The organism is Streptomyces sp. NPDC041940 (genome assembly GCF_055589465.1).
Map to the genome: position 1 here is coordinate 114,556 of NZ_JBVJBP010000015.1, position 112,534 is coordinate 227,089.

Genomic DNA, 112,534 nt, shown 5'->3' on the forward strand with positions numbered 1-112,534 from the left:
TCGACTTCCCGGCTCCGGTCGATCCGCCCACGACGGCCAGAAGCGGCGCTTCGGGCTCCCGCAACCGGGGCACCAAGTAGTCGTCGAGCTGCGCGAGCAGTTCGTCGCGGTTGGCACGCGCGCGTGGGGCCCCCGCCAGGGGCAGCGGGAAGCGTGCGGCGGCGACACGGTCGCGCAGGGCGGAGAGTGCGTCGAGCAGCTGAGGCCTTACGTCCAAGGTCACCACATGCGAAGAATGCCCAATTTTAGGGGAATTCTGAAGCATATGAGCATGTCTGCGCGCCGACAGGACACAAGGGATGGAAGGGGCGACTGGGACACAGGCACACTCCAGGCATAACGAGTGCACAACACCCGGCGCCTGAGGCTTCAAAAGCGATGCACGATTCGTACCTGCCTGCGATTATCAGGACCGCTTCACTGAACCTCCACATCGAGCCACGGAGGCGAAGCAACAGGGGCAAGGACGCGGGAGCCCTATCCTTGTCCCCGGCAACGTCACGGATCAGCCCACACCAGGGCACCACGACAGAGGCCACCACACCGGCCCCCGTAGCTCAGTGGATAGAGCAGGCGCCTTCTAAGCGCTTGGCCGCAGGTTCGAGTCCTGCCGGGGGCGCAAGTCTCCGCCCTCCCGTCCGGGAGGGCTTTTTGCTGGTCAGAGCGGGTGACGCTGGACACAGCGAAGCCCCGGAAACCCTCTTGATGATCAAGGGTGGGATCCGGGGCTGTCCGGCTGTCACCGGGTTTTTGCGGGTGGCCGTGTCGAATACGTGTCGAAGTTTTCGGGCCGCGAGGTCAACCGGCGGACGGCCAAGGGGAGATCTCCGGCAGCTTCGAGTCGCCTCTTCAGGTCGGGTAGCTGGCCCTCGACACATCGGGCGTAGGTCGCGAGGAGCACGGCCACTCCATCGCCGTCGACCGCTCCCAGGTGCGGTAATCCGACCGGCGCCGCTTGCGGACTCCCGGCTCGACCAGACCGCCCCGGACCAGGACCCGGTGGACCGTCGCCCTGGACGGCACCGGCGTGACGCCCCTGCGTTCCAGCTCGTGCACCAGCCTGCGCGGACCCCAGCCGGGATGCCGGCGCCGCAACTCACAGACCAGAGCCTCCACCTCCCCGGCGATCCGGTGCGGACACGAGGCCGGCCGGTGCGACCCGTCCGCCAGCCCCGGCAGACCCGACTGCTCGTACCTGCGTACCCAGGAGTGCACCGACTGCCTCGACACCCCATACCGGGCGGCGACTTGAGTGACCGGAACCCCCGCGGCGACCTCTATCACCGCGTGATACCGCTGCTCGACCACGCTCAGCTCCACCAGCACGGGCTCGGCCCTCCCCGCGCACGTCCGTCAGACGCGCACAGCCAAGCCGAGACAAGCGGTGTCAAGCATCAGGTGAAGCCACAACGTCAAGCATCAACCGAGACAAGACACACAAGCGCCTCATCCCAGCGGGATAAAAGCTTCTCTCCTTCATCAAGGCGGCTCGCTCGGCTCCCCGCGCGCGGCACGGCCCCCGGCCGGGCCTGCTCCTGTCTACGCCCCGCTCCAGCCCGGCCGGGGGCCGTGCCGCGCTGATGGCATGCAGCCGCCTGATGCCAGAGAAGGGGTACGTCGGTGGCTGAGGCGGTCGGCTCCACGGCTTTACGGAGCCACTTTGGCGCGAGCCTCGAAGATCATGGCCCCAACGTCGTGCTTTACCGGGCAGGTCCACAGACTGCCCGACGCGCCGGAAGCTTACGGGGCCATGATCACTCGCACCAAAGCAACGCCACCCCAAAGCCGTTCCGCCGACCTTGCGTTTCTGCCCCCTCGTTTATGCTGCCTGAACGGAGCCCCTGCGAATCTCGTATGGCCCTGAGTTGCTGCACGTTCCCCATAGTGGGAAACTGGGACTCATCGAGGGTTTAATCTGCCACGAGAGCGCACCACAGCGATATACTGCGCCTACAACGGCGCAACCCCGTTTGGTAAGTGATCTTTTTTCTTGCAGGTATTGCCTTTCTCCATGTAGCAAAGTAACTGCGCAAGGAGCTGGCGAAATGGCCGAAACAACGACCTGCTCTGGTTGCGGTACACCTGTAGATAAAGGAGACAGATTCTGCCCAGAGTGCGGCACCAAGCAAAATGAACCGCCAGATACCAGAGGAAAACCACCCGAAAGAGCGCCTGGAATCGACGGAATCTCCGGGACGCCTACGAATAAATTTACGCCGCCCTCAAGCTCCAGCGCAGCACGATCTGCTTTCCCTTGGATTTTCGCTGTCATTCAGATCGTTTTTATTGTCTGGCTGATCCTTTCGCAAAACTACTCCAACCGGACCTGCCCCTACGGAGAGGACTGTGCACAAGTAGGCAGTATGGCCCTACTGCTCATCCTCGGCCTATGGGTGACCGCAGACGCAATCCTCATCGCCTACTATGTGAGCAAAAAACGCAGGCGGGAATCTTCCGCAAAAGACCCTTCCCAGAACCCCGGTCAAGTTGTCCGGAACTACTTTGATGCCATAAATTCACGCGATTACGACCGCGCCTGGCTACTGGGAGGCAGGAATCTAGTCGGAGGACCCTATCAGTCCTACGTCGAGACGCTTTCTGCAATAGCCAACATATCGGCCAGCATTTACGCGGTAGACGGAAATTCTGTCACGCTGCGATATGAAGCGATACAGAAGAATGGCATACATCAGCGCTTTTCTGGCACATACACGGTGATGAACGGAACCATAACCGAAGCCCGAGTAGCATCGTGAGTACCCGTCACTGCGGTAAAAAATGCAATGCGAGGACGCAGTCTGCATTGGGAAAATCCCGAACGATTAGGGGTCATCAGTGGTCGCTCAACCGCCCCATTGCTTGAACGGACACTCGCTACCGCCCAGGAAGGGAGGGTCCAAGTTTTGCACTATTTGCGGCGCCCTCATGGTGGCCACCTGTCCCAACGGGCATGAAGTCAAGCCAGGTCGCTTTTGTAGTGTATGCGGTGCTTCTTTGCCTCCGAATAAGCCTTTCCAGCCCGCGAGGGACAGCGACTCCCAACTGCCGGACCCAACATCCGGCCCCCATACCCCTAGAAGTCCCCGGCCAGCTTTCTTGATAACTGGAGTGATGTTTCTCGTTGTGCTTGTCGGTGTCGGAGTTTATTTCGGCGTATCTCGTATTGGCGACTCAGACTCTAGCCCTGGAGCAACTTCGCCTGCGCAGTCGTCGCCAAACTCGCAGATATCCTCGATGCTCGACGGTGAGGTTCCCCGGAAGTACCTCGGCACCTGGAACAGCAGCATTGACAACACCTGGGGACACCACACCCGACGTCTCGTCATCCAGCAGGGCGAGGTCGGCGATACCGTGCTTTACGTCATAGCGGACGGGCCCACCAGAGACGGTGGCACATACCACTGTCGCTTCGCAGCCGAGTTGGCTTCGGCACCCGCCGACGATGACCCTCTCCATATCGGGCCATCCACCGTGACCATCGCTGAACCTGCGTCAGCGTGCAGCCCTGGCGCCGCCAGCACGGTGACCATGCTGTCCGACCACACACTTCAGCGGATAGACGGCGAGAGGTTGACCTACACGAAGTCCGGATAAGCCCCGAATGGATCGCGTGGCGCGTACGGCACTAGGGTCAGTCTGCGACGAAAGCTTTGGTGGCCAGGAATTCTCCGCCTTGTTTGGCTGGGAGACCCAAATATGCCTCCGTGTGCGGCTTGCAGGCCTCGTTGTCGGCACCGCAACGGAGTGCGGCCCCCACCTGTCGCGAACTGTACGCGGAGCTCTTCGCCGCTTTGAATCCTCCCCCGCAAATGGGATCCCGCTTAATGCATCGAGAGTCAACTATATTGGCTCCCTCCAACGTGGAGTCGGGGTAAGGGGCAGGGAAATCACTCGCAAACCCAAATATCCGCCCGATGCCCCGATCTCCGGTACCGGGACGTTCGTACAGCGGATCGCCATATAGCTGCACCCCTTTCACTACGGCCGACAGGCCATAGTTTCTGCGCAGGTACTCACCAACGATCCATGCTCCCTCAGAGTAACCCGCAAGCACCACCCCGCCCCCAGAGGGGCACTGCGCAAGGTAGTCGCGGACAGTGGCGTCAAGCATCTCGACACCCTGATTAACCGCTGGCAGTGACGACATGTTCGGCGCTTCTACGTTCACACGTAGCGCGAAGATGAACTCTTTGGCCCCCATTTTCGGGTATGGGAGCATCTTCGCTTCGCCTCCGTAGCCGCCGTGATTTTCACTGTAAGCATGAAAGGCCTCCCATGTCTCCGCCAACGTCTTCGACTTCTCATTCTCGTTCAGGCCGTGCGCACCTATAAAAAGGACTCGGCAGTCTGAAGAAGTCTGAGAGTGGCCCTCACCTGCCTGCAAGATAGGGAGCGAGACGGCCAGAAAAAGAGTCACAAGAAAGCAGGGTATACGTCTCCACGCAACTCCAGGCATGGCCATTCCTTTCCAGGAGCCTTATAACTCCAGGGTGCGCCTGGCGCGCTGCGCGCGCATCTGAAAGCAGTCAGCCTCTGAACGGATCATGCGACGGCACAGCCGGGGACGCTAGGGCTCAAGCCGTTGCTGTATAGCAGCGTGCATGGCAATGCCCGAAACCACATCCGACCATCAGAAACCGCCGACGGCCGTCTAACGAGCCCACCTCACCCCGATGGGTACCCAGCCGAGAGTTCGGGCCGAAGGCGTCCAGCAACCACCCATAAAAAACACCCATAGAAGGGGCAGCGTCGGCGCTCGTTGTGGTGCAGCCGCTCTCTGGTCGGCAGGACACGGATGGCAGAAGCCGCCCTGGAGGCTATGAGTTGGAAAGCTCAGGTGCCGCTTGACCGCAGCGCGAGATGCGCAGCCGGACGGCACGGACGACCTACTCGGGCACACCGGCTTGAAGGGCGCGCCGGTTCGGGCACGTACGTGGCCGAGCCCCGACAGCGGGTGCGGGTCGTCCGGTCATCAGCCCGGGAGCAGCCCAGCGGATCGCCCTTCCGGGCGGACATGAAGGCCGTGGGCAGGCAAGGGGATTGGGAGAGCCGAACCGAGGCCAAGGTGCCTGCCCCTGAGGACATCGCGGCGCGGCTCGGCATCGGTGAGGGCGACTGGTGCGTCCGGACGGTGTATGAGTTCCTGGCCGACGGCAGGCCGGTGCAGCTCTCGACAAGCTGGGAGCCGTACGACCTCACCGCCGGCACTCTCGTCGTCCTCCCCGAGGGAGGGCCGCACGCCGGGGCGGGAGTCGTGAACCGCATGGCCGCGATCGGCGTCACCGTCAGCCACGCCGTGGAACAGCCGGAGCCGAGGCAGGCGACCGCCGAGGGGGCCTCACTTCTCGGCATCCAGAAGGCCGCACTCGTCACGCACATCCGGCGGACGTACTACAGCGACCAGGGGCGGCCCGTGGAGACGGCGGACATCGTGGTGCCCGCCGCTCACGGCGAGATCGTCTATGAGATCCCGATCAACCGCTAGCTCTTGATCGTCTTGGGTGCTGACTCACCTGGGCAGGATGAGTGCATGGCATCGGAGTGGATTCCCGCTGTGGTCACCGGAGTCTCAGGAGCCCTCGGAGTCACCTTCACGTGGCTCGCGGGAGCGCAAGGTAGAGCACATGCAGAGCGCATGGTTGCGCAGTCACGAGAAGCCGAACAGCGCAGTCACCTGCGAAAGGAGCGGCGCGATGCCTACTTCGAGGCGCTCCGCGTGGCCGTCCTCGATGTGCGCCGCCTGAGGTACGAACGTCTGGCAAGACCGAGAAGCTCCGAGAAGTCGAGCACTATTGGACTAAGACCAAACGCATCGAAATGAGCATGGAGGCCCTCATCGCCTTGCACGCGTTCGGCAGCGAGGAGGCCCGCCACTTCGCTGAGGAATGGCAGGCGGCCACAGAGGCCAACGACCTGGACACGATGCAGCGGCTCGTCAGGCAGTTCGGGGAGCTCACGCGCACTGAACTCCAAGAAGGCTAGCCACGGGTGCCACGGCGCCAGGGCCCTAGCCAGGGCGTGTCGAATGCGTGCCGAAGGCCGATCCACGAAGCACCCGGCGCGGGAGAAGAACCAGTTCAGCAAGGGTGCGACACGAGATGCACCAAGCGCCTTCTAAGCGCTTGGCCGCAGGTTCGAGTCCTGCCGGGGGCGCAAGTCTCCGCCCTCCCGTTCGGGAGGGCTTTTGCTGGTCAGGGTGGGCGACACTGGACACGGTGAAGCCCCGGGCGCCCTCTTGATGGACAAGGGAGGGCTCCGGGACCGTACGCGCCGCCGTCTCCATTGTTGTCCTGCTGCCCTCGTGGATCGACGACACTTCGCAGTGAGCCTGACCCGCCTGACCGGCTTCGCCGGGTGGCGTCGGCAACAAGCTCAACGCCGCCACTGCAGGACTCGCCCTCCGCTGGAGCTCGGTCCGCTCGGACCCCTACAACCGATCCGGCAAGGCGTCCGACGGGATCTTCGAGTCCTTCGCCCTGTCCCCCGCGAGGAGTTGGTCGGCGTAGCCGGCCTCGGTCCACACCAGCTTCTTGAATTCTTCCGGGGTGAGTGCTCCCCGCCATGGGGCGCCGCCCGGGCAGAACACCGAGGAGCAGTCGGAGCAGTAGTACGCCGGCCTCCACAGGCGCTCCGCGCGCGGAGCCCCGGTCTCGGCGGCGGCCTTTTCTCGTCCGTCACCACGCACGACCACGAAAGTGCCGATGAAACAGAGCAGAGCGAACGCCGCACCGCCGACGATGTACAGCGGCTTGCCCTGTTGAACACCCGCGTACGCGAGGGCGATGCCGATACCGGTCAGCACCATGCCCTCCGCGAAGTGCATGCATCCGTCGCCCGTCTTGTCCGGCCCTGGCGCAAGTCGGCCGTGCAGGTCGTCACGCATCGCGCCCTTGCCGCCGCGCGCCTGCTCAACCGTCCGGGCGTCAGCACCGCCGCAGCCCGGACACACCACCCCTGCCGACCCTCCGGCCCCCTCGCGTTCCATGCTGATCAGCCTATCGGCGCCCTGAAGACAGAGGTGCAGCCAGCCGCCGAGCGCCCGCTGTGGCCCGGCAGAGCCAAGGCCTCGCCCTGTTGTGACCGACCGTGCCGGCTCCCCGTCGCCCGGTCGGCTGCACGCTACTGCGGCAACATCAGAATCCCGGTGACGGCGGTGAGACGTGCCGGCCAGCTTGCCGAAGAATTCCCGCACCGCGGTCTGGTCCGTGTTCGTGCCGCCGCGTCGAGGGCCCCCGGCCTCACCGACAGTCGTCCCGCATAGAGTCGGTCTCACGACCATGGGCCGTGGAAAGGAACCGACGTGCGGCTGCGCTGTGCTGTGCTGGACGACTTTCAGAGGGTGGCGACCGAGATCGTCGACTGGTCGGCGATCTCGGGTGAGGTGGAGGTCGTTTCGTTTGACACCCATCTGGACGGCGAGGACGACCTGGCCGCCGCGCTGGCCGGGTTCGACATCGTGGTGACCTTGCGCGAGCGCGTGTCGTTCCCCGGGTCGCTGATCGCGCGTCTGCCCCGGCTGAAACTGATCGTCGCCTCCGGGATGCGCAACTCGGTCATCGACTACGCGGCCGCCGAGGAGCACGGCGTCACCGTGTGCGGTACGGCCAGTTCCTCCACTCCTCCCGTGGAGTTGACCTGGGCGCTGCTGCTCGGGCTCGCCCGCGGTGTCGTCGAGGAGGGCAACGCCCTGCGCTCCGGCGGCCCCTGGCAGTCCACCGTCGGCGCCGATCTGCACGGGCGTCGCCTCGGGCTTCTGGGTCTCGGGAAGATCGGCAGCCGCGTGGCCCGGGTCGGCCTGGCCTTCGGTATGCACGTCAGCGCGTGGAGTCAGAACCTCACCCAGGAGCGGGCCGACGAGGTCGGCGTCGAACTCGCGCCCTCCCGGGAGGACCTCCTCACGAGCAGCGACTTCGTCTCGGTCCACCTCGCGCTGAGCGACCGTACTCGCGGACTGCTCGGCCCCGCCGAACTCGCGCTCCTCAAGCCGACCGCGTATCTGGTCAACACCTCGCGCGCGGCCATCGTCGACCAGGAGGCCCTCCTCGCCGCCCTGCACGAGGGGCGGATCGCCGGTGCCGGCATCGATGTGTTCGACATCGAGCCGCTGCCCGCCGGCCACCCGATGCGCACGGCCCCGCGCCTGCTCGCCACCCCGCACCTCGGCTACGTCTCCCACGCCAACTACACGACGTACTACGGCCAGGCGGTGGAGGACATCCGCGCGTTCCTCGCGGGCGCGCCCGTACGGCGGCTGCCCTGACGCCGGTGTGAAATACAGACACAACAATGGCCGGGACCCGATATCGGGTCCCGGCCATCCTCCGCTGGGCCGGTGGACTCGCGCGAGGGGCGCCGACGTGGACAGGGCGGCGCCTCGGACTCGGCGGGAGTCAGGCCCTCTTGCCGGGGACGACGGCGCTGCTGACGCAGGAGACCTGGCTGTGCGCCGTCGGGCAGTCCTGCGACGAGTTGTTGGTGACGGTGACCTTGCCACCCTTGTCGGTGGTGTACGTGTACTGGCTCAGTTCCACGCAGCGAACCTGGCCGTTGCCGTCGTCGACGCACTTGCCGGGGTCGCCGAGGGCGGAGGCCTGGGCGGCACCGACACCGATCAGAGCGAAGCTCCCCAGAATTCCCGCCGCCGCCGCGATCTTCTTCGAGTTGAACATCTACCTTTTCCTTTGCGGTCGACTCCCCCGCCGCTGGGCGAGGAGTCGTTCCGGACGCATATACGGCTGAGAAGCCAAGAGGCAGGCCCCGCGGCTCGGACACCTGGTTCGAGCCCCGGGGCCTGCCGGTATCACCTGGTGGGGTGATTACTTGCCCAGGGAGAAGGTCTGCGAGCAGGTCACAGACTCGCGCTCGCTGTTGTCCTGGTTGGCGAGACCCAGGATGGCGAGGTTGACGTTCACGTCGTCGATGTTGATGAGACCCTCACGCGAGTCGTTCTGCTCGCACGACTGGGCCTGCTTGTTGTCGAGCTTGAACTGCTCGTCGCCGTCCGCAGCGTGACCAACGCCAGCGCCGAGGAAGCTGACGCTGCCGAGCATGGCCACGACGACTGCGGCCTTCTGGTACTTGCGCATTACTTCTCCGTTTTCTCGAGTTGACACAGACCGTGATGGACTGGTCACCGACAGTTGCCAACCTTAGGCGGCGTGTGCGCCTCTTGCCGGGCGAAACGCCCAATCACGTAATTTTCTGGATAAAACCTGTAGTACGACCGCGCCGGTCGGCGGAGTCGTCAGCCCCTCCCGGAGGGGGCCGTGACAACGTCGACGCAGCTGACCTGGCCGTGAGAGGACGGACAGGTCTGCGTCGAGTCGTTGACGACGGTGACGTTGCCGGCCTTGTCCGTGGTGACCTGGTACTCACTCGTCTGCACGCAGCGGACGTTGCCCTTGCTGTCCTGGACACACGTGCCGGGGCCCTGCGCGGAGGCCTGGACGGCGCCGACGCCGATCAGGGCGAAGCTCCCCAGGATTCCCGCCGCCGCCGCGATCTTCTTCGAGTTGAACATCTGCCTTTTTCCTTTACCCAGGCGGCAGGCCCCGGGGCTCGGTTCGAGCCCCGGGGCCTGCCTGGATCAATCTGATCAGTGGCCGCCGCGCAGCGAGAAGGACTGCGAGCAGTTCAGCGACTCGCGCTCACTGTTGTCCTGGTTGGCCAGGCCGAGCAGGGCACCGACGTTGACGTTGACGTCGTCGACGTTGACCAGACCCTGGGTGCTGTCGTTCTGCTCACAGGACTGGGCCTGCTCGTTCTCGAGCTTGAACTTGCCGTCCCCGCCCGCAGCGTGACCCACGCCGGCGCCGAGGAAGCTGACGCTGCCGAGCATGGCCACGACGACCGCGGCCTTCTGGTACTTGCGCATTACTTCTCCGATTTCTCGAATCGACACAGACCGTAGTGGTCCGGTCACTGACAGTCGCTAAGATAAGCGGCGTTTGGGACTTTTGCCACACGAAACGCTTCGTGGCGTGGGTTTCTTGTGAAAGTGCACGTCGCAGCGGTGCGGCGGTTCCGCCGCGTAGTCCATCCGAGGGCCGCCACGCCCGACCCAACTCCCGCTCGGGCAGCCGCCGCTCACGACGAGCTGGACCTGCCCTGTCGCCCGCGCGCAGACGGCGAAGACGACAGTCCCGGCCAGTAGACAGGTCGTGTGAGGGGAATGCGCAGACGGCCGCCCGACAGCACCCATTTGGCGGAGCCCCTGTTCAAGATGGGTGATCCGGAGAAGATTTCTCGTGACCGGTCGGGGGTCGCCGCGTTGAACGGGCAGTGCGGCAGCGCGTACTGCTGCCGCACTTACCTAGTCAGTAAGGGAGAACGTGATGTCTCGCATCGCGAAGGTTGGCGCTGTTGCTCTCGGCACGAGCGCCGTGGTGCTCAGTGGGGCCGGTCTCGCCGCGGCGGACGCCGGCGCCAAGGGCGCGGCCATCGGCTCGCCCGGCGTCCTGTCCGGCAACGTGGTTCAGGTGCCGGTCCACGTTCCGGTCAACGTGTGCGGCAACACCGTGAACATTATCGGCGCCCTCAACCCGGCCGTCGGCAACGAGTGCAAGAACAACGACGGCCACAAGAAGGACAGCAAGAAGCACGGCAAGAAGCACGGTCACCGCCACTGACCTCGGCTTGACCCGAGAGCTTGACCCGAGAGCCCCGGCCCCCCGAATGCCGGGGCTCTCCCCATGTCCCCTGACGCGTAGCCGTGGATCCGGTCACGTGTAGCGGTGGATCCGGTCACGCGTAGCGGTAGATCCGGCCGACCTCCTCCAGTTCCTGCGGCGTCACGTCCCACGGCGGCAGGCTCTGGCGCCGGGCCACGATCCGGCCGTGCTGCCCATCGCCCCGGCCCGGCGGCGTGGCCGGGAGGTAGCGGGCACCGCGGTGCCGGCGTTGCCAGCGATACCACTGCAGGTCGATGAAGGCGTGGTGCAGCCAGAACACGGGGTCGTTGACGGAGGCGCCGCCGAGCATGTCCCCGCCGACCCAGCCGTGCACCCGGTTGTGGTTGCGCCAGGACGAGTTGTCCCGGCCGGTGCCCCAGCCCTCCAGCTTGTTGCGGAAGCCCCGCGTGACCGTCGAGTCCCAGGGCGCCACGTCGTAGACGGGGTCCTTCAGCGCCCAGGCCAGCTCGCTCCTGGTGGGCAGGTCCATCGGTCTGCGGGGGCGTCCGAGTTCCCTGGTGAGGAAGTCCCGGTCCGTCACATTCACCTTGATGGTCCAGTTGCCGTGCCGGTAGGCGAACGGACCGGTCATCACCTGGTGGTCGGAACGGCGCCCGTCGCCCCCGAGGAGACGGTCCGTCCAGGGCGCGGAGGTGGTCGTGCGGTCCCGCGTCCAGTCCCAGTACGGCACCGTCACCGAGGAGTCCACCCGGCGCAGCGCGCGCTCCAGGTCGAGCAGGAACCGGCGGTGCCAGGGCAGGAAGGAGGGCGCCATGTGTGCGGCGCGCAGCCCGTGCTCGCCGTCCGCGGAGAAGTACTCGACGTGCGTCCGGACGAACTCGTCGTACTCGCCCCGCCGTTTGACCTCCAGCAGCGCCTTGACGAACCGGCGCTGCTCGGCCCTGGTGAGTGTGGCGACGTCCCTACGTACGTACGCCACGCCGGTCCTCCGTGTGCGCGTGCCCCGCGCTTCCCGGTCCCGGGCCCGGCGCGCGCAGCCGCTGACCGGGGCCGAGCGCGTCGACGGCGGCACGGGCGGCCTCGAGCGGTGTCCGGTGGGTGCAGTAGTGGTCGACCATGCTCAGCCAGGTGCCGTCGGCCCGGCGCATCAGATGCAGCGGGCGGCCGTCCACGGTGACGTGCCACCGGCCCTGCCCGGCCGGGCCGTGCGAAGGGGTCCATGCCACGCCGATGCGACGACCGCGGTAGGTCTCGGCGACGGCGGTGCCGCCCGGGGCGTCCCTTCCGAGGGGTCGGGGCCACAAGGCCGCGAACACCGGAGCCACCGGGGCCGCCAGGGCCGCGACGAGGGCGCAGACGCGCAGGCCCCGCGTCGCCTCGCGCCGTGTCAGGCCCCGCGTCACCTCCCGCCGTGTCACGTCCCGCGGTGCCACCTCGCGCCGTGTCACGTCCCGCGGTGCCGCCTCGCGCCGCGTACTGCCCGCCGGGAGGGGGCCCGCCGGGGCCGGCGCCCCGTCCCCCGCCGGTCCTCCGTCGATGCTGACGGCCATGGCCCACTCCTCGTCCGGTTGCGGTGTCGTAGCCGTAACCGCCGGAGGCCCCGCGCGGTCACCGCCGCGCGGCCAGACAAGTGATCACCGGTGTCCAGACCCGGACACAAACGGAGGGCCGGTCCTCGGACATTTCGAGGACCGGCCCTCCGCGGGGCGTGGTTCCAGCCTAGAACCACAGGTTGCCGTGCACCGGCTTGGCGTCGTTGACCGTGGACGCGGCGTTCTTCGCCGTGTGGACCAGCGACTCCTTGCCTTCGGCGGTCACGTCCAGGGGGACCTTGGTGCTCACGCCGCCGGTGAGGTCGGTGGACGCCAGGTCGCGAGAGTTCTGGGCGGCCGGAGCGGGCTCGGGGGCGGGGGCGGGCTGAACGGCCGGAGCGGGCTGCGGAGCCGGCGGAGCGACCGGAGCGCTCTGCACAGCCGGAGCGGGCTGGGGAGCCGGAGCGGGCTGAGCGACCGGAGCGGGCTGAGGGGCGGCCTGGGCGACCGGGGCACTCTGCGCAGCCGGAGCACTCTGCGCGACCGGAGCGCTCTGCGCCGGAGCAGACTGAGCAACCGGGGCGGCCTGGGCGACCGGGGCAGCCGGAGCACTCTGGGCCACCGGAGCGCTCTGCACATCCGGAACGCTCTGAGCGGCGGGGGCGCTCGGGGCGACCATGGCGTCCTGGGCGAACGCCGGGGTCGCGGAACCGGCGGCGATCAGGGACCCGGCAAAGACGGCGGCAGCCTTCAGAGACTTCATCGTGTTCCTTTCTTCGGCAACGCACGTCGCCGGAGTGGTTTCTGTCGCCGTGCCTAACGAGCCCTGGCCTGGGCGGAAACCGGAACTGCCGAAGATTGCCAATACCTCATACGAGATCTATTAAAGGACCGGACCTCCGGGTGGAAAAGAACAAACAGTCGTGGCGCCGCTCCCTGAGGCCGGCACCACGACTGGACGGGCTCACGGGGCCGGCGGCAGCAGCGGCGTCAGCACCGAGAGCTGGGGAGCGAAGAAGTCGTCGGCCTCCGCCTCCGGGGTCGTCGAGGTGCTGGTCGTCACCGACGTCACGGCGTCCTCGTCCTGGAGCGCCGGTTCGCCGGAGGTCAGTTCGGCGAGGAGCTCGTCCACCCCGCCCAACAGGTCGTCGACCAGGGGAAGGAGGCCTCCGGCACCACCGGTGATCCCTTGCAGGAGGCCGTCGACAGCCCCCAGCACGAGGTCCAGCAGGTCGGTCACGGGGTCGGCTGCGCGCCGCTCGGGCACCAGGGCGGGAGCGGGCAGGACGGGAGCCGGCAGCACGACCGGCGCCGGGGTCAGGGGCGCCAGGAGGGACGGGGTGTACTCGTCCTCGGCGGCCGCAGCAGCCAGGGCGGCCTTCGCGGCGTTCCCCAGCTTCGTCGCCTCGGCCGCGGACAGTCGGCCGTTGTCCCGGAGTACGGCGTTCAGCAGGTCGGCGACGGGGGTGAGCGTGCCCCAGTTGATTTTCCCGATCTGCACGAGACGCGCGTCGGCTCCGGGAAGCCGGGCATCGGAGGCCACATGGCCGTGCCCGCGGGCCGGGTCGGCCGCCATGGCGACGGGGCCGGTGATCCCGACCAGAAGGGCGGCGCACAGTGTGCTGGACGCGATACGCCGTGCGGGCAGAGCACGCATGGGTATTCCTTTCGACGGCGATGGATCTTGAGCCCACCGTGAAAGAACCAAGGGCTTTCCGCAAGCATTCATAGGCTTTTCGGGAATACATAATTCCCCCTTTCGCCGCGTCCGGCCTGATCAGACGCTTTGTCAGGTCGCACCGCCCTCGACCCCTGATGGAGTAACGGCCCGGCCCCCGCCGGGCGGTGGCGCCGCCCAGCGCCGGGGTGGCGGTCGGAACCAGCAAACACTTGCGATTTCACGATTCCGACACACTTGTCAGACTTCACCGAATTTCATCGACTATGTCCGATTGATGACTAGAGTTGCGAACCGCCCGACGCACTCCTCAGCGCGGACACATCGCACTCGTGGCGCTGCTGCCACGGCCACCTGTTCCGAAAGGGCAACGACCGGTCATGCGCCATTCCCTGGGCCCGCTGTTTCGCCGCGCGACCGTGGGCGCCCTCGCCCTTGCCGCCATGTGGGCAGCCAGCAGTTCCCCGGCCGCCGCGCCGGCCGCGGCGCCCTCGCCGGAGGCCGAGAGTCTCGCCTTCGCCGAGCGGTACCGCACACTCCAGCACGGCGGCATCGTACGCGCTGCCAACGCCTCGATCACCTGCCGCGCGGCCCAGCGGCCTTCCTGCCCGGACGCGCAGGCGGGCGGTATGGCGGCGAACGGCGACTTCGACATGTTCTACGTCGACGTCGACCGCGACCCCAACACCTACAACTCCTCCCGCTCCGAGGTCCGCCTGCCCAGCGGCTCCCGGGTGACGTACGCGCGCCTCTACTGGGGCGGCAACCTGCGGGTGGGCGAGCAGAAGCCGCCGGCGGACAACGGGCGCGTGCTGATCGCCGAACCCGGCGGAGAGTACAAGGAGTTGATCGCCGACACGCTGGTCGGCCACCGCGTGCTGGACGGCATGGACGCCTTCCAGGCCTCGGCGGACGTGACGCGGATGGTGCGGGAGGGCGGACCGGGCCTGTACACCGTGGCGCAGATCAACATCGCCATGGGCAGGTCGACGGCCGGGGCATGGGGCGGCTGGACCCTCGTGGTGGCCTACGAGAACCCGGAGCAGCCGCTGCGGCACCTCGCGGTCTGGGACGGCTTCACCTCGCTCAGGTCCAACGACCAGGAAGTCCGCGTGACCGGCCTGGGCTTCGCGGCGGGCGCGTGGGGCCGTGCGGGCCTGGTGACGTACAACGGCGACCGCGGCACCGGCGGCGACTCGCTCACCGTGGCGACCGGCCAGTCCGGGACCGCTCTCAGCAACAACGCCAACCCCCGCGACGACGTCCTCAACTCCACCATCAGCGAGCCCGGGGCGGACGCCTCGCGGGTGCCCGCGCACGCCAACACCCTCGGCTACGACTCCGATGTGTTCGACCTCGGAGGCGGTCTGCAGCAGGGCGGCGACCAGGCGACCTTCCGGATCCGGTCCCAGCAGGACGCGGCGTGGGCCGGCGTGCTCTTCGTCGCCGTCGACGCACGGCGATGAGTCCGTCGCCGTCCGCCCCGAACGCCTTCGCGAGCGAGGAATCCGCGCACATGCATCTGTCATCCACCGCCCCCAACCCCAGAGTCCTGCACCTCACCCAACCGGTGGACGGGGGCGTGGCGCGCGTCGTGACGGACCTGGTCGCGGCACAGCTGTCGGACGGCCTCGACGTCACCGTGGCCTGCCCCGACAGCGTGCTCACCGCGAGACTGCGCACCCTCGGCGCGCGCGTACGGCACTGGCACGCGACGCGGTCGCCGGGTACCTCGCTCGTACGGGAGGTACGGCATCTGGCCCGGGTGATCGACGAGGTGCGTCCCGATCTGGTGCACGCGCACAGCGCGAAGGCCGGACTCGCCGGACGCCTCGCGGTGCGCGGGCGGATCCCGACGGTCTTCCAGCCGCACGCCTGGTCGTTCGAGGCGGTCGGCGGAGGCACCGCGGCCCTGGCGCTCATGTGGGAGCGCTGGGGGGCGCGTTGGGCCTCGCGCACGGTGTGTGTGAGCGAGGCGGAGCGGGCGACCGGCATGGGCGCCCGGATCACCGGCCGCTGGACCGTCGTCCCCAACGGGATCGATCCGCGGCGCTTCCACCCGGCCACCGCCGGTCTCGTACGCTCCGGGCTCCCGCCGCTGGCCGGCCTCCACCCGGCGGCACCGCTCGTGGTGTGCGTGGGGCGGCTGTGCCGGCAGAAGGGGCAGGACGTCCTGCTGCGGGCGTGGGACGACGTCGTGCGCAGGGTGCCCGACGCCCGCCTCGTCCTGGTCGGCGACGGACCGGACCACGACCGGCTGCGCGAAGACGCCCCGGAATCCGTGGTGTTCGCGGGAGCCGTCACCGACGCCTCGCCCTGGTACCAGGTCGCCGACCTCGTCGTCCTGCCGTCCCGCTGGGAGGGCATGGCCCTGGCGCCGCTGGAGGCCATGGCCTGCGGGCGGCCCGTGGTGGTCACGGACGTCGACGGTGCCCGCGAGAGCCTGCCGCCCGCCTTCTCCGCCCGGTGCCTGGTCCCGCCGGAGAACCCGGCGGCGCTGGCCGGGGCCGTCACCGAGCTGCTGACCGATCCGCTGCTGCGCGAGTCGCTCGGCGACCAGGGCCGCAGGCACGTGCTGTCGACCCACGACGTGCGGCACACCGCCGAGGCCGTCTCGGACGTCTACCGCGATCTGCTCGGCCCGTGGACCGCCGCCATCCCCAGCGCTGAGCACGGTCAGCGGCCCGACACCGGACGTGGCGCCGAACCGAACCGGACGACGCAGCGCGTCGAGCCCACCGAGTACAGGGAGTCCATCCACTCGTGACCGCCGAACGTACCGTGCCCTCCCCCGGCGTACCGCCACGGGAGCACGGATCCTCACCAGTCTCGGTCATGCCGCCGCGCGGCACCGCCACCGGTTTCCGGCTGTCCGCCCCGCGGGGCCCGGCCCGGCCGGCCTCGCCCGTCCCGCTGCTCGCCGCGGACGGCGTCGCCGCCCTGGCGGGCGCGCCGGTGCTCGCCGAGGCCCCGCGCCAGCCACTGCTCGTCACCCTGCTGATCCTCCTCTCCCTGCTGCTGCGCCGACGCGACGGGCGGCCGCCGGTACCGGGGCTGCTGGAGGAACTGCCCGCCGTGTGCGGCCGTATCGCGGTGGCCTGGCTGGCGCTCGCGGCGCTCCTGGCGGCGTACCGGCCGGAGCACGCGCTGTCCCTCCGTACCGTGCTGGCGGGGCTCGCGCTGCAGGCGGCGGCCGCCTGTGTGCTGCGCGGAGCCGTGCACGCGCGGCGGCGCGCCGCGCTGCTGCGCCACCCGCACACCGCGCTCGTCCTCGGCCCGGTCGCGACCGCGCAACGCGTGGCCGCCGCCGTCCTGCGTCAACCGCGTTGCGGCGTACGGCCGGTGGGGATCGTCGCCGGGCAGCCGGACGGCACCGAGACCCTGCCGGTGCTGACGACCGCCGAGGAGGTCGAGCGGGCGGTCATCCAGAACGGGGTGCGGGCGGTGCTGGCCGTGCACCCCTCGGTGCGCGCCGAACAGGAGCCGCTGCTGCGGGCGCTGGCCGAGTCGGGCTGCGTGGTCTGGGAAGTCGACGCCGACTCCCCGTCGTACGCGACGCGGGAGCGGCTGGCCGGGTTCTCCTGCCGGCGTCTGGACCTGTCCCCGGCGCGGCACGGCAGCGCCGGCAAGCGGGCCCTCGACATCCTGGTGTCGGGGGCGCTGCTGCTTCTGGTCAGCCCGCTGCTGCTGACCTTCGCCGCGGCGCTGCGGATCGGCGACGGTCCTGGCGTGGTGTTCCGGCAGGAGCGCATCGGCAGGAACGGGGAGCCGTTCACGCTGCTGAAGTTCCGTACGCACCGCCCGGTCGACGAGCACGAGTCGGCGACCCGGTGGAGCGTGGCGAACGAGGGCGAGATGCGCTGGTTCTGCCGGATGCTGCGGCGCACCTCGCTGGACGAGCTGCTCCAGTTGTGGAACGTGCTCCGGGGCGACATGAGCCTGGTCGGGCCGCGGCCCGAACGCCCCTACTTCGTCGCCCAGTTCGGCCAGACCTACCCCGGCTACTCGGTCCGCCACCGCATGCGGACCGGCATCACCGGCCTCGCCCAGATCCACGGGCTGCGCGGCGACACCTCGATCGAGGACCGCTGCCGGTTCGACAACGCCTACATCGACGACTGGTCCCTGTGGCAGGACGTGTGCATCCTGCTGCGCACCGCGGCCACGGTGGTACGGCCGACGGGGAGCTGAGCGGTGAGCCTCGCACTGACACCGCTCCCGCGCCGCGTCGTCGCGCTGACCCCGGCCCTGCCCGTGGTGGCCGTACCCGCCCTGCTGGCCCTGCCGCGGACACCGGACGGCGCCGGGCCCGCCGACGTGCTCTCCGGGCTCGTGGTGGTCTACTGCGTGATCCGTCTCCTGCGCGAGCGGCGGCGCCCGCTGTCGCCCGCCGCGGCCGTGGTGCTGGGCCTGCCCGTCGTGGGGCTCGCGATCGCCGCCATGGGGGCGTTCTCGCCCGAGGCCGGGCTCACCGGCCTGGGACGCTATCTGCAGACCTTCGTCCTCGTCCCGGCGGCCGTGCTGCTCCTGCTCCGCGACCGGGCCGGCTTCCGGACGGTGGCCTGGTCCTTCGTGGGGCTCGGGCTGTGTCAGGGAGCCGTCGGCGTCCACCAGTTCGTCACCCGGACCGGCGCCTCCTACCAGGGCGCGAACATCCGCGCGGTGGGCACCTTCGGGCCGCAGGACGTGATGGGCATGGCGACGGCGGTCTCGCTGGGCCTGGTGTGCGCGGTCGGGATCGCGCTGGGCCGGGTGTCGGTACGGCAGCGGGTCATCGCCGCCGGGTGCGCGCTTGCGCTGATGCTGCCGCTCGCGCTCTCCTTCAGCCGGGGAGCCTGGATCGCGACCGCCCTGACCTGCACCGTGCAACTGGTGCTGACCGGCTGGCGGCGCGCGCTCAAGGTGGTCGCGGCCGCGGTCGCCTCGGGCGTGATCCTGGTGGGCGGGTTCGGCGTGGGCTCGGCGCTGCTGCAGCAGCGGATCGACAGCATCGCCCAGGTCGCCGACACCCCCGACCAGTCCGTCGTCGACCGGTACACCCTGTGGGCGTCCGCCACGGACATCTGGCGCGGGCACCCGCTGACCGGCGTCGGGCTGAAGGGCTTTCCCGAGTACCGGGACGGGCACGCCACGCTGGCGCTGTCGTCGGGCAGCGAGACCGACGGCGCGGGAGTGGCGTACCAGCGGCAGCCGCTGCTGTCGCCGCACAACATGTACTTGCTGGTGCTGAGCGAGCAGGGCCTGATCGGGCTGCTCGCGCTCGCCGGGAGCTGGCTGGCGCTGCTGGTGTGCGGGGTGCGGCGGCTGCTGCGCGTCCGCGACCGCGGCCCGGGCCTCGACTGCGGGCTCGTCGCCTGCGGACTGCTGGTCTGGCTGCTGACCGACTTCGTGTACGGAGACATCGGCGGTCCCTCGACCGTGCTGATCGCCGTGGGCATGGGGCTCGTGGCGTGGTGGGCGCTGGCCGGCGACGCGCGTACGGACGTCGCGGACCTGCCCCGGGGAGGGGTGCGGGAGCGCGCCGAGGAGGCCATGGCGCGATGACGGTGGTGCCTTCGCAGACCCCCGGTCCCGAGACGGACGGCGCGACGACCGTGCCCCCGGCGCGTGCCGGTGCCGCCGTCAGGGCCGGGGACGGCGCCGACCCGGCCGCCTCGGCGTCGGCGCAGGCCTCCGGAAGCTTCCTGGCCAGGGCCGCGCTGGTGACGGCGTCGCTGTCCATCGCCGGTTCGCTGCTCGGCCTGGTGCGCGACCAGTCGCTGGCACGGCTGTTCGGCGCCGGGAGCGACACGGACGCCTTTCTGGTCGCCTGGACCGTGCCGGAGTTCGCCGCCACGCTGCTCATCGAGGACGGGCTGGCGATCGCGCTGATCCCGGCGTTCAGCATGGCGCTGGCCCGCCGCGCCCGGGGCGCCCCGGGCGACCCGGTCCGTGATCTGGTCCGCGCCACCCTGCCCCGGCTGTGTCTCGCCCTGACCGCGGTGGCCGCGCTGGTCGCCGGCACCGCTCCCTATCTGGTCCAGGCCCTGGCACCCGGGCTGCCCGACCCGCGGCTCGCCGTCGACTGCACCCGGATCACGGCGACCTGCGTGCTGGCCTTCGGGCTCGCCGGGTACTGCAGCGCCGCCCTGCGGGCCCACCGCTGCTTCCTCGCGCCCGCGGCGATCTACGTCGCCTACAACACCGGCATCATCGCCGCGATGTTCCTCCTCGGCGAGGGCTGGGGCGTGCGCTCCGCCGCGGTCGGGGTGGCGGCGGGCGGCTGTCTGATGGTGGCGGTGCAGGTGCCCGCGCTGTGGCGGCGACTGGCCTCGCCCACGCGGCCGCTCGCCAAGGCCGGGGCCGTCGTCGAGGAGCGGCCGATGCAGGTCGCGCTGGTCGCCGCCGTCCTGCTCTTCGCGCTGTGCCGCCAGTCGCAGGTCCTCGCCGAGCGCTTCCTCGCCTCCGGTCTGCCCGCCGGTGCCATCTCGCATCTGAACTACGCGCAGAAGGTCGCCCAGATCCCGATGACGCTGTCGCTGATGGTGTGCACGGTGACCTTCCCGGTGGTGGCGCGGGCGCTCGCGGACGGCGACACCGCGCGGGCCCGCAGCCGCGTGGAGCGGGACCTGGCGCTCGCCGCCGCTCTGGTGCTGCTGGGCATGTGCGCGGTGATCGCCTGCGCCCCGCAGATGATCGAACTGCTCTTCCAGCGGGGCGCGTTCACCGCGGGCGACACCGCGGCGACAGCGGACGTCATGCGCGTCTACGCCCTCGGACTGCTGGGCCAGACCCTGGTGGGCGCCCTCGTGCGCTCCTACTTCTCGGCGGGCCGGGCCAGCTGGTATCCCCTGGGCGCGATGACGGCGGGCATCACCGTGACGTCCTTCGTCGGCGCCGCGAGCGTGCACTCCTGGGGCGTGGCGGGGATCGCCGCCGCCAACGCCCTCGGCATCACCGTCACGGCCGCCCTGCTGCTCGGCGGGCTGCGCACGGGGCGTCGCGACAGCCCGCACAGCGTCTCGGTCCGGGTCCCGCAGGTCCTGGCCGAGCTGGGCAGGCTGGCGGGCGCGGCCGTCGTCGCCACGCTCGCGGGGGCGTTCGCCGCGAGCCTGCCGGACTCCCCCGCGGCGGGCCTCGCGGCCGGCTTCCTGACCGTGACCTTCGTCTTCGTCCCGCTCACCTGGGCCCTCGGTGCCCAGGGCTCCGCGTCCGCTCTGCGCTCCCTACGCGCCGTCACACGAAGGCTCACACATGGCCGCTTCCGTTGATTCCCTCGACACCGGCAGACCCCCGGCCCCGCCCAAGGGCCCCGTCCCCTGGGTGGCGATGTACCACTCGGTGGGCGACTGCTCGGACGACCCGTACCGCATCACGGTCACGCCCGAGCGGCTCGACCGGCAGCTGGCGTGGCTGCGCCGCCGGGGGCTGCGGGGCGTGTCCGTGGCCGAGCTGCTCGCCGCCCGCGCCCGGGGCGAGGCACGGGGCCTGGTCGGGCTCACCTTCGACGACGGGTACGCCGACTTCGTCACCGAGGCCCTGCCACTGCTGCGCCGCCACGACTGCCGCGCGACCCTCTTCGTGCTGCCCGGGCGGCTCGGCGGCGACAACGCCTGGGACCCGCTCGGCCCGCGCAAGCCGCTGCTGACCGCGGACGGCATCCGGCACGCGGCCGCCGAGGGCGTGGAGATCGGCTCGCACGGACTGACGCACGTCGACCTCACCCGGGCGGACAACCTCACCCTCAGGGCGGAGGTCGGCGAGAGCCGGGCGCTGCTCACGGAGCTGACGGGCGCCTGGGTCGACGGCTTCTGCTATCCGTACGGCACGGTCGACGCCCGCGCCGTCGAGGCCGTACGGGAAGCGGGCTACACCTACGCCTGCGCCATCGACCCGGGCCCGCTGACCGGCCCGCACGCCCTGCCGCGGGTGCACGTGGGCCAGAACGACACGACCATGCGCCTGCACCTCAAGCACCGGCTGCACCGGCTGCGCCGGCGCCCGGTGGAAGGCCTGTGAGATGAGGGCTCTGCACATCATCACCGGCCTCGGCGTCGGCGGCGCCGAGCAGCAGTTGCGGCTGCTGCTGCGTCATCTGCCCGTGGACTGCGACGTCGTGACGCTCACCAACCCCGGGGCGGTCGCCGAGGGTCTCACCGCCGACGGGGTCAGCGTCACGCACCTCGGCATGGGCGGCAACCGCGACCTGGGCGCGCTGCCGCGGCTGGTCCGGCTGATCCGCGCCGGCGGCTACGACCTGGTGCACACGCACCTGTACCGGGCCTGTGTCTACGGGCGGTTCGCCGCGCGCCTGGCCGGGGTCCGGGCGGTCGTCGCCACCGAGCACTCCCTGGGCGACTCGCAGATGGAGGGCCGCAGGCTGACGGCGGGGGTGCGCGGGCTGTACCTCGCCAGCGAGCGGCTCGGTTCGGCGACGGTCGCCGTCTCGTCGACGGTGGCCGGCCGCCTGGAGCGCTGGGGCGTCCCCGCGCCGCGCATCGAGGTCGTCCCGAACGGCATCGACCTGGACCGGTTCCGCTTCGACCCGGAGCGGCGGGAGCACACCCGCCGCCGGCTCGGCCTGCCGGAGGGCGCGTGGGTCGTCGGCGGCGTCGGCCGGCTCAGCCGGGGGAAACGGTTCGACGTCCTCGTGCGCGCGCTCACGCTGCTCCCGAAGGACCACTGGCTGCTGCTGGTGGGCGGCGGCCCCGAGGAGCCCTTCCTGCGCCGCACGGCCCAGGAGGCCGGTGTGGCCGGGCGGGTCGTGTTCACCGGCGAACGTCCCTACCTGCCCGACGGTTCGTCAGGACCCGACCTGCCCTCGCTCACCTCGGCCATGGACCTGCTCGCGTCCCCGTCCACCGAGGAGGCCTTCGGACTGGCGGCCGTGGAGGCCCTGGCGGCGGGACTGCCCGTGCTCTACGCCTCCTGCCCGGCCATCGAGGACGTACGGCCGCCCGCCGCCGGTGCCCGGCGGGTGAGCGGCGGCCCCGAGGCATACGCCCGCGCGATCGCCGAGGTACGGGCGGCCGGTGCCCGGCCGCGCACGGCCTCGGAGGTCGCGCGGCACTACAGCATCACCCACTGCGCGGCCCGTCTCACCGACGTGTACGCCGCGGCGGTCTCCAGTTCGACGCCCCCTTCTCCCCCTTCTTCCCCCTCTTCCCCTTCATCCCCTTCGTCTCCGGGAGCCGACTCCTCATGACCGACACTCCGATCCGTCAGCGCCGCCTGTCCCTGGCTCGCCTCAGGGAGCTTCCCCTGTGGTCCGTGGTCGCGGCCGGCACCCTCGCCGGGGGCCTGCTCGGCGGTTCGTACGGCCTGCTCACCCCCGCGACCTACACGGCCACCAGCTACGTCATCGCCGTGCCCGCGGGGAAGTCCTCGCCGGACGCCGCCCTCGGGTTCGCCCAGGCGTACGGCCGGGTCGCCACGCAGCTCGCGGTGCTCGGGGACGCGCAGGTGTACGCGGGCGTGCCGGTGCGCACCCTGCAGCGCAGTGTGCGCACGGCGACGTCGCCGGACGCGCCGATGGTCGCCGTCTCGGCCACCTCCTCGCGCCCGGGCCTCGCCGTCGACATGGCCAACGCGGTCACCCGCTCGCTGACCCGGCACGCGGACGACACCCGGGGCAACACCCACGTGCGGCTCGTGCAGTTCTCGCGGGCGGTGGAGCCGAGCGAGCCGACCTCCACGTCGACGGCGGTGACCGGTCTGGTCGGTGCGAGCGCGGGCGGTCTGCTGGGCGGACTGGCCCTGCTGGCGCGGCCGCGGAGGAACGGCCAGGAGGACGAACCCGCCCCGGCCCCCTCGGTGCCGAGCCCGGCCGCCGCCGCCGATGTCCGCGGACAACGGTGACGGCGGCGGGCCCGAGCGGATCAGCCGGACTACCACCAGTCGAAGCGCAGGCAGAGCTTCCCGCCGAGCCACTCCTCCACCCAGCTGCCGAGGTCCAGCGGCGTGCAGCCCGCCGGGGGCGGTTGGGTGCCGGGCGGGGTCGGCTTCGGGGTGGGCTCGAGGGGCGGGGCCGCCTGGTCGGTACGGCCGAACAGGACGGACCGGTAGAGCTGGGACGACTTCGGGTTGGCCCCGCACTGCCACACACCGTGCGGGCAGTAGTCGGTCAGCGTGTTGTAGAGCGGCTTGTGCTCCTCCATCCAGGAGAGCATGTCGCGCATGTAATCGGCATTGTCACCGTTGCGGAAGAGCCCCCATTCCGGATAGGAAATGGGCTTGCCGTGAGCCTTGGCGAAATCCACATGGTCCTGCAACCCGTAGGGCTCTTTCACCTGTTGTTCGAACGACATCCCGGCAGGCTGGTCGTAGGAATCCATGCCAATGATGTCGACGGTGTCGTCCCCCGGATAGCATTTCGTCCAGGGAACGGCGTCGCGGCCACGGCTCGGCGTGAAATCGAACCGAAATTTCTGGCCCGGCACGGAACGCATGGTGGTGACGATCCTGTTCCAGTACTTCTTCCAGGCCTCCGGGTCCGGCCCACAGCGATGGGTGTACGTGGTGCCGTTCATCTCCCAGCCGAGCACGAGGACCGTGTCCGGCACCTTCAACTCCACCAGCCGTTCGGCGAGGACCCGGAAGTGGTGATCGAACTCCCCGGCCGCGCCCCGTTGCAGCAGCCGCCGGACCTCGCCGTCGGAGACGCCCTCCTCGTTGCGCTCCTGCATGGGGACGTTGAGGACGAGCATCCGGTCGGCCTTCTTGTTGCGCCAGTGCGCCCATACGTCGAGGAACCCGGGAGCACCCTCGATGTCGCGCCAGCGGTGGCCCGGCAGATAGGTGTGGCCGGCGCGCAGCTCCGTACCGCCCAGCCAGTGGCTGAACAGCGGCATCCGGGCCACGCCGCGGGCGTCGGACTTGAGGAAGACACCGAAGGCCGGGGCCTCCTCGCCCGCCGCCGGGATGGTGGCTGCCGGGGCCGGCGTCGACGGCTCGGGGACGGCCGACGGTGTGACGGCCGACGGTGTGAGGGCCGAGGGCGTGGCCACGGGCGGCGGCGGGGTCGGCGCCGGAGCCCGGGGTTCGGCGGCTCGCGCCACCCCCGCCCCGGCCACGGGGCCGGACGCCAGGGCGGCCGACGCGGCGACCGCCGCCGCCCCCAGGGCCAGCCGGCGGACACCGGCCCGCTTCTGCTGTGGGGCCATGCCTGCTCCTTTATTCGCTCTCGTCCGGACTACTGCCCCGGCTTTTGTTATTGACGGGCAGTCATACGAAGTCAGTCACAGAAAAGCCCATGACGCCACCGCCGTTGCGGCTTTCGAGTTGCCGGGCTCGCCCGTGCGGGTGAGCCGAACGAAAAGAAAGAGAGAATTCGTGTCGCTGCTCGACACCCGCGTCCCCGCTGTAGTAATGCGGATCGACCGGAACCCTTTTCACCACGGAACGCTGGGGGCCGCGCGTTCACTCGGCAGGGCGGGCGTGGACGTACACGTCGTCGCGGATTCCGCGGGAAGTCCCGTCGGCGCGTCACGCTACGTACGCCATATGCATTCCCCGCCACCGCCGGGAGCCTCCCCGGACGACATCCTCGCCGTGCTGCGCCGCGTCGCCGACCACGTCGGGCGGCCCGCCGTCCTGGTTCCGATGGACGACGCGACCGCGATCGCCGTGAGCCGGATGCGGGACGAACTCGCGCCCTCCTACCTGCTGCCGGCGATGCCGCACGCCCTGGCCGAGCGTGTCGCCGACAAGGCGGAGCTGGCCGCCGTGTGCGCGGCCACCGATGTCCCGTACCCGGAGACGCTGGTCCCGGACAGCCCGGCGGAGGTCGCCGACGCCATGCGGCGGCTCGGGCTGCCGGTGGTGGCGAAGTGGAGCCGGCCCTGGCTGCTGCCCGCCGGCAGCGGGTTGCGCAGCACGGTGCTGGTGCGGTCCGTGCAGCAGGCCCGGGAACTCTTCGTGCGCACCGGCGAGGCGGGCAGCCGGCTGCTGCTCCAGGCGTATCTGCCACCGGGGCCGGACCGGGACTGGTTCTTCCACGGCTACGCCGACCACGCGGGGACCGTGCGCGCGGGCGGTCCCGGCCGCAAGCAACTGGCCTGGCCGCGCGGGGCGGGACTGACCGCGGTGGGCTGCTGGACACCCAACGCCCAGGTGCAGGCGCTGGCCGAGCGGCTCGTCGACGCGCTGGGCTACCGGGGCATCCTCGACCTCGACTTCCGCCGCTGCGGCACGACGGGCCGCTACCACCTGCTCGACTTCAACCCGCGCACCGGCGCCCAGTTCCGGCTCTTCGCGGACAGCGCGGGACTCGACGTCGTCCGGGCCCTGCACCTGGACATGACGGGCTGTCCGCTGCCGGACGGGTCCCCGCTGGCCGGGCGGACCTTCGTGGTGGAGAACTACGCGCCGCTGGCCGCCCTGAGCGCGGCGCCGGGCGGCCGCGAACGCGAACTGGCCTGGTACGCCGGGGACGACCGCTCCCCCGGACGGGTCATGTGGGCCCTGTGGTGCCGGCATGTGTCCCGCCGGCTGCGTGAACGGCTGGGCACGACGACGCCGGCGGTGGCGGAGCCGGCGCCGCGGCTGATCCCCCGGGCAGCCTCGCCCTCCCTGACCGACAACGAGAAAGCGAGCAGTTGATGGTGTACGACCTTCTGGTGGTGGGCGCAGGCCCGTACGGCCTGTCGATCGCGTCCCACGCCGCGGCCGCCGGGCTGAACCTGCGCGTGTTCGGCCGGCCCATGGCGTCCTGGCGGGACAACATGCCCCGCGGCATGTTCCTGAAGTCGGAGCCGTGGGCGTCCAACCTCTCCGACCCGGCCGGGCGGTGGCGTCTTGACGTCTACTGCGCGGAGCAGGGGCTGACGGCACGGCACGCGAAGCCGATCCCGGTCGAGGCGTTCGCACAGTACGGCCTGTGGTTCGCGCGCAACGCCGTACCAGGGGTGGACGAGCGCACGGTGACCCGCGTGTCGGCCGGGCCCGGCGGCTTCACGGCGGTCGCCGAGGACGGGGAGGAGGTGCACGCGCGGGCGGTGGCCCTGGCGGTCGGTGTGATGCCGTTCGTCGAGGTACCGCAGGCCCTGCGCGGACTGCACCCCGCGCTGGTGACGCACAGCAGCCACCACAGCGACCTCGACCGGTTCCGCGGCAAGGACGTCACGGTGATCGGCGGCGGTCAGGCGGCCCTGGAGACGGCGGCGCTGCTCGCCGAACAGGGCACGCGCGTGCGGGTGCTGGCCCGGGCGGAACAGCTGGTGTGGAACGACGTGCCGCCGCCCTGGGAGCGCCCCTGGTGGCAGTCGGCCCGCTCCCCGCACAGCGGCCTCGGCCCGGGCTGGCGGAACTGGTTCTACGCGGAGCGCCCGGGCCTGTTCCGGCGGCTGCCGGAGCCGACCCGGGCCCGTATCGCGACCACAGCGCTGGGACCGGCGGGCGCGTGGTGGGTGCGGGACCGGGTCGAGGGTGTGGTGGAACTGCTGCCGGGCCATGAGGTGGCCGCGGCCTCCGCGGTGCCGGGCGGGGTCCGGCTGGACACGGTGAGCCGTACGGGCGCCCCGCGCAGCCTGGAGACCGAACACGTCATCGCCGCCACGGGGTTCCGGGCGCGCTGCGACCGGCTCGGACTGCTCGCCCCCGAGCTGCGCGGCACTCTGGCGGCACTGCCCGACGGCTCCCCGTTGGTCGGGCACGGCTTCGAGTCCTCCCACCCGGGCCTGTTCCTCGCGGGCCTGGTGACGGCCTCGGGCTTCGGCCCGGCCATGCGCTTCGTCCAGGGCGCGGGCTTCACGGCGTCGACGCTCGTCGGCGGCGTACGCCGCCGGCTCGGTGCGATGCCCGCGGCCGGCACCGTCCCCGCGCCCGTGGACGGCAACCGGACCGAGTCGCCCTCGCCGGTGCGCCGCTGACGGCACATCGCACGGTGGCCCAGGGCCGCTGACGGCTACGGAGCCGTCAGCGGCCCGTCTTCCTGTGCGGGGGCCCGCGGCCGGGGCATGGGGGCGCCGGGACGGCCGACACCCCCCGGATCGCGAGCGACGGGGGGTGCGGGTGGGGCGGGGTGGGTGCCGGACGGACCGCGTCCGGCACCCGGGAGCGGCTAGCGGGACGCGGTGGTGCGCCCGCGGCGGTACATCATCACTCCGCCGACGATCAGGGCGGCGCTGGCGGCCGACGCGGCGGCCATGGCCTCACTGCCGGTCTCGGCGAGCTGGGGCACCGTGCCCTCCTCGACCTCCTCCTCCTCGGTGACGGAAGAGTCCTCGGTGTCCGGCGTGGAGCTCGACGGCTCGTCCTCGTCCGGGGTGGGGACCTCCTTGACCGGAGGCGTCTTCTCCTCGTCCGTCGACGGGGTGTCGTGGCCGTGGTCGTGGCCGTAGCCGCCGCCGGACGACTCGTTCTCGCAGTCGTTGCCGTACGTCGAGTTCAAGAACGCCCCGCCGTTGGCGGAGTTGCCGCACACGTTCGTGGGCACGTCGACCGGGATCTGCACATTGTTCCCGGAGCCCACACCGGGAGAACCCTTCACGACCGCCGACGCGTCAGCGCCCGCGTCCGCGTCGTGGTGCTTCGGCTTGTGCGAGGTGTTCTTGCAGGAGTTGCCGATCGCCTTGTTGAGCGCCGCGAGTCCGTTGACGGTGTTGCCGCACAGGTTCACCGGCACGTGGACCGGCGCCTGCACGCTGTTCCCGGAGAGCACACCAGGGGAGTCCTTCGCCACTCCTGACGCATCGGCGTCAGCCAGGGCGGGGCTGCCGTACAGGGACAGAATCCCCGTGGCGGCGGCCGCCGCGAACGCTCCCTTGCTCAGGGTCTGTCGCAATGTGGTCGTCCTCCTGCTTGAAGAATGGGGCAGCGGTGAAAACCGCAGCGCCGCCCGCTCTACTGCCTCATCAACCCGGCGCGGGAGGATTGGTTCCGCAGGTTCACCCGGTTGGCCCGCCGTGCGGACGAGGGCCGGGAGGCTTCTCAATCCCGTCCGCGGGCCGCCTGTTCGATGGCCTCGGCGAGTTCGTCCACGTCCCCGTCCCCGGTGCGGTCGGCCAACGCGTCTGCGTGGTCGGCGAGTTCCCCGAAGCCGGCCGGGGCTCCCGGGACGCGGGCGCCTCCCGAGCGCAGGGCGTCGGCGAACCAGGCGGCCACCGCGGTGACCTGGAAGCGGCTCGGGGCGTCACGGACAGAGTCGTGGAGGGCGTCGGCCTCGAGATCGCCGGACTCCTCGTGGGGGTCGCGGGTATCCGGGTCGAGCCAGCGGACGGTGGCGGTGGCGAGGTGGCCTTCGGCGCCCGGCTCGGTGCGGACGGCGTACAGGGCGGTGACGGTGTGGCCGGGGCCGACCTCGCCGCCGTCGACCCGGTCGTCGCGGAAGTCCTCGTCGGCGACGCGGCGGTTGTCGTAGCCGATCAGCCGGAACTCCTCGACGGTCTCCGGGTCGAAGGCGACCTGGGCCTTGGCGTCGCGGGCGGTGAGGTCGATGTGGCGCGGGAGTTGCTCGCTGAAGACCTTGCGGGCCTCCCCGGGGTCGGACACGTAGACGGTGTGGCCGTCGCCCTTGTCGGCGAGGTTCTCCATGAGGGCGTCGCCGTAGTCGCTGCCCACGCCGACGCCGAAGAGGGTGATGCCGTGCTCGCGGCGTTCGCCGGAGATCCGCTCCAGGATGGCGTCGGCGTCGGTGTCACCGGTGTTGGCGAGGGCGTCGGAGACGAGGACGACCCGGTTGGTGGCGCCCTTGCGCAGGCCCTCGACGGCCTGTTCGTAGCCGGTCTCGACGCCCGCGCCGAGGTTGGTGGAGTTCCGGGTCTCCAGTTCGGCGATGGCGTCGTGGATCTCGTCGCGGTTGCCGTCGAGACGGGTCATGGGCAGGACGGTCTCGGCCTCGTCGCTGAAGGCGACGAGCGCGACCGAGTCGTCGTCGCGCAGCCGGTCCGTCATCACGGCGAGGGACTCCTGGGCGAGGTCCAGGCGGCCCGGTTCGGCCATGGAGCCGGAGACGTCGATGACGAAGGTGAGGGCGGCGGGCGGGCGTTCGCCGGTGCCTTCCTCGGTCCGGGTGGCGAGGCCGACGCGGACCAGGGACCAGTCCTCGTCGTCGGTGCGGGCGCCGTCGACGGTGACCGAGAAGCCGTCGCCGTCCGGGCGTTCGTAGTCCTGGCGGAAGCTGTTGACGAACTCCTCGGGGCGGACCGTCGAGGGGTCGGGGAACCGGCCTTCGCCGAGGGCGCGGCGGGCGTAGTCGTAGGAGGCGGTGTCGACGTCGAGGGCGAAGGTGGAGAGGTGGCGGGGGTTCTCCCGGCGGTCGTCCTCCTCCTCGCCGGGTTCGTAGCCCCGGCTGGGCGCGCTGTGGCCGTCGCGGTCTACCGCCGCCTTGTCGCCCACGCTGCTGTCGGCGCCTCCGCTGCACGCGGTGAGCAGCAGTCCGCTCGCCGCCGTGACGGCGAGCAACAGCTTTCGTGTCCGGTACCGCTCCATCGTCCGTGCCCCCTGGGTCCGTCGGTGTCGGCTTCTTGCGACTGTGACGGCGCGGGGGGTGAGAATGTGCGGTACGGAGCATTGCGGAAGCGTCTCGAAGCGGCCACGGGGACCGGCCTTCGAGACCGGTGGGTGATCCTCCGTTGACCTAGGAGACGACGTCCTTGCGGGCAAAACCTCGGAAGGCCAGGGCGAACAGCACGAGCGCGTACGTTATGGAAATCGAGGTGCCCTGGATCATGTCCGACCACTCCAGTTGCGGCCGGACGGCGTCGAGCCAGGCGTACTGCCAGTGCGCGGGCAGGAAGTGGCGCCAGTCGCCGAGGGCGGTCACCTCGTCGAGGACGCTGCCGATGATGGTCAGGAACACCGCGCCGCCGACCGCGCCGAGGGGTGCGTCCGTCCGGGTCGAGAGATAGAACGCGAGGGCCGCGGTGACCAGTTGGGAGATCATGATGTACGCGACGACGATCAGGATGCGCTGGGCCGCCGTGCCCGTGGACAGACTGCCGCCGGTGGGGAGTTCGAGCGGGCCCCAGCCGTAGGCCGCTGTGCCGACGGCGAGGGCGACGACCGGAAGCAGGACCATCGCCGCGAGGCTCAGGCTGAGTCCGACGGCGAGCTTGGACCACAGCAGCCGGGCCCGGGGCACGGGCGCCGCGAGCAGATAGCGCAGGGAGGACCAGCTGGCCTCCGAGGCCACCGTGTCGCCGCAGAACAGGGCGACGGGGATGACGAGCAGGAAGCCGGCGGCGGAGAAGAGGTTGACGGCGGCGAAGTTCGCCCCGGACGCGGTCGCCGTGTCCATGAGGTTCACCCGGTTGTTGTTGCCGCCCGGGTTGCCGCCGACCTGGAAGGCGATCAGCAGGATGATCGGCAGGGCGAACAGCACGCCGCCCATGACCATCGTGCGGCGCCGCTTCAGCTGCCGGACCAGCTCCACCCGGAAGGGCAGGGTGCGGCCCGCGCGGTAGCCGTCGGCGACCTCGACGGGCGGCTCGGCGAGCTTGCTCATGCTTCGGCTCCGATCAGGGTGAGGAAGGCGTCCTCCAGGCGGCGGTGCGGGCCGACCGACCGCACCGGCACGTCAAGACGTACGAGTTCGGCGATCAGCCGCTGCGGGGAGCCGTCGGCGTCGAGCTGGACCAGGATTCCCTCGTCGGTGCGCACGGCCGAGGCGACGCCCGGCAGGGCGGTGACCTTCTCCACGACGGGCTCGTCCACCGGTGTGGCCGTGCCCACCAGGAGGGTGTCGCCCGAGCCGACGATGTCCTCGACCGGGCCCGCCTGGACGAGCTGCCCGTGGTCCATCACGACCAGGTGGGTGCAGGTCTGCTCCACCTCCGCGAGGAGGTGGCTGGAGACGATGACCGTACGGCCGGCTGCGGCGTAGCGGATCATCACCTCGCGCATCTCGCGGATCTGGGGCGGGTCCAGGCCGTTGGTCGGTTCGTCGAGGATGAGCAGGTCCGGCAGGCCGAGCATGGCCTGGGCGATGGCGAGGCGCTGGCGCATGCCCTGGGAGTAGGTGCGCACCGCGCGGGCGAGCGCGTCGCCCAGGCCCGCGATCTCCAGGGCCTCCTCCATGTGCGCGTCCTCGGCGGGGCGGCCGGTGGCGCGCCAGTACAGCTCCAGGTTCTCGCGGCCGGACAGGTGCGGCAGGAAGCCCGCGCCCTCGACGAAGGCGCCGACCCGGGAGAGGACCGGGGCGCCCGCGCTGATGGCGTGGCCGAAGACGCGGATCTCGCCGCCGTCCGGCTTGATCAGGCCCATCAGCATGCGCAGGGTGGTCGTCTTGCCCGCTCCGTTGGGGCCGAGGAGGCCCAGTACCTGGCCCTTCTCCACGCGGAAGGACAGGTCCTTGACGGCGTACCGGTCGGACGACTTGGCGTACCGCTTGGTCAGGTCCGTGATCTGCAGCGGGACCTCGGCGAGCGCGGGCTCCGGTGGGGCGGGGGCCGCGGTGCGGCGGCGGCCCGTGATGATCAGGCCCAGGGCGATCACGGCGCCGGCGATCGGCATCCACCACACCCAGGCGGGCAGCCCGCCCCCGGTGTCGCGCTGGCCGAGGGCCGAGGGAACCTTGAGGTCGCCCTTGAGGGAGACGGTGTACGTCGCCGGGGAGACCGGGGAGGCGTAGCCGAGGTCCGTCGAGGCGAGGACCAGGCGCAGCCGGTGGCCGTCGTCGATCTCGTGGTCGATCGCCGGGAGGGTGATGGTGACGTCCTTGCCGGCCTTGGCGTCCTCGACCCTGAGGGGCGTGACCAGCTGGGAGGGCAGGACCTGCTGGGAGCCGCCGCCGGGGCCGACGTCGTAGACCTTGGCGAAGAGCACGGCGTCGTCGCTGGTGGACTTCACGTGGACGGTGGCCGTGGGCGAGCCGGTGATCTGGACGTCTTCGCCGAAGGGCTTCGACTCGAACGCGGCGAACTGGCCGGGGAAGTCCAGCGAGATGCCGATGCCGAGGGTGGAGAGCTGGCTGAGGCCGCCGGCGCCGCCGAGGCCGGGCAGGGCGGAGACGCCGGGCGGGCTGGCGCCGGGCGGGTTGTCGAAGCTCTGCTCACGCCCGGCCAGGGCGATGGAGCGCTGCTCGGCCTCCAGGCCGGGGTAGCGGTCCGAGGTCACGCCGGTCAGGCGGGGTTCGCCGTCGCCGGAGCCCGTGCCGAGGGTGCGGGTGACGCGGAAGGCGGGGCCGGTGTCGGCGGCCTTGTCGTCCTTCAGGTAGCGGTCGAACCAGGTCGTGACGCGGTCCTGGACGCGGCCGGTCTCCATGTCGCCGCCGTCGTGGCCGCCTGCGATCCAGTCGACGTCGACGGGGGCGCCGTTGGCGCGGATGGCCTTCGCGGCCTGATCGGCCTGGCCGAGCGGGAAGAGGGAGTCCGACTGGCCCTGCATCAGCAGGGTCGGCACGTCGATGTCCTTCCCCACGGCGGACGGCGAGCGCTCCTCCAGCAGCTCGCGCGCCTCGGCGTCGGGCTTGCCCGACTCGGCGACCCGCTCGTACATCCGGCACAGCCCGGGCTCGAACTTCTCGCAGCCGCCGCCGGAGTTGACGAAGATGCCGGCCCACAGCTTCTTGAAGACGCCGTTCGGGAACAGCGCGTCGGCGAGGTTCCAGTACGTGATCGCCGGGGCGATGGCGTCGACGCGGTCGTCGTGGCCCGCCGTGAGCAGGGCGATCGCGCCACCGTAGGAGCCGCCGGCCATGCCGACGCGGGGGTCGCCCTGCTTGTCGAGCTCGACCTGGGGCTGCTTCGCCAGCCAGTCGATGAGCTTCGAGACGTCGGCGACCTCGCCCTTCGGGTCGTTCAGGCCGATCTTCCCGTTCGACTCGCCGAAGCCGCGCGCCGACCAGGTCAGCACCGCGTAGCCGTCTCTGGCGAGGCCCTCGGCCTGCTGCCGGACGTCTTTCTTGCTGCCGCCGAAGCCGTGGCCGAGCAGCACGGCGGGGCGGCGGCCGTCGCCGCCGGAGGTGAAGTACGACGTGTCGACGCGCACCCCGTCGCCGGTGGCCACGGTCCGGTCTTCGCGGTGGACCGGGGGCGTCTCGTCGTCCGCGACGGCCGTCCACGTGCCCGCGCCCGCGAGGATGACGACGGCGGCACCGGCGGCGAGGAGCCGCCGGGGTCGCCGAAGCAGCCCGTTCAGTCCGGGCAGTCGAAGATCCATGCGTCAACGGTACGGGGTGAACCTGTCGAACAGTTGTCGACTTGAGGCTGAAGTGGGTGTACTGCGGGTGCGGTACGGCGGGCGGCTCGGGTGGTCCTGTGGTCTGCCGGGTGCGGGTGCCTTGGGGTTGTTCGCGCAGTTCACCGCGCCCCTTGGGGCGCCCCTCAGGGCGCCCCCGGAGAAGAACCCTCAGTGGTTGCGCGGGAAGCCCAGGTCCACGCCCGCCGGGGCGTCGGCCGGGTCCGGCCAGCGGGTGGTGACGACCTTGCCGCGGGTGTAGAAGTGCGTGCCGTCGTTGCCGTAGATGTGGTGGTCGCCGAAGAGCGAGTCCTTCCAGCCGCCGAAGCTGTGGTAGCCCACGGGGACCGGGATCGGGACGTTCACGCCGACCATGCCGGCCTCGACCTCCAGCTGGAAGCGGCGGGCCGCGCCGCCGTCCCGGGTGAAGATCGCGGTGCCGTTGCCGAACGGCGAGGCGTTGACGAGGTCCAGCGCCTCCTCGTAGGTCTCGGTGCGCAGCACGCACAGGACCGGGCCGAAGATCTCGTCCTGGTAGGCCTTCGCCGACGTGGGGACCTTGTCGAGGAGCGAGATGCCGATCCAGTGGCCGTCCTCGAAGCCGTCGACCGTGTAGCCGCTGCCGTCCAGGACCACCTCGCAGCCCTCGGCCGCCGCGCCCTCGACGTAGGAGGCCACCTTGTCGCGGTGGACCTTGGTGATCAGCGGGCCCATCTCGGATGTCGGGTCGTTGCCGGGGCCGATCTTGATCTTCTCGGCGCGCTCGCGGATCTTCTCCACCAGTTCGTCGGCGATCGAGCCGACCGCGACGACGGCGGAGATCGCCATGCAGCGCTCGCCCGCCGAGCCGTAGGCGGCCGACACGGCGGCGTCGGCCGCCGCGTCCAGGTCGGCGTCCGGGAGCACCAGCATGTGGTTCTTGGCGCCGCCCAGGGCCTGGACACGCTTGCCGTTCGCCGAGGCCGTGGTGTGGATGTAGCGGGCGATCGGGGTCGAGCCGACGAAGGAGACGGCCTTCACGTCCGGGTGTTCGAGCAGGCGGTCGACGGCCACCTTGTCGCCGTGGACGACGTTGAACACGCCGTCGGGCAGCCCGGCCTCCGCCAGCAGTTCGGCGATCTTGAGGGACGCCGACGGGTCCTTCTCGGAGGGCTTCAGCACGAAGGTGTTGCCGCAGGCGATGGCGATGGGGAACATCCACATCGGCACCATCGCCGGGAAGTTGAACGGCGTGATGCCCGCTACGACGCCGAGCGGCTGGCGGATCGACGAGACGTCCACGCGGCTCGCGACCTGCGTCGACAGCTCACCCTTCAGCTGCACGCTGATGCCGCAGGCCAGGTCGACGATCTCCAGGCCGCGGGCCACCTCGCCGAGCGCGTCGGAGTGCACCTTGCCGTGCTCGGCGGTGATCAGCTCGGCGATGGCGTCCCGGTTGGCGTCCAGCAGCGCCCGGAACTTGAAGAGGATCGAGGTCCGCTGGGCCAGCGAGGACTGGCCCCAGCCGGCGTAGGCCTCCTTGGCGGCGGCGACCGCCGCGTCCACCTCGTCCACCGAGGCGAACGCGACCTTCGTCGTCACCGCGCCGGTCGCCGGGTCGGTCACCGGCCCGTGCGTGCCCGAGGCGCCTTCGACGGTCTTGCCGCCGATCCAGTGGTTGACGATCTTCGTCATGGCCGGGAACTCCTTCGCAGATGGCGGCGTCGGGTGGAGACGTGCCGTTCGTACAGCTCACGTGCCTTGACCGCGGACGGTCGTGTCGCGGTCTCGGCCACAGGTACATCCCACCAGGCCTGGGCGGGAGGCGCGCCCGACACTGTGTCTGCCGTTTGGGTCTCGACGTAGACACATGTGGGAGTGTCGGCGGCCCGGGCCTCGGCGAGGGCCTCGCGCAGGTCCCGTACGGTCTTCGCGCGCAGTACGCGCATGCCGAGGCTGGCCGCGTTGGCGGCGAGGTCGACCGGCAGCGGCGACCCGGTGTACGTGCCGTCCTCGGACGGGTAGCGGTAGGCGGTGCCGAACCGCTCGCCGCCGACCGACTCGGACAGGCCGCCGATGGACGCGTAGCCGTGGTTCTGGATGATCACGACCTTGATCGCGATGCCCTCCTGCACGGCCGTGACGATCTCGGTCGGCATCATCAGATAGGTGCCGTCGCCGACCAGCGCCCACACGGGCCGGTCGGGGGCGGCCAGCTTCACACCGATCGCGGCCGGGATCTCATAGCCCATGCAGGAGTAGCCGTACTCCAGGTGGTACTGGTCGTACGAGCGCGTCCGCCACAGTTTGTGCAGGTCGCCGGGGAGGGAACCGGCGGCGTTGACGATGATGTCCGACTCGTCAGCGAGTTCGTCGAGGGCGCCGAGAAGCTGTGGCTGGGTGGGGCGGGTGTCCGGTTCGTCCACCTCGTAGCAGGCGTCCACGCGCTGCTCCCAGCGCTCCTTGTCCTCGGTGTACTCGGTGGCGTAGGAGCCGGCGACCCGGTGGGCGTGCGGGCGCAGGGCGTCGGTGAGTTCCGTCAGGCCGCTTCGGGCGTCGGCTACGAGGGGGTGCCCGGCGAGTTTGTGGCCGTCGAACGACGCGATGTTGAGGTTGAGGAACCGGACGTCCGGGTTCGAGAAGAGCGTGCCGGAGGCCGTCGTGAAGTCGGTGTACCGGGTGCCGACGCCGATCACCAGGTCGGCGGTGCGGGCGAGTTCGTCGGCCGTGGCCGTGCCGGTGTGGCCGACGCCGCCGACGTCCTGGGGGTGGTCGTGGCGCAGGGAGCCCTTGCCGGCCTGGGTGGAGGCGACCGGGATGCCGGTGGCCTCGGCGAACTCGGCGAGTGCCGCCTCGGCGCGGCTGTGGTGGACGCCGCCGCCCGCGACGACCAGGGGCCTTCTCGCCGCGCGGATGATCCGTACCGCCTCGGCGAGTTCCGTAGGGTCGGCGCCGGGACGCCGTACGGTCCAGACGCGCTCGGCGAAGAACTCCTCGGGCCAGTCGTACGCCTCGGCCTGGACGTCCTGGGGCAGGGCGAGGGTGACGGCGCCGGTCTCGACGGGGTCGGTGAGGACACGTATCGCGTTCAGGGCGGAGGGGATCAGGGACTCCGGCCGGGTGATCCGGTCGAAGTACTTCGACACCGGGCGCAGGCAGTCGTTGACCGACACGTCTCCCGCGTACGGCACTTCGAGCTGCTGCAGGACCGGGTCGGCGGGGCGGGTCGCGAACACGTCGCCGGGCAGGAGCAGCACCGGCAGGTGGTTGATCGTCGCGAGGGCGGCACCGGTGACGAGGTTGGTGGCGCCCGGGCCGATGGAGGTCGTGACCGCGTGGGTGGACAGGCGGCCCGACTGCCGGGCGTAGCCGACCGCGGCGTGCACCATGGCCTGTTCGTTGCGGCCCTGGTGGTAGGGCATCTCCTCGGGGTACTCCAGGAGCGCCTGGCCGATACCGGCGACGTTGCCGTGGCCGAAGATGCCCCAGGTGGCGCCGATGAGCCGCTGCCGTACGCCGTCGCGTTCGGTGTACTGGGCGGCCAGGAAGCGCACGAGCGCCTGTGCGACCGTCAGCCTCGTCGTCATCGGCGTCCCTCCCGGCTGATGTAGGGCCTGGTGTGGGGCCTGGTGTGGGGGACCTCCGGCGCGGGGCCGTAGCGGGCGGGGAGTTGTCGCTCGCACTTCGCTCCTGCCAAAGCAAAGCGGCCTCCCGCGCCGGAGGCGATCTGGTCCCGGGCGTGCGCACACACGCTCTCCCCGCCCGGGAGGGGGAAAGCAGCCTTGAGGACGTTGGGCTCACTGGTCATCGAGTAGCCCTCACAGCAGTCCGACGGCGGTGTCCACGGCGGCGGCCACATCGCCGTCCGCCGGGTACAGCAGCGAACGCCCGACCACCAGCCCGCGCACGGTGGGCAGTTGGAGGGCACCGCGCCACTTCTCGTACGCCCCGGCCTGCTCCTCGGGGGAGCCGCCCACCTCGCCGCCGAGCAGCACGGCAGGGAGAGTGGAAGCCGCCATGACCTCGGCCATGTCGTCGGGGTTCGCGGTGACCGGCACCTTCAGCCAGGTGTAGGCCGAACTGCCGCCGAGGCCCGAGGCGATGGCGATGGACTTGGTGACGGCCTCGGCGGAGAGGTCGTTGCGCAGCCGGCCCGTCTCGTCGCGGCGCGAGAGGAACGGCTCGACGAAGACGGGGAGCCGCCGGGCGGCCATGGCGTCGATCGCGCGGGCGGTGGACTCCAGGGTGGTGAGGGAGCCCGGGTCGTCGTAGTCGATGCGCAGGAGCAGCTTGCCCGCGTCGAAGCCGAGGCGCTCGATGTCCTCGGGGCGGTGGCCGGTGAAGCGGTCGTCGAGTTCGAAGCGCGCGCCCTGGAGGCCGCCGCGGTTCATCGAGCCGAGGACGACCTTGCCGTCGAGGGCGCCGAGCAGCAGCAGGTCGTCGAGGATGTCGGCGGTGGCGAGGACCCCGTCCACGCCGGGGCGGGACAGGGCCAGGCAGAGGCGTCCGAGGAGGTCGGCGCGGTTGGCCATGGCCATGCTGTGGCCGCCGACGCCGAGGGCGCCGCGGGCCGGGTGGTCGGCGGCGACGATCATCAGCCGGCCGTTGTCGTTCAGCAGGGGGCGTCGGGTGCGGCGGGCCGCGGCCTCGGCGATGGCCTCCGGGCGGTGGCTGCGGATGCGGACGAGTTCGGAGACGTCGACGGTCACTTGACGGCTCCCGCGGTGACGGCCGCCTCGATCTCGCCCGGGGTGGGCATCGCGGAGGAGCACTCCAGGCGGGAGGCGACGATCGCGCCGGCGGCGTTGGCGTGCCGCATGGTCTTCTCCAGGTCCCAGCCGGCCAGGAGGCCGTGGACCAGGGAGCCGCCGAAGGCGTCGCCCGCGCCGAGGCCGTTGAGGACGTTCACGGGCAGCGGCGGGACCTCGGCACTGTCGCCCGATCGGTCGACGGCCAGGACGCCCTTGGGGCCCTGCTTGACGACGGCCAGCTCCACGCCCGCGTCGAGGAGGGCGCGGGCGGCGGCGTGGGGTTCGCGCACGCCGGTGGCGACCTCCACCTCGTCGAGGTTGCCGACCGCGACGGTGGTGTGGCGCAGGGCCTCCTCGTAGAAGGGGCGGGCCGCTTCGGGGTCCTGCCAGAACATCGGGCGCCAGTCGAGGTCGAAGACCGTCGTGCCGGACTTGGCCCGGTGGGCGAGGGCCGCGAGGGTCGCCGTACGGCTCGGTTCCTCGCTCAGGCCCGTGCCGGTGACCCAGAAGACGCGGGCGTCGCGGATGGCGTCGAGGTCGAGGTCGTGGGCGTCGATCTCCAGGTCGGGCGCCTTGGGCCGGCGGTAGAAGTACAGCGGGAAGTTGTCCGGCGGGAAGACCTCGCAGAAGGTGACCGGGGTGGGCAGGCCGGGGACCGGGGTGACCCAGCGGTCGTCCACGCCGAAGTCCTTCAGGGCCTCGTGCAGGTAGGTGCCGAAGGGGTCGTCGCCGGTGCGCGTGATCACCGCGGTCCGCCGTCCCAGGCGGGCCGCGGCGACCGCGACGTTCGTCGCCGAGCCGCCGAGGAACTTGCCGAAGGACGTGACCTGCGGCAGCGGGACGCCCGTCTGGAGCGGATACAGATCCACTCCGATCCGCCCCATGGTGATCAGGTCGTACGCCATCGGATACCCCTCGGTGTCGGCTCTCCCCGGTGTTGTAGCCCCCTTCACGAAGCCCTGTCAATGTTTTGTCCGGACATTCGGACCAGATCATGACAGCGCTTTCCGTATGACCTGGTCCGGGTCTCACCGTTCCGTCGTGGTCGGTCAGGTCTGCGGTGCCGGCGGCTGCGTCTTTGCCCCGGCTGTGTCACAAACACCCGCTTCCTGTCACACGTGTCGCAAGGACGCGGCCCTTCCGTCACACCTGGTGCACAGGCCCTGCCCGCCGCCGCCGGGTGTCGTTGACCCGGCGGCAGGCTTTGTTGATCGCCAGCGTGACGCCCGGCTCCCCCTGACGGCCCTCCCGCCGTCCCCGTGGCTCGCGCGGGGAGGTGCATGTCATGACCGACCGAAAGCTCTGGTCCTACAAGGAGATCGCGGCACACATCAAGGTGCAGCCGGACACCGTGCGGTCCTACCGCAAGCACGGTCTGCTGCCGCCGCCCGACCATGTCGAGAGCGGCAAGCCCTACTGGTACGCCGACACGGTCCGGGCCTGGGTCGCCTCCAGGCCCGGCAACCGGGGGCGAAGAGACGACTGACCTCTCGTCGCCGAGGCGCCGGGGTGCCGGGGTGCCGGGGCGTCAGCTCCACGGCTCGATGACCGTGGCCCCCGCTCCCGGCGCCGTCCCCATCGCCGCCAGCGCGGCCGGGACCTCGTCGAGCGTGATCCTGGACGTCACCAGCAGATCGGGGCGCAGCACACCGCTGCGGACCAGCTCCAGCATCGGCGGGTAGCTGTGCGCCGCCATGCCGTGGCTGCCGAGGAGTTCGAGTTCCAGGGCGATGGCGCGGGCCATCGGGACGGGTGTCGTGCCGGTCGGTGATGGCAGCAGGCCGACCTGGACGTGCCGGCCACGGCGGCGCAGGCCGTTGACGGAGGCGGCGCAGGTGGCGGGTGAGCCGAGGGCGTCGAGCGAGAGGTGGGCGCCGCCGCCGGTCAGGTCACGGACCGCCGCCGCGGTGTCCGGTACCGAAGTCGCGTCCAGCACTTGAGCAGCTCCGAATTCCCGTGCCAGGTGCAGTGCTTGAGCCGATACGTCGACGGCCACGACCCGCGCTCCCGACGCCGCCGCGATCATCACCGCCGAGAGCCCGACCCCGCCGCAGCCGTGCACCGCGACCCACTCCCCCGCCGCGAGGCGGCCCTGCCGCACCACCGCCCGGTACGCCGTGGCGAACCGGCAGCCCAGGGAGGCCGCCGTCGCGAAGGACATATCCCCGGGGAGCGCCACGAGGTTCACATCGGCGTGGTCCAGCGCCACGTACTGGGCGAAGGAGCCCCAGTGCTTGAATCCTCACCTCCCTGAAGGGAGGTGATTCCTGGCTCAGGCAGCCTCCTGGAGCAACGCTCCAGGAGGTCTTGCGCCATCAGCACCAGCCGGGTTGAGACCAGCCCGGTGAAGCATCACGCGTGCGGAGTTCTTGTCCCGTGGGGACACGAGCCCGCATGCGGTGCAGGTGTAGGTACGTTCCGACAGCGGCAGTGCGTGCTTGGCTCTCGCAGCGCAGTTGGCGCAGTCCATCGTGGTGTGCGCGGGGCGGACCAGGCGGATCTCCCGCCCGTGCTTGCGGCTCATCTCGATCAGGGCCTGCTTGGTGGCAGCGATGGCGGCATCCGCAGCCTTGCGGGCCATACTGCTCCTGGTCAGGAACCTCGGACGGAAATCCTCCACAGCGACCGCGTCGTGGTCGCGGACCACCTTCTTCGCCCACTTCCGGGCGGTGTCCGCACGCTGCCCGGCGACCTTCTTGTACGCCTTCGCCCGCAGCTTCTTCGCCTCGCGGTAGCCCCGCGAGGCCGGCTGCCCCTTCTTCGGCCTGCGGCGGGCCATCATCCGGTCATACCCGGTCAGCTTCTTCTGGGCCTTCCTGCCGTGCCCGGCGTGCGGCAGGTCGTACGCGTCGGAAGTGGTGGTCGCGGTCTCCTTCACACCCCAGTCGACACCGAGTACCCGACCGGTTGGAGGTAGCGGCACCACTTCGGCGGGCACGACGAAGGAGCCGTACCAGTGCCCGAGACTGTCCTGATACACACGCACCGAGGACGGCTCAGCAGGCAACCCCCGCGACCACACCACCCTCACGACGATTCCGCCCGCCAGATGCAGACGGCCGTCCTTCAGCCGGAACCCGCGCCGGGTGTAGTTGAGGGTCGCCAGTGCTTCGCGCTTCTTCTTGTGCGTGGGCATCCCGGCCCGGCGTGCCAGGGGCAGGCGCTCCCGGATGTCCTTGTGGGCCTTAGCGCGGGAGCGGCCGAAGTCACGGATGACCTGCTGCTGGACCACCGACGAACCCTCACCCAGCCACGGAATCATCTTGCGGGCTGCGGTCAGCATCCGGTCCAACTGCGCCGGGCCACACGTCCGCTTCTCCCCACTCGCCTTGTTGTGCAGGTACACGGCCCGGGACTTGGCCACACACTCGTTCCACACCCACCGGCACCGGCCCCACTCCGCCACCAACGCCGTACGGGCGGCGGACGACACACGCAGCCGGTACGTGTAGCGCGCATGCCCCGTCTCCACAGCCACCCCCACCTGAGCCATCCCGCCTTTCACGGTCCCAGCCCGGACGACCTTGCATCCCGAACCCCGCAAAGGACCATACGTACGACCACCGCACGCACGTACCTCAATCCCGCAGCCGCCACCCCGACCAGCGATAACAGGCACACGCGTTCGCATCACCTTGAAACCATCGGACAGCGGCATGAGCGCACCACGCCCCGAACGGAATGCGGCGACGCTCCGCGTCACAACGCCCGGACGCGATTCCTCCCCTGCGTGAACCTGATGGTCGCCCGCCGCGCAGGACGGGCAGGTGCCGCAGGCGCAGATGAACGGCACGGTGACCCGGTCGCCGGGCCGCCATCCGGTCACCCGGGCGCCCACCGCCTCGACGACACCGGCGAGTTCATGCCCGGGCACATGCGGCAGTGCGATGTCCGGGTCGTGGCCCTGCCAGCCGTGCCAGTCGCTGCGGCACAGCCCGGTGGCCTCGACCCGCACGACGACCCCGTGCGCCGCGGGCTCCGGATCGGCGACCTCCCGCACCTCGGCCGTCTCCCCGTACCGCTCGAACACCGCGGCCCGCATGCTCCACCCGCCTTTTCGTTCACGCCCGGTTCGCGCAGGTCCGGTTCGCGCATGTCCGGGATCCCGAGGTGCTCCTACCTTCCCGGGCGGTCACGCATGCGACGCTCCCACCTTGTCTCTGGCCTCCTCCGTCTCCTTCGCCGGTCCCGGTTCGCCCTCGCTCAGGCCGAAGCGCTCGTGGAAGCGGCGCAGCGGGCCCGGGGCCCACCAGGTGGCGCGGCCCGTGAGGCGCATGACCGCGGGGACCAGGAGGCTGCGGACGATCATCGCGTCCATCAGGACCGCCAGCGCGATGCCCAGGCCGAGCATCTTGGTGTTGGTCACCCGGGACGTGCCGATCGCGACCATGACCACGGCCAGGATGACCGCCGCCGCGGTGATCAGCCCGCCCGTGCGCTGCAGGCCGTGCCGGACGGCCTGGTCGTGGTCGCCGGTGTGGTCGTACTCCTCCTTGATGCGGGAGAGCAGGAAGACCCCGTAGTCCATGGACAGGCCGAAGGCCACACAGAACATCAGGACCGGCAGGGTCGTCTCTATGGAGCCGGGACTGGTGAAGCCGAGCAGGCCGGACAGGTGACCGTCCTGGAAGACCCAGACGACCGCGCCGAACATGGCCGTCAGACTGAGCGCGTTGAGCACGACCGCCTGGATCGGTATCAGCACGCTGCCCGTGAGGAGGAAGACCAGGAGCAGGGTGACGAGGGTGATGAAGACGGCGGCGAGCGGCAGGCGCTCCCCTATGGCGTCCTTGGAGTCGACCAGGACGGCCGCCATGCCGGTCACCTCGGTGTCGAAGGGGGCCCGGAGCTCGCGCAGCTCACCGACCAGGCGCTGGGCCGGATCGTCGACGGCCTCGCCCTTCGGCAGCACGGTGAAGTACGCCGAGTCGCCCTTGACCAGCGGCCCGTCGACCCGCTGCACCTCGGGCAGTTCGGCGATCCGCTCCTTGTAGGCGCCGTACTGCGCCTCGGTCGCGCGGCCTTGGGCGAGCACTTCGAGGCCGCCGTCGGGGCTGCCGGGGAAGTCGTCCCGGATGTGCTGCTGCACGACGTGGGACTCGGAGGTCGAGGGCAGCTGGCGGTCGTCGGCGGTGCCGAACCTCACGCCCAGGAAGGGCAGTCCGAGCAGGACGAGGACGGCTGTGGTGCCCAGGGCGAAGAACGGGGCGCGGCGCATGACCAGCGTCGCCGCGCGCGCCCATGTTCTGCCCTCTTCCCCGGCGGGCTTCGGCCGGTGTCCGCGCCGGAACACGCGGCGCAGGTCCAGGGCGTTGACCCGGTGCCCGAGCAGCATCAGCGCCGCCGGGAGCAGGATGAGCGCGGCCGCCGCGGCCAGCAGCACCACGGCGATCCCGGCGTAGGCGAAGGAGCGCAGGAAGTACTGCGGGAAGACCAGCATCGCGGCCAGGGACACCGCGACCGTGAGGGCGGAGAAGAGCACGGTGCGGCCGGCGGTGCGCAGGGTGGTGCCGATCGCCGTCAAGGGCTCGGCGCCCGTGGACAGTTCCTCGCGGTAGCGGCGGACGATGAACAGCGCGTAGTCGATGGCGAGGCCCAGGCCGAGGGCCGTGGTGAGGTTGATCGCGAACACGGACACGTCGGTGAGCTCGGTGAGGCCTCGCAGGATGGCGTTGGTCCCGAGGATGGCGACGATGCCGATGCCGAGCGGCAGCAGGGCCGCGACCGCGCTGCCGAAGACCATCACCAGCAGCACGAGTGTCACCGGCAGGGCGATGAGCTCGGCCCGGGTCAGGTCCTCCTGGATGATCGTCTGCATCTCGTGCCGCACGGCGACCGGGCCGCCGACGGTGACCTCCACCGGGCCGTGCACGCCGCGGTAGTGGGGCGCGATGCGCTCCAGGGTCTCGGCGGCGGTCTTCTCGTCGCCGGTGATGCGGGCGGCTATGAGCGCCTCGTGACCGTCCTCGGCGCGCAGGGCCGGGGTGCCGGACTGCCAGTAGGAGCCGATGCCGGTGACGCCCCGCTCGCTCGCCAGCCGGCCGGCGAGACGCTCGGCCTGTGCCGCGACGGCCGGGTCGTCGACCGAGGCGTCGCCCGCGTCGACCAGGAGCAGCAGGTTGGGCTGGGAGCCGGGGAACTCGCGCTCCAGGGCCTTGGTTGCACGGGTGGACTCGGCGGCCGGATCCTCCCAGCCGCCGGCGCCGAGCCGGTCGGCGACGCCGCTGCCGGCCAGCACCGCGAGCGCGGTGATCACCAGTGCCACCAGCAGGGACAGTCTCGGCCTCGCGGTGACGAAGCGGGTCCAGCCGCCGACGCGTGGTGGTGTGTTGACTTCGGTCATCGTGCGGTGTCCCCTTCACCGTGACCCGTGTCCAGGCGCAGCCTGACAGCGCGGGGCTGCCATAGACTGGCAAACACGAGAGTTCGCTCGCATTTCTGCCGACTCCAGAATGCGAGCGACCACTCGCGTTTGTCAATCGCGTGATGAGACCTGGGGATAACGCGTGCCCGAGAAGACCGAGAAACCCACAGCGGAGACGACGGCGACGGCGGCCGAGGACCGGCCGCGCCGTCGCCAGGCCCGCGGCGAGCGCCGGATCGCCCAGCTGCTCGAAGCCGCCGCCACGGTCTTCTCCACGACGGGCTACACGGCCGCCAGCACCAACGCCATCGCCCGCGAGGCAGGCGTCTCACCGGGCACGCTGTACCAGTTCTTCCCGAACAAGGAAGCGATCGCGATCGAGCTGGGCGGGCGGCTCATGCACGAGATGCGGCAGTCGTACGACGAGATCCTCACCCCGATCGACCCCGCGGCCACACCGGTCGAGGAGGTGATCACCGGGACCGTCGACCGCTTCATCGAGTTCAGCTGCCGCCACCCGGCCTTCTTCGCGCTGATGCACGGCCCCGACATCCCGGGGCGCATCGCCGAGGAGCACGACGCGCTGCACACGACCCTGGTCGCCCGGGTCGAGACGACCCTCGCCCCGTTCCTGCCCGACGCGCCCGCCCCCGCCGTCACCCGCACCGCCCAGATGTGCGTCGGCATCTACAAGGCCGGCCTGGAGCTGATCCTGGTCCATGAGGGCGCCGAGCGGGAGGCGTACATCCAGGAGCTGAAGGACGTCCTGCTGCGCTACCTGCGCCCCCTGGCCGAGGGCGTCGTGCACTGATACCCCCTAGGGGTACAGTGGGGAGATGTGCGGGCCCCTCGTGGGCCCCCACAGCCCCACATGCCTCGACGAGGAGTAACGACATGACCGCCCAGACCGACACCACGGGCCCCGTCACCACCGTCTACAAGGTGAGCGGCATGAGCTGCGGACACTGCGAGGGCGCCGTCTCCGGCGAGATCTCCGAGATCTCCGGCGTCAGTTCCGTGACGGCCGTCGCCAAGACCGGCGAGGTCACCGTCGTCTCCGCGGCCCCGCTCGAGGACGAGGCCGTACGCGCCGCCGTCGACGAGGCCGGCTTCGAGCTGGCCGGCCGGGCCTGAGCCCGTACGAAACCCGACCCGCCGGGCCTGAGACGCTCCAGACCTGGCACTCGTACCGACGTACGGGCCGTACAGCCGCCGCCCCGGCCCGTACGGCCCGTTCCGCTTTCCCGGGGCGTCCCGCCACCTCCTGGAGTGAAGGACATGACCAGCACCACCGCCCAGGCGCCGCCGGACCGCGAGCCCGCGGTCGCCGAGGTCGAGCTGCTCATCGGCGGGATGACCTGCGCCTCCTGCGCGGCCCGCGTCGAGAAGAAGCTCAACCGCATGGACGGCGTCACGGCCACGGTGAACTACGCGACGGAGAAGGCCAGGGTCAGCTACCCCGCGGGCACCGAGGTCGCCGACCTGATCGCCACCGTGGTGAAGACCGGGTACACCGCCGAGGAGCCCGCGCCCCCGCGCGAGGAGGAACCCGCCGACGAGGCGGATCCCGTCACCGAGGCGGACCCCGAGCTGTCGGCCCTGCGCCGCCGCCTGGTCGTCTCCGCCGCCCTCGCGGTGCCCGTCGTCCTGCTGGCGATGGTCCCGGCCCTCCAGTTCGACAACTGGCAGTGGCTCTCGCTCACCCTCGCCGCGCCGGTCGTCGTCTGGGGCGCACTGCCCTTCCACCGGGCCGCCTGGACGAACGCCCGGCACGGCGCCGCCACCATGGACACGCTGGTCAGCCTCGGCACCCTGGCCGCGTTCGGCTGGTCCCTGTGGGCGCTGTTCCTCGGCGACGCGGGCATGCCGGGCATGCGGCACCCCTTCGAGCTCACGGTCTCGCGCGGCGACGGCGCCTCCCAGATCTATCTGGAGGTCGCCTCCGGCGTCACCGCCTTCATCCTGCTGGGCCGCTATCTGGAGGCCCGCTCCAAGCGCCGCGCCGGGGCCGCGCTCCGGGCGCTGCTGGAACTGGGCGCCAAGGACGTGACGGTCCTGCGGGACGGGCGCGAGGTGCGGATCCCGGCGCGGCGGCTGGCGGTCGGCGACCGGTTCGTCGTACGGCCCGGCGAGAAGATCGCCACCGACGGCACGGTGGTCGAGGGAGCCTCCGCGGTGGACGCCTCGATGCTGACCGGCGAGTCGGTGCCGGTGGACGTGACGGCCGGGGACACGGTCACCGGCGCGACGGTCAACGCGGGCGGCCGGCTGGTCGTCGAGGCCACCCGGGTCGGCGCCGACACGCAGCTCGCGCGGATGGCGAAGCTGGTGGAGGAGGCGCAGAACGGCAAGGCCGAGGTGCAGCGGCTCGCCGACCGGATCTCCGGGGTCTTCGTGCCGGTGGTCCTGCTGATCGCCGTCGCCACCGCCGGGGCGTGGCTCGGACTGACCGGCGACGGTGTCGCCGCCTTCACGGCGGCCGTCGCGGTGCTGATCATCGCCTGCCCGTGCGCACTGGGCCTGGCCACCCCGACCGCGCTGATGGTCGGCACGGGCCGCGGCGCCCAGCTCGGCATCCTCATCAAGGGCCCGGAGGTCCTGGAGTCCACGCGCCGGATCGACACGGTCGTGCTGGACAAGACCGGCACGGTCACCACGGGCCGGATGACCCTCCAGGAGGTGTACGTCGCCGAGGGCACCGACGAGAAGGAGGTGCTGCGGCTCGCGGGCGCCGTCGAGCACGCCTCCGAGCACCCCGTCGCGCGGGCGATCGCGCTGGGCGCCGAGGAGAGGGCCGGACGGCTCCCGGAGGTCGAGGAGTTCCGGAGCGTGCCCGGACGGGGCGTGCACGGGCGCGTGGAGGGCCGCGAGGTCGCCGTGGGGCGGCTCTTCGACGACGTACCGCCGGAGCTGGCCCGAGCGCGGGACGAGGCCGAGCGGGCCGGGCGCACGGCGGTCCTGGCGGGCTGGGACGGGACGGCGCGGGCCGTGCTGGCCGTGGCGGACGCGGTCAAGGAGACCAGCGCAGAGGCGGTGCGCGAGCTGCGCGCGCTGGGGCTCACGCCGGTACTGCTGACCGGGGACAACCTGGCAGTGGCCGAGACGGTGGCGAAGGCCGTGGGGATCGACCAGGTGGTCGCGGAGGTCCTGCCCGAGGACAAGGTCGACGCCGTACGGCGGCTGCGGGCCGAGGGGCGGGTCGTCGCCATGGTGGGCGACGGTGTCAACGACGCGGCCGCGCTCGCCACCGCCGATCTGGGCCTGGCGATGGGCACCGGTACGGACGCGGCGATCGAGGCGGGCGATCTGACGCTGGTGCGCGGCGATCTGCGGGTGGCCGCGGACGCGATCCGGCTGTCGCGCCGGACGCTGGCCACGATCAAGGGCAATCTCGTGTGGGCCTTCGGCTACAACGTGGCCGCGCTGCCGCTGGCCGCCGCCGGGCTGCTGAACCCGATGATCGCGGGGGCGGCCATGGCCTTCTCGTCGGTCTTCGTCGTCACGAACAGCCTGCGACTCCGGACATTCCGGTGAAGTCCCCTGAATTCGCCCTAAGTTCGCGGCGAACCTGATATGAGCCCCTCTGGAGTCCCGGGCCCGGCTCACATAAGCTCTTCACAAGGCGCACGCATCATCCTTACGCTTGCGTCCCGGGCGACATATATCCGGGCTCTTGCGTAGCTAACGGACATACGCAAGAGACGCAGATCACAGTGATGTGAACGTAACCATCGAAGGGGTTCGAAGGTCTAAGTTGACGATGTCAGGGAGCGTCTTGGGGGGCGTGACCTGACATCTGGAGATGTCTTGGGGGACTTCTCCAGAGATGCGTTGCCGGGACACGCACACCGGGAAGCTTTGAGCGGCCCTCCCGGACGTGCGCTGTCCCGGCAGACCGCACACGACACAGGCACGACGAGTTTTGCTCGTTGCGCTCACAGCGATTCAGGCGCTGTCCTCACAGACGCCCGGCCGGATCCCGTGGGGGGAATCCGCACCGGGACTGGGAAGGCGCCCTGGCCGTCAGCCCGTGGGGGGACTGGCGCTGGGGCGCCTTCTTCATTGCGTAAGAAATCCCGTAAGAGATCCCGTAAGAGATCCCCACCCCACAGGCGCGGGAGCACGCGGGAGAACACCAGAGGGATACGCGAGAGCCCCCGCGTCCGGCTGTCGGACGCGGGGGCTCCTGCGGTACGCGCTGTGCCTCAGCGGCCCTCGACGGGAACGAAGTCGCGCTCGACCACGCCCGTGTAGATCTGGCGCGGGCGGCCGATGCGGGAACCCGGCTCCTTGATCATCTCGTGCCACTGGGCGATCCAGCCCGGCAGCCGGCCGAGGGCGAACAGGACCGTGAACATCTCGGTCGGGAAGCCCATGGCCCGGTAGATCAGGCCGGTGTAGAAGTCGACGTTCGGGTAGAGGCTGCGCGAGACGAAGTAGTCGTCGGAGAGCGCGTGCTCCTCCAGCTTCAGCGCGATGTCCAGCAGCTCGTCGGACTTGCCGAGGGCGGACAGCACGTCGTGCGCGGCGGCCTTGATGATCTTGGCGCGCGGGTCGAAGTTCTTGTAGACCCGGTGGCCGAAGCCCATCAGGCGGACGCCGTCCTCCTTGTTCTTCACCTTGCGGATGAAGGTGTCGACGTCGCCGCCGGAGTCGCGGATGCCCTCCAGCATCTCCAGCACCGACTGGTTGGCGCCGCCGTGCAGCGGGCCCCACAGGGCGTTGATGCCGGCGGAGATCGAGGCGAACATGTTCGCCTGCGAGGAGCCGACCAGGCGGACCGTGGAGGTCGAACAGTTCTGCTCGTGGTCCGCGTGCAGGATCAGCAGCTTGTCGAGCGCCGAGACCACGGTCGGGTCCAGCTCGTACTCCTGCGCCGGGACCGAGAAGGTCATGCGGAGGAAGTTCTCGACGTAGCCGAGGTCATTGCGCGGGTAGACGAACGGGTGACCGATCGACTTCTTGTACGCGTACGCCGCGATCGTCGGGAGCTTGGCGAGCAGGCGGATCGTGGAGAGGTTGCGCTGGCGCTCGTCGAACGGGTTGTGGCTGTCCTGGTAGAACGTGGACAGCGCCGAGACGACCGAGGACAGCATGGCCATCGGGTGGGCGTCACGCGGGAAGCCCTTGTAGAAGTTCTTGACGTCCTCGTGCAGCAGGGTGTGCTGCGTGATGTCGTTCTGGAACGTCGAGAGCTCGTCGACGGTCGGCAGCTCGCCGTTGATCAGCAGGTAGGCGACCTCCAGGAAGGTGGAGCGCTCGGCCAGCTGCTCGATCGGGTACCCGCGGTACCGCAGGATGCCCGCTTCGCCGTCCAGGTAGGTAATGGCGGATTTGTACGCGGCGGTGTTGCCGTAACCGCTGTCCAGTGTCACCAGACCGGTCTGGGCACGGAGCTTCCCGATGTCGAAGCCCTTGTCCCCGACGGTGCTGTCGATCACCGGGTAGGTGTACTCGCCGTCGCCGTACCGCAGTACTACAGAGTTGTCGCTCACGTCTTCCCTCACCGACGTTGTGCCTCATCTTCGAGGTTGCCCTGACTGTCTCTACCATCCCCCACTTGGCTCAGGAGAGTGCACTCGGGGTCGACCATCGGGCCTATTGACGGCACTGAGTGCCGTCAACTTGCTCATCCTGCCCCCTGTGTTCCCCATCCGGAAGCCTCTGTGACCTTCACGACTCGTTTGATCGATCATTTTTTCGCGATCCGTGCGATCCGAGCCGGAAATCGAGTGCCGTGCACCGCCGGCCCGCCGACACCGTGCGCACCGCCTGCCCGATCGCCTTGCGCGAACCGACGAGGACGACCAGCTGTTTGGCCCGGGTGACCGCCGTGTAGAGCAGGTTCCGCTGGAGCATCATCCAGGCGCCCGTGGTGACCGGGATGACGACCGCCGGGTACTCGCTGCCCTGGGAGCGGTGGATCGTCACGGCGTACGCGTGCGCCAGCTCGTCCAGCTCGTCGAAGTCGTACGGAACCTCCTCGTCCTCGTCCGTCAGCACGGTCAGCCGCTGCTCGACCGGGTCGAGCGAGGTCACCACGCCCACGGTGCCGTTGAAGACGCCGTTCTCGCCCTTCTCGTAATTGTTGCGAATCTGGGTGACCTTGTCCCCGACGCGGAACACCCGCCCGCCGAATCTCTTCTCCGCCAGGTCAGGGCGGCCCGGGGTGACGGCCTGCTGGAGCAGGCCGTTCAGGGTGCCCGCGCCCGCCGGGCCCCGGTGCATCGGGGCGAGGACCTGCACGTCACGGCGCGGGTCCAGCCCGAACTTGGCGGGGATACGACGGGCCGCCACGTCCACGGTGAGCCGCCCGGCCTCCTCCGTCTCGTCCTCGACGAAGAGGAAGAAGTCCTTCATGCCGTCGGTGACCGGGTGTTGGCCGGCGTTGATCCGGTGGGCGTTCGTCACCACGCCCGACTGCTGTGCCTGCCGGAAGACCCGGGTCAGACGGACGGCGGGGATCGGTCCCCCGTCGGCGAGCAGATCCCGCAGCACCTCTCCCGCGCCCACGCTCGGCAGCTGGTCCACGTCCCCGACGAACAGCAGATGCGCCCCCGGCGGCACGGCTTTCACCAGCTTGTTGGCGAGCAGCAGGTCCAGCATGGACGCCTCGTCGACCACCACCAGGTCGGCGTCGAGCGGACGGTCCCGGTCGTAGGCCGCGTCGCCGCCGGGCTTCAGCTCCAGCAGGCGGTGGACCGTGGAGGCCTCGGCGCCGGTGAGCTCGGACAGGCGCTTGGCGGCCCGGCCGGTCGGGGCGGCGAGCACGACCTTCGCCTTCCTGGCGCGGGCCAGCTCCACGATCGAGCGGACCGTGAAGGACTTGCCGCAGCCGGGGCCGCCGGTGAGAACGGCGACCTTCTCGGTCAGCGCCAGCCTGACGGCGGCCTCCTGCTCCGGAGCGAGGTCGGTGTCCGTGCGCCCCTTGAGCCAGGTCAGGGCCTTGTCCCAGGCCACCGTACGGAAGCCCGGCATCCGGTCCTCCTCGGTGCACAGGAGGCGCAGCAGCTGGGCGGAGAGGGAGAGTTCGGCGCGGTGGAAGGGCACGAGGTAGATCGCGGTGACGGGTTCACCGCCGTCGGGTCCCGGGACCTTCTCCCGTACGACGCCGGGCTCCTCGCCGTCCTCCCCCGGCTCGGCCAGCTCGGCGAGGCACTCGATGACCAGGCCCGTGTCGACCTGGAGCAGCTTGACCGCGTCCTTGATCAGCTGCTCCTCCGGGAGGAAGCAGTGGCCCTGGTCGGTGGACTGCGACAGCGCGTACTGCAGGCCCGCCTTGACGCGCTCCGGGCTGTCGTGCGGGATGCCGACGGACTGGGCGATCTTGTCGGCGGTGAGGAAACCGATGCCCCAGACGTCGGAGGCGAGGCGGTACGGCTGGTTCTTCACGACCCCGATCGAGGCGTCACCGTACTTCTTGTAGATGCGCACGGCGATGGACGTGGACACCTCGACGGTCTGGAGGAAGAGCATGACCTCCTTGATGGCCTTCTGTTCCTCCCACGCGTCGGCGATCTTCTTCGTCCGCTTGGGCCCGAGCCCCGGGACCTCGATCAGCCGCTTGGGCTCCTCCTCGATGATCTGGAGGGTGTCCAGCCCGAAGTGCTGCGTGATCCGGTCGGCGAAGACCGGGCCGATGCCCTTGACCAGACCCGAGCCGAGGTAGCGGCGAATGCCCTGGACGGTGGCCGGCAGGACGGTCGTGTAATTCTCGACGTGGAATTGCTTGCCGTACTGCTGGTGCGAGCCCCAACGGCCCTCCATGCGCAGGGACTCGCCGACCTGGGCGCCGAGCAGCGCGCCGACGACCGTGAGCAGGTCGCCGCCGCCTCTGCCGGTGTCGACCCGGGCGACCGTGTAGCCGTTCTCCTCGTTGGCGTACGTGATGCGCTCCAGCACGCCTTCCAGCGTGGCCAGTCGGCGCTCGCCCTGATCGGTCATGGTGGGACCGTACCGCGTGGGTAGGACAACGCCCCCTGATAAAGCGACCGATCAGTATGCGGGCAGCCAGTCACCTTTCACGGTGAATTCACAAGAACAAGCAGAAGCTTTACAGTTCAAGCGTCTCAGTTGTCCTTTTCGGCTGCCTTTCCCGTGGGAGAATTCAGCCTCGATTTACAGTGAATCGAGGAATGATGTCGCCGCAGGCCCAGAGCGTCGCCCTGTGGATCCTGGCCGTGGCCGTCAACGCGACGGCGGCGTGTGCCGGGATCCTGTGGGGCTGGACCGCGTTCACACAGTTCCTCGTGCCGGCCTTCGGGTCGATGGTGGGGGCGTCGCTGGTCAGTTACAGCTTGCGGCGGTGAGGTGGCCGTCCTTGAGGGCGGTGACGAACGCGGTCCAGCCGGTCGCCGAGAAGGTGAGGGTGGGGCCGGGGGTGGATTTGCTGTCCCGGACGGGGATGGTGGGGTGGCCGTGGGCGACTTCGAGGCATTCGCCTTGGTCGCCGCCGCTGTAGCTGGACTTGTACCACCCGGTGAGGGTTCGCTCACTGGCGACCATTTGCGTGTTCCTCCGCTGCCGCCCTGACTAGGGACAGTGACTGCTGCTGCGACAACGAGTCGCTCAGGGCCAGAGCGTAAGCGGTCTGACAGGCACTCACCAGGGCAGGGTCGTCCATCAAGTTCCCGGTCTGGAAGCCCTCGACGTAGGCCACCGGGGCCGAGTCCTCGAACGTCATGAGCGTGAGCAGACTCTGCATGAGCGCGTGCGCTCCCACACCGTAGGGAAGGACGTGCAAACGCAGCCGTCCTGACTCGGCCATGTCCGCGATCCTGTGCAACTGCTCTGCCATGACCTGCGGCCCGCCCACACAGCGTCGAAGAACCGCCTCGTCAAGCAGCGTCCAGACCACGGGCTGTGCTGGTCCGTCGAGGATGCGGCGCCGCTTTGTTCGGATGACAACGAGCTCGTCAAGTTCCTCAGGCGTGTGATTCGGCCGGTAAGCACGGAAGAGAGCGCGTGCGTAATCGTCGCTCTGCAGCACGCCAGGGACCAGCGAGAGCGCGAACTGCTGAATCAGCACGGCCAGTTGCTCAAGCTCGGCCACGGCGGCGAAGTGATCGGTGTAGTTCGACTCCAGATCCTCCAGCCACCGCGCGAAGAAACCGTCCGTCCCCAACGCCCGGTCGATCCGCAGCGCGTCATCCGGCTTGGGAAGGCGCCTCCCGGCCTCGAAATGGCTGATCAGCGTGGGCGAGCAGACGACCTGGTCGCCCAGTTCCTCCTGGGTGAGGCCGGCCGCTGCCCGCCGCAGCCGCAGTTCCTCTCCGTACTTCTGACGCGGCGTTCGAAGTGCGCGGCGTTCGTCCATGCGGCCAACTCCTGTTCCTGACAAGCGCGATGTCAAGCTCCACCCTCTGGCAGCGTAGCGAGGGCCGACCCCACTCTGTGAGTGATTCACCACAGAACGCAGTCACCGCAGGTGAGAAGGCAGGCCTTGCTACCTCGTCGGCGATGGGACCGGCTACGTCTCCCGTCTCGCCGACGACATCGAGGACGTGCAGCTCGGCATGGCGGGCGATCTCCTCGGCCATGCCGACGAACTCCTCGCGGAACGCCGGGTGACGAGTGCGGAGCTGCACTACCTGGCCCGGCGGCTCACCGAGTCCCTGCGGGACGTCAAACGGGTCGCGGAGAGCAGAGGGGGACGGCTCGACTCGGGCGACAGGCCGCTCAGCCGTCGGCCCGGAGCAGGAAGTCGGTGATGCGACGGCTCGCTTCGGCCGGGGCGGCGTGCGGCAGGGCGTGGTGGGAGACGTTCGGCAGTGTGGCCGTCGTGACGCGTGGCAGCAGTTTCCCGGCACGGGCGGCCACCTTGGACGGGTTGTGGGTCCGGGTGTTCTCGGCGAGGAGCACGAGGACCGGCAGGTCCAGGGTGCGCAGCGAGGTCGCCTTGGGGCGTGGTCCCACCACCGGCCGCACGGAGGGGAAACCGACGGCGGCCTCCTGGAGGGCGAGCCAGTCGGGGTCGAGGGGGGCGCCCCCGGTCTCCCATTCCAGGAAGGTCCGGACCCGGCGGGGCGTGGGCCGCAGCGCCATCCGCAGGGCGTGCAGGCCGTAGGCCGACTTCAGCTTGGCGAAGCACATGGTCGGGTCCAGGAGGACCAGACGGCGTACCCGGTGGGGCGCGTGCACGGCGTACCGCAACGCGATCCAGGCGCCGTACGAGTGCCCGCCCAGGTCGGTCTCCTCCAGGCCGAGGCCCTTGAGGAGCGCGTCCAGCCAGGACACCAGGTCGGCGGTCGTACGGGGGTGGCGGCCGGGGGCCGGTGTGCTGCGGCCCGGGGCGCCGATCAGGTCGACGGCGTACAGCCGGTGGACAGGGGACAGTTCGGCGGCTTGCCGGTACCAGGACGCGGAGGTCGGGCCTCCGCCGCCGGGCAGCAGGACGAGCGGGGGCCCGTCGGCCGGGCCGCATATGTTGACGTGCGTCGAGCCGAAGGGCGTGGGCACGGTCGCCGTCTCCCGCTCCGTCGGCCACTTGGCCATGACCTTGTCGTAGGCGGCGAGAAAGCGGTCGGTGTCGTACGTGCTGCGCGCGCTCATGAGCCAGAACCGTTCCTATTCAGTGAGCAGGAGTGGGTCTTGGACCCATTCGTGGTCACTGCGGACATCCGAACGGTGTTGGGTGTCCTGGTCGCCCACGTTCGCTCCGCGTCCGGCGGCACGGATCGGGTCCGTGGTCCGGGGATGCGGGGGTGGGGTCCCTCACGCCCTGGGCTGCCTGGTCGGGCCTGGACGGTCCGATGCCCCGCACGATCACTCCGGTCGTGTGGGGGCGGTGCCGTCCGTCGCCGGATCGGGTGTCCCAGGGCGCGTCTTGCGATCGCCACCGCGGCTGCGTCGTGGCGGGTGGCCTTCCTGGTCGCGGTGGTCAGTGGTTTCTGCCAGTGCTGGGCGCCCCAGCGGCTGGTGTAGGCGGGGTCGACGGCAACGACGGTGATGCCGAGTTCGGCCGCCATGGACACCAGGCGGGCCCGCAGCCGGGCCACCGGCATTCCGGAGATCAGCTTGCGGAAGCGTGTGCGGCGGCCGTGCTTCTCCCGGGTGGTCTCGGCCGTGAAGTCCAGATCCTCAATGGCGACGGCGAGACGGTGCCGTTTGGCGAAGTGCAGCAGGCGGATCAAGGCGTGGCGGACCTGGGCGTCGCGGTGGGCAGTGGTGCCGGACAGGTCGTATCCGAAACGCAGGGGCGCCCCGACCGGGTTGCCGTGATGGTCCAGGCGCCAGGCGGCCAGGTGGTCGGCGTTGGTGTCCACACCGAGCATGCCGTGCACGCGGGCCGCTTGAAGCGGCAGGATAGGTGCCTGGGGGATGGTCCAGGACGCGGTCAGGTACCAGCGGCCACGCTGGACGTCTTCGTGGACGCGGTAGGCCACGGCCCGGTTCGCTGCCACGCGGTCGGCCCACTGCTCGCTGCGGTGCGCGAAACTCACCCGGCCAGCCAGGACGTAGCGGCCGTGGGCGGCGTTGGCCAGATGTGCCAGCGGCGCGGGCAGCTTGATCGAGACCTCGCCCTCGGGTGTGACACGGAGGGTCTCGTTGCCGAACCTCTTGCCGGACTCGCCGTCCGCGGCCAGGAACCGGCGCACCGCTCGCCAGTGGGCCCGCCACTGCGGCTCGCTCAGTCCGGCCTGGTCCAGGTGGTGGCGGGTGTTCAGCAGCCGCTTCCCGCCCCGCACGACGCGTACCCGCCCGGCCTCCCAGTCGGCCCGCACCCTCTCAAGACGATCTTCAAGCACATGCAGGCGCCGGGACTTGGCATGCCACTCCCGCCGGGAGCGGTAGCCGCCCGGCGCCCGCTTACTGCCCTTCTCGCCCACGGGCAGGGACAGCCGGTGGCTGATCGTGGCGATGCCGGCCTGCAGGCTCTTGATGTGTGCGTGCTGGCCGCGCCGGGCCAGCGCCCACTGATCATGGCTGGCCTTCGTGACCGACCCCGCCCAGCGGGAGGAAGACTCCGGTGTCAGTGCGCGCTTGCGCTGCGCCCATGCCTCGGCATCGTGCTCCAGACCGGCCGCGCACCGAGCCTTCAGATCACGGGCAGCCAGCGTGCCCACATGCTCCCCGACCAGGCGCAGAACCATCTCGTCCGCACCGCTCAGGTGCTTGAGGCGGGTACGGATCGCCACGCCAGCGGGGCCGGGCACCACGAACGGCGCCGCCACCTCCCGCAGACCACCCACCCTGTCACCCCCACCCCGGTGTCGCAGCAAGCCCGTCACCGCACTCAACGAGCACCATCGGTGAAGGTCACGTATTCGATGCAAGAACTCTCGTTCCCTAGCGGTAAGAGCGCGCCTGCTGCGGCCCGAACACTCACTCATGCCCGCCAGAACGAACTCACATGGCATCGATCAGCACCTGCTCACAACCGCTTATCATCTTCTTCAACGAGATACTTGCTCAGCGAGATGATATCGGAGGCGGCCCATGTCCGACCAGGAGATGGAGATCGTCCATCTGTTGCGCGCTGTGGCCGTCGACCTGGGGCGGCACAGCTCCCGTTTCGCCCAGCGCAACGGCATGCATCCCACCGATGTGCGGGCGCTGATCATCCTGATGGACGCCTATCGCGCGGGCGAGGAGACCACGGCCGGGCGACTCGGGGCCGCGCTCGGTCTGAACTCGGCCGGGACCACGGCACTGGTCGACCGGCTGGAGCGGGCCGGGCATGTGCGGCGGGTGCGCGGCGAGCGGGACCGTCGCAAGGTCACCATCGAGGTGACCGAGGGCGCGATCGCCCTCGGCCGGCAGCACTTCGGTCCCCTGATCGACCGGGCGGTGGACCTGCTGAGCGGGTACGACGAGCGGGAACTGGCCGCGATCAGGGGCTTTCTGACCGGGATGCGGGAGGCCGCGGCCGAGGAAGGCGACTAGATGATTGAGTCCAAGGGCTCGTAGAGACAGGCCGCCAGCGATCGGTGACGCATGTCGCTGCCATCGCTCGCCGAGCCGGTGCAAGGCGTGCCTGTCGTCCTGGCGGTCGGCGGAGAGCACGCGACGCATGCTTCAGCAACTCGGAGACCGTCTCGGTCGGGGGACGGCTGGGCAACAGCCTTGAGTCTCCACTGACTGGAGACAGCAGAGTGGGGGACATGGACGCTACGACCCTCTACTCGATCGGGGAGCTTTCCCGGCGGACCGGCTTGCCCGTGAGGACCATCCGGTTCTACTCCGATTCGGGGGTGGTAGCGCCGACCACCCGAAGTCCCGCCGGTTATCGGCTCTACGACCTCGACGCACTGCTTCGTCTGGAGCTCCTCCGCACACTGCGCGAGCTGGGCATGGACCTGGCCACGATTCAACGAGTGCTGGACCGCGAGCTCTCGGTGGCGGAAGTCGCCGCCGCGCACGCCGATGCCATGGACGTCCAGGTCCGGGTGCTGCAACTACGTCGGAGCGTTCTGCGAGTCGTGGCCAGATGCGGGTCCAATCCCGAGGAGATCAAGCTCGTGCACAGACTCACGCAGTTGTCCGGCGAGGAACGCCGACGGTTGATCGACGATTTCGTGGAGGGCACCTTCGGGACCGTGGGTGCCGACCCGGCCGCGGCGGTGGCCATGGTTCGCGCCGCCGCTCCCGACCTCCCCGATGATCCGTCCAGCGAGCAGATCGCCGCGTGGGTGGAACTCGCCGAGCTGATCGGCGACGAGGACTTCCGGGCCCGGATGCGCCGGACGGCCATGTGCCAGGCGGCCGGGCGCACGCCCGACATCGAGAGCGATGCCGGCGAGGAACTAATGCAGTTCACCCGTCAGACGGTAGCCAAAGCCATGGAGTTGGGCATCGACCCGCTCAGTGATGGGGTCGCACCCGTCATCGACGACCTCGCGCACCGCTTCGCCGAGGTGTTCGCGCGTACCCCTGACGCAGAATTCCGGGACTGGATGGCCCAGCGGTTCGAAGAAGCACACGATCCTCAGGTGGACCGATACTGGCGGCTGGTGTGGATCGTCAACGGCTGGCAGGTAGTACCGAACCTGATCCCGGTGTACCCCTGGCTCATCCAGGCCCTGCGAAATGACCGTGACGCATAGTCACCACGGTGGGCACCGCGCCGGACCCCTGAATGAATCCTGGACACCCTCGCGGTCACGTCGGCGCTGCTCGGTTACACCTCCGAGCGGCGCCGGCTGCGCCGCGTCAGGCGGGACTTCGGCCACCTCTTCCCCTACGTGCCCCAGCAGTCCGGCTACAACAAGCGACTGCGCGCCGCATCCTCGCTGCCCACCAGCATGATCCGGATCCTGGCCCGGGACACCTCGCTGTGGAGCGAGGATGTGTGGCTGGTCGACTCCACCCCCGTCGGCTGCGGATGCTCCCGCGAGACGGCCAGACGCGCTGGGGCCAGAGAACTCGTTCCCATGGGGCCAGCAGCCTCGTTCAAAGCCACCGCGGCGCTCGTATGGGTCCCAGTACAGGCGCGCGACCTGCTCGAGGGGCGGCCGCGAGGGAGAGCTTTCGGGGCCGCCCTTCCCGAGGGAGGTGTTGGGTGGCTGATGGGCGTCAGAGACTGAAGACGAGTTCGGCCTGGTCGCGCTTGGTGGTGTGCAGGTCCCAGTAGACGGGGGATATCTCCTCGGGCTGGGCGGTCGGGAATCCGGGGATCGCCGGCGTGCCGATGGACACGTCGATGGCGACGTGCGCCGCCTGGATGCCGGTGCCGTCGAGCTCCTTGTGCAGGTTGATCACCCAATTGCGCAGGGCCGCGGCGGCGGCGTTGACATTGGCGACCTGCGGCACGGGGTCTACGGAGCCGGCGCCGGTGGTGAACAGCAGGGTGCCCGCGCCGGCCTCCCGCATGGCGGGCAGCACCGCGCTGGTGGCGGCGATCGCTCCGTAGAGCTGGAACTCCATCTCGTGCTGCACGTCGGCCGGCGCGGTGGCGCCCGGGGTGGTCATGGCGGTCTGGAGGCCAGCGACCGGGGAGTATTCCAGGACGTCGATGCCGCCGAAGTGCGTAGCTACGTCCTTGAGTGCCTGGGTGAGGGCGGGGCGGTCGAGAACGTCGGCGGGGAAGGCGGCGGCGGTGATGCCCTCGGCGGCCAGTTCGCCGGCAAGGTCTTCGAGCTTGGCCCGGTTGCGGGCGATCAGTGCGACGTCGTAGCCGCGGGTGCCGTAGGTGCGGGCGATGGCGAGGCCGAGCTGAGGGCCGGCACCGACGATGGCGATGGTGGGCATGAGGGAGCCTTTCACTGAAGAGCAGGTGGATAGGGCTATCCGTTTCAATTCCGGAAAGCCCTATCCGGTTCGCTGCCCACCGTAACACACGAATCGGATAAGGCATTCCGGTTTGCTAGTCTGATCGTTATGAGCCCACGAGACCCGCACGCCGAAGCCAGCGTCGGCGCGACCGTTTCCGCAGGTCAGTCCAGGCGCAGCGACGCGGAGCGCAACCGCGGCCGGATCATCGCCGCCGCGCGCACGGTCTTCGGGCGCGACGGCCTGCACGCGTCGATGGCCTCGGTCGCGCGGGAGACCGGAGTCGGGATCGCCACCCTCTTTCGCCACTTCCCCCGCAAGGAGGACCTGCTCGCCGCGGTCTTCGCCGACCGCATGAAGGCGTACGCGCAGGCCACCGACGCGGCCCTGGCCGACCCGGACCCGTGGCACGGCTTCACCGGCTACATCGAGACGGTCTGCTCGATGCAGGCCGCCGACCGCGGCTTCGCCGACATCCTGACCATGAATTTCCCAGGCGTCCCGGAGCTGGAGAAGTACCACTCTCGGGCGTACGAGGGCTTCCTGGAACTCATCGGCCGCGCCAAGGACAGCGGGCAGCTGCGCGAGGACTTCACCAGCCGCGACCTCGTGCTGCTACTGATGGCCAACGCCGGAGTCCTCGGCGCCACGGCCGATGCCGCCCCGGACGCTTGGCGCCGCCTGGTCGCCTGGATGATCCAGTCCTTCCGAGCCCCGTCCCGCGGCCCACTGCCGGACCCCCCTGAAGACGCTGCGCTGTACGAGTCCATGCGCCGCTCCAGCCAGAGCGCCACCGCCCCCGAGCCCGGAAAGCGACGCTGAACCAGCGACCGGTGGGACAGGGCGACCGCGGTGAGGCCGCCGTCGTTTCCGGGACCATCAAGCAGGGCTCTGAGCCGGGACGCTGGGACACTCTCCATACTTCTGCTCCGCGAGGAGTCAGGGCCACAGGTCGCATCTATGCGCACCCGCCCTTCCTCGCGTGCTGAGTGGACCCTGATGGGCCCTCGGTCAGGGGCGGGCAGCCGTAGAGGTGCGTCCGGCGAGGTTGGCGAAAGAGGGTGGCTTTGTCAGTGAGTGGTTCTCGTGAACAGAGCCACTCAGTGGTTCTTCAACGGCCGTCGCACGGGTCGTCGCCCACAGGCATCGGCTTGGTGTCGGCCGCCAGGCAGGAGGAGTACACCCGCGGCGGAGCGGGCTGCGGCTGTGGTTCCGTCGCGGCGCTCACTGCGATGATCGCCACGGCACCGGCGAAGATCAGCCCCGCCATCACGGTGAGCCCTGTACGGCGGCTCACCGGTCGCCGCTGAAGTGGTCGCGAATTTCATCGCCGCAGTCGTCCGCGCCGACCCGCGTTCGCGTGAAGGCCAGCACGCCGTCGTCGTTGCCTTCCGCCTTGCCCTTGGCCAACTGCGCCTCGATGTCCGCGATGTACTCGGCGCACTCGGCGCTGACGGGCTTCTCCGGCTGCGGGTCAGGCGCCGAAAAGGCGCTCAGTGCGGCGGTGGCAGCGATACCGGCCGCACACAGCACCGCCCACGCGGCAACCCACCTGCGGCGGCTCATCCGTAACGGCTTGGGCATTGAGGCATCCTACGAGCGTCGCAGCGGGCTGTCGCCGAAAGGACCAATGAGCCCGCGCGACATGTACGTCACAGCGAAGATCACCCAGCGGGGCCTGGCGTGCCGCAATCAGAGGTGGGCGGCACCGAAGAGGGGGTCGAGGGGATCGCCCTCGTACCCGACGACGAGGCAAGCCGCTGCTACCGGACCCCGGGAGAGCTCCACGAGCCGGGCCAGGACCGCTGCCTCGGACGGAAGTTCATCCAGGTCGATACCGAGCGCCCGAGCCGCACGGTCGCGTCGCTGGTCGAAGTCAGGCAGGTCCTGCCGGTACTCGTCGGCGACCGCCTGGAGTTCTACGGCCGTCCGACCGGGAGCGTCTCGCCACCACGGCGCCACGAGACACAGCTGCACCAACTCCAACAGTCCGAGCGCGAGCGGGCCGGCCTCGCCGTCAAGACTCACGTACACCACAGGGCGTTCCTCACCGCCCTCGCCGACGAAGCAGAACGCATCCCCCGAACCGGCTCGCGCGAACTGCTCCAGCCTGGCCCCGGAAGCAAGCCGGACCCCTTCCTCCAGCTCGTGGGAGTCCGGGTCCGTCGCGTCAAGGTCCGCGACGGCAGCAAAAAACGCGACGGCCCTCTCATCGGTTCCCAGAAGGGGCAGCAACGCCCCCGGCGCGTCGGGGCTCCAGGCGGGTACAACAGCCCCGGCCGGTGCGTTCGATCCGTTCACCCGGCCACCGTATCCCGGCCCCAAGACGTGGTGTGCGCGCCTGGTGGGCCTGGCAGCGGCCCGAACAGACCGCCCGCGCACTGCTGGACGCCTACCGTGCCAGCCCCGGCGAGGTCCGCGACCAGCCCGCGAACGCGGCGCAAGGCGCGCCGTCGGTGGCCCCCATGGCTGTGATGCGCGAGGCGGGGCTCGTCGCTCCACTCGCCGTCAAGGCGGCCACCTGCCTCCACCCCTTGATCGCGTACAACTGGGCGCTGCCACGGTGGTCTCAGATCCCGAACGTCTTCATCCGCACGGATCCGGCTGCCAGGAGTGCACCGGTGCCACTCTTCTTGGATACGGACTCGTATGCGTACACGTGCCGCGGCGGCTGCTTCAACAGCGTCCGCCGCCCTGCTCACCTGACCACCCCGCCCGGCAGCGAATGGCGTGGCTTCGCCCTGTCCGGGTCGCGCCCCGCAGCCCCGGCACGACCTCCCGCCCACCGAGGGCCCTTTCGCCGCCTTCAGAACAGGTGGTGCCTCACTCCACCTGCTCTTCTCACCGCCTCCAGAACAAGTGGTGCGTCACCCCGCTCGGGCTCGGCACCACATCGCGGTGGAAGCGGTCCAGCAGCTCGTCGGGCGACTCCCAGAGCCGTGAACCCGACCCGAGCTTCACCCCTGGCGAGACCGCCACGTGCAGCGTGTCGACCAGGTCCGCGTCGAGGAACTCCCGGATGGTGGCGGCCCCTCCGCCGAGGCGGACGTCCTTTCCCTGAGCGGCCTCCCGCGCCTGTGCGAGGACGTCGGCCGGGTCGCCGCCGACGAAGTGGAACGTGGTGTCGGAGAGGGTGAACGAGGGGCGAGGGTGGTGGGTCATCACGAACACCGGCGTGTGGAACGGCGGTTCCTCGCCCCACCAGCCCTGCCAGTCGTGGTCCTGCCAGGGGCCGCGGTGGGGACTGAACTTGTTGCGGCCCATGATCTCGGCGCCGATGTTGTGCGCGAAGTCGCGCGTGAGGTAGTCGTCGAGGCCGCGGCTGCCGCCCGGGTCGGTGCGGTTGGGCCAGCTCGCCGTGGCACCGGCCCAGGCGAACATCGTGCCGGGGTCTGCGTGGCCGAACGGCCGCTCCAGGCTCTGGTTCTCACCGGCGCCGAATCCGTCGCTGGAGACGTTGAAGTTCTGCACGCGCACGAGCTGTCGCTGAGGCACGGGGCTCCTCCTGTGGTCGACGAGGTGAGGGGTGGACCGCTCCGGCCGGCGGAACTCATCGGTCCTCGACGGCTCCCCTTCCCGTCTCACCCGGACTGTGCCACCACGTGCTCGATCACCTGCTTGAAGTCGTCGGTCGGGGAGAACTCCACCAGTTCGCTGTCCTCCAGCGCGAGCGGCACATGGCCCGGAGGCCAGTAGTACGCCTGACCCGCCTCGTACTCCTCCTCGCCGGACGCCGTGCGCATCCTGATCCGGCCCTTCATCAGATAGCCCCAGTGGGGGCACTGGCACGCGTCGTCGGGCAGGCCCTTGAGGGCCGGGCCCATGTCGGTGCCCCGGGGCAGGCTGATGTAGCTGACCGACATATCGCCCCCGATCGGCATGTTGCGCACCTCTACACCGTCGCCGCCGAGGGTGACGGGTACGTCGTTCCGGGTCGCCGCCGTCATGGCTCCTCCGCTCGCCCTGGAAACGGACCTCCTCCTTCCACCCTGGACCGACGGGGAGCCTCCCGCGACATCACGATCCGGTTGCGAGGTGCCCCAGGGGTCTTGATTTACCGGCGTGTAATCGATTCCATCCACCCGTCGATGTAATCGATTCCACGAACCCATGGCGGGTTCCGTTTCCACAAGGAGGTGGAGCGGCGGTGGCCAGCATCAAGGACGTCGCTGCCGAGGCAGGCGTCTCCGTCGCCACGGTCTCGCGCGTCCTGAACGACCACCCGTCGGTCAGCGCCGACGCACGCGCACGCGTGCTGGCCGCCGTCGGGGCCCTGGGCTACCGCCCGAACGCCGTCGCCCGCTCCCTGCGCACCGACCAGACCCACACCCTCGGCCTGGTCATCAGCGACGTGATGAACCCCTACTTCACCGAGCTGGCCCGCTCGGTCGAGGAAGAGGCCCGCGCGCTCGGCTACAGCGTCATCATCGGCAACGCCGACGAGCGGCCCGACCTCCAGGACCACCACGTACGGAACCTGCTGGACCGGCGCATCGACGGGCTGCTCGTCTCCCCCACGGACGGCGGCTCGCCGCTGATGCTGGACGCCGCGCGGGCCGGGACGCCCATGGTGTTCGTGGACCGGTGGATCCCGGGCGTGGACGTGCCGGTGGTACGGGCGGACGGCCGGAGTGCCGTACGGGATCTCGTGGCGCATCTGCACGGGCTCGGGCACCGGCGGCTCGCGATCATCGCGGGCCCGGCGGCGACCACGACCGGCCGGGAGCGCGTGGAGGCCTTCCGGGAGGCGCTCGGCGCGTACGGCCTCGAACTCCCCGACGCCTACATAGGGCAGGGCGACTTCCAGGCCGAGAGCGGGCGCCGGGTCACCGAGGGGTTCCTCGACCTGGCCGAGCCGCCCGAGGTCGTGTTCGCGGCCGACAACCTGATGGCGCTCGGCGCGCTGGACGCCGTACGCGCGCGTGGCGTGCGCGTGCCGGACGACATGGCGCTGGCCGCGTTCGACGACATCCCGTGGTTCGTGCACACCGATCCGCCGGTCACCGCGATCGCCCAGCCGACGGGTGAGCTGGGGCGTGCCGCCGTGCGCGCGCTGGTCGCCCGGATCGAGGGCCGGCCCGGGGAGTCCGTCACCCTCCCCGCCCGGCTCGTCGTACGCCGCTCGTGCGGCGAGCCCGTCCCGGCACCCACCGACCCCCACCCGGTCTCCCCGGAGCCGGACCCTGCACAGGCCCCCGCTGTGCAGCACACCGCCAAGAACAGGAGCCAGACGTGAGCAACGCGGACGAGTTGCTGCGCATCGAGGGCATACGGAAGACCTTCCCGGGTGTGGTCGCGCTGGACAGCGTGGACTTCGACCTGCGCCGGGGCGAGGTGCATGTGCTGCTCGGTGAGAACGGCGCGGGCAAGAGCACCCTCATCAAGATGCTCTCCGGCGCCTACACCCCCGACGCCGGGCGGATCATGGTCGGCGGCGAGGAGACGCGCATCCAGGGTGCGCAGGACTCCGAGCGGCTCGGGATCGCCACCATCTACCAGGAGTTCAACCTCGTTCCCGATCTGACGGTCGCCGAGAACATCTTCCTGGGGCGCCAGCCGCGCCGGTTCGGGATGATCGACCGGAAGCGGATGGAGGCCGACGCCGAGGTGCTGCTGAAGCGCGTCGGGGTCAGCGTCTCGCCACGCGCGCGGGTACGCGAACTCGGTATCGCCCGCCTGCAGATGGTGGAGATCGCCAAGGCGCTGAGCCTGGACGCGCGCGTGCTGATCATGGACGAGCCGACCGCCGTGCTCACCTCCGAGGAGGTCGAGAAGCTCTTCGCGATCGTGCGCAAGCTGCGCGAGGACGGCGTCGGGATCGTCTTCATCACGCACCACCTGGAGGAGATCGCCGCCCTGGGCGACCGGGTCACGGTCATCCGGGACGGCAAGAGCGTCGGGCAGGTGCCCGCCGCCACGCCCGAGGACGAGCTCGTACGGCTCATGGTGGGGCGGTCGATCGAGCAGCAGTACCCGCGTGAGCGGCCCGAGAAGGGTGATGCGCTGCTCAGCGTCGAGGGGCTGACCCGGGACGGAGTCTTCCACGACGTCGGCTTCGAGGTGCGTGCCGGTGAGGTCGTCGGCATCGCGGGGCTCGTGGGCGCCGGTCGTACCGAGGTCGTGCGGGCGGTCTTCGGGGCCGATCCGTACGACAAGGGAGCCGTGAAGGTCTCCGGGGCCGCCCTGAAGGGGCACGACGTCAACGCCGCCATGACCGCCGGCATCGGCCTCATCCCCGAGGACCGCAAGGGCCAGGGCCTGGTGCTGGACGCCTCGGTCGAGGAGAACCTCGGCCTGGTGACGCTTCGGTCGGCCACGCGCGCGGGGCTCGTCGACCTCAAGGGCCAGCGCGAGGCCGCCGCGCAGATCGCCGAGCAGCTCGGCGTGCGGATGGCGGGCCTCGGCCAGCACGTGCGCACGCTGTCCGGCGGCAACCAGCAGAAGGTCGTCATCGGCAAGTGGCTGCTCGCCGACACCAAGGTGCTGATCCTCGACGAGCCGACGCGCGGTATCGACGTCGGCGCCAAGGTCGAGATCTACCAGCTCATCAACGAACTCACGGCGGCCGGTGCCGCCGTACTCATGATCTCCAGCGATCTGCCCGAGGTGCTCGGCATGAGCGACCGGGTGCTGGTGATGGCCCAGGGCCGGATCGCGGGTGAACTCTCCGCCGACGAGGCCACCCAGGACGCCGTGATGGCGCTCGCAGTAAGCAACCCCAGCACAGAGAAGGAGGCCTCCCGTGGCCACTGACACGCTCAAGAGCACGACGGGCGCGGGAGCCGCCTCGGGGGGCCTGCGCCGCCTGCTGCTCGACAACGGCGCGCTCACCGCGCTCATCGTCCTCGTCGTCGCGATGTCGGCGCTGTCCGGCGACTTCCTGACGACGGACAACCTGCTCAACGTCGGCGTCCAGGCGGCCGTGACCGCCATCCTCGCCTTCGGTGTGACCTTCGTGATCGTCTCGGCGGGCATCGACCTGTCGGTCGGCTCGGTCGCCGCGCTGTCGGCCACGGTGCTCGCGTGGACCGCGACCTCGGCGGGTGTCCCCGTCTTCGTCGCCGTCCTGCTGGCCATAGCCACCGGCATCGCGTGCGGCCTGGTCAACGGCATCCTGATCTCCTACGGCAAGCTGCCGCCGTTCATCGCGACGCTGGCCATGCTGTCCGTGGCCCGCGGTCTGTCCCTCGTCATCTCCGAGGGCTCCCCGATCGCCCTGCCCGACTCGGTCTCCCACCTCGGCGACACGCTCGGCGGCTGGCTGCCGGTGCCGGTCCTGGTGATGATCGTGATGGGTCTGATCGCGGCGTTCGTGCTCGGCCGTACCTACATCGGCCGCTCGATGTACGCGATCGGCGGCAACGAGGAGGCCGCGCGGCTGTCCGGCCTGCGCGTGAAGAAGCAGAAGCTCGCCATCTACGCCTTCTCCGGCGTCTTCGCCGCCGTCGCCGGTGTCGTCCTCGCCGCCCGGCTGTCCTCCGCGCAGCCGCAGGCCGCCGACGGCTACGAGCTGGACGCCATCGCGGCGGTCGTCATCGGCGGCGCCTCCCTCGCGGGCGGTACGGGCAAGGCGTCCGGCACGCTGATCGGCGCGCTCATCCTGGCCGTGCTGCGCAACGGGCTGAACCTGCTGAACGTGTCGGCGTTCTGGCAGCAGGTCGTCATCGGCGTCGTCATCGCGCTGGCGGTGCTGTTCGACACGCTGCGGCGCAAGGCGGGGGCCGCTCCGGGGGCCGCCGGTACTTCCCAGGGAGGCAAGGGCAAGCAGGCGGCGACGTACGGACTCGCGGCCGTCGTCACCGTCGCGATCGTCGGCGCCACGTCCTTCCTGCACAACGGCTCCTCCGCCACCAGCGCCCCGAAGATGGGCCTGTCGCTGTCCACCCTCAACAACCCCTTCTTCGTGCAGATCCGGGCGGGCGCCCAGGCCGAGGCGAAGAAGCTCGGCATCGACCTGACCGTCACGGACGCGCAGAACGACGCCTCCCAGCAGGCCAACCAGCTGCAGAACTTCACCAGCTCCGGGCTCGGCGCGATCATCGTCAACCCGGTGGACTCGGACGCGGCCAGCAACTCCGTGAAGGCCGCCGACAAGGCGGACATCCCGGTCATCGCCGTGGACCGCGTCGTCAACAACGCCAAGCTGGACACGCTGGTCGCCTCCGACAACGTCGCCGGTGGCGAGCTCGCCGCCAAGTCGATCGGCGAGAAGCTCGGCGGCAAGGGCAAGATCGTGATCCTCCAGGGCCAGGCGGGTACGTCGGCGGCCCGTGAGCGGGCCGCGGGCTTCGCGAAGGGGCTGAAGGCCTACCCGGGCATCCAGGTCGTCGCCCAGCAGCCCGCCGACTTCGACCGCACCAAGGGCCTCGACGTCATGTCGAACCTGCTCCAGGCCCACCCGGACGTCCAGGGCGTCATCGCCGCCAACGACGAGATGGCGCTCGGCGCGATCAAGGCGCTGGGCTCCAAGGCCGGCAAGTCGGTCTCCGTGGTCGGCTTCGACGGCACGCCCGACGGACTGAAGGCGGTCGAGGGCGGCAGCCTGTACGCGTCGGTGGCGCAGCAGCCGTCGCAGCTCGGGAAGATCGCCGTGGACAACGCCCTGAAGGCGCTGAAGGGCAAGAAGGTCGAGGAGACGGTGAAGGTGCCGGTGAAGGTGGTCACGAAGGAGAACGTGGCCGGCTTCAGCGGCTGACATCGCTGATATCGCCGACATCGCCGACATTGGGGAACGGTGTCACTGACGTGGGGAGACAACTCATGTACGACTACGACCTCCTGGTCGTGGGGTCGGCCAACGCCGACCTGGTGATCGGTGTCGAGCGCCGGCCCGGTGCCGGCGAGACCGTGCTCGGCTCCGATCTGGCCGTCCACCCGGGCGGCAAGGGCGCGAACCAGGCGGTCGCGGCCGCCCGGCTCGGGGCCCGTACGGCGCTGCTGGCCCGGGTCGGCGACGACGCGCACGGCCGCCTGCTGCTGGAGTCGCAGCGGGACGCCGGTGTCGACACGGTGGGTGTCCTGGTGGGCGGCGCGCCGACCGGGGTCGCGCTCATCACGGTCGACCCGTCCGGGGACAACAGCATCGTCGTCTCGCCGGGCGCCAACGGCCGGCTGGCCCCGGAGGACGTGAACGCCGCCGCGTGCCTCTTCCAGAGTTCCCGGGTGGTGTCGGCGCAGCTGGAGATCCCGCTGGAGACGGTGGTGGCGGTCGTACGGAACCTTGCTCCGGAGAGCCGCTTCGTCCTCAACCCCTCCCCGCCGCGCCCCCTTCCGTCGGAGGTGCTGGCGGCCTGCGACCCGCTGATCGTCAACGAGCACGAGGCGAAGGTGATCCTGGGCTCGTCCGCTGTGGGGGACAGGCCGGAGGACTGGGCCCGGATACTGCTCGCGAAGGGGCCGCGGTCGGTGGTGGTGACGCTGGGCGGAGAGGGCGCGCTGGTGGCCTCCTCGGAGGGTGTCTCCCGGGTCGCGTCCGTGAAGGTGGACGCCGTGGACACGACGGGCGCGGGTGACGCGTTCACCGCGGCGCTGGCCACCCGGCTGGGGGCGGGCGCGTCCCTGGCGGAGGCGGCGGCGTACGCGGCCCGGGTCGGGGCGGCGACCGTGACGAAGGAGGGCGCGCAGGCGTCCTTCCCCACGGCGGCGGAGGTCGCCGCACTATGAAGAAGGCCGGAATACTGAACCGTCACCTCGCCGGTGCGCTCGCCGAACTGGGCCACGGGGACGGGGTGCTGGTGTGCGACGCGGGCATGCCCATCCCCGACGGGCCCCGGGTGGTGGACCTGGCCTTCCGGGCCGGGGTGCCCGCGTTCGCCGAGGTGCTGGAAGGGCTGCTGGCCGAGCTGGTGGTCGAGGCGGCGACGGCGGCGACGGAGCTGCGGGAAGCGAACCCGGAGGCGTCGGAGCTGCTGGCGGGCCACTTCCCCGGGCTGGACCTCGTCTCGCACGAGCGGCTCAAGGAGCTGTCGGCGGGTGCGCGGCTGATCGTCCGCACGGGCGAGGCACGGCCGTACGCGAATGTGCTGCTGAGGTGCGGCGTCTTCTTCTGAGGGGCCCGGAACGGTTTCGAGGGGGCCCGGTCCGTCGACCAGGCCCCCTCGGCCTTTCCCCTCCCGTCAGGAACCCCGCGATCCCCCCAGATCTCCCCCTCCAGAAGTCCTGACGCCTAGTACGACCCGCCTGGGCCCGAAAGGGTTGCACGGCGGAGCAAGAAATTCTTGCCTGTTTCTTGAGGGCCCCCTGCCGGGGCTTCCGGCCCCCGCTCTAGGTTGACTCCATGGGCCTCTTCGACAAGCTGACCGGAACCAGGCGCCCCGCGGACGGGATCGTTCCGTGCCCGGCCGCGGACGTGCGGGGCGGCCTGCTCGGCCTCAACCGGCCCGATGTCCCGTACGTCGTCCGCGCCGGGGCCGCGGGCGAGGCCGACCTCGTCGCCGAGTGGCGGATGACGGAGCCCGCCTGGCAGGCGCTCTTCGTCGAGTCGCGGCTGACGCGCGCCGTCCGGATCCGGATGCGGTTCGTCCAGGAGGAACACGAGGTGCGGGTCCTGGAGGAGGGGCGCGAGGTCACCCGGGTCGGGAACCCGCCCAGGCTCAAGATCTCCCAGCAGTACACCCGGGGACCGGACAGGACCGTCTCCCGTCACTACACGGTCGGGCGCGGGGAGAGCGGTCGACTCGAAGCGACGGAGACCTTCCGCTTCGACAGCGCGGAGCTGCGCGATCCGCTGCGGGACGTCGTCCTCAGCTCGGGCTGGACCTGGCGTGGCGTGGTGTTCGGCACGCTGTGAGCACACGGGTGAGGCCGCCGTCGTCCTCCTCGATGTCCCTGGCGTGCTCGAACCCGATCCGGGTGAGCAGGCGCAGCGAGGCCTCGTTGTCGGCGGCGACGGTGGCGTGTACCTCGGTCAGGCCCAGGGTCTCGAAGCCGTACGTCACGAGCGCCCCGGCCAGCTCCGTCCCCAGGCCCCTGCCCCAGGCCTCCGGGGCGAGGGCGTAGACGATCTCGTACCCGCCGGCCTCGTCGGTCCGCTTGATCTCCGCGTGCCCGACCAGAAGCCCGGCGCGCCGGACCGCCCACACGTCGAACAGGTCGTGTGCGTAGACCTTGGTGAAGATCCGCCCGAACAGGGCCCGGTCCTCCGGCTCGGGCGAAGGACCGTCGCCCATCCACCGAGACACCCGGGTGTCCTGGAACAAGGCGACGAAGCGCTCCTCGTCCTCCGGGGTGTACGGGTCCAGGAGGAGGCGGGGGGTGTGGAGTGTCGGGGGCATGAGGCGGGACGCTAGTGACGTGGGGGCGGGGCGGCAACGGGGTTTCCGCCGGACCGCCCCGTCACGCCGAGTCGTTCAGCAACCTGCCCAGGTGTTCGCGCCCGGCCTCCAGCAGGTCCGGGAGCGGCCGGGCCGTCTCGTACCAGCGCTTCTCGTACTCCCAGCAGAGCCAGCCGTCCCAGTTGTGGCGGGAGAGGACTTCGACGCACTCGGCGAGGGGGAGGACGCCCGCGCCGAGGGGCAGGGGGGTCGTGTCCTCGGCGGAGGCGATGTCCTTCACCTGGACATAGCCGAGGTGGGGGGAGAGCGCCGCGTAGGTCTCCGTGGGCTGTTCGCCGCCCAGCCAGGTGTGCATGACGTCCCAGAGCGCGCCGACCTGGCGGTGGCCGACGAGGCCGAGGACGCGCATGGCGTCGGCGGCGGTGCGGTGGGAGTCGTGGGTTTCCAGGAGGATGCGGACGCCCAGGTCGTTGGCGTACTCGGCGGCCGTGCCCAGCCGCCGGGCGGCCGTCGCGTCGGCCTCCTCGGGGGTCTGGACGTCCAGGTCGCCGCCGGGGAAGACCCGGATGTACGGGGCGCCGAGGTCGCGGGCCAGGTCGAGGAGGGCACGGATCTCGGCCAGGACGGGTTCGTCGTCGCCCGGCGCGGCGACGCGCGTGTATCCCGCCAGGCCCAGGATCTCTACGCCCGATCCCTTGAACTCGGCCGCCACCTCGGCCCGCTGAGACGGGTCGAGGCCGGTGTGGACCGGTTCCTCCGGGTGGGTGCGCAGCTCCACGCCGTGGTAGCCGTGCGAGGTCGCGAGCCGCAGGACGTCGGGCAGGGGCATGCCGGGGACACCGAGGGTGGAGAACGCGAGCTTCATACGGACGGACCCTACCCGGCACCCCCGCCCACGACTCCTTTTGGTCACTCCGGTGTTGCGTGAAGATCCAACCGCCAGTCCTGGCCGGTCAGGTCCTGGCCGAAGGAGCGGTGCGGCTTCTCCGCGACCAGCTCGAAGCCGTGGCGCTGGTAGATGCGGCGGGCCGCGCCGAGGATGTCGTTCGTCCACAGGACCACCTCGCGGTAGCCGACCTCGCGGGCGAAGTCGACGAGGGCCCCCACCAGCCGGTCGCCGATGCCCAGGCCGCGCGCGTCGGGCTCGACGAGCAGCAGCCGGAGCCGGGCGGCCCCGGGCGCGTCGTCCCGTACGCACATCACGCACCCCACCCGCCGGCCGTCCAGCTCGGCGATCCAGGTGCGGTCCAGACGCGGGTCGTGGTCCTCGCCGTAGTCGGCGACGATCCGGGCGACCAGGCCCTCGTAGTCGGCGTCGAAGCCGTACTCGGCGGCGTACAGCGCGGCGTTGCGTTCCACGATCCAGCCGAGGTCGCCGGGGACGGGCTCGCGCAGCACGACGTCGTCGGGGCTCGGGGCGCGGCCGTCCCCCAGAAGCGCCCGGACGGTCCGCAGGGCCTCCGCCAGCCGGGGCCGGTCCTCCGCCCGCACCGTGTCCAGCATCGCCCCGACCGTCTCCCGCGCCCGCTCGTCGAGCAGCGCGGCGGCCTCCCGGCCGGGCGTGGTGAGGGTGATGCGGCGGCGCCGCGGATCCCTCTCGGACGGGCCGCGCTCGATCAGCCCGTCCTCCTCGAACTTGTTCAGGATGCGGCTCAGGTATCCGGCGTCCAGGTGCAGCTGCGCCCGCAGGTCGGCGGCATCGGTGCGTGGGGCGTGGGCGAGCTCGTAGAGCACACGGGACTCGGTGAGCGTGTAGGGGGCGTACATGTGGCGGCCGTAGTCGAGCGCGCCGATGACGTTCGTGTAGAAGCGGTTGAAAGAGCGGATGTCCTGGACGGTCATGGCCTCACCCCCGGATGTTTGACTCAGTCAGAGATACCGACGAGCCGAGCCTAACGGTCCGGGACACGCAGGGCCAGACACGCACATGATCCGGATGAGAGACGACCGATGAGTTCTTCCGTATGGCGCAGTCAGAGGACGTGTTCGTGCACCGCGGGAGCGAGTGTCGTGGAAGCACGCACGGACGAAGTCCCCCCGAGAACCTGACATGAGAGACCGAGGAACCCGCGATGCGCACCCTGATCAGTACCGCGTTCGTCTCGCTCGACGGCGTCGTGGAGGCCCCCGGCGGCGAGCCCGGCTACCGGAATTCCGGCTGGACCTTCAAGCACGCCGAGTTCCTGCCCGAAGCGTTCGAGATCAAGGACCGGGAACAGCGGGAAGCCACCGCGATGATGATGGGCCGCACCAGCTATGAGGCGTTCAGCCCGGTGTGGCCCGGCATGGAGGAATTCGCCGACTACAACGTGATGCCGAAGTACGTCGTCTCCACGACCCTCACCGAGGACGAGCTCGTGAAGAACTGGGGGGAGACGAGGATCCTGCGGTCGCTCGACGACGTCGCCGCGCTGAAGGAGACGGAGGGCGGCCCGATCATCGTCCACGGCAGCGCCTCCCTCAACCAGGCCCTTTCCGACGCAGGCCTGATCGACCGCTACCACCTGCTCGTCTTCCCGCTTCTGCTCGGCGCGGGCAAGCGGCTCTTCAGCACCACGGACAAGGACGCCCAGAAGCTGCGGCTCGTCGAGCACGAGGCCTACGCCAACGGTCTGCAGAAGAACGTCTTCGACGTCGTTCGCTGACGAGGCGCGGTGGGGTGGGGTGGGGCCCGCGAAACACCGGCCCCACCCGAGCAAGCCAGATCAGCCACACCCCAGCCCGTCCGGCGATTGAGGACGAGGCCGTTCAGGCCGAAGCGGGGGCCTGGGGGCGGCAGCCCCCAGCACGGGCCGGGCAGCCCCCAGCACGGGCGCGGCAGCAACGCCCAGGACTAGGAAACCCGCGGAACCCCGGAGGACCCCCGCACCATCAACTCCCCCCGCACCGAAGTGATCCCCCCGGGCGGCGCCTCCTCACGCCCCATCGCGATCCGCCCGGCCCGCGCCCCGGCCTCCGCCAACGGCAACCGCACCGTCGTGAGTGAGGGCACCGCGTCGATACTGAAGGGGAGATCGTCGAAGCCGGCCACCGACACGTCCTCGGGGATCCGCCGCCCGGAGTCGCGCAGCGCCGCGCACGCCCCGAGCGCGACGGAGTCGTTCGCGGCGACGACCGCCGTCAGCGACGGGTCACGCCGCAGCAGCTCCAGCGTCGCCTCGTAGCCGGACCTGCGGTCGTAGCGTCCGTGCACCGTCCAGCGGGGGTCCTCCTCGATACCGTGCGCGGCGAGCGCGGCCCGGTGGCCCTCAAGGCGGTGCCGGGTGGTGGTCCGCTCCTCGGGGCCCGCGATGTAGCCGAGCCGCCGGTGGCCGAGGCCGATGAGGTGCTCGGTCAGTTCCTGCCCGCCCCCGCGGTTGTCGAAGGTCAGCGCGATCGCCCCGGTCTCGGGTGCCGGCGGCCGCCCGCACAGCACCACCCGCGTCCCCGCCTCCGCGAGCTTGCGCACCTTCGTGTCCATCGCCGTCCGGTGCTCCGCGTCCTCGATCGCCCCGCCGGTCAGCACCACGGCCGCCGCACGCTGCCGCTGCAGCAGCGTGAGATACGTCAGCTCCCGCTCCGGGGAGCCGCCCGTGTTGCAGACCACCGCGAGTCTCTCCCCGCCCGCACGGCCGCCCGGGCCGCCGATCTCGGCCTGGATCGCGCTCGCCATGATCCCGAAGAACGGGTCGGCGATGTCGTTCACCAGGATCCCGACCAGGTCGGAGGTGGCGGCGGCCAGGGCGCTCGCGGGCCCGTTGAGCACGTAGTCCAGCTCGTCCACGGCCTTCAGCACCCGCTCGCGGGTGGAGGCGGCGACGGGGTAGTTCCCGTTCAGCACGCGCGACACCGTCGCGGGCGAGACCTGCGCGCGGGCCGCCACGTCCGCCAGGGTCACCGTCATGTCGTCGTCCTCCGGTCGCGCATCTTGTCGTCGCCCTCGTACACACCCGGACCCGTGACCACGGTTCCGAGCAGGTCGAAAGCCCTGGCCTCATCTAATCCTTGGCCAAGGTTCCGACCAGACCTTAAGCCCCCGACCCCCGGTTGTTCGCCCCCTCGAACAACTCGTCCTGGTCACGGTCTTGTCCGGACCACGGTTCAGAGGCTAGCTTCTCCGTATGTAGAAAGCGCTTGCTGCAACGCTCACCAGTGGGCGTACGCGGCGCGACGACCGCGTACGAAGGGAACGACGTGACACGCAAGACGGTGCGTATCGCCATGAACGGCGTGACCGGGCGCATGGGCTACCGCCAGCACCTGGTCCGCTCCATCCTGGCCCTGCGTGAGCAGGGCGGCCTCGACCTCGGCGACGGCACCGTGCTGTGGCCCGAGCCGATCCTGGTCGGCCGCCGTGAGCACGCGCTGAAGGCGATGGCCGAGCAGCACGGGCTGGAGCACTGGTCGACGGACGTGGACGCGGTCCTCGCCGACGAGACGGTGGACATCTACTTCGACTCCCAGGTCACCTCCGCCCGTGAGGAGGCCCTGAAGAAGGCGATCGCGGCCGGCAAGCACATCTACACCGAGAAGCCGACCGCCACCGGCCTCGCCGGCGCCCTGGACCTGGCCCGGCTGGCGGACGAGGCCGGCATCAAGCACGGCGTCGTCCAGGACAAGCTCTTCCTCCCCGGCCTGCTGAAGCTGAAGCGCCTCATCGACGGCGGCTTCTTCGGCCGGATCCTGTCCGTGCGCGGCGAGTTCGGCTACTGGGTCTTCGAGGGCGACTGGCAGGACGCCCAGCGCCCGTCCTGGAACTACCGCTCCGAGGACGGCGGTGGCATCGTCGTCGACATGTTCCCGCACTGGGAGTACGTGCTCCACGAGCTGTTCGGCCGCGTGAAGTCCGTCCAGGCGCTCACCGCCACCCACATCCCGCAGCGCTGGGACGAGAACGGCAAGCCGTACGACGCCACCGCCGACGACGCCGCCTACGGCGTCTTCGAGCTGGAGGGCGGCGCCATCGCCCAGATCAACTCCTCCTGGGCCGTGCGCGTCAACCGCGACGAGCTGGTGGAGTTCCAGGTGGACGGCACGGAGGGCTCGGCCGTGGCCGGTCTGCGCAACTGCCGCGTCCAGCACCGCTCGGCCACCCCCAAGCCGGTCTGGAACCCGGACATCCCCGCCACGGAGGTCTTCCGCGACCAGTGGCAGGAGGTCCCGGACAACGCCGAGTTCGACAACGGCTTCAAGGCCCAGTGGGAGCTGTTCCTCAAGCACGTCTACGCCGGCGCGCCCTACCACTGGGACCTGCTGGCCGGTGCCCGCGGTGTGCAGCTCGCCGAGCTGGGTCTCGCGTCCTCGGCCGAGGGCCGTCGTATCGACGTACCGGAGATCGGCCTGTGACCATCCAGCTCCCGGACGCGAGCGGGTCCCTGAGGGCGTACGAGCCCCGCCAGGAGCCGCTCGCCCTCACCACCGGTTCCCCGTTCACCTCCCGCACGGTCTTCTCGGCCGCGCACGTCGTCGCCGACCCCTTCGCGGACGTGTCCCCCGACTCGCCCGCCGCCGTCGACTGGGACGCCACCCTCGCCTTCCGCCGCCATCTGTGGTCGCACGGGCTGGGGGTCGCCGAGGCCATGGACACCGCGCAGCGCGGTATGGGCCTGGACTGGGCGGGCGCGGCGGAGCTGATCCGCCGGTCTGCGGCCGAGGCGAAGTCGGTCGGCGGCCGGATCGCCTGCGGCGTGGGCACCGACCAGCTCACCGGCCCGGCGTCCCTCGCCGAGGTCCGCGCGGCCTACGAGGAGCAGCTCGCGCTCGTGGAGCAGTCCGGCGCCCAGGCCATCCTGATGGCGTCCCGGGCGCTCGCGGCGGCCGCCTCGGGCCCCGAGGACTACCTGGAGGTCTACGGCCGGCTGCTCCGCCAGTCCGCCGAACCGGTCGTGCTGCACTGGCTGGGCCCGATGTTCGACCCGGCGCTGGAGGGCTACTGGGGGTCGTCCGACCTGGACGCGGCGACGGACACCTTCCTGGAGGTGATCTCGGCCCACCCCGACAAGGTCGACGGCATCAAGGTCTCCCTGCTGGACGCCCGGCGCGAGGTCGACCTGCGCCGCCGGCTGCCCGACGGGGTGCGCTGCTACACCGGCGACGACTTCAACTACCCGGAGCTGATCGCGGGCGACGAGCAGGGCTTCAGTCACGCCCTGCTCGGCATCTTCGACCCGCTGGGCCCGCTGGCGGCGGAGGCGGTCCGGGTGCTCGACACGGGGGATGTGAAGGGCTTCAGGGGGTTGCTGGACCCGACGGTCGAGCTCTCCCGCCACCTCTTCCAGACCCCGACCCGCTTCTACAAGACGGGCGTGGTGTTCCTGGCCTGGCTGGCGGGCCACCAGTCGCACTTCACGATGGTCGGCGGCCTGCAGTCGGCCCGCTCGCTCCCGCACTTCGCGAGGGCGTACGAACTCGCCGACGGTCTCGGTCTGTTCCCCGACCCGAAGCTGGCGCAGGAGCGGATGAAGAACCTGCTGTCCCAGTACGGGGTGAACCAGTGACGGAGCTCGCGCGTTTCTCCATCAACCAGATGACGGTCAAGCAGCTGTCGATACCGGAACTGGTCGACACCTGCCGTGCGTTGGGCGTCGTCAACGTCGGCCTGTGGCGTGAGCCGGTCGAGTCGTACGGCCTGGAGGCCACGGCCAAGCTGGTCCGGGACGCGGGCCTGACGGTGACGACGTTGTGCCGGGGCGGCTTCTTCACGGCGATCGACCCGCGGGAGCGGGCCGAGGCCCTGGCCGACAACCGGCGCGCGATCGACGAGGCGGCGGCGCTCGGCACGGACACGCTGGTCCTGGTCTCGGGCGGGCTCCCGGCCGGCTCGAAGGATCTGCACGGGGCGCGGGAGCGGATCGCGGACGCGCTGGCGGAACTGGGGCCGTACGCCGAGGAGCACGGCGTCCGCCTGGCCATCGAGCCGCTGCACCCGATGTACGCCTCCGACCGCTGCGTGGTGTCGACGCTGGCGCAGGCCCTGGACCTGGCCGAACGGTTCCCGGCGCGGCAGGTCGGGGTCACCGTCGATACGTACCACATCTGGTGGGACGACACGGCCCCCGCGCAGATCGCCCGCGCGGGCGCGTCCGGCCGTATCCACACCTTCCAGCTCGCCGACTGGACGACTCCCCTCCCGGAGGGCGTGCTGACCGGCCGGGGCCAGATCGGTGACGGCGCGATCGACATGCGGGAGTGGCAGCGGTACGTGGAGGACGCCGGGTACACCGGCGCCATCGAAGTGGAGCTGTTCAACGACGGCTTGTGGGCACGCGACGGCCGCGAGGTGCTGGCCGAGACGGCGGCGAGGTTCGTCGAGCACACCTTGTGATCCAGCCCTGAACCGCGCTCACACCGCCCCGCCCGGACGTTCCGGGCGGGGCGGTGGCCGTACGCGGGGGCCGGGGGAAGCCGGACGTCAGCGCCACCCCGCCCACCAGCAGCGCGGCGGCGCACCACCGCAGCGGGCTCACCGGCTCCCCCAGGAACAGCGCCGCCGACGACATCCCGAAGACCGGGACCAGGAGGGAGAAGGGGGCGACCGTGGAGGCGGGGTGGTGGCGCAGGAGCAGGCCCCAGGCGCCGAAGCCGAAGACCGTCGTGATCCAGGCGACGTAGACGACCGTGCCCGCGCCCTGCCAGTCCATCGCGCGCAGTGCCGCCAGGTCACGGGACGGGCCCTCCACGAGGAGGGAGAGGGCCAGCAGGGGCAGGACCGGGACGGTGCTCACCCAGACCATGAAGTTGAGGGAGTCGCGGGGTGCCGCCTTGCGGGTGAGGACGTTCGAGGCGCCCCAGCAGGCCGCCGCCGCGACGACCAGCGCGAAGGCGCCGAGCGGGCCCGAGGCGCCCTCGTCCACGGCCGCCACGGCGATCCCGGCCAGGGCGATCAGCATGCCCAGCAGCCGGGTGCGGGAAGGCCGTTCGCCGAGGGTGAGGGCGGCGATGGCCGCCGTGAAGACGGCCTGTATCTGCAGGACCAGGGACGACAGGCCGGCCGGCATCCCGGCGTCCATGCCGACGAACAGCAGGCCGAACTTCGCCACGCCCAGGACCAGGCCGACCGCCACGATCCACTTCCACGCCACCTTCGGGCGGCCCACGAGGAACACCGCGGGCAGGGCCGCCGCGAGGAAGCGCAGGGCCGAGAAGAGCAGGGGCGGGAAGTGGTCAAGGCCGATCTCTATGACCGTGAAGTTGACGCCCCAGACGGCGGCGACCAGCACGGCGAGAGCGAGGTGTGAGGGGCGCATGCCGCGAGCATCGCGTCCGGCGACCGTGAAGCACCAGCGATGATTGCTGCAGAGTTGGATGAAGCATCGCTGAATCATGGAAGTGGGGAGTCCCATGCTCGACCTCCAGCGGCTGCGCGCCCTGCACGCCGTCTCCGTGCACGGCACCGTCGGGGCCGCCGCCGTCGCGCTCGGGTACACGGCCTCCGCGGTGTCCCAGCAGATCGCCAAGCTGGAGCGGGAGACGCGGACCGTGCTGCTGGAGCGGGAGGGACGGGGTGTGCGGCTCACCGACGAGGCCCGGCAACTGGCGGCTACCGCCAAGGAGTTGCTGGCCATCGTGGAGCGGGCGGAGACCGATCTGGAGGAGCGGCGGGGGCTGCCGGCCGGGCGGCTGACCGTCGCCGCGTTCTCGTCGGCGGCGCGCGGGCTGCTGCCGGGCGTGCTGGCCGAACTGGCCCGCAGGCACCCGGCCCTGGACGCCCGGCTCACCGAGGTCGACCCGCATCTGTCGGTCGACCTCGTGGCGAAGGGAGCCGTCGACCTCGCCGTGGCGCACGACTGGGACATCGCACCGCTGCCCGCCCCGCCGGGCGTGGAACAGGCGGTCATCGGGGACGACCTGTGCGATCTGCTCGTGCCGGAGGGGCATCCCTTCGCCGGGCGCACGGCCGTACGGCGGGAGGAACTGGGCGGTGAGCGGTGGATCTGCCAGCCGCCGGGGCGGGTCTGCCACGACTGGCTGCTGCGGACGCTGCGCACGGCCGGGCACGAGCCGGACATCGTCCACCAGGCCGAGGAGAACCCGACGCTCGTCGCCCTCGTCGCGGCCGGGCTCGGTGTCGCGCTGATCCCGCGGCTGGGGCGCGGTGCGCTGCCCGCCGGGGTGGTGGAGGTGCCGCTCGATCCCATGCCGGTGCGGCGGCTGTACGCGCTGTGGCGGACGGGGGCGGCACGGCGTCCGGCCATCGCGGAGACCGTGCGGGCACTGGGCGAGCAGTGGCCGAAAGTGTCGGCTCACACGCCCCGTTGAGCCACCGGTTCACCCTGCGTACCGACTTCCGGAAATCCGGCCCGCGCCGGGAACCCGGTCCGGATCCGGGCCGTCCAACGCACAGGCCCCCGGAGAGTCACCACGGTGCGGTGTCGGCCCTCGCTGCCGGCTGCGATCGCTGACCACCCTCTCCGCCGTACCGCGACCGGCGGCCCCACCGCCACCGGCGCGACCCCCTCCAACCGCGCCGGTGGCGGCCCCTGCGCGTTCCCTTGACTGGCAGAAACTTCCCGGTTATTGGTGACGTCTTGGAAGTTTCCTTCAGCGGATCCCAGCGGATCATCTCCGGAAGGAGCGCACGTGCACGACACCGGCACGGGAAGCACGGGAAGCACCGCACAGCCCTCCAGACGCACCGTTCTCGCCGCCACGGCCGGCGTCACCGCCGGTCTCGCGGCCGCCGGGCCCTCGCACGCCTCCGGCTCCTCCGGCTCCTCAGGCCCCTCCGGCTCCTCCGGATCTCCGGATGACAAGCGACTGCGCGCCCACGTCTCGCGGATGACGCTGGAGGAGAAGGTCGGCCAGCTCTTCGTGATGCGGGTCTACGGCCATTCCGCCACCGCCCCCGACCAGGCCGACATCGACGCCAACCTCAAGGAGATCGGGGTCCGTACGGCCGCCGAGCTGGTCGCGAAATACCGGGTCGGCGGCATCATCTACTTCGCCTGGGCACACAACACCCGCGAACCGCACCAGATCGCCGACCTCTCCAACGGCATCCAGCGGGCCTCACTGGGACTGCCCCGCGGGCTGCCGGTGCTCATCTCCACCGACCAGGAGCACGGGATCGTCGCCCGGGTGGGCAAGCCCGCGACGCTCTTCCCGGGGGCCATGGCCGTCGGGGCGGGCCGGTCGCGGTCCGACGCGCGGGCGCTCGGCCGGATCGCGGGCGCCGAGTTGCGGGCGATGGGCATCCGGCAGGACTACTCCCCCGTGGCCGACGTGAACGTCAACCCGGCCAACCCGGTCATCGGCGTACGGTCCTTCGGCGCCGACCCGCGGGCCGTCGCCGGGCTGGTGGCCGCCGAGGTCGCCGGGTACCAGGGCTCCGGGGTCGCCGCGACCGCCAAGCACTTCCCCGGGCACGGGGACACCAACGTCGACAGCCACACCGGCTTCCCCACCATCACGCACAGCCGGGAGGTCTGGGAGAGGCTGGACGCGCCCCCCTTCCGGGCGGCCATCGCCGCGGGCATCGACTCGATCATGACCGCCCATCTGATGGTCCCGGCCCTCGACGACTCCGGCGACCCGGCGACCCTCTCCCGCCCCATCCTCACCGGCATCCTGCGCGAGCGGCTCGGCTACGACGGGGTCGTGGTCACCGACTCCCTCGGCATGGAGGGCGTACGGACCAAGTACGGCGACGCCCGGGTGCCGGTGCTCGCCCTGAAGGCGGGCGTGGACCAGCTGCTCAACCCGCCGAAGCTGGACCTGGCCTGGAACGCCGTGCTGACAGCGGTGCGTGAGGGCGAGCTGACGGAGGCCCGGCTCGACGAATCGATCCTGCGGGTGCTGCGGCTGAAGTCGAAGCTGGGGCTGTTCCGCGCGCCGTACGTCAGCCACGGCGGCGTCGACCGGGCCGTCGGCATCCGTACGCATCTGAAGGCGGCGGACCGGATCGCCGAGCGGACGACCACGCTGCTCGTCAACGAGGGCCGGCTGCTGCCGCTGTCCCGGCGCCGCCACCCCAAGGTGCTCGTGGTCGGGGCCGATCCGGCGTCACCGTCGGGCACGACCGGTCCGCCCACGGGAGTGCTAGCGGGCGCGCTGTCGGAACTCGGCTTCACCGCCACCGCCCTGTCCACCGGCACCGCCCCCTCGGCGGCGACCGTCGCCAAGGCGGTCGCGGCCGCCCGGGACGCGGACGCCGTGGTGGCGGCCACCTACAACGTCACGGCGAGCAGCGGCCAGAAGGCCCTGGTCGAGCAGCTCGTGGCGACCGGGAGGCCGGTCGTGGCGGTCGCGATCCGCAATCCCTACGACGTGGCCCAGCTGCCGTCCGCCCCGGCCTGCCTCGCCGCCTACTCCTGGACGGACGTCGAACTGCGGGCCGCCGCACGGGTGATCGCGGGCCGGGTGAAACCACGCGGGAAACTGCCGGTCCCCGTCCAGCGGGCGGATGATCCGGAGCAGGTGCTGTACCCGGTCGGGCACGGTCTGACGTACTAGACGTACGCCACGGACCGGGCGCACTACCCCCGAAGGGCGCAAACCGTCCCATGTCCCTGGCGTGCGCCCGCGATCACGGGCCACGCTGGGGCAGGGCTTCAGGGCCCTGAGCACTCAGGGGGACGGCAATGCGCAAGACGGGTTCGGCGGGGGTGGTGGGCGGGCTGCTTCTGCTGGTCGCGCTGCTGGTCGGGTGTCAGAGTCCGTCGGCGGGGGTGGCGGAGGACGGCCGGCTGGGCGAGCCGGCGACGGGGACGGGGACGAGCGTCGCGGTCTCACCGTCGCCGACCCGGCCGTCCGGGTACGGGGCGGTGTTCCTCGCGGTCGACGAGTGCAGTTCGTTCGGTACGACGAGCTTCACCGAGGTGCCGTGCACCGGCGAGCGGGCGGCGGCGCGGGTCGTGGCGCGGCACGACGGCGCGGTGCGTGACGGACCGCGCTGCCCGCGGACCACGGACTTCGTGCTGCACATCAGCGAGCAGCGGCCCGCGTCCGACGAGGACGGCGACGGGGCGGTGCCGCGCGGCTACGCCTGTATGCGCAACCTCCAGCCGCCGCACCCCGGCGACCCGGGCGGCGGGGGCGGGCCGCGCACCATCGTGGGCGACTGCGTCTACGGCTCCGGCGACGGGCAGGTCCGTGAGACCGCGTGCGACGGGACGGGCGAGCGGAAGCCGGAGTACCGGGTGACCCGGGCGGTCGCCGGACGGGCCGACTGCCCCGGCTCGACCGTGCTGTACGTCCGGCTCGGCGGCGATCGGCCCGTGGGGTGCGCCCGGCCGCTGTGAGCGACGGCCGGGCACACCTCACCGCGTTACGGGCGCAGCGTCATCTCCCGCCGCGTCTCCCGCTTGTCGAGCTTGGCGTCGAACTTCGCCAGCGGCTTCGCCGCCTGCGGGTCGGCCTGTACCGCGGTGGAGGCGACGCCGGCCCAGTCGAGGATGCGGGCGGTGGCGAGGGCCTTCTGCTCGGGCACGAGGCCCGCGACGTTGGCTCCGTGGTTCATGCCCGGAGCGGTCATGACGTAGGAGTCCTTCGCGCCCTTGCCGACGCGGAACGGCTCCGCGCTCCACGGGTCGTTCTGGCCGTTGACGAAGAGCATCTGCCGGGCGTTGTGCCGGACCCAGGTGTCGATGTCCCGCATCGCCCCCGGCTGGAACTTCATGGGGATGTCGCGCGGGACGAAGTTGCGGGGCGGCTGGTAGCCGTAGCGGATGTACTTCCTCTCGATGTGCGGGAAGCCGATCGTCGGCGCGCCGAGCTGCGTGCCGGCCTGGTAGTAGTACGGCGTGTAGGTCGTCAGGCCCTGGTCGGCGTAGGCGGAGAAGCCGGAGATCGTGTCGACGGAGGTCCAGATCTCGTCGTCGGTGGCGTTCTTCGCGTCGGCCGGGATCTGGTCGCAGTCCTTCAGCAGGCTGTACTGCCAGTAGCCCCACACGTAGTCGAGGACGGTGGCCTCGTAGGCCTTGTCGAGGCTGCCGATGGTCGTGAAGGTGAGGCCGTTCTCCTCGGCGTGGGCCGCGTACTTCTTCTCCAGCGGCTCGCGGCGGACCAGCGCCTCGCGCTGTACGGCGTTCAGCCGGTCGCGGCACTCCTTGGTGCCGACGTGTGCGAAGAAGCGGTCGTAGGCCGCGTCCCGGTCGTTCACGACGTCGTTGGGGGCGACGTAGGCGACGACGCCGTCCATGTCGCGCGGGTAGAAGCGCTCGTAGTAGGTGGCGGTCATGCCGCCCTTCGAACCGCCCGTGGAGAGCCACTTCTTGCCGTAGACGCTCTTCAGGGCCTTGAAGACGCGGTGCTGGTCGCTGGCGGCCTGCCAGATGTCCAGCTTGGACCAGTTCGCCGGGTCGGGGCGGGACGGGGTGAAGAAGCGGTACTCCAGGGAGACCTGGTTGCCGTCCACGATCTGGGTGGGCTCGCTGCGGCGGGGCGTCGTGGAGACGTTGTAGCCGCTGGTGAAGAACACCGTCGGGCGGGCCACGTCCTTGTGCAGCACGGTGATGCGCTGCTGGAACGTGCCCTTCGACGGCTTCCGGTGGTCGACCGGCTGGGTGTAGTTCAGGACGAAGAAGCGGTAGCCGGTGTACGGCTTCTCCTCGACCAGGCTCATGCCCGGGACGGAGAGCAGCCTCTCCTTGATGTCAGTGGTGCTGCCGGTGCCGGTGGCCTCCGGCTCGGCGGCGGTGGCCGCTGACGCCGTGCCCAGTGTGCCTATGAGCACCGTGAGCGCCAGCAGCCATCTGAGCGCCTTGCGCATGCGCACTCCCCTGTGAGACAGATGTGCGCCGGAAGCTAGCGGACCAACTCACCGGAGCACCAGGGGACATAGGGAAAACCCTGTGCGCGGGCGGGGATTCAGCACAGGATCCAGCCGGTGCTGACGGACTTGGGGCCGACCCTGCCCTTGAGCCAGACGCAGCGGCGCCCGGCGTGCACGGTGACGGGGCCCGCGAGGTAGGCGTACTTGCCCTCGTCGACGACCGGGCGGTTGCCGCGCGCCTGCACGCTCACCGACATCTTCTGCTTCACGCCGGGTTTCTTGGTCACGGTCACGGCGCAGATGTAGCCGCCGCGTTTGTAGACGTACACGGTCCCGGTGGAGAACGGCAGGGTGCGGACCTTGCGGCCGGGGCAGGGCGCGGTGGTGGCGGCCTGCGCCTCGCCCGGCGCCGCCACGGCGAGCAAGCCGGAGGCGGTCAGCACGGCCAGGCCGAGCGCGAACCGCCGGCGTATCGCTCCACTGTCCACTGTTGTCCTCCCGTACCGCGTCGTGCGCGACCATCGGCGTATGGCTGTACGGACGCATGACGTATGCCGGACGGTTGCACGACCGTAACGAAGACGCCCTCGCCGGGTGCCCGTCAGCGGGACGCCCCGACCGGCTCCTCCGGCTCGGCGGCGCCGATGAAGGTCCGCCACAGGTCGGCGTAGCGACCGCCGCGTGCGAGCAGTTCGTCGTGGGTGCCGTCCTCGGTGACCGCGCCGTGGTCCATGACGACGACCCGGTCGGCGCGGGCGGCGGTGGTGAGGCGGTGGGCGACGACGAGGGTCGTACGGCGGCCCGCGAGGCGGTCGGTGGCCTGGTTGACCTGGGCCTCCGTGGCCAGGTCCAGCGCGGCCGTCGCCTCGTCGAGGAGCAGGACGTCCGGGTCGACCAGCTCGGCACGGGCCAGGGCGATCAGCTGGCGCTGACCGGCGGACAGGTTGCGGCCGCGCTCGGCGACCTCGTGGAGATAGCCGCCGTCCAGCGTGGCGATCATGTCGTGCGCGCCGACCGCGCGGGCCGCCGCCTCGACCTCGGCGTCGGTGGCGTCCGGGCGGCCGTAGGCGATGGCATCACGGACGGTTCCCTGGAAGAGGTACGCCTCCTGCGGGACGACCCCCAGACGGTGCCGGTACGAGGTGAGGTCCAGGGAGCGCAGATCGGTGCCGTCGACGGTGACCCGGCCGCCGGTGGGGTCGTAGAAGCGGGCCACGAGCTTGACCAGGGTCGACTTCCCTGCGCCGGTCTCGCCGACGAAGGCGACGGTCTGCCCGGCGGGGATGCGCAGGTCGACGCCGCCGAGCGCCTCTTCGTCGTCGCCGTAGGCGAAGTGCACGTCCTCGAAGGCGATCTCGCCGCGCAGGGAGAGGACCTCCAGGGGTTCGTCGGCGGACTTCGTCGACGTCGGCTCCTGGAGCAGCTCCTGGATGCGGCCCAGCGAGACGGTCGCCTGCTGGTAGCCGTCGAAGACCTGGGAGAGCTGCTGCACGGGCGCGAAGAACAGGTCGATGTAGAGCAGATACGCCACCAGCGAGCCGATCGCCAGCGTGCCGTTGTCGACCCGGGCGCCGCCCACGATCAGCACGGCCGCCGCCGCCACCGACGACAGGAACTGCACGAAGGGGAAGTAGATCGAGATCAGCCACTGGCCCCGGATGCGTGCCTGGCGGTAGTCGGCGCTGCGCTCGGCGAACCGCCGCCCGCCGTCCCGCTCACGCCGGAACGCCTGGACGATCCGCAGCCCGGACACCGACTCCTGGAGGTCGGCGTTGACCACCGACACCCGCTCGCGGGCCAGCTCGTACGCCTTCACGCTCGCCCGGCGGAAGAAGAACGTGGCGATGATCAGCAGGGGCAGTGTCGCGAAGACGACCAGCGCGAGCTGTACGTCGATCACCAGCAGGGCGACCATGATGCCGAAGAAGGTGACGACCGAGACGAAGGCCGTGACCAGGCCCGTCTGCAGGAACGTCGACAGCGCGTCGACGTCGGTCGTCATCCGGGTCATGATCCGGCCGGTCAGCTCCCGCTCGTAGTAGTCGAGCCCGAGGCGCTGGAGCTGGGCGAAGATCTTCAGCCGGAGCGAGTACAGGACCCGCTCCCCCGTGCGTCCTGTCATCCGGGTCTCGCCGATCTGGGCCGCCCACTGCACGACCACCGCGCCCAGCCCGAGCAGGGCCGCCGCCCAGACGGCGCCGAGCGCGGCCTGGGTGACGCCCGAGTCGATGCCGTGCCGGATCAGCACGGGCAGCAGCAGGCCCATGCCCGCGTCGGTGGCGACCAGGGCGAGGCTGACCAGCAGCGGCAGCCCGAAGCCGCGCAGCAGCCGGCGCAGGCCGTAGGACTCCTCCGGCTGGACGGCCCGCGACTCGTCGATGTCGGGGACGCCGGTGGCCGGGGGCAGCGCCTCGACCTGGGCGAGCAGCTCCGGGGTGGCGGGGCTCTCGGCGAGGGCGAGGTCCTTGCGCTCGCGGTCGCCGGTCCACAGCCGTGGCGTGACCCCGCGCTCGGCGTCGAACTCCGCGTCCAGCTCGTCCCGGACGGAGGTGTCCTCCTGGGGACAGGCGGGCTGGGTGTGGCCCGGGGAGACCGCGCCCAGCTCGTCGGGGTCGGTGAGCAGCCGCCGGTAGAGGGCGGAGCGGCGCTGGAGCTCGTCGTGGGTGCCGATGTCGGCGAGGCGGCCGCCGTCCAGGACGGCGATGCGGTCGGCGAGGTTCAGGGTGGAGCGGCGGTGCGCGATCAGCAGGGTGGTACGGCCCCGCATGACGCCCTTCAGGGCCTCGTGGATCTCGTGCTCGACCTTGGCGTCCACGGCGGAGGTGGCGTCGTCCAGGACGAGCAGGCGCGGGTCGGTGAGGATCGCGCGGGCGAGGGCGACGCGCTGGCGCTGGCCGCCGGAGAGGGTGAGGCCGTGCTCGCCGACGGTGGTGTCGTAGCCGTCGGGGAGCTCCCTGATGAAACGGTCCGCCTGGGCGGCTCGGGCGGCCTTCTCGATCTGCTCCTGGGTGGCGTCCGGGCGGCCGTAGGCGATGTTGTCGCGGACCGTGTCGGAGAAGAGGAACGAGTCCTCCGGGACCATCCCGATCGCGGACCGCAGCGACTCCAGGGTCAGCTCGCGCACGTCGTGGCCGCCGACGAGGACGGCACCGCGCGTGACGTCGTAGAAGCGCGGCAGCAGGAGGGAGACGGTGGACTTGCCGGAGCCGGAGGAGCCGACGACGGCGAGGGTCTCGCCGGGGCGGATCTCGAAGGAGAGCCCGTCGAGGACGGGACTGGTCTTGCCGTCGGCGGATTCATAACCGAAGGAGACGTCGTCGAACTCGACCGTCGCGGGGGCGTCGGCGGGGAGGTCCTTGGAGCCGTCCTGGAGCGAGGGCTCGGTGTCGATCAGCTCCAGGACCCGCTCGGTGCCTGCGCGGGCCTGCTGGCCGACGGTCAGGACCACGGCGAGCATGCGGACCGGGCCGACCAGCTGGGCGAGGTAGGTCGAGAAGGCGACGAACGTGCCGAGCGTGATGTGCCCGCGTACGGCGAGCCAGCCGCCGAGAGCCAGCATCGCGACCTGCCCGAGGGCGGGAACGGCCTGGAGGGCCGGGGTGTAGACCGAGTTCAGGCGGACGGTGCGCAGCCGGCCCGCGAAGAGCCTGCGGCCGACCTCCCTCAGCTTGCCGGTCTCCTGCTCCTCCTGCCCGAAGCCCTTCACCACGCGGACGCCGCTGACGGCGCCGTCGACCACGCCCGCGACGGCGGCGGCCTGGGCCTGGGCGTACCAGGTGGAGGGGTGCAGCCGGGTGCGGCTGCGCTTCGCGATGTACGCGAGGGCGGGGGCGACGGCCAGGGCGACGAGGGTGAGCGGCCAGGACAGCCAGGCCATGATCACCAGGGAGATCGCGAAGAGCAGGAAGTTCCCGATGGTCATCGGGAGCATGAAGAGCAGGCCCTGGATCAGCTGGAGGTCGCTGGTGGCCCGGCCGACGACCTGGCCGGTGGACAGCTCGTCCTGGCGGCGGCCGTCGAGCCGGGTGATCGTGCCGTACATCTCCGTGCGCAGGTCGTGCTGGACGTCGAGGGCGAGGCGGCCGCCGTAGTAGCGGCGGATGTAGGTGAGGACGTAGACGACCAGGGCGGCGGCGATCAGGAGGCCGGCCCAGGTGGTCATGTCCCTGGTGTGGTCGCTGATGACGTCGTCGATGATCACCTTGGTGATCAGGGGGACGAGGGCCATGACGGCCATGCCCGCCAGGGAGGAGCCGAGGGCGAGTACGACGTCCTTCGGGTGGCGCCATGCGTAGGCCCACAGTCGTCGTGCCCATCCCCGTTTCGGTGTCACACCGGTGCCTTCCATTCGTCCTGAGCTGCCGGAAGGCACCAACGTGTTTGGGAGCTGATTTCATCCCGCCGTGGAGGGATCGGCTGTTCTTCGGGTGCGGCGGTGTGGGGGTTGATCGCGCAGTTCCCCGCGCCCCTAAAGGAAGGGAGTTGTCCTTACCCGCAAGTAATAGAAGCGGGTCGTCTGGGTCGGGTTCTGGTTGTCGTCGCTGGCCAGGAGGACCTTGAGGGTGTTCTTCGTCCGGCCCGTGATCACCATGGCCTCGATGTTGTCGAGGAGGGGGTTCGGCTGGGGCTGCTTGGCCGTCGCGCCCAGGGTGGGGCAGGTGGCGAGGTCGGTGAGCAGGGTCTTCCGCAGGGCGTGGCGGGGGTCGGCCAGGTAGAGGCGGACCGTGTTGCCGACGCCGGAGGTGAAGCCGCGTTCCAGGACCAGGAGGCGGCCGTCGGGGGTGGCCTGGATCTCGGAGACGCCGAGGCCGGGGTCCGTGCCGTAGGTGTACTGGCGCCCGAGGCGGAAGTGGCCCCGGTGGCGGTCCCAGGTCTGGAAGCGGACGGTGTCGGCCGGGTCACCGGAGAGGGCGTACTCCATGGAGGCGACCAGGGTGCGACCGCCGGGCAGCAGGGTCAGGCCCTCGAACGTGCCGTTGGGCTGCGCGCGGCCCGCGGGGGTCACGCGCAGGTCGTCCGGGACCGGGAGACGGTCGAGGATCGCGCCGGTGCGGGAGTAGCGGCGGATGGAGGGCTCGGTCTCCGAGGTGACCAGGCGGGTGCCGTCCCGATCGACGACCAGGCCCTCGGAGTCGAGCGCGGTCCCGGTCTCGTCGGTGAGCGGGAGGACGGAGCGGGGCTTCAGCGTCCGCGCGTCCAGGCGGAACAGCGACGAGCGGTCGGAGAGGGCGGCGAGCGAGCCGTCGCTGTCTACGGCGAGCGCGGAGAAGTTACCGACGAAGGTGTCCTGGTACGTCGTCTTGTCGAGCGCGTCGGAGAAGCGGTCGATGGAGACGGACGGCGAGCAGGCGTGCGAGGGCTGCGGGGCGTGCGCCTGGGCGGGGCCGGCGGCGGTCAGGCAGGTGGCCGCCGACAGGCCTGCGGTGAGAAGGGCGAGGCGGGTTCTCAGGGGCATGGGCGTCACCGTAGGACGGGCCGGTGACGCCCGGTAGGCCGCGTGGTGAAGGGTCAGCTCGCCGCCAGGTCCTTGTGGATGACCTTGGCCACGGCCTGGATGGTGGTGATGCCGTAGTTCATGGTGCTGTTGCCGTGGGAGAGCACGGTCATCACGTAGTCGTGGCCGCCGCCCTTGAACGCGCCGACGCTGTGCACCCGCCAGCCGTTCGTGGAGCGCTGCAGCCAGCCGTTCTTGACGGCGACGGTGACGCCCGAGGGCACCCCGTACGGCGTTCCCCAGCGCTGGGACGAGACGACCTGGCCCATCAGCTTCAGGATGTAGGAACGGGAGTTGTCGCTCAGGACCGCGTTCTTGGCGGTGAGGAGCTTCAGCAGCTTCTGCTCGTCGGTGACGGTGATCTGGGTCAGGCCCCAGTAGCCGTTCGCGCCGGGCTTGGTCTGGGTCATACCGGCGGCGCTGAGGAAGCCCTTGATCTTCGTCATGCCGAGCTGCTTCCACAAGGTGGAGGTCGCCGCGTTGTCCGACTTGGTGATCATCGCCTTGGCGAGGGTGGTCTCGCGGTCGGTGAGATACCGGTTCGTCTTCTTCGCGTCCCAGAGCAGGGTGGCGAGAACGGTCACCTTGACGACGCTGGCCGAGTCGTAGGCGGAACTCGCGCGCAGCGTGCAGGTGGTGTTGGTGCTGCGGTCGTAGAGGCCGACGGCGACCGTGCCCTTGCGGCCGGCCAGCGCGGCGGTGATGTCCTTCTTCAGCTTGGCGGCGAGGCCGGCCTTGGCGGACGTGCAGGTCACGGCCGGCGGGGCAGCGGCGGCGGGCGAGGCGGCGGCGACGAGCGGCACGAGCACACCCGTACCCACGGCCGCCGCCAGCACTCTCGCGCGGCGGGATATCCCAGAAGTCATGCACCCTTGACTCGCGGACCCGGGGCAAAGGTTGTAGGCGTTGGTGAAGGCATGTACGAGTCGTTACCGGGCGCTGTGCGTTTCACAGGCAGTGGCCAGGTTCGGCACAGCGGCCACCAACCAGGGCTGGCCACCATGCTCGGGTGACATCTGCCACCGAACCCCAGATCCGCACCGCAGCCGTGCCCCCTTCACCCGCGCCGGGGGAACGGGCCGCCCCGCGTTGGTCGCTGCCCGTGCTGCTCGTGATCCTCGCCCTGGCCGCGGTGCTCTACTCCTGGAACCTGTCGGGCTCCGGCCTCAACAGCTTCTACAGCGCGGCCGTGCTGAGCGGCACGCAGAGCTGGAAGGCGTGGTTCTTCGGCTCGCTGGACGCCGGGAACTTCCTCACCGTCGACAAGCCGCCGCTCGCGCTGATGGTCATGGGCCTGTCGTGCCGCGTCTTCGGGTACGGCACCTGGCAGATGATGGCGCCGATGCTCGTGGCGGCGTTGGCCACGATCTGGATCCTGCACTCCTCCGTGAAGCGGGTGTTCGGGCACGCGGCGGCGGCCGTCGCCGCCCTCGTCCTGGCCCTCACCCCGATCACGGTCGCCATCAACCGCGACAACAACCCCGACACGCTGCTGGTGTTCCTGATGGTGGCGGGCGCCGCCCTCGGCCTGCGGGCCGTGCGGAACGGGCGGCTGCTTCCGCTGCTCGGTGCGGCGGCCTGCTTCGGGCTCGCCTTCAACACGAAGATGCTCCAGGGCTACATCGCGCTGCCCGCCGTGTTCGCGGTGTATCTGTACGCGGCCAGGCCCGCGTTGGTGAAGCGTGTGGTGAACCTGGGGGCCGCCGCCGTGGTGCTGGTCGTCTCCAGTTTCTGGTGGGCGGCCGCCGTGTCGCTGGTGCCGGCCTCCGAGCGGCCGTACATCGGCGGTTCGACGGACGGCACGGCCTGGAACCTGATCATGGGCTACAACGGCCTCGGCCGGATCCTCGGCGGCGAGGGCAACGGCGGTGGCGGCGGGGGCGGAGGCGGCGGCTTCTCCGGCACCGCGGGCCTCGGCCGGATGTTCAACGACATCCTCGGCGGCCAGATCTCGTGGCTGATCCCCTTCGCGAGCCTCGCGCTCGTCGGTGGCCTGGTGCTGTGCGGCCGCGCCCCGCGTACGGATCTCACCCGGGCCGCGCTCGTGCTCTGGGGCGGCTGGACCGCCCTGCACTACCTGACCTTCGCCCTGGCCGAGGGCACGATGCACCCGTACTACACGACCGCGCTCGCCCCCGGCATCGCGGCGCTGTGCGGAGGCGGCGGCGTGATGCTGCTGCGCGCCTTCCGGGCCGACCGGCGGTGGATCTGGGTGCTGCCCCTCGGGCTGGGCGTCACGGCCGTCTGGGCCGCGGTGCTGCTGCGGCGCGCCTCCGGCTGGAACACCTGGCTGTGGCCGTCGGTCCTGGTCGTCATGGCGCTGGCGATCGCGGGGCTCTTCGTCTTCCGCTCCGGCGTCTCGGGCCTTCGGCTGCGGTTGCTGGCCGTGTCGGTGACGGCCGCGATCGTCGCGGCGGTGGCGGGTCCGGCGGCGTACGCCCTGTCGGTGCCGTCCGGGTCGGGCGGCGGCATGGGCGGTACGAACCCGACCGCCGGACCGTCGACGGGCAGCGGCTTCGGCGGGCCCGGGGGCGGCGGTGGCGGTGGCGGTGGCCGGGGGTTCCCGGGCGGTGGCTCGGGCGGTCCCGGTGGGACTCAGCAGGGCGGGAACGCCCAGGCCGACGGCGGCAACGCCCAGGCCGATGGCGGCTTCCCCGGTGGCGGGATGCCGTCCGGCGGGCAGAGCGGGCAGGCTCCCGAAGGGGCGGGCGGCACGAGCGGTCAGCCCGGTGGTACGAGCGGCACGGGCGGCGGCCCCGGCCGCGGCATGGGCGGTGGCGGCATGGGCGGCGGCGCGAGCAGCGAGCTCATCTCGTATCTGAAGAAGCACCAGGACGGCGCCGAGTGGCTGCTGGCCGTGTCCAGTTCGCAGGGCGCCGCCCAGCTGATCGTGAGCAGCGGGGAGCCCGTCATCTCCATGTGGGGCTGGTCCGGCTCCGACAAGGCGATGACCCTCGCCAAGCTGAAGGAACTCGTGAAGAACGGCCAACTGCACTACATCCAGCTCGGCGGCGGAGGCATGGGCGGCGGCCCCGGCGGCGGCAGCAGCGTCAGCTCCGAGGTGACGGCGTGGGTGGAGAAGCACGGCACGGCGGTGAAGGAGAGCGAGTACAGCGAGAGCACGAACTCTGACTCGAACTCCAGCTCCTCGTCGCAGTCGAACCAGTCGGCGATCTACCGCCTGGACCCGTCCGACGTCAGCTGAGTCCCACACGAGAACGGCGAACGGCCCCCGACCCCTCGGTCGGGGGCCGTTCCCCTGTCCCCGATCATGGACACCGGGTTCCGGCGAACGAGTGAAGGGAAGCGCGGGCGTGGGCCACTGCCTGGAGATGAGCACCGGCGACATGCGGACGGTGGTGCGGCTGCTCACCGCGGTGGAGCGGACCGAGCGGCAGGAGCACACGCTCGACCGGGTGCGTACGGAGTGCGAGCGGACCGACGTCCGGTTCCAGGAGCAGGGCATCGACCTGGACGTCTCCATCGCCCGGGCCCTGGAGGAGCTGATCGAGGGCACCCCGAGCACCGACCTCTGTCCCTCCTACAGCTACGCCTTCTACCAGGCCGTCGCGGCGCACTTCTCCGACCCGACTGACCTCGGCGCCTGGCGGCGGCCGTCGTGGTTCCACTCCATGGACGACGAACTGGCCCGGCACGGCGTACCGTCCGACCTGCTGCCCGGCACGTTCCTGTTCCGCGGCCCGCCGCTGCGTCTCCCCCACCCCGGTGACGCGGTGCCGGCCATCGGGACCCTGCCGGCCCAGCGGGCCGGGGCCCTCGCGGAGGCCTACGCGTCCGTGCTCGACCGTCTCGATCCCGAGTACCGCGACGCGGCCCGCCGGTTCGCCGAGGTCATGCGGTTCGAGGCGGAGGAGTGGGAGAGTTCGCGGAAGCTCGGGACGAACCCGGACACGATCCTCTTCTGGTTCCACTGACCACTGCGGGAACTCTTGACGCCGTCCTTCCCATCGGGATACTTGCGGTCGACAGCGCGCCAACTGCCGTGTCAGCTAGCTGAGTTCGTCTCTTCCGACCTGATACCGCCGACGGCCCTACATGTCCGAGATCCCGAACGCCGTACGAAGTTTCGCCCCCACGCGTCACGCGGCCACCCCCACAGGAGGATCCCCCATGAGCCCACGCAAGGCAGTCGTCGCCGCCTTGGCCGCCGCGCTGCTGGCCGGCCCCGGCGTCGCCCAGGCCGCCACCCCGCAGACCACCGCGGCACCGGCCCCGGCCCGCGACCGCGCCGCCGCGGCCACCATCACCTGGTCCCTCGTCCGCGCGAGCAACCCCACCGAGGACCAGCGCTCGGCCTACGACCTGATCACCAGGGCCATGAACGCGGCCGTGGCCCGCTACAACAACCTCAGCGACCTGGGCAAGACCCTCACCGTCCGCTACGAGCCGGGCGTCCCCACCGCCGACGGCAACATCAACGGGACCATCCGCTTCGGCAGCAACCGCAGCTACATGAACGAGCGGACGGCCCTGCACGAGATCTCCCACACCATCGGCGTGGGCACCAGCTCGGGCTGGTCCCGCCTCGGCGGCAGCGGCACCTGGACCGGCGGCCAGGCCAGCGCCCTCGTCAGGCAGTACGACGGCTCCGGCGCCAAGATCTCCACCGGCGGCGGGCACTTCTGGCCCTACGGCCTGAACTACGACAACGAGTGGTCGGCCACGGCGGCCGACCGGCACGTCCACATCGTCGCCGCGATGGTCCGCGACGGCCTCTAGGCCGTGCTCGATACCCGGCGTCCGCAGGCCTGTTGCCGCGGGTGCCGGGTACCCGGTTCAGGCACACGCTGTGCGGTCGAAGGACGGGAGGTCGGGGCGGTGGCGGTGAAGGCGATGGGGTGGGCGCATTCGTTCCCCATGTCGGAGGGAGTGCGCGCCGGGCGGCAGTGGACACGGGGGCGTCTCGCGTCCCTGCCCTGGGCCGCCGCCGAGCCGGACACGGTGGACACCGTCGTGCTGGCCGTGTCCGAGCTGATCACCAACGCGCACATCCACGCGCACAGTGACGCGCATCTGGTCCTCACGTGGGACGGTGACTGCCTTCATGTGAGCGTCCACGACGAGGATCCGACGCTGCCGCGCCGGCGCGAGGCGGAGCCGGGGGATGTCGGCGGCCGCGGAGTGGCCATCGTGCGCAAGCTCGCCGACGAGTGGGGGATGAGGTGCCAGCGGCACGGCAAGACGGTGACGGCATGCTTCCGCCCCGCCGGCACCGGTACCGGCACCGATGAATGAGTGTCAGTCGGTCCCGGGGTGCTTGCCGGGGCCGTCGGCGCCGGGGGACAGCGGAGTGGGTGACAGCGTGGTGTCCTCCTCGCCGGGCTCCAGGAGAGTGTCGGCGGCGCCGACGATGAGGGGGTCGGGCATGCCGACCGCCTCGCGGTCCTTGCTGGCGTAGTCGATGCGCGACAGCAGACTCCGCATGGTCTCCAGCCGGGCGCGTCTCTTGTCGTTGCTCTTGACGACGGTCCAGGGGGCGTGCGCGGTGTCCGTGGCCCGGAACATGTCGACCTTCGCCTCGGTGTAGTCGTCCCAGAGATCCAGCGAGGCCAGGTCGGTGGACGAGAGCTTCCACTGGCGCACCGGGTCGACCTGCCGGATCGCGAAGCGGGTGCGCTGCTCGGTGCGGGACACGGAGAACCAGAACTTCACCAGCACGATGCCGTCGTCGACCAGCATCCGCTCGAAGGCCGGGCACTGGTCGAGGAACAGCTCGTACTCGTCCTTGGAGCAGAATCCCATCACGCGCTCCACGCCGGCCCGGTTGTACCAGGAGCGGTCGAACAGGACGATCTCCCCGGCCGTCGGCAGCTGCGCGATGTACCGCTGGAAGTACCACTGGCCCGTCTCGCGCTCGGTGGGCTTGTCCAGGGCGACCACGCGTGCGCCGCGCGGGTTGAGCCGCTCGGTCAGCCGCTGGATCGTGCCGCCCTTGCCCGCCGCGTCACGCCCCTCGCACACGACGACCAGGCGGGCGCCGGTGTCCTTGACCCACCGCTGGAGCTTGAGCAGTTCGATCTGCAGGACGCGCTTGGTCCGCTCGTACTCCTTGCGGCCCACCCTGCGGTCGTACGGATGGTTCTCCTGCCAGGTCCGGATGGGACGCCCGTCCGCGTCCAGCAGGATCGGCCGCTCCCGTCGGCTGGCATCCACGGTCAGCCCGTCCAGCAGCTTGCCCGCGTCGCCGGTGGCTTCGGCGTGTTCGGTGTCCTCGGTGTTCATCACCGCGCTCCCCGCTCGGCCCCCACCGTCGGTCAGAAGGGCATGCGGCCGCGGGTGCGGCGACCCGCGGAACCGCTGCGGCTCACCGCGCGCGAGCTGCTGTGGAAGGGCTTGCTGAAGAGCCGGCCCAGAACACCGGGCGCCTTGCCGCCGGCCCGCGCCCCCGCTCCGAGCGTACGTTGTGTGCCGCGCTCGGGGCGGCGAGAGAGACGGGGCACGAAGAAGGCCAGGACGGCCAGGACCACACACACGCCGATGACGACGGCGACTACCATGATCGACTCCCCTCACAGGTGGACTGACACACGAGTGCCCCGCCCTGCCCGGCCCATGTGAGGAGAGAGGAAACACGGCCCGGCCGGTCCGGCCGCGGCTCAGCCCAGATGCGTCGGCGCGAACATCCGCAGCACGGCCGGGAGCAGGACCACCGAGGGCCCGGGCGCGGCGAGCGCCTTCGCGAGGTCCCGCTCCAGGGTCTCCGGGGACGTCCGGACCCCGGGGACGCCGAAGGACTCCGCCAGTGCCACATAGTCCGGCCGGGTCAGTTCCGTCGCGGTCGCCTCGCCGAACGCGTCGCTCATGTACTCGCGCAGGATGCCGTAGCCGCCGTCGTCGACGATCAGCCAGGTGACGTTCAGGTCGTACTGGCGGGCCGTCGCCAGCTCGGCGATCGAGTACAGGGCGCCGCCGTCGCCGGAGACCGCGAGGACCGGCCGGGTCGGGTCGGCCGCCGCGGCTCCCAGTGCCGCCGGGAAGCCGTAGCCGAGGCCGCCCGCGCCCTGGGCGGAGTGCATGTGGTTGGGGCCCTTGGCGTCGAACGCCGACCAGGCCCAGTACGCGAGGATCGTCATGTCCCAGAACGACGGGGAGTCGGCCGGGAGCGCCCTGCGGACGGACGCCAGCACGTCCTGTTCCAGGGTGAGTTCCTGCGAGGCGATGCGCTCGGCGACCTTCCCCAGCACCTCGCGTACGCGCTCCGGGGCGTCCGGGTCCGTCCGCTCCGACACCGTCTCCAGCAGCGCCTGGAGCGCGAGGCGGGCGTCCGCGTGGATGCCCAGGGCCGGGTGGTTGGACTCCAGCTTGCCGAGGTCGGCCTCGATCTGGATCACTCGGCCGCGCGGCTTGAACGTGTGGTAGTTCGAGGAGAGTTCCCCGAGTCCCGAGCCGACCACCAGGAGGACGTCCGCGTCCTCCAGGAAGTCGGTGGTGTGCCGGTCCTCGATCCAGGACTGGAGCGACAGCGGGTGCTTCCAGGGGAAGGCGCCCTTGCCGCCGGGGGTGGTGACGACCGGTGCCTGGAGCAGCTCCGCCAGCTGCTTCAGCTTGCCGGAGGCGTCCGCCCGTACGACTCCCCCGCCCGCGATGATCGCCGGGCGTTCGGCCTGGGACAGCAAGTGCGCCGCTACGGCGGTCAGTTCGGGGCGCGGCGGCAGCTCCTCGGGGAAGGCGTCGCCGCCCGTCACCACCGGGATCACCGTGGGCGCGAGCAGCACGTCCTGCGGGATCTCCACCCACACCGGGCCGTGCGGGGCGGTCAGTGCCGACTTCCAGGCCGCCTCGATGGCGGAGGGGATCTGCGACTGGGTGCGGACGGTGTGGACCGACTTGACCACGCCCCGGAACGACGCCGCCTGGTCGGGCAGTTCGTGCAGATAGCCGTGCCGGCCGCCGCCCAGGCCGGCGCTGGGGATCTGGCTGCCGATCGCCAGCACGGGCGCGGAGGCCGCCGCCGCCTCCTGGAGCGCGGCGAGGGAGGTCAGGGCCCCCGGCCCCGTCGACAGCAGCAGGGGCGCGGCCTCGCCCGTGATCCGGCCGTAGGCGTCGGCGGCGAACCCGGCGTTGTTCTCCACCCGCAGGCCGATGTAGCGGAGGTCCGAGCGGCGCAGGGCGTCGAACATGCCGAGCGCGTGCTGGCCGGGCAGACCGAAGACGGTCGTCGCGCCGAGACCGGCCAGCGTCTCCACGACCAGGTCTCCGCCGTTGCGGCCGGGGGGCGGGTTGAGGGCGGCCTCCGTCTGGGCGGGCGTCGGGCGGAGAACCAGGTCGTGGTCGTGAGTCACTTCGCTTCCGAGTCCTTCCGGGCCGCGGCGATCTGGCGGGACATGATCGTGGTCAGTTCGTACGCCGTGTGGGACGCGGCCACCGACGTGATCTCGGCGTGATCGTACGCGGGGGCCACCTCGACGACGTCGGCGGAGACCAGGTTGCAGGACGACAGCCCGCGCAGGATCTCCAGCAGTTCGCGCGAGGTCATGCCGCCGGCCTCGGGCGTGCCCGTGCCGGGCGCGTGGGCCGGGTCGAGGCAGTCGATGTCGATGGAGATGTACAGCGGCCGGTCGCCGATGCGCTGGCGGAGCTGGTCGGCGACCTCGTCGGCGCCGCGCCGGTAGACGTCCGCCGAGGTGACGATGCCGAAGCCCATCTTCTCGTCGTCGGTGAGGTCCTGCTTGCCGTAGAGCGGGCCGCGGGTGCCGACGTGGGACAGGGCGGAGGTGTCGAGGATGCCCTCCTCGACCGCGCGCCGGAAGGGGGTGCCGTGCGTGTACTCGGCGCCGAAGTAGGTGTCCCAGGTGTCGAGGTGGGCGTCGAAGTGCAGCAGGGCGACCGGGCCGTGCTTCTTCGCCACCGAGCGCAGCAGGGGCAGCGCGATGGTGTGGTCGCCGCCGAGGGTCATCATGCGGGCGCCGGTGCCGAGCAGGTCGTCGGCGGCGGCCTCGACGGTCTCGACGGCCTCGTTGATGTTGAACGGGTTGACGGCGATGTCGCCGCCGTCCGCCACCTGCGCGAGGGCGAACGGCGAGGCGTCCTGCGCCGGGTTGTACGGGCGCAGCAGCCGGGACGCCTCACGGATCGCGTTGCCGCCGAAGCGGGCGCCCGGCCGGTACGAGACACCCGAGTCGAACGGCACGCCCACCACGGCGACATCGGCCCGTCCGCCGACCTCGTCCAGCCGGGGCAGCCGGGCGAAGGTCGCGGGGCCCGCGTACCGCGGAACGCGGGAGGAGTCGACGGGCCCGCGGGGAGTCTCGTTGCTGCTCATGAAGAAATGCCTTCTTTCCTACGCTTCATCGCGTATGTACTGCTTGCCTTATGACCTTACCGGGGAGTCGCGGCCGGTTCGGACGCGAGTTCGGACTCGGGCTCGGGTACCCGTCCCGCGAGGCGCTCGCGCCAGGCGGCGAGGACGGCGGCGTCGGTGGCCGGGGTGGCGAAGGAGACGGCCAGATAGGCGGCGAGGGAGGCGAGCAGGCCGTAGTAGACGGGCTCGTTGGCGAGGATGCCGTACGTCGCCATCAGGGCGACGACCGCGAGTCCGCCGACCACGACCGAGGCGAGGGCGCCGTGGACCGTGCCCCGCTTCCAGAGCAGGCCGCCGAGGATCGGCACGAGCAGACCGCCGACGAGGAGGTTGTACGCGACGGTCAGCGCCTCCACGACGTTGTCGATGGCGATGGCCGTGCAGATGACCGCGAGCCCCATGATCAGGATGAAAGCCCGGTTGCCCTTCACCTCGTCGCGCTCCTCCGCTCCTTCGCCCGGCGCCTTGACCATGCCCCGCAGCCGGGACCAGATGTCGTTGTTGGCGACGGTGGCGCAGGCGATCAGCGCGCCGGAGGACGTCGACATCACGGCGGCCAGGGCGGCGGCCAGCACCAGCCCTCGCACTCCGACGGGCAGTTCCTCCTTCACGATCGTCGCGAAGGCGTCGTCCGGGCTGGCGAGCTTCGGGTACAGCACCTTGGCCGCGGTACCGATGACGGCACCGGCGAGGGCGTACGCGAGGCAGTAGGTACCGGCGACGGTCCCGCCCCACTTGGCGGTCGTGTCGCTGCGGGCGGTGAAGACGCGCTGCCAGATGTCCTGCCCGATGAGCATGCCGAAGGTGTAGATCAGCACGTAGGTGAAGATCGTCTCGCCGCCGATGCCGAGCGGGTCGAAGTACTCGGTGGGCAGCTGCGCCTTCATCTCGCTGAACCCGCCGGCCTTCACCACGGCGATCGGCAGCAGCAGGAGCAGCACGCCGATGGTCTTCACGACGAACTGCACCATGTCCGTCAGGGTGATCGACCACATCCCGCCGAGGGTGGAGTACGCGACGACGATCGAGCCGCCGAGGACGATCGCGAGCGTGCGGTTCATGTCGAACAGGACGTCGAAGATCGTGGCGTACGCGATGGTCGAGGTCACCGCGAGCATGAGGGTGTACGCCCACATGACGACACCGGAGATCACCCCGGCCCGGCCGCCGTAGCGCAGGTCGAGCATCTCGGAGACGGTGTAGACCTTCAGCCGGGCGATGCGGGCGGAGAAGAAGACGGACAGGGCGAGCAGGCCGAGGCCGATGGTGAAGACCATCCAGGCGCCGGAGAGGCCGTACTGATAGCCGAGGCCCACACCGCCGATGGTGGAGGCGCCGCCGAGGACGATCGCCGCCATGGTGCCGGAGTACATGGCCGGGCCGAGCCGGCGGCCCGCCACCAGGAACTCGCTCTTGGAGCGGGCGCGGCGCATGCCCCACCAGCCCATGGCCAGCATTCCGGCCAGGTAGACGACGATCACGAGGTAGTCGACGGCCATGGGGCCTCCTTCGCGCACGCACAGGGCGCAGGTCTCGGTCGCGGGGGACGAGGTTGACGAGCACTGACACTAGGTGGCCGGAAAGCGACTGCGAAGTGTACGTTTCATCTATTCGAGCGGCCTCGGCTGGAGGGAACGCACACACCATGCCGGACCCGGCGGTCCCTCCGACACCTCCCGTCCTCCTCACGTCCCTCCTGGCCCGGGAGGACCTCTCCCTGCGCCGGATCGCCGGTCCGGTGGACGCCGGCACCGTCGTCCACTGGGTGCACACCTCGGAGATGGCGGACCCGTATCCGTATCTGCTGGGCGGGGAGCTGCTGCTCACGGCGGGCGTGCACATCCCGGAGGCGGCGGGGTCGGATGGGGGTCCCCCCGGTCGAGCGAAGTCGAGACTGGGGGAGTACTTCGACGACTACGTCTCGCGGATCGTGGCGGCGGGCGGCGCGGCCCTCGGCTTCGGGGTGGCGCCGGTGCACGACACGGTGCCGGCGGCGCTGGTCACGGCCTGCGAGACACACGGCCTGCCGCTCCTTGAGGTGCCGCCGCAGACCACCTTCTCGGGCGTGGCCCGCGCGGTCTGGCAGCTGATGGCCCAGTCCCGCCTCGCCGAACTCCGCCGCGTCACCGAGGCCCAGCAGAGCCTCGCCTCCGCCGCCTCCCGCCCCGACCCGGTCCCCTCGGTCCTCCGCCAGCTCGCCCAGCGGCTGGGCGGGTGGGCGGTGCTGTACGGGCCGGAGGGGGCGGAGATCGCGGGGGCGGGCCGGAGGCCCGGGGAGGAGGCGGCGTCGGCACTGGAGGGGCTGGCGGGGGTGGTGCGGCCTGGAGGTGAGGGGCCCGGCGGGTCCCCGCACCCCACCTCCGCCACCGACACCACCGCCGGTATCCACCTCGCCGCCTACGCGCTCGGCGCCGGACACGGGTTCGCGCTCGGGGTCGCGACGCCGCAGCGGTCCCCCAGCGACCACACCGTCGCCTCCGTCGCCGCCGTGCTGCTCTCCCTGCTGACCGGCGAGCAGCAGAGCGGCACCGGTGCCGCTCGATCATCCGCGCTGGTGCGGCTGCTGCTGGGCGCGCCGCCCGCGGAGGTCGCGTCGCTGCTCGGGGGTGAGAGGTGGGTCGTCGTGCACGCCCGGCCGGACGAGGACGGCGCTCCGGACGCCGTCGCGGCCTCCGCGCTGGGCGCCGCGCTCGGTTCCGCCCTGGTCGACCCGGCGGGTGACGTCGTACGGGTCCTGGTCCCGGCCGACCGGGCACCCGCCCCGCTGCCCGGCTGGACCCTGGGCGTCAGCGCCGCCGTCGCCCCGCACGACTGGCCCGCCGCCGACACCCAGGCGGCCCGCGCCCTGGCCCGGGCCCGCGCCACCCGGACCCCGCTGCTGCGGCACGCCCCGCGCCCCGCCCTCGCCGACCTGGTCCCGCCCGGCGAGGCGACGGCCCACGCCCGTACCCTCCTCGCCCCCGTCACGGCACACCCCGCGCTCACCGAGACCCTGCGCACCTGGCTCTCCCTGCACGGCAGTTGGGACCGCACGGCCGTCGCCCTGTCCGTGCACCGCAACACCGTGCGCCAGCGCATCACACGGTGCGCCACGCTGCTGGAGACGGACCTGGAGGACCCGGACGTACGGATGGAACTCTGGTTCGCGCTACGGCACATCTGAGTACGGGAGCGGTGTCCCTTCTAGGTACGTGACGCACATCCCAGCGTTCGATACGCCAGGGACGCCCACAGGCGGCTGCCTCACAATGGTTGGCATGCCGATACCCGGGACACCCAGCCGCGCCGAACTCGTCGACCACCTCGTCAGGACGCGCATCGCGGGCGACGTCGCCACCCCCCGCGAGAACAACCTCTCCCACTACCGCAAGCTGGCGAACAACGACCGCCACTACTGGCTCGGCCTGGAACTCGGCGCCCGCTGGACCGACGAGCAGGACGTCCTCGCGGTGATGGCGGAACGGGTGGGCGTGAACGACGACCCCGAGCACCGGTACGGCCAGGACACCATCGACCCGGAGCTGACCGTCGCCGGGCTCGAACGCATGGCCGGGCGGCTGCGCAAGGCGGCGGACGGGCAGCAGCGGGTGCTGTTCGCCACCGGCCACCCCGGCGGCCTGCTCGACGTGCACAGCTCGACCGCGGCGGCGCTGCGCGCGGCGGGCTGCGAGATCGTCGTCATCCCGGACGGCCTGACGACGGAGGAGGGCTACGTCATGCAGTTCGCGAGCGTGGCGGTGCTGGAGCACGGCGCCACCCTCTGGCACACCCACTCGGGCGAGCCGATGAAGGCGATCCTGACGGCCATGGAGCGCGAGGGCCGCCCCCTGCCCGACCTGGTCGTCGCCGACCACGGCTGGGCGGGATACGCGGGCCAGCACGGCGTCGACTCCGTCGGCTACGCCGACTGCAACGACCCGGCCCTCTTCATCGCCGAGGCCGAGGGCACCGTGCAGGTGACGGTGCCCCTCGACGACCACGTGGTCAGCCCACGCCACTACGACCCGATGACGGCGTACCTGCTGGCGGAGGCGGGCCTCAGCTAGAGGTCCCGTCAGGTCTCGTCAGCTCTCGTCAGGTCTCGTCGCGCGGGACGCGGACCACGCCCTCCTGGATCACGGAGATGGCGAGGCGCCCGTCCTGCGTGTAGATACGGGCCTGTCCCAGTCCCCGGCCGCCGTACGCGGACGGGGACTCCTGGTCGTAGAGCAGCCACTCGTCCGCCCGGAACGGCCGGTGGAACCACATCGCGTGGTCCAGCGAGGCCCCGACCACGTCGCCGACGGCCCAGCCGCCCCGCCCGTGCGCGAGCAGCACGGAGTCGAGCAGCGTCATGTCGGAGACGTAGGTGGCGAGGACGATGTGCAGCAGCGGCTCGTCGACCGCGCCGCCCAGCTTGCCGTTGGTGCGGAACCACACCTGCGAGTGCGGCTCGCGCGGCTCGCCGAACTTCCCGTACGGCGGTTCCTCGACGTACCGCAGATCGACGGCCGCCCGCGCCTCCGCGAACTTCTCCACCACGGCCGGGTCGATATGGCCGTAGCCGCGCAGCCGTTCCTCACCGGTGGGCAGCGTGGCGGGGTCGGGCGCGGCCGGCATCGGCTCCTGGTGGTCCAGCCCGTCCTCGTACACCTGGAACGACGCCGAGAGATGGAAGATCGGCTTGCCGTGCTGGACGGCGACCACCCGGCGGGTGGTGAAGGAGCGGCCGTCGCGGATCCGGTCGACGGTGTAGACGATGGGCGCGCCGGGGTCCCCGGGGCGCAGGAAGTACGCGTGCAGGGAGTGCGCGGGCCGGTCCTCGGGGACCGTCCGCCCGGCGGCGACGAGCGCCTGCGCGGCGACCTGCCCGCCGAAGACCCGGGGGACGACGGCGGACCGGGACCGGCCGCGGAAGATGTCCTCCTCGATCTGCTCGAGGTCGAGGAGATCGAGGAGGTCCTGAAGTGCCTTACTCATGACAACTGTTGTACCGGCCAGTCACTACGGTCGGTTTACAGGCCCATGTCCTTCGCGATGATCGACTTCATGATCTCGCTGGTGCCGCCGTAGATGCGGTTGACGCGGTTGTCCGCGTACAGGCGGGCGATCGGGTACTCGTTCATGAAGCCGTAGCCGCCGTGCAGCTGGAGGCAGCGGTCGATGACGCGGTGGGCGACCTCGGTGCAGAACAGCTTGGCGGAGGCGGCCTCGGCGGGGGTGAGCTCACCGGCGTCCAGGGCTTCGGTGGCGCGGTCGGCGACGGCCTCGGCGGCGTCCACCTCGGCCTGGCAGGCGGCCAGCTCGAACTTGGTGTTCTGGAAGGACGCGACGGTCTTGCCGAAGACGGTGCGGTCCTGGACGTACTGCTTGGCGAACCGTACGGCGGCCTTGGCCTGGGCGTAGGCGCCGAAGGCGATGCCCCAGCGCTCGGAGGCCAGGTTGTGGCCGAGGTAGTAGAAGCCCTTGTTCTCCTCGCCGAGGATGTCCTCGACGGGGACCTTGACGTCGACGAACGCCAGCTCGGCGGTGTCGGAGGTCTTCAGGCCGAGCTTGTCGAGCTTGCGGCCGACGGAGTAGCCCTCGGCCTTGGTGTCCACGACGAAGAGGGAGATGCCGTGGCGGCGGTCCTCGGCGGTGGGCGCGGAGGTGCGGGCGCAGACGATCATGCGGTCGGCGTGCACGCCGCCGGTGATGAAGGTCTTGGAGCCGTTGAGGACGTAGTGCGTGCCGTCCTCGGAGAGCTTGGCGGTGGTCTTCATGCCCGCGAGGTCGGAGCCGGTGCCCGGCTCGGTCATCGCGATGGCCCACATCTCCTCGCCGGAGACGAACTTCGGCAGGAACCGCTTCTTCTGCTCGTCGGTGGCGAGCAGCTTGATGTAGGGCAGGCCCAGCAGGACGTGGACGCCGGAGCCGCCGAACTGGACACCGGCGCGAGCGGTCTCCTCGTACATCACGGCTTCGAACTTGTAGCTCTCCAGGCCCGCGCCGCCGAACTCCTCCGGCACGTTGATGCCGAAGACGCCCAGCTCGCCGAGCTTGTAGTAGAAGTCGCGCGGCGCCTGACCGGCGGCGAACCACTCGTCGTACACCGGTACGACCTCGGCCTCGATGAAGGCGCGGATGGTCTCCCGGAACGCCTCGTGATCCTCGTTGAACACCGTACGGCGCACGCCGCCACCTCCACGGACCTCGGTATGTCTAAGCGCTTGCTCACCCCAAGATACCGGCCAGTATCAACAAGCGTCCAGGGTGTGGGTGGTAACGCTCGTCACGCCACCGGGGACTCGGGCCCGTCACTCACCCGCCGCCGCGAACGCCCCCCGGGCCATCCGGTGCAGCAGCTCCGCGACCGCCCCCCGCCCGGCCAGCGCCCCGGCCCTGCCCAGATGCGGCGTCGAGTTCAGCAGCCCGAACACCGAGTGCACGGCCGACCGCGCGGCGGGCTCCGCCAGCCCCGGGTAGACCTCGCGCACCACACCCACCCACAGCTCCACGTACTGCCGCTGCAGCTGCCGCACCATCTTGCGGTCGCTGTCCCGGAGGCGGTCCAGCTCCCGGTCGTGCAGGGTGATCAGTGGACGGTCGTCGAGCGCGAAGTCGATATGCCCCTCGATCAGCGAGTCGAGGACCGCCTCCGCCCCGACCTCCCCGTCCGCCTCCGCCAGCCTCCGCTTCGCCCCGGTCAGCAACTGCCCGCTGATCCCCACCAGCAGCTCCGCGAGCATCGCGTCCTTGCCCGCGAAGTGCCGGTAGAGACCGGGCCCGCTGATCCCCACCGCGGCCCCTATCTCGTCGACTCCGACCCCGTGGAAGCCCCGCTCGGCGAAGAGCCGGGCGGCCTCCTTGAGGATCTGCTCGCGGCGGGTGGGTGCGTCGGTCCTGGTTGCCATGAAAACAATTCTAGACAGGGAGGTTAGCGGTCGTTAACCTGAAGGAAATGCGTTAACGCTCATTAACAAGGTGAGGGGACCCGCAGGATGCACGAGGCACCGGAGCTCACGACCGCGGCGGACCCCGCGTCGGAGCCCTTTCGGGCCAACGAGGAGGCACACCGCACCCTCGTCGACGAGCTGCGCGCCAAGCTCGCCACAGCGGCCCAGGGCGGCGGCGAGAAGTCCCGCGCCCGTCACACCGCGCGCGGCAAGCTGCTCCCCCGCGACCGCGTCGACACCCTCCTCGACCCGGGCTCACCGTTCCTGGAGCTGGCCCCGCTCGCGGCGGACGGGATGTACGAGGACCAGGCCCCGGCCGCCGGTGTCATCGCCGGCATCGGCCGGGTCAGCGGCCGCGAGACCATGATCATCGCCAACGACGCCACCGTCAAGGGCGGGACGTACTACCCGATGACGGTCAAGAAGCACCTCCGCGCCCAGGAGGTGGCCCTCGACAACCGCCTCCCCTGTGTCTACCTCGTGGACTCCGGCGGCGCCTTCCTCCCCATGCAGGACGAGGTCTTCCCGGACCGCGACCACTTCGGCCGGATCTTCTACAACCAGGCCCGCATGTCCGGCGCCGGCATCCCCCAGATCGCCGCCGTCCTCGGCTCCTGCACGGCGGGCGGGGCGTACGTCCCGGCGATGAGCGACGAGGCGGTGATCGTCCGCGAGCAGGGCACGATCTTCCTGGGCGGCCCGCCCCTGGTGAAGGCGGCCACCGGCGAGGTCGTGACGGCGGAGGAGCTGGGCGGCGGCGACGTCCACTCCCGCGTCTCGGGCGTCACCGACCACCTCGCGGAGAACGACGCGCACGCCCTGCGCATCGTCCGCACCATCGTCTCCACCCTCCCCGCGCGCGGGACGCTCCCCTGGGAGGTCACGCAGGCGACGGAACCCAAGGTCGACCCGCACAGCCTCTACGGCGCGGTGCCGGTCGACTCCCGCACGCCGTACGACGTCCGCGAGATCATCGCGCGCGTGGTCGACGGCTCCCGGTTCGCCGAGTTCAAGTCCGAGTTCGGCCAGACCCTGGTCACCGGCTTCGCCCGGATCCACGGCCACCCGGTGGGCATCGTCGCCAACAACGGCATCCTGTTCTCCGAGTCCGCCCAGAAGGGCGCCCACTTCATCGAGCTGTGCGACCAGCGCGGCATCCCTCTCGTCTTCCTCCAGAACATCTCCGGCTTCATGGTCGGCAAGGACTACGAGGCGGGCGGCATCGCCAAGCACGGCGCCAAGATGGTCACGGCGGTGGCCTGCACCCGCGTGCCGAAACTGACGGTCGTGGTCGGCGGCTCCTACGGCGCGGGCAACTACTCCATGTGCGGCCGGGCGTACTCCCCCCGCTTCCTGTGGATGTGGCCCAACGCCAAGATCTCCGTCATGGGCGGCGAGCAGGCCGCCTCGGTCCTCGCGACCGTCAAGCGCGACCAGCTGGAGGCGCGCGGCGAGTCCTGGCCGGCGGCGGACGAGGACGCCTTCAAGGCCCCGATCCGCGCCCAGTACGAGCGGCAGGGCAGCGCCTACTACGCGACGGCGCGCCTCTGGGACGACGGCGTGATCGACCCGCTGGACACCCGTCAGGTCCTGGGCCTGGCCCTGACCGCGTGCGCCAACGCGCCCCTGGGTGACCCCCAGTTCGGCGTCTTCCGGATGTGAGGGGACGGACGACGATGTTCGAGACAGTACTTGTGGCCAACCGGGGCGAGATCGCCGTACGCGTCATCCGTACGCTGCGGTCGATGGGCGTGCGCTCGGTGGCCGTCTTCTCCGACGCGGACGCCGACGCCCGGCATGTCCGTGAGGCGGACACGGCGGTCCGGATCGGACCGGCCCCGGCGTCGATGAGCTATCTGTCGGCGGAGCGCCTCCTGGAGGCCGCCGCCCGCACCGGCGCCCAGGCGGTCCACCCCGGCTACGGCTTCCTCGCCGAGAACGCCGCCTTCGCGCGGGCGTGCACCGAGGCCGGCCTGGTCTTCATCGGCCCTCCCGCCGACGCGATCTCCCTCATGGGCGACAAGATCCGCGCCAAGGAGACGGTCATGGCCGCCGGAGTCCCCGTGGTGCCCGGCGGACGCGACCCGGACCTGGCCGAGGCGGCCCGCGAGCTGGGCGCGCCCGTGCTGCTGAAGCCGAGCGCGGGCGGCGGCGGCAAGGGCATGCGCCTGGTGCGGGACCTGACCCGGCTGGAGGAGGAGATCGCCTCGGCCCGCCGCGAGGCCCGCGCCTCCTTCGGCGACGACACCCTCCTCGTGGAGCGCTGGATCGACCGCCCCCGGCACATCGAGATCCAGGTCCTGGCCGACGGCCACGGTCAGGTCGTCCACCTCGGGGAGCGCGAGTGCTCCCTCCAGCGCCGCCACCAGAAGATCATCGAGGAGGCGCCGAGCGTCCTCCTCGACGAGGAGACGCGCGCCGCGATGGGCGAGGCGGCGGTCCAGGCGGCCCGTTCCTGCGGCTACCGGGGCGCGGGCACGGTGGAGTTCATCGTCAACGGCGGCGACCCGTCCTCCTACTACTTCATGGAGATGAACACCCGCCTCCAGGTGGAACACCCGGTCACGGAGCTGATCACGGGCCTGGACCTGGTCGAGTGGCAGTTGCGGGTAGCGGCGGGCGAGCCCCTCGGCTTCACCCAGACGGACGTACGCCTCACCGGTCACGCGGTGGAGGCCCGTATCTGCGCCGAGGACCCGGCCCGCGGCTTCCTCCCCTCCGGCGGCACGGTCCTGCGACTGCGCGAACCGCAGGGCGACGGCATCCGCACCGACTCGGGCCTCACCGAGGGCACGGAGGTCGGCAGCCTCTACGACCCGATGCTCTCCAAGGTCATCGCGTACGGCCCCGACCGCGCAACCGCCCTGCGCAAACTCCGCTCGGCCCTGGCGGAGACGGTCACGCTCGGCGTGCAGACGAACGCCGGGTTCCTGCGCCGCCTGCTCGCCCACCCGGCGGTGATCGCCGGCGAGCTGGACACGGGCCTGGTCGAGCGCGAGGTAGAGGGGCTGATCCCCTCGGACGTGCCGGAGGAGGTCTACGAGGCGGCGGCGGCCGTACGCCTGGACGCGCTGGCACCCGAACCCGGCGGCTGGACGGACCCCTTCTCGGTCCCGTCCGGCTGGCGTCTGGGCGGCAAGCCGAAGCAACCGGCCTTCCATCTGAGGGTCCAGGAGGAGCTGGAGTACACCCCACGCGGCACCGCCACGGTCACCGGCGACCATGTCTCGGTCACCCTGGACGGCGTCCGCCACACCTTCCACCGCGCCGCCGACTGGCTCGGCCGCGACGGCGACGCCTGGCACGTACGCGACCACGACCCGGTGGCGGCGTCGCTCAGCCGCGCGGCCCACGCGGGCGCCGACTCCCTCACCGCGCCCATGCCCGGCACGGTGACGGTGGTGAAGGTCGCCGTCGGCGACGAGGTGACGGCGGGCCAGAGCCTGCTGGTGGTGGAGGCGATGAAGATGGAGCACGTCATCTCCGCCCCGCACGCCGGCAAGGTCACGGAGCTGGACGTGGCGCCGGGCTCGACGGTCGCCATGGACCAGGTCCTTGCGGTCATCGCACCCCACGAGGAGGCGGAGTGATGACAGCCAACGGCCTCCCGATGACGGTCCCGGCCGAGGACCTCCCGTCCCGCGTCCGCATCCACGAGGTGGGCGCCCGCGACGGCCTGCAGAACGAGAAGGCGACGGTCCCGACGGAGATCAAGGCGGAGTTCGTCCACCGCCTGGCCGACGCGGGCCTGTCGACGATCGAGGCTACGAGCTTCGTCCACCCCAAGTGGGTCCCCCAACTGGCGGACGCGGAACGGCTGTTCCCGATGGTGAGCGACCTTCCGGTGTCTTTGCCGGTCCTGGTCCCGAACGAACGCGGCCTGGATCGCGCCCTGGCCCTCGGAGCCCGCCGGATCGCGGTCTTCGCCAGCGCCACGGAGTCCTTCGCCAAGGCCAACCTCAACCGCACGGTGGACGAGGCCCTGGCGATGTTCGACCCGGTCGTCACCCGGGCCAAGGCGGAGGGGGCCCACGTCCGCGGCTACCTCTCCATGTGCTTCGGCGACCCGTGGGAGGGCGCGGTCCCGATCCCCCAGGTGGTGAAGGTCTGCCAGGCCCTGACGGACATGGGCTGCGACGAACTGAGCCTGGGCGACACAATCGGCGTGGCGACCCCCGGCCACGTGGTCGCACTCCTCGCGGCGCTGGACGAGGCGGGCATCCCGCCCACCTCCCTCGCCGTGCACTTCCACGACACCTACGGCCAGGCCCTCTCCAACACGCTCGCGGCGCTCCAGCAGGGCGTGACGACCATCGACGCCTCCGCGGGCGGCCTGGGCGGCTGCCCGTACGCGAAGTCGGCGACCGGCAACCTCGCCACCGAAGACCTCGTGTGGATGCTGCGGGGCCTCGGCATCGACACCGGAATCGACCTCGGCCGCCTCGTCGCCACGAGCGCGTGGATGGCCGGCCACCTGGGCCGACCCAGCCCGTCCCGCACCGTCCGAGCCCTGTCCCACGAGGACCTCGTGGACATCGAGGAGCACTGATCACGATGGATTACCGTCTCTCCCCCGAGCTGGAGGAACTCCGCCGCACGGTCGAGGAGTTCGCCCACGAGGTGGTGGCACCGAAGATCGGCGACTTCTACGAGCGGCACGAGTTCCCGTACGAGATCGTCCGCGAGATGGGCCGCATGGGCCTGTTCGGCCTGCCGTTCCCCGAGGAGTACGGCGGCATGGGCGGCGACTACCTCGCGCTGGGCGTGGCCCTGGAGGAACTGGCGCGGGTCGACTCCTCGGTCGCGATCACCCTCGAAGCCGGAGTCTCGCTCGGCGCGATGCCCGTCTTCCGCTACGGCACGGAGGCCCAGAAACGCGAGTGGCTCCCCCGCCTGTGCTCGGGCGAACTCCTGGGCGCGTTCGGCCTGACGGAGCCGGACGGCGGCAGCGACGCGGGCGCGACCCGTACGACGGCCCGCCTGGACTCCGCCACCGACGAGTGGGTGATCAACGGCACGAAGTGCTTCATCACCAACTCGGGCACGGACATCACGGGCCTGGTGACGGTCACGGCGGTCACCGGCCGCTCCCCGGACGGCAAGCCGCAGATCTCCTCGATCATCGTCCCGTCGGGCACCCCCGGCTTCACGGTCGCGGCCCCCTACTCGAAGGTCGGCTGGAACGCCTCGGACACCCGCGAGCTGTCCTTCTCGGACGTCCGCGTCCCGGCCGCGAACCTCCTGGGCGAGGAGGGCCGCGGCTACGCCCAGTTCCTCCGCATCCTCGACGAGGGCCGCATCGCGATCGCCGCCCTGGCGACGGGCCTGGCGCAGGGCTGCGTGGACGAGTCGCTCAAGTACGCCAAGGAACGCCACGCCTTCGGCAAGCCCATCGCCGCCAACCAGGCCATCCAGTTCAAGATCGCCGACATGGAGATGAAGGCCCACACCTCCCGCCTCGCCTGGCGCGACGCGGCGGCCCGCCTGGTGTCCGGCGCCCCCTTCAAGAAGGAAGCGGCCCTCGCGAAGCTCCACTCCTCCACGGTGGCGGTGGACAACGCCCGCGAGGCCACCCAGATCCACGGCGGCTACGGCTTCATGA

The 112,534-nt window shown here is 70.9% G+C and carries 97 protein-coding genes, 1 tRNA gene and 7 pseudogenes (2 of these 105 running past the window's edge); 49 read left to right on the plus strand and 56 right to left on the minus strand.

Annotated elements, in window-relative coordinates:
• Nucleotides 1-226 carry the 5' end (the start) of a dynamin family protein gene (locus ACZ6I3_RS24800; RefSeq protein ID WP_469417444.1) on the minus strand. Its footprint begins 1,382 nt before the window's first position, so only the first 226 of its 1,608 coding nucleotides appear in the window; its start codon is at nt 224-226; the stop codon falls past the left edge of the window.
• Between the two features lie 320 nt (nt 227-546).
• On the opposite strand from ACZ6I3_RS24800, the gene ACZ6I3_RS24805 reads away from it, so the two are divergent.
• Nucleotides 547-619 (plus strand) — tRNA-Arg (locus ACZ6I3_RS24805).
• Nucleotides 620-906: 287 nt separating this feature from the next.
• On the opposite strand, the pseudogene ACZ6I3_RS24810 reads toward ACZ6I3_RS24805, so the two are convergent.
• A pseudogene (locus ACZ6I3_RS24810) lies at nt 907-1,314 on the minus strand (helix-turn-helix domain-containing protein); the annotation flags it as partial.
• Between the two features lie 731 nt (nt 1,315-2,045).
• Between ACZ6I3_RS24810 and ACZ6I3_RS24815 the strand changes: the two are divergent.
• Nucleotides 2,046-2,756 (plus strand): zinc ribbon domain-containing protein, encoded by a 711-nt coding sequence (locus ACZ6I3_RS24815; protein WP_469417446.1) that lies wholly within the window; start codon nt 2,046-2,048, stop codon nt 2,754-2,756.
• 875 nt (nt 2,757-3,631) lie between these two features.
• Here ACZ6I3_RS24815 and ACZ6I3_RS24820 read toward each other — a convergent pair.
• The gene (locus tag ACZ6I3_RS24820; protein ID WP_469417447.1) at nt 3,632-4,462 is read right to left on the minus strand and encodes a cutinase family protein; all 831 of its coding nucleotides are present in this window, start codon (nt 4,460-4,462) and stop codon (nt 3,632-3,634) included.
• 441 nt (nt 4,463-4,903) lie between these two features.
• Between ACZ6I3_RS24820 and ACZ6I3_RS24825 the strand changes: the two are divergent.
• Both ACZ6I3_RS24825 and ACZ6I3_RS24830 read left to right on the plus strand, forming a co-directional pair.
• Nucleotides 4,904-5,485, plus strand: a pseudogene (locus ACZ6I3_RS24825) (GntR family transcriptional regulator); the annotation flags it as partial.
• Between the two features lie 332 nt (nt 5,486-5,817).
• Nucleotides 5,818-5,982 carry a hypothetical protein gene (locus ACZ6I3_RS24830; protein ID WP_469417448.1) on the plus strand — a complete coding sequence of 55 codons (165 nt, stop codon included), beginning with the start codon at nt 5,818-5,820 and terminating at the stop codon, nt 5,980-5,982.
• A gap of 445 nt (nt 5,983-6,427) precedes the next feature.
• Here ACZ6I3_RS24830 and ACZ6I3_RS24835 read toward each other — a convergent pair whose 3' ends face one another.
• A complete protein-coding gene (locus ACZ6I3_RS24835) occupies nt 6,428-6,985 on the minus strand; it encodes a hypothetical protein (protein WP_469417449.1) in 558 nt (185 codons plus the stop codon).
• A 315-nt stretch (nt 6,986-7,300) separates the two neighbouring features.
• On the opposite strand from ACZ6I3_RS24835, the gene ACZ6I3_RS24840 reads away from it, so the two are divergent.
• Nucleotides 7,301-8,260 carry a D-2-hydroxyacid dehydrogenase family protein gene (locus ACZ6I3_RS24840; protein WP_469417451.1) on the plus strand — a complete coding sequence of 320 codons (960 nt, stop codon included), beginning with the start codon at nt 7,301-7,303 and terminating at the stop codon, nt 8,258-8,260.
• A 130-nt stretch (nt 8,261-8,390) separates the two neighbouring features.
• On the opposite strand, the gene ACZ6I3_RS24845 is transcribed toward ACZ6I3_RS24840, so the two are convergent.
• The 4 genes from ACZ6I3_RS24845 to ACZ6I3_RS24860 all read right to left on the minus strand — a co-directional run bounded on the left by ACZ6I3_RS24845 (nt 8,391) and on the right by ACZ6I3_RS24860 (nt 9,874).
• Nucleotides 8,391-8,669 carry a hypothetical protein gene (locus ACZ6I3_RS24845; protein ID WP_469417453.1) on the minus strand — a complete coding sequence of 93 codons (279 nt, stop codon included), beginning with the start codon at nt 8,667-8,669 and terminating at the stop codon, nt 8,391-8,393.
• Between the two features lie 147 nt (nt 8,670-8,816).
• Nucleotides 8,817-9,086 carry a hypothetical protein gene (locus tag ACZ6I3_RS24850; protein WP_359894185.1) on the minus strand — a complete coding sequence of 90 codons (270 nt, stop codon included), beginning with the start codon at nt 9,084-9,086 and terminating at the stop codon, nt 8,817-8,819.
• A gap of 158 nt (nt 9,087-9,244) precedes the next feature.
• Complete coding sequence (locus ACZ6I3_RS24855) at nt 9,245-9,520, minus strand: hypothetical protein (RefSeq protein ID WP_469417455.1); 276 nt, start codon at nt 9,518-9,520, stop codon at nt 9,245-9,247.
• A gap of 75 nt (nt 9,521-9,595) precedes the next feature.
• Entirely contained in the window at nt 9,596-9,874 is a 279-nt protein-coding gene (locus ACZ6I3_RS24860) for a hypothetical protein (RefSeq protein WP_215121297.1), read from the minus strand.
• 460 nt (nt 9,875-10,334) lie between these two features.
• On the opposite strand from ACZ6I3_RS24860, the gene ACZ6I3_RS24865 reads away from it, so the two are divergent.
• The gene (locus tag ACZ6I3_RS24865) at nt 10,335-10,628 is read left to right on the plus strand and encodes a chaplin family protein (protein WP_469417457.1); all 294 of its coding nucleotides are present in this window, start codon (nt 10,335-10,337) and stop codon (nt 10,626-10,628) included.
• Nucleotides 10,629-10,743: 115 nt separating this feature from the next.
• On the opposite strand, the gene ACZ6I3_RS24870 is transcribed toward ACZ6I3_RS24865, so the two are convergent.
• The 4 genes from ACZ6I3_RS24870 to ACZ6I3_RS24885 form a co-directional block, all read right to left on the minus strand.
• Complete coding sequence (locus tag ACZ6I3_RS24870; RefSeq protein ID WP_469417459.1) at nt 10,744-11,610, minus strand: tyrosinase family protein; 867 nt, start codon at nt 11,608-11,610, stop codon at nt 10,744-10,746.
• On the minus strand, nt 11,594-12,181 hold the full coding sequence (locus ACZ6I3_RS24875; protein ID WP_469417461.1) for a tyrosinase family oxidase copper chaperone: 588 nt from the start codon (nt 12,179-12,181) through the stop codon (nt 11,594-11,596). Before ACZ6I3_RS24875 ends, ACZ6I3_RS24870 begins: the two co-directional genes overlap by 17 nt.
• 169 nt (nt 12,182-12,350) lie before the next feature.
• Nucleotides 12,351-12,926, minus strand: coding sequence for a hypothetical protein (locus ACZ6I3_RS24880; RefSeq protein WP_469417607.1), 576 nt, complete (start codon nt 12,924-12,926; stop codon nt 12,351-12,353).
• Nucleotides 12,927-13,127: 201 nt separating this feature from the next.
• Nucleotides 13,128-13,820: a hypothetical protein gene (locus ACZ6I3_RS24885; RefSeq protein ID WP_469417463.1), complete on the minus strand. Its 693-nt coding sequence runs from the start codon at nt 13,818-13,820 to the stop codon at nt 13,128-13,130.
• A 401-nt stretch (nt 13,821-14,221) separates the two neighbouring features.
• Between ACZ6I3_RS24885 and ACZ6I3_RS24890 the strand changes: the two genes are divergently transcribed.
• The 8 genes from ACZ6I3_RS24890 to ACZ6I3_RS24925 are packed head-to-tail and all read left to right on the plus strand — an operon-like array spanning nt 14,222 to nt 23,678.
• Entirely contained in the window at nt 14,222-15,307 is a 1,086-nt protein-coding gene (locus ACZ6I3_RS24890) for a DUF3344 domain-containing protein (RefSeq protein ID WP_469417465.1), read from the plus strand.
• Between the two features lie 50 nt (nt 15,308-15,357).
• Nucleotides 15,358-16,608 (plus strand): glycosyltransferase, encoded by a 1,251-nt coding sequence (locus ACZ6I3_RS24895; protein ID WP_469417467.1) that lies wholly within the window; start codon nt 15,358-15,360, stop codon nt 16,606-16,608.
• Nucleotides 16,605-18,032, plus strand: coding sequence for an exopolysaccharide biosynthesis polyprenyl glycosylphosphotransferase (locus tag ACZ6I3_RS24900; RefSeq protein ID WP_469417469.1), 1,428 nt, complete (start codon nt 16,605-16,607; stop codon nt 18,030-18,032). The genes ACZ6I3_RS24895 and ACZ6I3_RS24900 overlap by 4 nt, the downstream gene beginning before the upstream one ends.
• A gap of 3 nt (nt 18,033-18,035) precedes the next feature.
• Nucleotides 18,036-19,385 (plus strand): O-antigen ligase family protein, encoded by a 1,350-nt coding sequence (locus tag ACZ6I3_RS24905; RefSeq protein WP_469417471.1) that lies wholly within the window; start codon nt 18,036-18,038, stop codon nt 19,383-19,385.
• Entirely contained in the window at nt 19,382-21,091 is a 1,710-nt protein-coding gene (gene murJ / locus ACZ6I3_RS24910) for a murein biosynthesis integral membrane protein MurJ (RefSeq protein WP_469417473.1), read from the plus strand. Before ACZ6I3_RS24905 ends, murJ begins: the two co-directional genes overlap by 4 nt.
• A complete protein-coding gene (locus ACZ6I3_RS24915) occupies nt 21,075-21,839 on the plus strand; it encodes a polysaccharide deacetylase family protein (protein WP_469417475.1) in 765 nt (254 codons plus the stop codon). The genes murJ and ACZ6I3_RS24915 overlap by 17 nt, the downstream gene beginning before the upstream one ends.
• Nucleotide 21,840: 1 nt before the next feature.
• Nucleotides 21,841-23,025: a glycosyltransferase gene (locus ACZ6I3_RS24920; protein ID WP_469417477.1), complete on the plus strand. Its 1,185-nt coding sequence runs from the start codon at nt 21,841-21,843 to the stop codon at nt 23,023-23,025.
• Nucleotides 23,022-23,678 carry a YveK family protein gene (locus ACZ6I3_RS24925; protein ID WP_469417479.1) on the plus strand — a complete coding sequence of 219 codons (657 nt, stop codon included), beginning with the start codon at nt 23,022-23,024 and terminating at the stop codon, nt 23,676-23,678. The genes ACZ6I3_RS24920 and ACZ6I3_RS24925 overlap by 4 nt, the downstream gene beginning before the upstream one ends.
• Before the next feature lie 29 nt (nt 23,679-23,707).
• On the opposite strand, the gene ACZ6I3_RS24930 is transcribed toward ACZ6I3_RS24925, so the two are convergent.
• Nucleotides 23,708-24,982 (minus strand): glycoside hydrolase family 26 protein, encoded by a 1,275-nt coding sequence (locus tag ACZ6I3_RS24930; RefSeq protein WP_469417481.1) that lies wholly within the window; start codon nt 24,980-24,982, stop codon nt 23,708-23,710.
• Between the two features lie 169 nt (nt 24,983-25,151).
• Between ACZ6I3_RS24930 and ACZ6I3_RS24935 the strand changes: the two genes are divergently transcribed.
• Together ACZ6I3_RS24935 and ACZ6I3_RS24940 are read left to right on the plus strand one after the other, a co-directional pair.
• Nucleotides 25,152-26,420 carry a carboxylate--amine ligase gene (locus ACZ6I3_RS24935; protein WP_469417483.1) on the plus strand — a complete coding sequence of 423 codons (1,269 nt, stop codon included), beginning with the start codon at nt 25,152-25,154 and terminating at the stop codon, nt 26,418-26,420.
• A complete protein-coding gene (locus tag ACZ6I3_RS24940) occupies nt 26,420-27,688 on the plus strand; it encodes an NAD(P)-binding domain-containing protein (protein WP_469417485.1) in 1,269 nt (422 codons plus the stop codon). Before ACZ6I3_RS24935 ends, ACZ6I3_RS24940 begins: the two co-directional genes overlap by 1 nt.
• A gap of 191 nt (nt 27,689-27,879) precedes the next feature.
• Here ACZ6I3_RS24940 and ACZ6I3_RS24945 read toward each other — a convergent pair whose 3' ends face one another.
• The 9 genes and pseudogenes from ACZ6I3_RS24945 to iolC all read right to left on the minus strand — a co-directional run bounded on the left by ACZ6I3_RS24945 (nt 27,880) and on the right by iolC (nt 39,570).
• Nucleotides 27,880-28,602: a chaplin gene (locus tag ACZ6I3_RS24945; RefSeq protein ID WP_469417487.1), complete on the minus strand. Its 723-nt coding sequence runs from the start codon at nt 28,600-28,602 to the stop codon at nt 27,880-27,882.
• Between the two features lie 146 nt (nt 28,603-28,748).
• Nucleotides 28,749-30,248 (minus strand): vWA domain-containing protein, encoded by a 1,500-nt coding sequence (locus tag ACZ6I3_RS24950; protein ID WP_469417489.1) that lies wholly within the window; start codon nt 30,246-30,248, stop codon nt 28,749-28,751.
• 148 nt (nt 30,249-30,396) lie between these two features.
• Entirely contained in the window at nt 30,397-31,263 is an 867-nt protein-coding gene (locus tag ACZ6I3_RS24955) for an ABC transporter permease (RefSeq protein ID WP_469417491.1), read from the minus strand.
• Nucleotides 31,260-33,917 carry a CocE/NonD family hydrolase gene (locus ACZ6I3_RS24960; protein ID WP_469417492.1) on the minus strand — a complete coding sequence of 886 codons (2,658 nt, stop codon included), beginning with the start codon at nt 33,915-33,917 and terminating at the stop codon, nt 31,260-31,262. The genes ACZ6I3_RS24955 and ACZ6I3_RS24960 overlap by 4 nt, the downstream gene beginning before the upstream one ends.
• Before the next feature lie 189 nt (nt 33,918-34,106).
• The gene (mmsA, locus tag ACZ6I3_RS24965) at nt 34,107-35,609 is read right to left on the minus strand and encodes a CoA-acylating methylmalonate-semialdehyde dehydrogenase (RefSeq protein WP_469417493.1); all 1,503 of its coding nucleotides are present in this window, start codon (nt 35,607-35,609) and stop codon (nt 34,107-34,109) included.
• The gene (gene iolD, locus ACZ6I3_RS24970; RefSeq protein ID WP_469417495.1) at nt 35,606-37,501 is read right to left on the minus strand and encodes a 3D-(3,5/4)-trihydroxycyclohexane-1,2-dione acylhydrolase (decyclizing); all 1,896 of its coding nucleotides are present in this window, start codon (nt 37,499-37,501) and stop codon (nt 35,606-35,608) included. Before iolD ends, mmsA begins: the two co-directional genes overlap by 4 nt.
• 47 nt (nt 37,502-37,548) lie before the next feature.
• Nucleotides 37,549-37,689 (minus strand): annotated as a pseudogene (locus tag ACZ6I3_RS24975) (5-deoxy-glucuronate isomerase); the annotation flags it as partial.
• A gap of 43 nt (nt 37,690-37,732) precedes the next feature.
• Nucleotides 37,733-38,623, minus strand: a complete 891-nt coding sequence (locus ACZ6I3_RS24980; RefSeq protein ID WP_469417497.1) for a Cgl0159 family (beta/alpha)8-fold protein — start codon at nt 38,621-38,623, stop codon at nt 37,733-37,735.
• Nucleotides 38,620-39,570: a 5-dehydro-2-deoxygluconokinase gene (gene iolC / locus ACZ6I3_RS24985; RefSeq protein WP_469417499.1), complete on the minus strand. Its 951-nt coding sequence runs from the start codon at nt 39,568-39,570 to the stop codon at nt 38,620-38,622. Before iolC ends, ACZ6I3_RS24980 begins: the two co-directional genes overlap by 4 nt.
• 380 nt (nt 39,571-39,950) lie before the next feature.
• On the opposite strand from iolC, the gene ACZ6I3_RS24990 reads away from it, so the two are divergent.
• Nucleotides 39,951-40,151: a helix-turn-helix transcriptional regulator gene (locus ACZ6I3_RS24990; protein ID WP_215121270.1), complete on the plus strand. Its 201-nt coding sequence runs from the start codon at nt 39,951-39,953 to the stop codon at nt 40,149-40,151.
• 42 nt (nt 40,152-40,193) lie between these two features.
• Here the strand turns inward: ACZ6I3_RS24990 and ACZ6I3_RS24995 are convergent.
• The 4 genes and pseudogenes from ACZ6I3_RS24995 to ACZ6I3_RS25010 all read right to left on the minus strand — a co-directional run.
• Nucleotides 40,194-40,907: pseudogene (locus ACZ6I3_RS24995) on the minus strand (zinc-binding dehydrogenase); the annotation flags it as partial.
• A 30-nt stretch (nt 40,908-40,937) separates the two neighbouring features.
• Entirely contained in the window at nt 40,938-42,158 is a 1,221-nt protein-coding gene (locus ACZ6I3_RS25000) for an RNA-guided endonuclease InsQ/TnpB family protein (RefSeq protein WP_469417606.1), read from the minus strand.
• Nucleotides 42,159-42,371: 213 nt separating this feature from the next.
• A pseudogene (locus tag ACZ6I3_RS25005) lies at nt 42,372-42,707 on the minus strand (alcohol dehydrogenase catalytic domain-containing protein); the annotation flags it as partial.
• Nucleotides 42,708-42,797: 90 nt separating this feature from the next.
• Complete coding sequence (locus ACZ6I3_RS25010) at nt 42,798-45,008, minus strand: MMPL family transporter (protein ID WP_469417501.1); 2,211 nt, start codon at nt 45,006-45,008, stop codon at nt 42,798-42,800.
• Between the two features lie 163 nt (nt 45,009-45,171).
• Between ACZ6I3_RS25010 and ACZ6I3_RS25015 the strand changes: the two genes are divergently transcribed.
• The 3 genes from ACZ6I3_RS25015 to ACZ6I3_RS25025 all read left to right on the plus strand — a co-directional run bounded on the left by ACZ6I3_RS25015 (nt 45,172) and on the right by ACZ6I3_RS25025 (nt 48,563).
• A complete protein-coding gene (locus ACZ6I3_RS25015; protein WP_469417503.1) occupies nt 45,172-45,840 on the plus strand; it encodes a TetR/AcrR family transcriptional regulator in 669 nt (222 codons plus the stop codon).
• An 83-nt stretch (nt 45,841-45,923) separates the two neighbouring features.
• A complete protein-coding gene (locus ACZ6I3_RS25020) occupies nt 45,924-46,163 on the plus strand; it encodes a heavy-metal-associated domain-containing protein (RefSeq protein WP_215121267.1) in 240 nt (79 codons plus the stop codon).
• Between the two features lie 144 nt (nt 46,164-46,307).
• On the plus strand, nt 46,308-48,563 hold the full coding sequence (locus ACZ6I3_RS25025; protein ID WP_469417504.1) for a heavy metal translocating P-type ATPase: 2,256 nt from the start codon (nt 46,308-46,310) through the stop codon (nt 48,561-48,563).
• Nucleotides 48,564-49,234: 671 nt separating this feature from the next.
• On the opposite strand, the gene ACZ6I3_RS25030 is transcribed toward ACZ6I3_RS25025, so the two are convergent.
• Together ACZ6I3_RS25030 and recD2 are read right to left on the minus strand one after the other, a co-directional pair.
• Nucleotides 49,235-50,524, minus strand: a complete 1,290-nt coding sequence (locus tag ACZ6I3_RS25030; RefSeq protein WP_469417506.1) for a citrate synthase — start codon at nt 50,522-50,524, stop codon at nt 49,235-49,237.
• Nucleotides 50,525-50,702: 178 nt separating this feature from the next.
• Entirely contained in the window at nt 50,703-52,973 is a 2,271-nt protein-coding gene (recD2, locus tag ACZ6I3_RS25035; protein ID WP_469417508.1) for an SF1B family DNA helicase RecD2, read from the minus strand.
• A gap of 191 nt (nt 52,974-53,164) precedes the next feature.
• Between recD2 and ACZ6I3_RS25040 the strand changes: the two genes are divergently transcribed.
• Nucleotides 53,165-53,338, plus strand: a complete 174-nt coding sequence (locus ACZ6I3_RS25040; protein WP_469417510.1) for a hypothetical protein — start codon at nt 53,165-53,167, stop codon at nt 53,336-53,338.
• Here the strand turns inward: ACZ6I3_RS25040 and ACZ6I3_RS25045 are convergent.
• On the minus strand, nt 53,316-53,534 hold the full coding sequence (locus tag ACZ6I3_RS25045; RefSeq protein WP_469417511.1) for a DUF397 domain-containing protein: 219 nt from the start codon (nt 53,532-53,534) through the stop codon (nt 53,316-53,318). The genes ACZ6I3_RS25040 and ACZ6I3_RS25045 overlap by 23 nt on opposite strands.
• The gene (locus ACZ6I3_RS25050) at nt 53,521-54,345 is read right to left on the minus strand and encodes a helix-turn-helix domain-containing protein (RefSeq protein ID WP_469417513.1); all 825 of its coding nucleotides are present in this window, start codon (nt 54,343-54,345) and stop codon (nt 53,521-53,523) included. The genes ACZ6I3_RS25045 and ACZ6I3_RS25050 overlap by 14 nt, the downstream gene beginning before the upstream one ends.
• Nucleotides 54,346-54,544: 199 nt before the next feature.
• On the opposite strand from ACZ6I3_RS25050, the gene ACZ6I3_RS25055 reads away from it, so the two are divergent.
• Entirely contained in the window at nt 54,545-54,739 is a 195-nt protein-coding gene (locus ACZ6I3_RS25055) for a hypothetical protein (protein WP_469417514.1), read from the plus strand.
• Here the strand turns inward: ACZ6I3_RS25055 and ACZ6I3_RS25060 are convergent.
• Nucleotides 54,708-55,580 carry an alpha/beta fold hydrolase gene (locus tag ACZ6I3_RS25060; RefSeq protein WP_469417515.1) on the minus strand — a complete coding sequence of 291 codons (873 nt, stop codon included), beginning with the start codon at nt 55,578-55,580 and terminating at the stop codon, nt 54,708-54,710. The genes ACZ6I3_RS25055 and ACZ6I3_RS25060 overlap by 32 nt on opposite strands.
• A 15-nt stretch (nt 55,581-55,595) precedes the next feature.
• Nucleotides 55,596-57,220: pseudogene (locus ACZ6I3_RS25065) on the minus strand (IS200/IS605 family accessory protein TnpB-related protein).
• Nucleotides 57,221-57,467: 247 nt separating this feature from the next.
• Here ACZ6I3_RS25065 and ACZ6I3_RS25070 point away from each other — a divergent pair.
• The 3 genes and pseudogenes from ACZ6I3_RS25070 to ACZ6I3_RS25080 all read left to right on the plus strand — a co-directional run.
• Nucleotides 57,468-57,914: a MarR family winged helix-turn-helix transcriptional regulator gene (locus tag ACZ6I3_RS25070; protein ID WP_469417516.1), complete on the plus strand. Its 447-nt coding sequence runs from the start codon at nt 57,468-57,470 to the stop codon at nt 57,912-57,914.
• 218 nt (nt 57,915-58,132) lie between these two features.
• Nucleotides 58,133-59,074 (plus strand): MerR family transcriptional regulator, encoded by a 942-nt coding sequence (locus ACZ6I3_RS25075; protein ID WP_469417517.1) that lies wholly within the window; start codon nt 58,133-58,135, stop codon nt 59,072-59,074.
• 39 nt (nt 59,075-59,113) lie between these two features.
• Nucleotides 59,114-59,419 (plus strand): annotated as a pseudogene (locus ACZ6I3_RS25080) (IS982 family transposase); the annotation flags it as partial.
• Between the two features lie 124 nt (nt 59,420-59,543).
• Here the strand turns inward: ACZ6I3_RS25080 and ACZ6I3_RS25085 are convergent.
• The gene (locus ACZ6I3_RS25085) at nt 59,544-60,218 is read right to left on the minus strand and encodes an SDR family NAD(P)-dependent oxidoreductase (protein ID WP_469417518.1); all 675 of its coding nucleotides are present in this window, start codon (nt 60,216-60,218) and stop codon (nt 59,544-59,546) included.
• A 129-nt stretch (nt 60,219-60,347) separates the two neighbouring features.
• On the opposite strand from ACZ6I3_RS25085, the gene ACZ6I3_RS25090 reads away from it, so the two are divergent.
• Nucleotides 60,348-61,061 carry a TetR/AcrR family transcriptional regulator gene (locus tag ACZ6I3_RS25090; RefSeq protein WP_469417520.1) on the plus strand — a complete coding sequence of 238 codons (714 nt, stop codon included), beginning with the start codon at nt 60,348-60,350 and terminating at the stop codon, nt 61,059-61,061.
• 289 nt (nt 61,062-61,350) lie between these two features.
• Here the strand turns inward: ACZ6I3_RS25090 and ACZ6I3_RS25095 are convergent, their stop codons facing one another.
• From ACZ6I3_RS25095 to ACZ6I3_RS25115, 5 genes are all read right to left on the minus strand, one after another.
• Nucleotides 61,351-61,536: a hypothetical protein gene (locus ACZ6I3_RS25095; RefSeq protein ID WP_469417522.1), complete on the minus strand. Its 186-nt coding sequence runs from the start codon at nt 61,534-61,536 to the stop codon at nt 61,351-61,353.
• Nucleotides 61,533-61,823 carry a hypothetical protein gene (locus ACZ6I3_RS25100; RefSeq protein ID WP_469417524.1) on the minus strand — a complete coding sequence of 97 codons (291 nt, stop codon included), beginning with the start codon at nt 61,821-61,823 and terminating at the stop codon, nt 61,533-61,535. Before ACZ6I3_RS25100 ends, ACZ6I3_RS25095 begins: the two co-directional genes overlap by 4 nt.
• Nucleotides 61,824-61,931: 108 nt before the next feature.
• Complete coding sequence (locus ACZ6I3_RS25105) at nt 61,932-62,540, minus strand: hypothetical protein (protein ID WP_469417525.1); 609 nt, start codon at nt 62,538-62,540, stop codon at nt 61,932-61,934.
• 540 nt (nt 62,541-63,080) lie between these two features.
• Complete coding sequence (locus ACZ6I3_RS25110) at nt 63,081-63,734, minus strand: dihydrofolate reductase family protein (protein ID WP_469417527.1); 654 nt, start codon at nt 63,732-63,734, stop codon at nt 63,081-63,083.
• A gap of 86 nt (nt 63,735-63,820) precedes the next feature.
• Nucleotides 63,821-64,186, minus strand: coding sequence for a cupin domain-containing protein (locus ACZ6I3_RS25115; RefSeq protein WP_469417529.1), 366 nt, complete (start codon nt 64,184-64,186; stop codon nt 63,821-63,823).
• A gap of 200 nt (nt 64,187-64,386) precedes the next feature.
• Here ACZ6I3_RS25115 and ACZ6I3_RS25120 point away from each other — a divergent pair, with 200 nt between their 5' ends.
• The 6 genes from ACZ6I3_RS25120 (at nt 64,387) to ACZ6I3_RS25145 (ending at nt 71,028) form a co-directional block, all read left to right on the plus strand.
• Nucleotides 64,387-65,475 (plus strand): LacI family DNA-binding transcriptional regulator, encoded by a 1,089-nt coding sequence (locus ACZ6I3_RS25120; RefSeq protein ID WP_469417530.1) that lies wholly within the window; start codon nt 64,387-64,389, stop codon nt 65,473-65,475.
• Complete coding sequence (locus ACZ6I3_RS25125; RefSeq protein ID WP_469417532.1) at nt 65,472-66,992, plus strand: sugar ABC transporter ATP-binding protein; 1,521 nt, start codon at nt 65,472-65,474, stop codon at nt 66,990-66,992. The genes ACZ6I3_RS25120 and ACZ6I3_RS25125 overlap by 4 nt, the downstream gene beginning before the upstream one ends.
• Nucleotides 66,982-68,934, plus strand: coding sequence for an ABC transporter permease/substrate-binding protein (locus tag ACZ6I3_RS25130; protein ID WP_469417534.1), 1,953 nt, complete (start codon nt 66,982-66,984; stop codon nt 68,932-68,934). Before ACZ6I3_RS25125 ends, ACZ6I3_RS25130 begins: the two co-directional genes overlap by 11 nt.
• 65 nt (nt 68,935-68,999) lie before the next feature.
• The gene (locus ACZ6I3_RS25135) at nt 69,000-69,902 is read left to right on the plus strand and encodes a ribokinase (RefSeq protein WP_469417536.1); all 903 of its coding nucleotides are present in this window, start codon (nt 69,000-69,002) and stop codon (nt 69,900-69,902) included.
• The gene (rbsD, locus tag ACZ6I3_RS25140) at nt 69,899-70,288 is read left to right on the plus strand and encodes a D-ribose pyranase (protein WP_469417538.1); all 390 of its coding nucleotides are present in this window, start codon (nt 69,899-69,901) and stop codon (nt 70,286-70,288) included. Before ACZ6I3_RS25135 ends, rbsD begins: the two co-directional genes overlap by 4 nt.
• 227 nt (nt 70,289-70,515) lie before the next feature.
• Entirely contained in the window at nt 70,516-71,028 is a 513-nt protein-coding gene (locus ACZ6I3_RS25145; protein WP_469417540.1) for a hypothetical protein, read from the plus strand.
• Here ACZ6I3_RS25145 and ACZ6I3_RS25150 read toward each other — a convergent pair.
• The 3 genes from ACZ6I3_RS25150 to ACZ6I3_RS25160 form a co-directional block, all read right to left on the minus strand.
• Nucleotides 70,982-71,512 (minus strand): GNAT family N-acetyltransferase, encoded by a 531-nt coding sequence (locus tag ACZ6I3_RS25150; protein ID WP_469417542.1) that lies wholly within the window; start codon nt 71,510-71,512, stop codon nt 70,982-70,984. The two genes, ACZ6I3_RS25145 and ACZ6I3_RS25150, sit on opposite strands and share 47 nt — an antisense overlap.
• A gap of 61 nt (nt 71,513-71,573) precedes the next feature.
• A complete protein-coding gene (locus ACZ6I3_RS25155) occupies nt 71,574-72,377 on the minus strand; it encodes a sugar phosphate isomerase/epimerase family protein (RefSeq protein WP_469417543.1) in 804 nt (267 codons plus the stop codon).
• A gap of 44 nt (nt 72,378-72,421) precedes the next feature.
• Nucleotides 72,422-73,354, minus strand: coding sequence for a bifunctional helix-turn-helix transcriptional regulator/GNAT family N-acetyltransferase (locus ACZ6I3_RS25160; protein WP_469417546.1), 933 nt, complete (start codon nt 73,352-73,354; stop codon nt 72,422-72,424).
• Between the two features lie 230 nt (nt 73,355-73,584).
• Between ACZ6I3_RS25160 and ACZ6I3_RS25165 the strand changes: the two genes are divergently transcribed.
• A complete protein-coding gene (locus tag ACZ6I3_RS25165; RefSeq protein WP_469417547.1) occupies nt 73,585-74,157 on the plus strand; it encodes a dihydrofolate reductase family protein in 573 nt (190 codons plus the stop codon).
• A 188-nt stretch (nt 74,158-74,345) separates the two neighbouring features.
• Here the strand turns inward: ACZ6I3_RS25165 and ACZ6I3_RS25170 are convergent, their stop codons facing one another.
• Entirely contained in the window at nt 74,346-75,395 is a 1,050-nt protein-coding gene (locus ACZ6I3_RS25170; RefSeq protein ID WP_469417549.1) for a LacI family DNA-binding transcriptional regulator, read from the minus strand.
• A gap of 290 nt (nt 75,396-75,685) precedes the next feature.
• On the opposite strand from ACZ6I3_RS25170, the gene ACZ6I3_RS25175 reads away from it, so the two are divergent.
• Genes ACZ6I3_RS25175 through ACZ6I3_RS25185 form a run of 3 tightly spaced genes read left to right on the plus strand, consistent with a single transcriptional unit; the run spans nt 75,686 to nt 78,815 of the window.
• Entirely contained in the window at nt 75,686-76,837 is a 1,152-nt protein-coding gene (locus tag ACZ6I3_RS25175) for a Gfo/Idh/MocA family protein (RefSeq protein WP_469417550.1), read from the plus strand.
• Complete coding sequence (locus tag ACZ6I3_RS25180) at nt 76,834-77,988, plus strand: dihydrodipicolinate synthase family protein (protein ID WP_469417552.1); 1,155 nt, start codon at nt 76,834-76,836, stop codon at nt 77,986-77,988. The genes ACZ6I3_RS25175 and ACZ6I3_RS25180 overlap by 4 nt, the downstream gene beginning before the upstream one ends.
• Nucleotides 77,985-78,815 (plus strand): sugar phosphate isomerase/epimerase family protein, encoded by an 831-nt coding sequence (locus tag ACZ6I3_RS25185; RefSeq protein WP_469417553.1) that lies wholly within the window; start codon nt 77,985-77,987, stop codon nt 78,813-78,815. Before ACZ6I3_RS25180 ends, ACZ6I3_RS25185 begins: the two co-directional genes overlap by 4 nt.
• Here ACZ6I3_RS25185 and ACZ6I3_RS25190 read toward each other — a convergent pair.
• The gene (locus tag ACZ6I3_RS25190) at nt 78,736-79,737 is read right to left on the minus strand and encodes an EamA family transporter (protein WP_469417554.1); all 1,002 of its coding nucleotides are present in this window, start codon (nt 79,735-79,737) and stop codon (nt 78,736-78,738) included. The genes ACZ6I3_RS25185 and ACZ6I3_RS25190 overlap by 80 nt on opposite strands.
• A 94-nt stretch (nt 79,738-79,831) precedes the next feature.
• On the opposite strand from ACZ6I3_RS25190, the gene ACZ6I3_RS25195 reads away from it, so the two are divergent.
• The 3 genes from ACZ6I3_RS25195 (at nt 79,832) to ACZ6I3_RS25205 (ending at nt 83,730) form a co-directional block, all read left to right on the plus strand.
• The gene (locus ACZ6I3_RS25195; protein ID WP_469417555.1) at nt 79,832-80,749 is read left to right on the plus strand and encodes a LysR family transcriptional regulator; all 918 of its coding nucleotides are present in this window, start codon (nt 79,832-79,834) and stop codon (nt 80,747-80,749) included.
• 321 nt (nt 80,750-81,070) lie between these two features.
• Nucleotides 81,071-82,942: a glycoside hydrolase family 3 protein gene (locus ACZ6I3_RS25200; protein WP_469417557.1), complete on the plus strand. Its 1,872-nt coding sequence runs from the start codon at nt 81,071-81,073 to the stop codon at nt 82,940-82,942.
• 128 nt (nt 82,943-83,070) lie between these two features.
• A complete protein-coding gene (locus ACZ6I3_RS25205) occupies nt 83,071-83,730 on the plus strand; it encodes a hypothetical protein (protein WP_469417559.1) in 660 nt (219 codons plus the stop codon).
• A gap of 26 nt (nt 83,731-83,756) precedes the next feature.
• Here the strand turns inward: ACZ6I3_RS25205 and ACZ6I3_RS25210 are convergent, their stop codons facing one another.
• From ACZ6I3_RS25210 to ACZ6I3_RS25230, 5 genes are all read right to left on the minus strand, one after another.
• Nucleotides 83,757-85,199 carry a S28 family serine protease gene (locus ACZ6I3_RS25210; RefSeq protein ID WP_469417561.1) on the minus strand — a complete coding sequence of 481 codons (1,443 nt, stop codon included), beginning with the start codon at nt 85,197-85,199 and terminating at the stop codon, nt 83,757-83,759.
• A gap of 98 nt (nt 85,200-85,297) precedes the next feature.
• Nucleotides 85,298-85,690 (minus strand): hypothetical protein, encoded by a 393-nt coding sequence (locus tag ACZ6I3_RS25215; RefSeq protein ID WP_469417563.1) that lies wholly within the window; start codon nt 85,688-85,690, stop codon nt 85,298-85,300.
• A gap of 113 nt (nt 85,691-85,803) precedes the next feature.
• Nucleotides 85,804-89,535: an ABC transporter ATP-binding protein gene (locus ACZ6I3_RS25220; RefSeq protein WP_469417564.1), complete on the minus strand. Its 3,732-nt coding sequence runs from the start codon at nt 89,533-89,535 to the stop codon at nt 85,804-85,806.
• A gap of 135 nt (nt 89,536-89,670) precedes the next feature.
• Nucleotides 89,671-90,657 (minus strand): esterase-like activity of phytase family protein, encoded by a 987-nt coding sequence (locus tag ACZ6I3_RS25225; RefSeq protein WP_469417566.1) that lies wholly within the window; start codon nt 90,655-90,657, stop codon nt 89,671-89,673.
• A 53-nt stretch (nt 90,658-90,710) separates the two neighbouring features.
• Nucleotides 90,711-91,562 (minus strand): serine hydrolase, encoded by an 852-nt coding sequence (locus ACZ6I3_RS25230; protein WP_469417568.1) that lies wholly within the window; start codon nt 91,560-91,562, stop codon nt 90,711-90,713.
• A 143-nt stretch (nt 91,563-91,705) separates the two neighbouring features.
• Here ACZ6I3_RS25230 and ACZ6I3_RS25235 point away from each other — a divergent pair, with 143 nt between their 5' ends.
• The 4 genes from ACZ6I3_RS25235 (at nt 91,706) to ACZ6I3_RS25250 (ending at nt 95,952) form a co-directional block, all read left to right on the plus strand.
• Entirely contained in the window at nt 91,706-93,901 is a 2,196-nt protein-coding gene (locus ACZ6I3_RS25235) for an ArnT family glycosyltransferase (RefSeq protein ID WP_469417570.1), read from the plus strand.
• A 109-nt stretch (nt 93,902-94,010) separates the two neighbouring features.
• Nucleotides 94,011-94,631, plus strand: coding sequence for a DUF7691 family protein (locus tag ACZ6I3_RS25240; RefSeq protein WP_469417571.1), 621 nt, complete (start codon nt 94,011-94,013; stop codon nt 94,629-94,631).
• Between the two features lie 196 nt (nt 94,632-94,827).
• Complete coding sequence (locus ACZ6I3_RS25245; RefSeq protein WP_469417572.1) at nt 94,828-95,436, plus strand: hypothetical protein; 609 nt, start codon at nt 94,828-94,830, stop codon at nt 95,434-95,436.
• Between the two features lie 99 nt (nt 95,437-95,535).
• The gene (locus tag ACZ6I3_RS25250) at nt 95,536-95,952 is read left to right on the plus strand and encodes an ATP-binding protein (protein WP_469417574.1); all 417 of its coding nucleotides are present in this window, start codon (nt 95,536-95,538) and stop codon (nt 95,950-95,952) included.
• A 3-nt stretch (nt 95,953-95,955) separates the two neighbouring features.
• Here the strand turns inward: ACZ6I3_RS25250 and ppk2 are convergent, their stop codons facing one another.
• The 5 genes from ppk2 to ACZ6I3_RS25275 all read right to left on the minus strand — a co-directional run bounded on the left by ppk2 (nt 95,956) and on the right by ACZ6I3_RS25275 (nt 101,517).
• Nucleotides 95,956-96,939 (minus strand): polyphosphate kinase 2, encoded by a 984-nt coding sequence (ppk2, locus tag ACZ6I3_RS25255; protein WP_469417575.1) that lies wholly within the window; start codon nt 96,937-96,939, stop codon nt 95,956-95,958.
• 32 nt (nt 96,940-96,971) lie between these two features.
• Complete coding sequence (locus ACZ6I3_RS25260) at nt 96,972-97,214, minus strand: DUF6411 family protein (RefSeq protein ID WP_469417576.1); 243 nt, start codon at nt 97,212-97,214, stop codon at nt 96,972-96,974.
• 99 nt (nt 97,215-97,313) lie between these two features.
• Nucleotides 97,314-98,999 (minus strand): thiamine pyrophosphate-binding protein, encoded by a 1,686-nt coding sequence (locus tag ACZ6I3_RS25265; RefSeq protein WP_469417578.1) that lies wholly within the window; start codon nt 98,997-98,999, stop codon nt 97,314-97,316.
• Entirely contained in the window at nt 98,996-99,979 is a 984-nt protein-coding gene (gene speB / locus ACZ6I3_RS25270) for an agmatinase (protein ID WP_215121222.1), read from the minus strand. Before speB ends, ACZ6I3_RS25265 begins: the two co-directional genes overlap by 4 nt.
• Before the next feature lie 56 nt (nt 99,980-100,035).
• Entirely contained in the window at nt 100,036-101,517 is a 1,482-nt protein-coding gene (locus tag ACZ6I3_RS25275; protein WP_469417580.1) for a sodium:solute symporter family protein, read from the minus strand.
• Nucleotides 101,518-101,663: 146 nt separating this feature from the next.
• On the opposite strand from ACZ6I3_RS25275, the gene ACZ6I3_RS25280 reads away from it, so the two are divergent.
• Together ACZ6I3_RS25280 and ACZ6I3_RS25285 are read left to right on the plus strand one after the other, a co-directional pair.
• Complete coding sequence (locus tag ACZ6I3_RS25280; RefSeq protein WP_469417581.1) at nt 101,664-103,181, plus strand: helix-turn-helix domain-containing protein; 1,518 nt, start codon at nt 101,664-101,666, stop codon at nt 103,179-103,181.
• Nucleotides 103,182-103,275: 94 nt separating this feature from the next.
• Nucleotides 103,276-104,064 (plus strand): phosphatase, encoded by a 789-nt coding sequence (locus ACZ6I3_RS25285; RefSeq protein WP_469417583.1) that lies wholly within the window; start codon nt 103,276-103,278, stop codon nt 104,062-104,064.
• A gap of 28 nt (nt 104,065-104,092) precedes the next feature.
• Here ACZ6I3_RS25285 and ACZ6I3_RS25290 read toward each other — a convergent pair whose 3' ends face one another.
• The 3 genes from ACZ6I3_RS25290 to ACZ6I3_RS25300 form a co-directional block, all read right to left on the minus strand.
• Nucleotides 104,093-104,977 (minus strand): acyl-CoA thioesterase, encoded by an 885-nt coding sequence (locus ACZ6I3_RS25290; RefSeq protein WP_399026848.1) that lies wholly within the window; start codon nt 104,975-104,977, stop codon nt 104,093-104,095.
• A gap of 35 nt (nt 104,978-105,012) precedes the next feature.
• On the minus strand, nt 105,013-106,170 hold the full coding sequence (locus tag ACZ6I3_RS25295) for an acyl-CoA dehydrogenase family protein (RefSeq protein ID WP_469417586.1): 1,158 nt from the start codon (nt 106,168-106,170) through the stop codon (nt 105,013-105,015).
• A 123-nt stretch (nt 106,171-106,293) separates the two neighbouring features.
• Nucleotides 106,294-106,890: an SACE_7040 family transcriptional regulator gene (locus ACZ6I3_RS25300; protein WP_399026846.1), complete on the minus strand. Its 597-nt coding sequence runs from the start codon at nt 106,888-106,890 to the stop codon at nt 106,294-106,296.
• 87 nt (nt 106,891-106,977) lie between these two features.
• Between ACZ6I3_RS25300 and ACZ6I3_RS25305 the strand changes: the two genes are divergently transcribed.
• The 4 genes in view from ACZ6I3_RS25305 to ACZ6I3_RS25320 are tightly spaced (at most 14 nt apart) and all read left to right on the plus strand, a layout consistent with a single transcriptional unit that may run on beyond the window.
• The gene (locus ACZ6I3_RS25305; RefSeq protein WP_469417588.1) at nt 106,978-108,594 is read left to right on the plus strand and encodes a carboxyl transferase domain-containing protein; all 1,617 of its coding nucleotides are present in this window, start codon (nt 106,978-106,980) and stop codon (nt 108,592-108,594) included.
• A gap of 14 nt (nt 108,595-108,608) precedes the next feature.
• Entirely contained in the window at nt 108,609-110,522 is a 1,914-nt protein-coding gene (locus ACZ6I3_RS25310) for an acetyl/propionyl/methylcrotonyl-CoA carboxylase subunit alpha (RefSeq protein ID WP_469417590.1), read from the plus strand.
• The gene (locus tag ACZ6I3_RS25315; RefSeq protein WP_469417592.1) at nt 110,522-111,481 is read left to right on the plus strand and encodes a hydroxymethylglutaryl-CoA lyase; all 960 of its coding nucleotides are present in this window, start codon (nt 110,522-110,524) and stop codon (nt 111,479-111,481) included. Before ACZ6I3_RS25310 ends, ACZ6I3_RS25315 begins: the two co-directional genes overlap by 1 nt.
• Nucleotides 111,482-111,486: 5 nt before the next feature.
• A protein-coding gene (locus tag ACZ6I3_RS25320; protein WP_469417593.1) for an acyl-CoA dehydrogenase family protein crosses the window boundary here: on the plus strand, nt 111,487-112,534 show its 5' portion. It continues 113 nt past the right edge of the window; only the first 1,048 of its 1,161 coding nucleotides appear in the window; it begins with the start codon at nt 111,487-111,489; its stop codon lies off the right edge, out of view.

Excerpts from the sequence above, each read along its gene's own strand:
- ppk2 (WP_469417575.1), bottom strand. The coding sequence starts at position 96,939 with ATGAACACCGAGGACACCGAACACGCCGAAGCCACCGGCGACGCGGGC.
- ACZ6I3_RS24820 (WP_469417447.1), bottom strand. The coding sequence starts at position 4,462 with ATGGCCATGCCTGGAGTTGCGTGGAGACGTATACCCTGCTTTCTTGTG.
- rbsD (WP_469417538.1), top strand. The coding sequence starts at position 69,899 with ATGAAGAAGGCCGGAATACTGAACCGTCACCTCGCCGGTGCGCTCGCC.
- ACZ6I3_RS25260 (WP_469417576.1), bottom strand. The coding sequence starts at position 97,214 with ATGGTAGTCGCCGTCGTCATCGGCGTGTGTGTGGTCCTGGCCGTCCTG.
- ACZ6I3_RS25205 (WP_469417559.1), top strand. The coding sequence starts at position 83,071 with ATGCGCAAGACGGGTTCGGCGGGGGTGGTGGGCGGGCTGCTTCTGCTG.
- murJ (WP_469417473.1), top strand. The coding sequence starts at position 19,382 with ATGACGGTGGTGCCTTCGCAGACCCCCGGTCCCGAGACGGACGGCGCG.
- ACZ6I3_RS24860 (WP_215121297.1), bottom strand. The coding sequence starts at position 9,874 with ATGCGCAAGTACCAGAAGGCCGCGGTCGTCGTGGCCATGCTCGGCAGC.
- ACZ6I3_RS25300 (WP_399026846.1), bottom strand. The coding sequence starts at position 106,890 with ATGGCAACCAGGACCGACGCACCCACCCGCCGCGAGCAGATCCTCAAG.
- ACZ6I3_RS24920 (WP_469417477.1), top strand. The coding sequence starts at position 21,841 with ATGAGGGCTCTGCACATCATCACCGGCCTCGGCGTCGGCGGCGCCGAG.
- ACZ6I3_RS25290 (WP_399026848.1), bottom strand. The coding sequence starts at position 104,977 with ATGAGTAAGGCACTTCAGGACCTCCTCGATCTCCTCGACCTCGAGCAG.
- ACZ6I3_RS25000 (WP_469417606.1), bottom strand. The coding sequence starts at position 42,158 with ATGGCTCAGGTGGGGGTGGCTGTGGAGACGGGGCATGCGCGCTACACG.
- ACZ6I3_RS25085 (WP_469417518.1), bottom strand. The coding sequence starts at position 60,218 with ATGCCCACCATCGCCATCGTCGGTGCCGGCCCTCAGCTCGGCCTCGCC.
- ACZ6I3_RS24925 (WP_469417479.1), top strand. The coding sequence starts at position 23,022 with ATGACCGACACTCCGATCCGTCAGCGCCGCCTGTCCCTGGCTCGCCTC.
- ACZ6I3_RS25275 (WP_469417580.1), bottom strand. The coding sequence starts at position 101,517 with ATGGCCGTCGACTACCTCGTGATCGTCGTCTACCTGGCCGGAATGCTG.
- ACZ6I3_RS25315 (WP_469417592.1), top strand. The coding sequence starts at position 110,522 with ATGACAGCCAACGGCCTCCCGATGACGGTCCCGGCCGAGGACCTCCCG.
- ACZ6I3_RS25070 (WP_469417516.1), top strand. The coding sequence starts at position 57,468 with ATGTCCGACCAGGAGATGGAGATCGTCCATCTGTTGCGCGCTGTGGCC.
- ACZ6I3_RS24815 (WP_469417446.1), top strand. The coding sequence starts at position 2,046 with ATGGCCGAAACAACGACCTGCTCTGGTTGCGGTACACCTGTAGATAAA.
- recD2 (WP_469417508.1), bottom strand. The coding sequence starts at position 52,973 with ATGACCGATCAGGGCGAGCGCCGACTGGCCACGCTGGAAGGCGTGCTG.
- speB (WP_215121222.1), bottom strand. The coding sequence starts at position 99,979 with ATGAGCAGCAACGAGACTCCCCGCGGGCCCGTCGACTCCTCCCGCGTT.
- ACZ6I3_RS25170 (WP_469417549.1), bottom strand. The coding sequence starts at position 75,395 with ATGACGGTGACCCTGGCGGACGTGGCGGCCCGCGCGCAGGTCTCGCCC.
- ACZ6I3_RS25230 (WP_469417568.1), bottom strand. The coding sequence starts at position 91,562 with ATGACTTCTGGGATATCCCGCCGCGCGAGAGTGCTGGCGGCGGCCGTG.
- ACZ6I3_RS25025 (WP_469417504.1), top strand. The coding sequence starts at position 46,308 with ATGACCAGCACCACCGCCCAGGCGCCGCCGGACCGCGAGCCCGCGGTC.
- ACZ6I3_RS24950 (WP_469417489.1), bottom strand. The coding sequence starts at position 30,248 with ATGGAGCGGTACCGGACACGAAAGCTGTTGCTCGCCGTCACGGCGGCG.
- ACZ6I3_RS24835 (WP_469417449.1), bottom strand. The coding sequence starts at position 6,985 with ATGGAACGCGAGGGGGCCGGAGGGTCGGCAGGGGTGGTGTGTCCGGGC.
- ACZ6I3_RS24845 (WP_469417453.1), bottom strand. The coding sequence starts at position 8,669 with ATGTTCAACTCGAAGAAGATCGCGGCGGCGGCGGGAATTCTGGGGAGC.
- ACZ6I3_RS25305 (WP_469417588.1), top strand. The coding sequence starts at position 106,978 with ATGCACGAGGCACCGGAGCTCACGACCGCGGCGGACCCCGCGTCGGAG.
- ACZ6I3_RS24880 (WP_469417607.1), bottom strand. The coding sequence starts at position 12,926 with ATGAAGTCTCTGAAGGCTGCCGCCGTCTTTGCCGGGTCCCTGATCGCC.
- ACZ6I3_RS25115 (WP_469417529.1), bottom strand. The coding sequence starts at position 64,186 with ATGACGGCGGCGACCCGGAACGACGTACCCGTCACCCTCGGCGGCGAC.
- ACZ6I3_RS24830 (WP_469417448.1), top strand. The coding sequence starts at position 5,818 with ATGAGCATGGAGGCCCTCATCGCCTTGCACGCGTTCGGCAGCGAGGAG.
- ACZ6I3_RS24865 (WP_469417457.1), top strand. The coding sequence starts at position 10,335 with ATGTCTCGCATCGCGAAGGTTGGCGCTGTTGCTCTCGGCACGAGCGCC.
- ACZ6I3_RS25210 (WP_469417561.1), bottom strand. The coding sequence starts at position 85,199 with ATGCGCAAGGCGCTCAGATGGCTGCTGGCGCTCACGGTGCTCATAGGC.
- ACZ6I3_RS25155 (WP_469417543.1), bottom strand. The coding sequence starts at position 72,377 with ATGAAGCTCGCGTTCTCCACCCTCGGTGTCCCCGGCATGCCCCTGCCC.
- ACZ6I3_RS24885 (WP_469417463.1), bottom strand. The coding sequence starts at position 13,820 with ATGCGTGCTCTGCCCGCACGGCGTATCGCGTCCAGCACACTGTGCGCC.
- ACZ6I3_RS24855 (WP_469417455.1), bottom strand. The coding sequence starts at position 9,520 with ATGTTCAACTCGAAGAAGATCGCGGCGGCGGCGGGAATCCTGGGGAGC.
- ACZ6I3_RS24940 (WP_469417485.1), top strand. The coding sequence starts at position 26,420 with ATGGTGTACGACCTTCTGGTGGTGGGCGCAGGCCCGTACGGCCTGTCG.
- ACZ6I3_RS25090 (WP_469417520.1), top strand. The coding sequence starts at position 60,348 with ATGAGCCCACGAGACCCGCACGCCGAAGCCAGCGTCGGCGCGACCGTT.
- ACZ6I3_RS25045 (WP_469417511.1), bottom strand. The coding sequence starts at position 53,534 with ATGGTCGCCAGTGAGCGAACCCTCACCGGGTGGTACAAGTCCAGCTAC.
- iolD (WP_469417495.1), bottom strand. The coding sequence starts at position 37,501 with ATGACGACGAGGCTGACGGTCGCACAGGCGCTCGTGCGCTTCCTGGCC.
- ACZ6I3_RS25060 (WP_469417515.1), bottom strand. The coding sequence starts at position 55,580 with ATGAGCGCGCGCAGCACGTACGACACCGACCGCTTTCTCGCCGCCTAC.
- mmsA (WP_469417493.1), bottom strand. The coding sequence starts at position 35,609 with ATGACGAAGATCGTCAACCACTGGATCGGCGGCAAGACCGTCGAAGGC.
- ACZ6I3_RS24915 (WP_469417475.1), top strand. The coding sequence starts at position 21,075 with ATGGCCGCTTCCGTTGATTCCCTCGACACCGGCAGACCCCCGGCCCCG.
- ACZ6I3_RS25020 (WP_215121267.1), top strand. The coding sequence starts at position 45,924 with ATGACCGCCCAGACCGACACCACGGGCCCCGTCACCACCGTCTACAAG.
- ACZ6I3_RS24850 (WP_359894185.1), bottom strand. The coding sequence starts at position 9,086 with ATGCGCAAGTACCAGAAGGCCGCAGTCGTCGTGGCCATGCTCGGCAGC.
- ACZ6I3_RS24930 (WP_469417481.1), bottom strand. The coding sequence starts at position 24,982 with ATGGCCCCACAGCAGAAGCGGGCCGGTGTCCGCCGGCTGGCCCTGGGG.
- ACZ6I3_RS25245 (WP_469417572.1), top strand. The coding sequence starts at position 94,828 with ATGAGCCCACGCAAGGCAGTCGTCGCCGCCTTGGCCGCCGCGCTGCTG.
- ACZ6I3_RS24955 (WP_469417491.1), bottom strand. The coding sequence starts at position 31,263 with ATGAGCAAGCTCGCCGAGCCGCCCGTCGAGGTCGCCGACGGCTACCGC.
- ACZ6I3_RS25190 (WP_469417554.1), bottom strand. The coding sequence starts at position 79,737 with ATGCGCCCCTCACACCTCGCTCTCGCCGTGCTGGTCGCCGCCGTCTGG.
- ACZ6I3_RS25135 (WP_469417536.1), top strand. The coding sequence starts at position 69,000 with ATGTACGACTACGACCTCCTGGTCGTGGGGTCGGCCAACGCCGACCTG.
- ACZ6I3_RS25225 (WP_469417566.1), bottom strand. The coding sequence starts at position 90,657 with ATGCCCCTGAGAACCCGCCTCGCCCTTCTCACCGCAGGCCTGTCGGCG.
- ACZ6I3_RS25165 (WP_469417547.1), top strand. The coding sequence starts at position 73,585 with ATGCGCACCCTGATCAGTACCGCGTTCGTCTCGCTCGACGGCGTCGTG.
- ACZ6I3_RS24890 (WP_469417465.1), top strand. The coding sequence starts at position 14,222 with ATGCGCCATTCCCTGGGCCCGCTGTTTCGCCGCGCGACCGTGGGCGCC.
- ACZ6I3_RS25010 (WP_469417501.1), bottom strand. The coding sequence starts at position 45,008 with ATGACCGAAGTCAACACACCACCACGCGTCGGCGGCTGGACCCGCTTC.
- ACZ6I3_RS25055 (WP_469417514.1), top strand. The coding sequence starts at position 54,545 with ATGGCGGGCGATCTCCTCGGCCATGCCGACGAACTCCTCGCGGAACGC.
- ACZ6I3_RS25145 (WP_469417540.1), top strand. The coding sequence starts at position 70,516 with ATGGGCCTCTTCGACAAGCTGACCGGAACCAGGCGCCCCGCGGACGGG.
- ACZ6I3_RS24960 (WP_469417492.1), bottom strand. The coding sequence starts at position 33,917 with ATGGATCTTCGACTGCCCGGACTGAACGGGCTGCTTCGGCGACCCCGG.
- ACZ6I3_RS24990 (WP_215121270.1), top strand. The coding sequence starts at position 39,951 with ATGACCGACCGAAAGCTCTGGTCCTACAAGGAGATCGCGGCACACATC.
- ACZ6I3_RS25285 (WP_469417583.1), top strand. The coding sequence starts at position 103,276 with ATGCCGATACCCGGGACACCCAGCCGCGCCGAACTCGTCGACCACCTC.
- ACZ6I3_RS25075 (WP_469417517.1), top strand. The coding sequence starts at position 58,133 with ATGGACGCTACGACCCTCTACTCGATCGGGGAGCTTTCCCGGCGGACC.
- ACZ6I3_RS25280 (WP_469417581.1), top strand. The coding sequence starts at position 101,664 with ATGCCGGACCCGGCGGTCCCTCCGACACCTCCCGTCCTCCTCACGTCC.
- ACZ6I3_RS25040 (WP_469417510.1), top strand. The coding sequence starts at position 53,165 with ATGATGTCGCCGCAGGCCCAGAGCGTCGCCCTGTGGATCCTGGCCGTG.
- ACZ6I3_RS25160 (WP_469417546.1), bottom strand. The coding sequence starts at position 73,354 with ATGACCGTCCAGGACATCCGCTCTTTCAACCGCTTCTACACGAACGTC.
- ACZ6I3_RS25310 (WP_469417590.1), top strand. The coding sequence starts at position 108,609 with ATGTTCGAGACAGTACTTGTGGCCAACCGGGGCGAGATCGCCGTACGC.
- iolC (WP_469417499.1), bottom strand. The coding sequence starts at position 39,570 with ATGGCGTACGACCTGATCACCATGGGGCGGATCGGAGTGGATCTGTAT.
- ACZ6I3_RS24895 (WP_469417467.1), top strand. The coding sequence starts at position 15,358 with ATGCATCTGTCATCCACCGCCCCCAACCCCAGAGTCCTGCACCTCACC.
- ACZ6I3_RS24875 (WP_469417461.1), bottom strand. The coding sequence starts at position 12,181 with ATGGCCGTCAGCATCGACGGAGGACCGGCGGGGGACGGGGCGCCGGCC.
- ACZ6I3_RS25150 (WP_469417542.1), bottom strand. The coding sequence starts at position 71,512 with ATGCCCCCGACACTCCACACCCCCCGCCTCCTCCTGGACCCGTACACC.
- ACZ6I3_RS25100 (WP_469417524.1), bottom strand. The coding sequence starts at position 61,823 with ATGCCCAAGCCGTTACGGATGAGCCGCCGCAGGTGGGTTGCCGCGTGG.
- ACZ6I3_RS25050 (WP_469417513.1), bottom strand. The coding sequence starts at position 54,345 with ATGGACGAACGCCGCGCACTTCGAACGCCGCGTCAGAAGTACGGAGAG.
- ACZ6I3_RS25195 (WP_469417555.1), top strand. The coding sequence starts at position 79,832 with ATGCTCGACCTCCAGCGGCTGCGCGCCCTGCACGCCGTCTCCGTGCAC.